Source organism: Pseudomonas atagonensis, assembly GCF_011369485.1.
Lineage (GTDB): Bacteria > Pseudomonadota > Gammaproteobacteria > Pseudomonadales > Pseudomonadaceae > Aquipseudomonas > Aquipseudomonas atagonensis.
The window spans coordinates 57,672-146,217 of the sequence record NZ_VXCA01000034.1 but is presented as its reverse complement, the minus strand read 5'-3'; the positions used below and the strand labels follow the sequence as shown (position 1 = coordinate 146,217).

Sequence of the window (88,546 nt, the reverse complement as noted above, 5' to 3'; positions counted from 1 at the left end):
ACCCTAACCCTCTCCCGGGGGGAGAGGGGACTGACGGTGTTGTTTGTTCGAATTACACCGACCTGAACTATCAAGACGAACTCAGGTTTTGAACAGAACACAAATCAGCTCCCTTTCCCCCTCGCCCCCCTTGGGAGGAGTGGGTTGGGGTGAGGGGGGAAAAGATCTGCGCCACAAAAAAGCCCGCCAAGGTTCACATCTTGGCGGGCTTTTCATTTTCCATTGTTAGAGCGGTTACGCAGTGCGTTGGGCTTTCGCTTCTTCGCCCAGGCAGGCCGCTGCGGTAAACAGCACGTCAGTGGACGAGTTCAGCGCCGTCTCGGCCGAATCCTGCAGCACGCCAATGATGAAGCCGACCGCTACCACCTGCATGGCAATCTCGCTCGGGATGCCGAACAGGCTGCACGCCAACGGAATCAGCAGCAGCGAACCACCGGCCACACCCGAGGCGCCGCAGGCGCAAATCGCCGCCACCACGCTGAGGAGGATTGCGGTCGGAATGTCCACGGCGATGCCCAGCGTGTGCACGGCGGCCAGTGTCAGCACGGTAATGGTGATCGCCGCGCCCGCCATGTTGATGGTCGCACCGAGCGGAATCGACACCGAATACGTGTCTTCATGCAGGCCCAGACGCTTGCTCAATTCCAGGTTGACCGGAATGTTGGCGGCCGAGCTGCGGGTGAAAAACGCGGTGATACCGCTTTCGCGCAGGCACTTGAGGGTCAGCGGGTACGGGTTGCGGCGCAGCTTCCAGAACACGATCAGCGGGTTCATCACCAGCGCCACAAACAGCATGCAGCCCAGCAGCACGGCCAGCAGATGCGCATAACCGATCAGCGCGCCGAAACCCGAAGTCGCCAGCGTCGAGGCCACCAGGCCAAAAATGCCCAGCGGTGCAAAACGAATCACCACCCGCACGATCACGGTGACGCCGTTGGACAGATCGCCCAGCACTTCGCGGGTGGTGTCGCCGGCGTGGCGAATCGCGATGCCCATGCCGATGGCCCAGGCCAGAATGCCGATGAAGTTGGCGTTCATCAGCGCGCTGACCGGGTTATCGACGACGCTCAGCAGCAGGCTTTGCAGCACTTCGCCAATGCCGCCCGGCGCGGTGACCGCAACGTTTTCGGTGGACAGCACCAGGTGCGACGGAAACGCCATGCTGGCAACCACGGCCACCACGGCGGCGCTGAAGGTGCCCAGCAGATACAGAAACAGAATCGGCCGAATGTGGGTTTCCTGGCCGTGCTTGTGGTTGGCAATCGAAGCCATGACCAGTACGAACACCAGAATCGGTGCCACGGCTTTCAGCGCGGAAACAAACACTTTGCCGATGAACGCCGTGGATTTCGCCAGCTCCGGCGCAATCAGGGCCAATGCAATACCGGCAATCAGGCCGATCACGATCTGCGTGACCAGGCTGAGGTTTTTCAAGCGTTGCAATAGAGAAGGGGATGAAACGGTCATGACGGCATCTCTGATTTTTTATAGGGTGCAAGGTTGCGCAAAAAACCGGTGGCGGAACGGGGCAGGCCACAGGTACGAACCCAAAGGGTGATGGGATTTCAACGCCATTAAACTGGTCGTTGAACAAGGTGTACGTTTTGCAGGGCGCGGACTTTATCACAGCGTAAGCCTTATCCTTCAGGCATGTGACGATCTGCCACCCGATCGACAGACAAGATAGACAGGTTTGTGCAAGTCAGTCTGGACACACTCTGTTAAGATTCTCCAACCTCATTTTCAAGTTCTGCCAGCGGGCCTCCGGGTCAACGCTGGTGTCGTCGTTTTGCTGGAGTTCCTCATGTTGTTGCCCATCCTTCTGTTGTCCGCCGCCGGTTTCACGGTGTTGACCACAGAGTTCGTCATCGTCGGACTGCTGCCGTCGATTGCCCGAGACCTTGAGGTCACCATCCCGCAGGCCGGGTTGCTGGTGACTCTATTCGCTTTCACGGTGGCGATGTTCGGGCCATTTTTGACTGCATATTTCGCCCGTTTCGAGCGGCGCAAACTGTTCATCACCATTCTGATCATGTTCGGCCTGGCCAACACCGTGGCGGCGCTGGCGCCGAACATCTGGGTGATGGCGATTGCCCGACTGATCCCGGCGCTGGGTTTGCCGGTGTTCTGGGCGCTGGCCAGTGAGACGGCGGTGGACATTGTCGGCCCGGACTACGCCGGTCGTGCGATTGCCAAAATCGGCTTCGGCATCGTCTGCGCCACGGTCTTCGGCATTCCAGTCGGCACGCTGATTTCCGATGCGTTCGGCTGGCGCAGTGCGTTCGGCATTCTTGCGTTTATCGCGTTTGCCAAAGCACTGTTGTTGTTTGTTTACCTGCCGAAAACCGATCTGCATCAGCACCAGGTCAGTTTCCGCTCGCAGTTCAAGATCCTGCGCAGCCCGTTGATGATCGGCCATATCGTGCTGTCGATTCTGGTGTTCAGCGGCATGTTTACCGCTTACACCTATCTGGCGGACATTCTTGAGCGCCTGGCCGGTTTCAACGGCACGGTGGTCGGCTGGTGCCTGATGGGCTTCGGCGCGGTCGGGCTAATCGGCAATTCGTTGGGCGGTCGTGCCGTGGACCGGCATCCGCTGGGGGCGTCGGTGTTGTTCTGTGCGTTCATGATTGCCGGCATGGTGTCACTGGTGCCGAACATTCATTCGCCGCTGGGGCTGGCGGTGGCGATGGGTATTTGGGGGGTGACGCAGGCGGCGCTGTTCCTGGTGAGCCATGTGCGCCTGATGAAAGCTGCGCCAGAAGCGCCGGCCTTTGCCGCCTCGCTGAATATTGCCGGGGCCAATCTGGGCATCGGCTTGGGCGCCATGATCGGTGGCCGGGTCATCGACAGTGCCGGATTGGGCTTCCTCGGATTCGCTGCTGCCGGGTTCATTCTGCTGTCGGTGTTTCTCGCCATGGTGTTGATGACGCTCAAGCCGCGCGAAACCTGCGCTGAGGCCTCATAACGCGGTAAACAGCTCGCGTCGGGCACCTTCGGTAATCGCCACGATGCCGGGGTGCTTGACCTTGCGCTCCACCGAAATGGCATAGAACGACTCGGTCACCGCGTCGGTCTGGCCAATCAACTCGACGCCGTACTGGCGCTTCACCTCATCGGCAATCACGCTCGGGCCGATAAAAATCCCGCTGCCGGATTGTCCGAAGGCCTGCATCAAAGCACTGTCATCGAACTCGCCGACAATTTGCGGCTGGATCTGCTGTTCGGCGAACCAGCGCTGCAAACGGCTGCGCACCACGGTTTCCGCCCCGGGAATCAGCAGTGGTGCGCCATGCAGGCTGCGCGGGAAATCCTGCCCATAACGCGCCGCCAGTTCGGCGGTGGCAAAGAAACTGATCCCGCACTCGCCGAGCTTCTGGCTGTAACCCTTGATGTCGAGGTGCGAAGGCATCGGGCTGTCGGAGATCACCAGATCCAGACGCTGAATCGCCAGATCGGCCAGCAACCGCTCGAGTTTGTCCTCGCGACAGGTGATGCGCAGCGGCTCGTTCAGCTCCATGGTCGGCGCAATCAGGCGATAGACAATCGACTTCGGCACCACGTCGGCCACGCCTACGCGGAACAGGATCTGCTGCTCATTGGGTTGTGCGCGCAGCATCAGCTCCAGTTCGCCACCAAGCTGAAACATCTGCTCGGCGTAGGGCAGGGCCTGGCGGCCGGCCTCGGTGAGTTCAAGTTGCCGGCCAACCCGTCGAAACAGCTCTATGCCATAGGTTTGTTCGAGCAGCGATATCTGCCCGCTGATGGTTTGCGGCGTCAGGTTCAGCTGCTCGCACGCGCGTACGATGCTGCCGGTCTTGGCCACAACCCAGAAATAATGCAGTTGTCGGTAATTGAGCATGGCGGTCTACTGTTCGTGAAAACCGAAGTATAGCCGCTAAAAATACGAATTTTCCTGAAGTGTTTCGCTGCCTAGAATGCCCAGCCATCGACGGCCGGTCTGTGACCCTGTCTGTTCATTCGAAGGAAGCCTCATGAAATACACAATCCCTGCACTGTTGTTTACGTCTTTACTGGTTCTGGGTGGCTGCGACCAGGCCGAAAAAAGCGCCCAGCAATTGATGGGCAAGGCCGCCGAGAGTGCCAAGCAAGCGATTGACGACACGCACAAAGCGGCCGAACAAGCGCTCAGCGACGCCACCGGCGGGCTGATCGAGAAGAAAGAAACACCGGAAAAGGATTCGGAAAAAACCGAATCTTCCTCCAAGACCATCTAAACCGTCTTACAAAGAGTCAGGACTGACCCATGGAATATCTGTTAGAACTCGCCGCCAGCCCCACCGCCTGGGTTGCTTTGGCCACACTGGTGGTGATGGAAATCGTGCTCGGCATCGATAACCTGATCTTTATTTCGATCCTGACCAACAAGCTGCCTGAGCAGCACCGGCAGAAGGCGCGCCGCATCGGTATCGGCATGGCGCTGATTCTGCGACTGGCGTTGTTGAGCACCATTGCCTTCATCGTGCAGTTGACCGCCCCTGTGATCGAAATCCTTGGCCAGGCGTTCTCCTGGAAGGACATGATCCTGATCGCCGGTGGCCTGTTCCTGGTCTGGAAGGCGACGACCGAGATCCATCACAGCATGGACCCGGCGCCGGAAGATCCGAAGTCGGCTACTTCGACCGTGACCCTGGGCTTTGCCGCGGCCATCGGCCAGATTCTGATGCTCGACATGGTGTTCTCGATCGATAGCATCATTACCGCGGTCGGCATGACCGAACACTTGCCGATCATGATTATCGCGGTGGTGGTCTCGGTGCTGGTGATGTTGCTGGCGGCTGATCCGCTGGCCAAGTTCATCAACGACAACCCGACCGTGGTCATGTTGGCGCTGGGCTTCCTGATCATGATCGGCATGACGCTGATCGCCGAAGGCTTCGGTGCCCACGTACCGAAAGGTTATGTGTACGCGGCGATGGCATTCTCGGCAGCGATTGAAGTGCTGAACATGATGTCGCGCCGGGCCAAGCAGAAGAAGTTGGCTGCACAGGCGTAATTGCCAGTAAGCCAAAAGGCTCCCTGAGCTCTCGGAGTTCAGGGGGCCTTTTTGTTTGCAGGGCATTTGAGGAATTCAGTGCGCCGTGACAGGTCGGCCACGTTGTTTTTCGGTTTTTTCGAGCGAAGCAGGCTCGGTCGGGTGGTGATGGTGGCGCCGGGAAATGCGCAGCACGCCCCACAGCATGGCGGCCGCAACCGCCAGCCAGCCGGCAATCAGCATTACGATGGTCATGGTCAGGCTCATCAGTGCCTCCTCTTTGCCCTGCGTCGGGCACACACTTTTTTCGATTCGCTGTATTTCAGTGACAGTCTAGTCAACGGGGTGTTTCAGGCTATTGACCAAAGGTCGGTGGTGACCAATCAGTTTGCTCTATGCAATCGATGTGGCTGCCGTTTAAGGCTATACCGCAGCGTTGCGCCGCCCTATGATCATTGACCTTGCCGGAACACGATGACCGGCGTTCGAACAGAGAGTAATGATGGTGCAGGTATTTTCTCGAATTCGTGCGGCGCTGCTGGCGGCCGGTTGCGTCGCTGCGTTGGCGGGGTGTGCGGGCAGTGTGGCGCCGGAGATCAAGCGTCTGCCGGAACGCGTCGAACTCAGCGGCACGTTCTATCGTGGCGAAGCCAATCAGAGTGCGCCGCAAGTGTTGGCCAGCCTGTTGTCGCAGCAAGGCATCGTGATAACGCCGGGGCTGCTGGAAAAACCATTGCGTCTGCCGGGCGCCGAAGACAAGTTGCAGCAAAACCTGCAGAACCTTGCTCGCGAATACGGCATGGTGGTCTATCCGCTGGACAGCAAGCTGCCAGCGCTGCTCAAGCAGGTGGCGGCCGGTTATCCGGTGATGGTGCGTTTCAGCGAGGGTTCGGCGTTCTGGGCCGAGCCGCGTTATGCGATTCTGTCCGGTTACGACCGCAATAAACAGAAAGTACTGTTGCGCGCCGGCATGAATCGCCGGGAATTGATGAGTTTCGACTCCTTTGAATCGGCCCTGGAGAAGTCCGGTGGCTGGGCGGTATTGATCCAGAAGCCCTCGCAGATTCCGGCGGATGTTGACCGCCAGCGCTGGTTGAAAGCCGCCGATGAACTGGCGCAGGCCGGTCAGGAGAACGAAGCGGCACAGGCAAAAAAGGCGCTGACCGCGCACTGACGTTCCGTTCGTCAATTGCCGGGCACCACGAAGCCCGGCAAGCCTCAGATGGAGAGAGCCCGTTCGCGGCTGAAATCAGGAGGCGACATGACAGATTCCCCATCCCCTAAAGGCCCGCATTCGTCCGAGCATTCCTCTGGTCATGATCTGGGCTTTGACCCCGATTCGCCAGATGTCGCCGATCCCCAAGTCGATCCCGTCGGCCCCGCCAAGGCGCCGAAGGATGTGAAACCCGGCGAGGACGACAAAAAACCGGCCAAACCTTATGACCCGCTAGCCAATCTGAAACCTTGATGCGAGGTGCGTATGAGTACCGATTCAAGCTTCGATGACCAAAAGCCCGACAGTGTGCCGACGACGCCGGAAGAGGGCGTGGACCCGGTGCTGGATCCGGACAGTCCATTGCGCGATCCGCTGGCCCGGCCCTTGGTGACGCCAGGGTTGATGCCGGATCCGAGCAAAGGTGACGGCATTCCCGATGACGACAAGATGCCGCTGCCCAACGACTGATTCGCAGACGAAAAAAAGCCCCGAGGATTCGGGGCTTTTCATTTGCTGCGGGTTACTTGGAGGCTTCAACCACGCCGCTCTGGCGCGACTTGAGGTTCTTCTCGGCTTTGTATTGCTGGGCCACCGCGGGAACGCTGGCGCTCCTGCCGGTTTCCACCCAACTGCGAATGCGACTGGCGTCGGCAAAATGGGTGTACTTGCCAAACGCGTCGAGAATCACCAGGGCAACCGGGCGATTACCCATCTTCGTCACCAATACCAGGCAATGGCCGGCAGGGTTGGTGAAGCCGGTTTTGGTGATCTTGATGTCCCAGTCGGCTTTATTGACCAAGTGATCGGTGTTACGAAAACCCAGAGTGTAGTTGGGCTTGCGGAACGCCACGGTTTTTTCCTTGGTGGTGGTGAGCTCGCTGAGGATCGGGTACTTGCTTGCGGCCACCAGCAGCTTGCTCAGGTCGCGCGCGGTGGAAACGTTGCGCTCCGACAAACCGGTCGGTTCGACGTAGTGAGTGTTGGTCATGCCCAGTGCCTTGGCCTTGGCGTTCATCGCTGCAATAAAAGCGGCGTAGCCACCCGGATAGTGGTGCGCCAGGCTGGCGGCGGCGCGGTTTTCCGAGGACATCAAGGCGATCAGCAGCATCTCGCGACGCGGCAGTTCACTTCTCAGTTTGACTCGGGAGAACACGCCCTTCATTTCCGGGGTGTGACTGATGTCGACATCGATCCATTCGTCCATGTTCTGTCGGGCTTCAACCACGACCAGTCCAGTCATCAGCTTGCTGACGGAGGCGATCGGCACGATCACGTCAGGGTTGCTGGAATAAATGACTTTATTGGTCTGCATATCCATGAGCAGGGCGCTGCCGGAAGCGATCTTCAGTGTCGAAGCGTCACGTGGGGCAGCGGTGGTTTCCGCAGCGTTGATCGTTGGCGTGATGAATGTGCCTGTAAAAGCGAAAAACAGGCTCAGAATCGAAAGACGAATTTTCACGCGGGCGAACTCATAAAGGTTGGATATTCCGTTAGTTTGTAACGGGTTATTTCTTAAAAACGTCGCATTTTAGGAGTATGGCTGAAGAACTGTCGATGGTTGTTTGAATGACCTGAAAATCTCGTGAAAAGGCCTGTAAAAAGAGGGGTTTCCGGCGAACGGTTAGTGTTTTTTCTCAGGCATGAAAAACCCCGCACGGGGCGGGGTTCTGGTGCAGCGAAAAATACCTGTCAAGCGTGCAGGGTTTCTGCCGCGTAAAGGGTATTTTCCAGCAGGCAGGCACGCGTCATCGGGCCAACGCCGCCCGGAACTGGCGTGATCCAGCCGGCGCGGGGCAGGGCGGTTTCGTAGACAACGTCACCGACCAGTTTGCCATCGTCCTGACGGTTGATGCCGACGTCGATCACGATTGCGCCTTCCTTGATCCACTCGCCTTTGACCAGGCCCGGCTTGCCGGCGGCCACCACCACCAGATCCGCACGACCGACGTGGCCGGCCAGATCCTTGGTGAAGCGGTGAGTCACGGTAACGGTGCAGCCGGCCAGCAACAGTTCCATCGCCATCGGGCGACCGACGATGTTGGAGGCGCCGACGACCACGGCATCCATTCCATAAAGATCCGCGCCTGTGCTTTCCAGCAAGGTCATGATGCCTTTCGGGGTGCATGGACGCAGCAGCGGGATGCGCTGGGCCAGACGGCCGACGTTATAAGGATGGAAACCATCGACGTCTTTGTCCGGGCGAATGCGCTCGAGCAGTTTGGAGGCGTCCAGGTGCTCGGGCAGTGGAAGCTGAAGGAGAATGCCGTCGATTGCAGGATCGTCGTTGAGGCGATCGATCAGATCGGTCAGCGCTTCTTGCGTGGTTTCGGAAGGCAGGTCGTAGGCTTGAGAGAGGAAACCGACCTCTTCACAGTCTTTACGCTTGTGCGAGACATAAACCTGAGAGGCAGGATCGCTGCCGACCAGGATCACCGCGAGGCCGGGAGTGCGCAGGCCTTGCTGGCGACGCTCGGCAACTCGTTGGGCGATCTGCTGGCGCAGGCTGGCGGCGATCGATTTGCCGTCGATTAGTTGTGCAGTCATTGCGCGTGATTAACCATCGAGAGGGGAAAAAAAGAGAACGCATTCTCGCATGTCGAGCGGTGAGGGCAAAGGCGCTTGGTCAGCAAATTCCCCTAACTCCTTTAATTAAATGAATTTTTTTTAAAAATCATTTGACGACCTTTGGAGCGCTCTATACTATTCGTCGCACTTGTCGGGCACAGCCTAGCACTGGTTAAGAAGGTCGAGCGAAATCAACGTTTTGCGAGACTGGAAAGCACTTAGTTTGTAGTCCTCCAAGAGTACAGATTAATAAGGCGCCCGTAGCTCAGCTGGATAGAGCATCCGCCTTCTAAGCGGATGGTCGCAGGTTCGAGTCCTGCCGGGTGCGCCATTAGGCAGCATTGGCACAAGTAACGCGATATGGTGGGCGTAGCTCAGTTGGTAGAGCACGGGATTGTGACTCCCGTTGTCGTGGGTTCGATCCCCATCGTCCACCCCATATTTCGAAAAGCGCCAGATTTAAAGGTCTGGCGTTTTTGCTTTAAAGAGCTTCATCTGCGGATGTGGTGGAATTGGTAGACACACTGGATTTAGGTTCCAGCGCCGCGAGGCGTAAGAGTTCGAGTCTCTTCATCCGCACCAATTAAAGCTTCATCTGCACCTTAGGGTCTGGTGGGGTTCAACAAAGAAGTTGTTTGGCTTTTTTGTTACGCAATATGGTGGGCGTAGCTCAGTTGGTAGAGCACGGGATTGTGACTCCCGTTGTCGTGGGTTCGATCCCCATCGTCCACCCCATATTTCGAAAGGCGCCAGATTTAACAGTCTGGCGCCTTTTTTGTTTTTGCGGTTTCAAAAAACGGCGCTTGCCGGTTTTCGGTCGCAGGGGTAGAGCGCTTCGTCGTATTTATGTTGCTCGATGATGCTGTGCTGCTCGCCGGGCTTGCTCGCAAGGTCGGTCGTCGGGGAGTGATTGGCAGTCTCCTCTATATATAGAAGAGGTTGGCGCAGAGCCCTGGCGTGATTGGTTGTATTCGCCTGTGGTGCGAGCTGCATTCGTGCATTCGTACCGATAAATTGCCTGCTGTTTTTTTACCCGTTTTCAGTAGGGTGACTTCTTGAGTTTGACCCACTAGAATGCATGCCCTTGATTCTGGGGTCGGAAACGGCCGGCTAACGTCTGTGCAACGAGGAATATCCATGCAAGTTTCTGTTGAAAATACTACTGCTCTTGAGCGCCGCATGAGCGTCACCGTGCCGGCTGAGCGCATTGAGAGCCAAGTCAACAAGCGTCTGCAGCAGACCGCACAAAAGGCCAAGATTGCTGGCTTCCGTCCAGGCAAAGTGCCAATGAGCGAAATCAAGCGCCGTTTCGGTGCTGACGCTCGTCAGGAAGCTGTAGGCGATGTGATCCAGTCCTCCTTCTACGAAGCCGTGGTTGAGCAGAAGCTGAACCCGGCGGGTTCGCCTTCGATCGAGCCAAAGTCGCTCGAAGCTGGCAAAGACCTGGAATACGTAGCCGTATTCGAAGTGTTCCCTGAGTTCACCGTTGCCGGTTTCGAAGGCATCACCGTTGAGCGCCTGAGCGCTGAAGTGGCTGACGCTGACCTGGACAAAATGCTCGACATCCTGCGCAAGCAGAACACCCGTTTCGAAGTGGCCGATCGCGCTGCTCAGAACGAAGACCAACTGAATATCGATTTTGTTGGCAAGGTTGATGGCGAAGTGTTCGCTGGCGGTTCCGCCAAGGGTACTCAGCTGGTGCTGGGCTCCGGCCGCATGATCCCGGGCTTCGAAGAAGGCCTGGTTGGCGCTAAAGCCGGCGAAGAGCGCGTTCTGAACCTGACCTTCCCTGAGGACTATCAGAACCTGGACCTGGCTGGCAAAACCGCCGAGTTCACCGTGACTGTCAACACCGTTTCCGAGCCAAAACTGCCTGAGCTGAACGAAGAGTTCTTCGCGCAATTCGGCATCAAGGAAAGCGGCATCGACGGCTTCCGCACCGAAGTTCGCAAGAACATGGAGCGTGAACTGCGTCAGGCAATCAAATCCAAGGTTAAAAATCAGGTTATGGACGGTCTGCTGGCCACCAACCCGATCGAAGTGCCAAAGGCTCTGCTGTCCAACGAAGTTGACCGTCTGCGCGTGCAGGCTGTTCAGCAGTTCGGCGGCAACATCAAGCCTGATCAACTGCCGGCCGAGCTGTTCGAAGAGCAAGCCAAGCGCCGCGTAGTGCTGGGTCTGATCGTTGCTGAAGTGGTCAAGCAATTCGACCTGAAGCCTGACGAAGCTCGCGTTCGCGAAATGATTCAGGAGATGGCTTCGGCTTACCAGGAGCCTGAGCAGGTTGTGTCGTGGTACTACAAGAACGAGCAGCAACTGAACGAAGTGCGTTCGGTTGTGCTGGAAGAACAAGTTGTGGATACTGTTCTGCAGAAAGCTAGCGTGACCGACAAATCGGTCTCTTACGAAGAAGCGGTCAAGCCGGTAGAAGCTCCACAAGCCGACTGATTGTTTTTGCGTTAAGAAGTACACACATAAGCCAGCCTTCGAGCTGGCTTATGCGTATTCAAGACATAACTATTTGGGAGTGACTGCAGAGCATGTTCCGTAATTCGTATATTCAGCAGAACTCTGATATCCAGGCCGCAGGCGGCCTGGTCCCGATGGTTGTCGAGCAATCTGCTCGTGGCGAACGCGCCTATGACATCTACTCGCGCCTGCTCAAGGAGCGAGTGATCTTTCTGGTTGGTCCGGTAGAGGACTACATGGCCAACCTGATCTGTGCGCAACTGCTGTTCCTTGAAGCGGAAAACCCGGACAAGGACATCCATCTCTATATCAACTCCCCGGGCGGTTCGGTGACAGCAGGCATGTCGATCTACGACACCATGCAGTTCATCAAGCCTAACGTATCGACCACTTGCATCGGCCAGGCCTGCAGCATGGGCGCATTCCTGCTGACCGCAGGTGCCCCGGGCAAGCGTTTCTGCCTGCCTAACTCGCGTGTGATGATTCACCAGCCGCTGGGCGGTTTCCAGGGTCAGGCGTCGGATATCGAAATCCACGCCAAGGAAATCCTCTTCATTCGCGAGCGCCTCAACACGCTGATGGCCAAACACAGCGGTCGCACTCTGGAAGAAATCGAGCGCGATACCAACCGCGACAACTTCATGAGTGCAGAAGCTGCGAAGGAATATGGCTTGATCGACGAAGTGATCAACCAGCGCCCAGCTTAAAATAAGCAGCTCAAATTAGGCTCGGTCGGCTTGTCTGATCAGCAGCGGGCTTGAAAAAGCCCGCAATAGCCTTCATCTTGTGTTGCAAGCCTATCGGATTTGGATCGAACGAATGACTGACACCCGCAACGGCGAGGACAACGGCAAGCTGCTCTATTGCTCCTTCTGTGGCAAAAGCCAGCATGAAGTGCGCAAATTGATTGCCGGCCCCTCGGTCTTTATCTGCGACGAGTGCGTCGACCTGTGCAATGACATCATCCGCGAGGAGGTGCAGGAAGCCCAGGCCGAAAGCAGCGCGCATAAATTGCCTTCGCCTAAAGAAATCAGCGGCATCCTTGACCAGTATGTAATCGGTCAGGAGCGTGCGAAAAAGGTTTTGGCCGTAGCGGTATACAACCACTACAAGCGTCTGAACCAGCGTGACAAAAAGGCTGACGACGTCGAACTCGGCAAGAGCAACATCCTGCTGATCGGCCCGACAGGCTCGGGTAAAACCCTGCTGGCGGAAACGCTGGCGCGCTTGCTGAACGTTCCGTTCACCATCGCTGACGCAACCACCCTCACCGAGGCGGGTTACGTGGGTGAAGATGTCGAGAACATCATTCAGAAGCTGTTGCAGAAATGCGATTACGACGTAGAGAAGGCCCAGATGGGTATTGTCTACATCGATGAAATCGACAAGATTTCGCGCAAGTCCGACAACCCGTCGATCACCCGGGACGTTTCCGGTGAAGGCGTGCAGCAGGCCTTGCTCAAGTTGATCGAAGGCACGGTCGCTTCGGTACCGCCGCAAGGTGGCCGCAAGCATCCGCAGCAGGAATTCCTGCAGGTCGACACCCGTAACATCCTGTTCATCTGCGGTGGTGCGTTCTCGGGTCTCGAGAAGGTCATCCAGAACCGTTCCACCAAGGGTGGCATCGGTTTCAACGCGGAAGTTCGCAGCAAGGAAGAGGGCAAGAAAGTCGGTGAATCCCTGCGTGAAGTCGAGCCTGACGATCTGGTCAAGTTCGGTCTGATCCCGGAATTTGTCGGTCGTCTGCCGGTTCTCGCGACGCTGGACGAGCTTGATGAGGCTGCGTTGATGCAGATCCTCACCGAGCCGAAAAATGCTCTGACCAAACAGTATGCCAAGCTGTTCGAGATGGAAGGCGTGGATCTGGAATTCCGTTCCGACGCGCTGAAATCGGTGGCCAAGCGTGCTCTGGAACGTAAAACCGGTGCCCGTGGCCTGCGCTCGATTCTCGAAGGTGTGCTGCTCGACACGATGTACGAAATCCCCTCGCAGTCCGAGGTGAGCAAAGTCGTGATCGATGAAAGCGTGATCGAAGGCAAGTCCAAGCCACTGTATATCTACGAAAACAGTGAGCCGACGGCCAAGGCAGCGCCGGACGCGTAAGCGTTCACACTGCTGCAACAGGAAGGGGCCTTCGGGCCTCTTTTTTTTTATGTCGTTTTTTACATCTGCTTTGCGCTTGTTTTTTTTGAGAGCAGCCCCCATCTTGGTTTCAAGCTTAATTCCATCTGATTACGGCCATATGGCCGCCGTAGAGGCGAAATCATGAAGACAACCATCGAATTGCCTCTCCTGCCATTGCGTGATGTCGTGGTTTATCCGCACATGGTTATCCCGCTGTTCGTGGGGCGCGAGAAATCCATCGAAGCCCTCGAGGCTGCGATGACGGGCGACAAGCAGATTTTGCTGCTGGCCCAGAGAAACCCGGCTGACGATGATCCCGGTGAAGACGCTCTCTATCGCGTAGGTACCATCGCCACTGTTCTGCAATTGCTCAAGCTGCCTGACGGCACCGTCAAGGTTCTGGTCGAGGGTGAGCAGCGCGGTACGGTCGAGCGCTTCAGTGAAGTCGACGGCCACTGCCGTGCCGAAGTCTCGCTGATCGAGGAAGTCGACGCCGCCGAGCGCGAGTCCGAAGTGTTCGTGCGCACACTGCTGTCGCAGTTCGAACAATATGTGCAGTTGGGCAAGAAAGTCCCGGCTGAAGTTCTGTCGTCGCTCAACAGCATCGATGAGCCGGGGCGCCTGGTCGATACCATGGCCGCACACATGGCGCTGAAGATCGAGCAGAAGCAGGAAATCCTCGAAATCATTGATCTGTCGGCCCGTGTCGAACACGTGCTGGCGCTGCTGGATGCCGAGATCGACCTGCTGCAAGTCGAAAAGCGCATTCGTGGCCGGGTCAAAAAGCAAATGGAGCGCAGTCAGCGCGAGTACTACCTGAATGAGCAGATGAAGGCCATTCAGAAAGAGCTCGGTGACAGCGATGAAGGTCATAACGAAATCGAAGACCTGAAAAAGCGCATTGACGCTGCCGGTCTGCCGAAGGATGCACTGGCCAAAGCCACTGCCGAGCTGAACAAGCTCAAGCAAATGTCGCCGATGTCCGCTGAGGCCACCGTGGTGCGCTCGTACATCGACTGGCTGGTGCAGGTGCCGTGGAAGGCTCAGAGCAAGGTGCGCCTTGACCTGGTGCGCGCAGAAGACATTCTCGATGCCGACCACTACGGTCTGGAAGAGGTCAAGGAGCGGATCCTTGAATACCTCGCCGTGCAAAAGCGCGTGAAGAAGATCCGTGGCCCGGTGTTGTGCCTGGTCGGTCCTCCGGGCGTGGGTAAAACCTCGCTGGCAGAGTCGATCGCTCATGCCACCAACCGTAAATTCGTGCGTATGGCCCTCGGTGGCGTGCGTGATGAAGCGGAAATTCGCGGTCACCGCCGGACTTACATCGGTTCGATGCCGGGAAGATTGATTCAAAAGATGACAAAGGTGGGCGTACGCAACCCACTGTTCCTGCTCGATGAAATCGACAAGATGGGCAGCGACATGCGTGGCGATCCGGCCTCGGCGTTGCTGGAAGTGCTCGATCCGGAGCAGAACCACAACTTCAACGATCACTATCTGGAAGTCGATTACGACCTCTCGGATGTGATGTTCCTGTGCACCTCGAACTCGATGAACATCCCGCCGGCGCTGCTCGACCGGATGGAAGTCATCCGTCTGCCGGGTTACACCGAAGACGAGAAGATCAACATCGCCGTCAAATACCTCTCGCCGAAGCAGATCGCTGCCAACGGCCTGAAGAAAGGCGAGCTTGAATTCGATGCTGAAGCGATCCGCGACATTATTCGTTACTACACCCGTGAAGCCGGTGTGCGTGGCCTGGAGCGTCAGATTGCCAAGGTCTGCCGCAAGGCAGTGAAAGAGCATGCAATGGAAAAACGCTTCTCGGTGAAAGTGACAGCTGACTTGCTGGAGCACTTCCTTGGTGTGCGCAAATTCCGTTACGGTCTGGCGGAACAGCAAGATCAGATCGGACAGGTCACCGGCCTTGCCTGGACTCAGGTGGGTGGTGAGCTGTTGACCATCGAAGCCGCTGTTGTGCCGGGCAAGGGTCAGTTGATCAAGACCGGTTCGCTGGGTGACGTGATGGTTGAATCGATCACTGCAGCGCTGACCGTGGTGCGCAGCCGCGCCAAAAGCCTGGGCATTCCCCTGGACTTCCACGAGAAGCGCGACACGCACATCCACATGCCGGAAGGGGCGACCCCGAAGGACGGCCCGAGCGCCGGTGTGGGCATGTGCACGGCGCTGGTTTCGGCCTTGACCGGCATTCCGGTACGCGCTGATGTCGCCATGACCGGTGAAATCACTTTGCGTGGTCAAGTGCTGGCAATCGGTGGTCTGAAGGAAAAACTGCTCGCGGCTCACCGCGGCGGAATCAAGATTGTGATTATTCCCGAAGAGAACGTGCGCGATCTGAAGGAGATTCCTGACAATATCAAGCAGGATCTGCAGATTAAACCGGTTAAATGGATTGACGAGGTCCTGCAAATTGCGCTGCAATACGCGCCGGAGCCCTTGCCGGATGTGGCTCCCGAGATAGTTGCCAAGGACGAAAAACGTGAGTCTGACTCTAAGGAAAGAATTAGCACGCATTAATATGCTTTTGCCTGGGTGGCTTCCTTGACAGCTTTTTAGAGCCCTTGTTATAAAGCGGCTCTTAAGTGTCTGTAGGCCATTCAGCACTCGTTTTTGCTTTCACCAAAAAACTTAGAATCATCTCAAAATAGATATAAGGGGACTTAGAGTGAACAAGTCGGAACTGATTGATGCTATCGCTGCATCCGCTGATATCCCGAAAGCTGCTGCTGGCCGTGCGCTGGACGCTGTAATCGAATCCGTCACTGGCGCTCTCAAGGCTGGCGACTCCGTTGTTCTGGTTGGTTTCGGTACTTTCTCCGTAACTGATCGTCCAGCTCGCGTTGGTCGTAACCCGCAGACCGGCAAGACTCTGCAAATCGCTGCTGCCAAAAAGCCAGGTTTCAAAGCCGGTAAAGCACTGAAAGAAGCTGTCAACTAAGTTTGTTTCAGGTTTTTACCCATCCGGGTCGGGGTCATGCCTGACCTGGCAGCGGAGCGGTAGAGCAGGTCGCTGAAACAGCTGCCTGTAACGCCGGGATCGAGGGTTCGAGCCCTGTCCGCTCCGCCAGTTACGAGAAGGCGCATCCTCGGATGCGCCTTTCTTCTATCCGGATTCTACCCACGCTCCACGGTTGCCTAATTTTTGAAGTTCAACCGTTTCTGGGGGACGCATGCTGCAGAATATCAGGGACAATTCACAAGGCTGGATTGCCAAGACCATTATCGGAGCCATCATTTTGCTGATGGCTTTGACCGGTTTCGACGCCATTTTCAAGGCCACGACGCACTCTAACGAGGCGGCCAAGGTCAACGGTGAAGAAATCAGCCAGAACGAACTGAGCCAGGCCGTTGATATGCAACGCCGTCAGTTGATGCAACAGCTGGGCAAGGATTTCGATGCTTCGCTGCTCGATGAAAAAATGCTCCGCGAATCGGCCCTCAAGGGTCTGATCGATCGCAAGCTGCTGCTGCAAGGCGCCGAACAATCGAAATTCGCTTTCTCTGAAGCCGCGCTTGACCAGGTGATCCTGCAGACGCCGGAATTCCAGGTGGACGGCAAGTTCAGTTCCGACCGTTTCGACCAGGTGATTCGTCAGCTGGGTTACACGCGTATGCAGTTCCGCCAGATGCTGGCTCAGGAAATGCTGATCGGCCAACTGCGCGCCGGTGTGGCGGGCAGCGGTTTCGTGACTGATGCTGAAGTGCTGGCATTCGCCCGTCTGGAAAAACAGACCCGCGATTTCGCCACGCTGAACATCAAGGCCGATCCAGCCGCAGTCAAGCTGACCGACGATGAGGTCAAGGCTTACTACGACGAGCACGCCAAGGAATTCATGACCCCTGATCAAGTGGTCGTCGATTACCTGGAGCTGAAGAAGGCTTCGTTCTTCGATCAGGTCACCGTCAAGGACGAAGACCTGCAGGCGGCGTATCAGAAAGAGATCGCCAACCTGTCGGAACAGCGTCGTGCGGCGCATATTCTGATCGAAGTGAACGACAAGACCACCGACGCTCAGGCCAAGGCGAAGATCGAAGAAGTCCAGGCGCGTCTGGCCAAGGGCGAGAAATTCGAAGCGCTGGCCAAAGAGTTCTCGCAGGATCCGGGTTCGGCCAACAATGGTGGTGACCTGGGTTACGCAGGCCCTGGTGTCTACGATCCGGCTTTCGAGAAAGCCTTGTATTCGCTGGCTAAAGACCAGGTGTCCGAGCCGGTTCGCACCGACTTCGGTTATCACCTGATCAAGCTGTTGGGTGTTGAAGCGCCGGAAGTACCGACCTTAGCCAGCCTGAAAGACAAGCTGACCCGCGAGCTGAAAGCGGCGCAGGTCGAGCAGCGTTTCGTCGAGGCGACCAAGCAGCTGGAAGACTCTGCGTTCGAAGCTTCCGACCTGGCACAGCCAGCGGCGGATCTGAAGCTGACCGTGCACACCTCCAAGCCGTTTGGCCGTGAAGGTGGTGAAGGTGTAGCGGCGAACCGTGCCGTGGTTACGGCTGCGTTCAGCACTGAAGTGATCGACGAGGGTGCCAACAGCACCGCGATCGAGCTGGATCCGGAAACCGTGATCGTGCTGCGCGCCAAAGAGCATCTGAAGCCTGCGCAATTGCCGCTGGAAAGCGTGAATGCGGCGATTCGCACTCAGTTGACCAAAGAGCACGCCAGTGCTGCCGCCAAGACCAAGGCCGAGAAGCTGATTGCTGATCTGCGTGATGGCAAGGCGCCTGTGGACAAGGCGATTGACGGTCAGAGCTGGAAAGTCACTCAAGCAGCCACCCGTGGTCAGGAAGGTGTTGATCCAGCGGTGCTGCAAGCGCTGTTCCGCATGCCGAAGCCGGCAGCCAAGGACAAACCGACGTTCAGCAACGTGACGTTGCCGGATGGCAGTCTGATGATTGTGCGTCTGAATGCTGTTAACGAAGCGGCCGCGCCGACTGACGAAGAGAAAGTGCAATATCGTCGTTTCCTGGCTTCCCGTGAGGGGCAGCAGGACTTTGCGGCGTATCGCAAGCAGCTGGAAGCGCAGGCAGAGATCAAGCGGTATTGATTACTGACTGAGTGATAGAGGAAAGCCCCGGCTGAATGGCCGGGGCTTTTTTGTTTGTGCGAGTGTTGAAGATCAAGAGCGTTTGTTTTGGCTGTGGCTTTTGTGGGAGCTGGCTTGCCAGCGATGGCGGCCTGACAGCCGACCAATCCCTAACTGGTGCACTGTTTCAAACTGTGGGAGGGGGCTTGCTCCCGAAAGCGGCCTGACAGCCGACCCATTTCCCTCAGTTGTAAGCAATCCAGTCAGAAAAAAGAACTCTATTTTGCCCCTGGAAATCCATGCATGCGCGCATTGACCGCCGCATAAAGCGTCGAGACCAACAGCGCAGCCACGATCCACGGAAAATGTCCGACCCCTACGCCTTCCAGCAGTAAGCCTCCCAATAGACCGCCACCGGCGATGCCGACATTCCATAGCGTGACGAGCATGGATTGCGCGGTGTCGGCGGCGTCTTTTGCGGTTTTTGCCGAGGCAGTTTGCAGCAGTGAGGGCATGGCGCCGAAAGCCAGGCCCCAGACGGCGGTGGCGATGTAGATGACAAGGGCTGAGTCGCGCCAGAGGCCCAGTGCGACGGCTGAGAGCATGAACAGCATTGTGCTGATCAACACCAGTTCACGCAGCCAGCGGTCGATCAGGCTGCCGACGATCCACAGGCTCAGCACCGAGGCGAGGCCGAATACCAGCAGCACGCGGTCGATAGCGTTGGCCAGCCCCGAAGGTTGCAGGAAGGGTGCGATGTAGGTGTACAGCAGGTTATGAGCGACCACGTAGGACAAGGTGACGAACAGCACCGAGCGCACGCCCGGCAGGGTCAATACCTGACGCAACGGCAGGCGTTTTCCGGCGCGTTCGCCGTCGAAGTCCGGCACTTGCAAACGCACCCAGACGACCAGCAGAAGTGTCAGGCCGGTCATGATGGCGAAGCTCAGGCGCCAGCCGACGACCGTGCCCAGGAGTGTGCCCACAGGAATGCCGAGGGACAGTGCCAGTGGAGCGCCGAGCATGGCGACGGTGATGGCGCGTCCTTGCAGGTGAGGCGCGACCATGCGGCTGGCGTAGCCAGCCAGTAGCGCCCAAAGCAACCCGGCAAACACGCCGGCAATGAAGCGCGCGAGCAGGGTCAGCCAATACAGTTCCGACACCGCGGTGAGGCTGTTGGCCACGGCGAAGCCGGCGATGGCGGACAGCAACAGGGGGCGCCTACGCCAGCCACGGGTGGCGAGGGTCAGCGGGATGGCGGCGAGCAGCGAGCCGATGGCGTACATCGTGACCAATTGCCCGATCAGCGCCTGCGAGACGTCCAGACTCGCGCTCATTTGCGGCAGCAGGCCAGAGGGCATGGCTTCGGTGAGTACTGTGATGAAGCCGGCGGTGGCCAGTGCCAACAGTGCGCCGAGGGGAAGTGGTTCGCGAGGTTGGGCCGAGGTAGCGAGGGCAGGGGAGGTCAGTTGAGCGTCGTTCATGAGACAGCGTCCATTTTGCCGAAGGTGATGAAGGCCATAGGCTAGGGCGCTGCGCATTGGAGAAAAATAGGTTACGGTTCCGAACATATCGGACATGGATGTCGTCAATCGCGGAGTTTGGAATGGATAGCCTGGGCAGTATTTCGGTGTTTGTGCAGGTGGCCGAGACGCGCAGCTTCACCGAGGCGGGGCGCCTGCAAGGGGTTTCGTCGTCGGCGATCGGTAAAAGCATTGCACGCTTGGAAGCGCGGCTCGGGGTGCGGCTGTTCCATCGCAGCACCCGCAGCATCACGCTGACCAGCGAGGGGGCGCTGTTTCTGGAACGTTGCCGCAAGATTCTCGCCGAGGTCGAGGCTGCCGAGTTCGAGCTGTGTAACGCGGCGTCGGCGCCTCATGGCAAATTGCGCGTGAGTCTGCCGCAAGTGCATGGCCTGGTGATGCCGGTCATGACCGGGTTCATGGCGTTGTATCCGCAGATCGAGCTGGATCTGGATCTGACTGATCGCATGGTCGACGTGGTCGAGGAGGGCTTCGACGCGGTCATTCGTACAGGGCAGCCACGGGATTCGCGCCTGATGGCACGGCCGTTGGGCGAATTTCGTATGGTGCTGGTGGCCAGCCCGGCGTACCTGCAACAACGCGGTGTACCGCAAACGCCCGCCGATCTGGCGAATCACGCGTGTCTGCGCCATACGTTTCACGCCACGGGCAAGCTGGAGCCCTGGCCGCTTGTCCGCGAGCCGGGGGCCGGCGAACCGATGTTGCCGGCGCGTCTGGTCAGTACGTCGATCGAGGCGGTAAGCCACGCGGCATTGGCCGGTATGGGGATTGCCTGTCTGCCGGATTTTATGGTTCGTGACGCGATGGCACACGGGCACCTGCAGCGTGTGCTGGATGAGCATGTGCGGCACACAGGGCAGTTTTGGGTGCTGTGGCCGTCGAGTCGGCATGCCACAGCAAAACTGCGGGTTTTCATCGATCATTTATCGGCGCGACTTTTCCCGGCAATCGATGGTCGATAAAGTTGTAACTGTCTTAAGACACTAATCCATACGCCGCCGGGCAGCGATCTGTTGCACAATACGCCCCGGACCGTTTTTCCTCAGGATGTTTAATGTTGATTTCCACTCCCATGCGTGTTGTCGGGTTGGCGTTGTTGTTGACCGCTGTCGCCGGCTGTTCCAAAGACAAGCCGATGTATGAGCATGAGAACTTCGATGACTCCGGTACCTTTTCGCGCAATTACCCGGTCACCGACTCGGTCAGTTGCGAGGCAGCCCGTCGTGCGTTGCTCAGCCAGGGCTACATCATCACCAGCAGTGACCCGAAACTGGTCAGCGGCCACAAGAGCTTCCAGCAGACCGGCGATACTCACATGGAGATCAGCTTCAACGTGGTCTGCGCCGATGATGGCAGTGCCGGGCACCATGCAACGATGTTCGCTAACGCCTTGCAGGATCGCTACGCACTGAAGAAGACCAACAACTCGGCCAGCCTCGGGGTTGGCGTGTTGGGTTCGGTGTCGATGCCGATTGGCTCGTCGGACGATTCGATGGTCAAGGTCGCCAGCGAAACCGTGACCTCGCAAAAGTTTTACGAGCGCTTCTTTACCCTGGTCGAGCTGTTCCTGCCGGCCGATGCGAAAAAAGCTGCGCACATCGAAGAGAAACCGAAGACCGATCTGGGTGTGCCAGAGGCCAAGGTTGCTCCGGTGACGCTGGTGCCGACGGGTTCGACGCCAACGCCAGCGCAGACCCCGGCGGCGGCACCGACTGCCGAGCCAGCTCCCTCGCCGACACCCGCTGAAGCCACTCCGGTCAGTTCCGAGCCGGTGGTGCCGCCCGCTGAATCCGCGCCGATCACTCCTGCGCCGAGCGCCGAGCCTGCACCCGCCACGGAAGCCATCACACCGCCGGCCAATCCGACCGACATCCCGCCGCCGTCCGAACCGATCCCGGCGATGCCATCTTCCGGCCAGTAATCATGCAATAAATCCTGTGGGAGCAAACATGCTCCCACAGTGCTATCCGGGCCGCTTCAAAGGTTTTGTTACATTCGCCCGACAATAATCCCGCGATAAATTCCTGACCACCTGCTACGTTTTATCCATGAAGGCCGGGTTTCACTTTTCCTTCACACGGGCACGTTATGCTCGAGGCACTGGGTATTTGCTCAGGCCCATTCAAGAGAGCGGTAGGGGGATTACGCGATGGATGACTATCAAGAAGAACTGCTCGAGTTCCAGGCCTTTGAACTGGATCAACCTGAGCCTGCAGAAGACGCCACCGAGCTTTGATCGGCGGCTGACAGCTTCACGCTGTTTTGCGGTGACTGCGACGGAATTCGCCGGGTGTCTGACCGTTCCAGCGTTTGAACGCTCGTTGAAATGCTTCGGCGGAAGCAAAACCGAGCAGATAGGCGATTTCGCCGAACGCCAGTTCGGTGTCGCGGATGTAGGTCATCGCCAGATCACGGCGAGTGTCATTGAGGATCGCGCGAAACCGAGTGCCTTCCTCGGCCAGTTTGCGCCGCAAGGTCCAGGTCGGCAGCTTCAGGCGTGCCGCCACTTCTTCAAGGTCGGGTTCCCGGCCGCCATTCAATAACGGGCCGAGCAATTGCGTGATGCGTTCGCGCAGGCTACGGGTTCGGGTCAATTGTTCCAGTTCCCGTTCGCACAGTTGCAGCAGATGCCGCCAGGTACTCGGGCAATGCTCGGGATTGCGTTGCGCGAGGCTGTTCAGGCTCAGGCGCAGTTGATTGCGTTCGGCGCCGAACTGCAGCGGACAATCACCCAATATGGCGTAGGCGTCGCGGTAGTCCGGCTCGTCGAATTCGATCTCGATGCGTTCGGCCCGCAGCCGCTCACCGCTGACGCTCGACAGCTGATGCAACCAGCCCGCGATGATCGAATCCACCACAAAACGGTTGTAGGCGTTGTACGGACTGATCGAGTAGAAGCGAAGCCAGGCGCCATTGGCGTCTTCGTGGAAGCTCGACTGGCCGCGATAGTTGGAACCATACAACGGCTCGAAACGAATCAGGCAACGAGCGGCTTCACGCACGGTGGGTGCTTGCGAGGCGGTAACGCCGGCCAGTCCTGCCTGACTCAAACGACTGAGCTGACCCATGCGCAGGCCCAGCGCCGGATCGCCAGTCAGTTGAATTGCCGCATGCCCCAGACGCATGTAGCGCGGAATCGACAACCGCGCCCCGGCCTCGGCCAGCCGTGCGGCGTCCAGCGCGTATTGCTCCAACATTGGTTGCGGGTCTTGCGCATGACTGCGCACGGCATCGGCGAGGCTGTGAACGAAGCCCACCGACAAATCCCCGAGTCGCATCGGCAGTGGTTTCATGGTTTACAACCAGACGTTGAGCATGCGCGCGCCACGCGCCTCCCCATCGGCGAATTGCTGGCCGTTGCTGCTGAGGAAGCTTTGCCCCGCGCCCGGTAGATCCCAGAACTGCCCGCGCAGGAATACACTCATGCCGGCAATGGCGCGGCTGCTGGGCGGTTGTGCGATGAGGGTCAAGCGGTGCCATGCCTGGCCTTCGCTGACTTCCCCGGGTTTGAGACTGACCGAGCCCGGCGTACTTGAACCTTTGTAGCCTCGCCATGGCTTGTCCCACGCGCCGTGGCCGAACACTTGTGCCGGCACCGCGACCAGTTGCGCGCCTTGCTCATCGAGTTTGCGGTAGTTGTCCGGGTACCAGCTGTCGCTGCCGATCAGCACGCCGAGGCGTCCGGCCGGGGTGTCGACGACGTTGACCGTCTGTTCACTCGCCTGAATGACTTCGCGCTGATCAAAGACCGGGTGCATTTGCCGTTGCGGCTGGCCGAGCGGCGCGCCGTCGCGACCAAACACCACGCTGCTGTTGAACAGTGCGCCGCTGCCGGGTTTGAGTTGGCCGTCGCGGATGCTCGGTTCGGGCAACACGATGGAACCGGCGACCAGAGTTACGTGGAATTCCTTGGCCAGGCCGCCGAACAAGGCCTGGTAATCCTTGGCCATCGACCTGGACTTCATGCGCAGGTGAGCGTCATCCAGGCGGTCGCTGCCCTGGGCGCTGAGCCAGGCGCGGGCGAACAGCAACGGGTTGCTTGCGGCCAGCCAGTTCATCGCTTCAGCGACAGTCGGCGCCTGGTACAACTCGTCTTTCTCGCCGCTGATCATCAGCCAGGTGCCGACGTGTTCCGGCAACACAACCACGGTTTTGTCATTCAACAAACCCTGATCCTGCGCTTGCTGCAAATAGGCCGCGAGCTTGCGGTGCAGGCGTTCTGGGCTTTGGTAATCGGTAGGAAACAGTTCGGGCTGAATGCCCAGCAGATTGCCACGGTCTGCGGGGGAGCCCTGATCGACTGCCAGTTTGATGCGCAGGTCCGACAGGTAATGACCCGCCGGCCGGTCTGCCGCCCACATGGCGTAGGTGGTCAGAGCGGCGACGAGGGCCATGGAGAAAAACAGGTACAAAAGTTTGCGCATGAAAACCAACAACAGCCGGGTACTGGGTGTGGCGTCTAGGGTAGAGCCCATGGTCGGGCTTGCCAAGGGGCGCTGCGCATTTGGATCAATAAGTTGTCACTTACGGTCATTGAGTGACAGCAACGCGACTCTTAGTCTGTCGAACATGACTGACGGGGGACGCAGAACTCCCGCAATTTCCGTGATCGCTCGTTGTGGAGTTACCGATGACCGCCGCTCATTACCCGCACCTGTTAGCCCCGCTGGACCTGGGATTCACCACACTGCGCAACCGCACCCTGATGGGCTCGATGCACACCGGTCTTGAAGAGAAACCGGGTGGCTTCGAACGCATGGCCGCGTATTTTGCCGAACGTGCCCGTGGCGGCGTCGGCCTGATGGTGACCGGCGGGATCGGCCCGAACGACGAGGGCGGCGTCTACTCCGGTGCGGCGAAACTGACCACCGAGGAAGAAGCGCTCAAACACCGCATCGTCACCCGAGCGGTGCACGAGGCGGGCGGCAAGATCTGCATGCAGATTCTTCACGCCGGGCGTTATGCCTACAGCCCTAAACAAGTCGCGCCGAGTGCGATTCAGGCGCCGATCAACCCGTTCAAGCCAAAAGAGCTGGACGAAGAGGGCATCGAAAAGCAGATCAGCGATTTCGTCACCTGCTCGGTGCTGGCGCAAACCGCCGAGTACGACGGCGTCGAGATCATGGGCTCGGAAGGTTATTTCATTAACCAGTTCCTCGCCGCCCACACCAACCACCGCACCGACCGTTGGGGTGGCAGCTACGAAAACCGTATGCGTCTGCCGGTGGAAATCGTCCGTCGCGTCCGCGAGGCCGTCGGCCCGAACTTCATCATCATCTTCCGTCTGTCGATGCTTGATCTGGTCGAGGGCGGCAGCACTTGGGAAGAAATCGTCACCCTGGCCAAAGCCATCGAGCAGGCCGGCGCAACCATCATCAACACCGGTATCGGCTGGCACGAAGCGCGGATTCCGACCATCGCCACCAAGGTTCCGCGTGCGGCGTTCAGCAAGGTCACCGCCAAGCTGCGTGGCTCGGTGAACATTCCGCTGATCACCACCAACCGCATCAACACCCCGGAAATCGCCGAGCAGATTCTTGCCGAAGGCGATGCCGACATGGTCTCGATGGCGCGGCCGTTTCTCGCCGACCCGGATTTCGTCAACAAGGCTGCCGAAGGTCGTGCCGATGAAATCAACACCTGCATCGGCTGCAACCAGGCGTGCCTCGATCACACTTTTGGCGGCAAACTCACCAGCTGCCTGGTCAACCCGCGTGCCTGCCACGAGACCGAACTCAACTACCTGCCGGTGCAGCAGATCAAGAAAATCGCCGTGGTCGGCGCCGGCCCTGCCGGGTTGTCCGCTGCTACCGTGGCCGCCGAGCGTGGCCATCAGGTGACCTTGTTTGATTCGGCCAGCGAAATTGGCGGCCAGTTCAACATCGCCAAGCGTGTGCCGGGCAAGGAAGAGTTCTTCGAAACCCTGCGCTACTTCAAGCGCAAGCTGCAGACCACCCACGTCGAGGTGTGCCTGAACACTCGCGTCGACGTGGCGAAACTGGTGGAAGGCGGTTATGACGAAATCATCCTCGCCACCGGCATCGCGCCGCGTGTGCCGGCGATTCCGGGCGTGGACAACGCCAAAGTACTGAGCTATCTGGACGTGATCCTTGAGCGCAAACCGGTCGGCAAGCGTGTGGCGGTGATCGGCGCCGGCGGTATCGGTTTCGACGTTTCGGAATTCCTCGTGCATGAAGGCGTGGCCACCAGTCAGGATCGCGCCGCGTTCTGGAAGGAGTGGGGCATCGACACTCAGCTGGAAGCCCGGGGCGGCGTGGCTGGGATCAAGGCGCAACCGCATGCGCCGGCCCGTGAGGTGTTCCTGTTGCAGCGCAAGAAAACCAAGGTCGGCGATGGTCTCGGCAAGACCACTGGCTGGATTCACCGCACGGGCCTGAAGAACAAGCAGGTGCAGATGCTCAACAGCGTCGAATACCTGAACATCGATGACGAAGGCCTGCACATCCGCATCGGTGAAACCGGCGAGCCGCAAGTGCTGGCGGTGGACAACATCGTTATCTGCGCAGGCCAGGATCCGCTGCGCGAACTGCACGATGGTCTGGTCGCAGCCGGGCAGAACGTGCATCTGATTGGCGGTGCTGATGTTGCAGCGGAGCTGGATGCCAAACGTGCGATCAATCAGGGTTCGCGTCTCGCCGCCGAGCTGTAAAAAACTTCCTTGGGGCGCGATCCTGCTCCCACAAGGAAACTGATGTTGCCTGCTAAGATGCCGGCTCTTTAAACAGAGCCGGCATTTATGTTTTTGCCTCCCACCGACTGGCTGCCCCAAGCCCCCCTCGAACGTCTCGATCTGGACTGGCTCAGCGCTGCCCGGGTTGAAGTCGCGATACTGCGCCTGGATCTGATCGATCCGCTGATCAGCGGCAACAAGTGGTTCAAACTCGTCGAACATCTCAAAGCTGCTGATCGTACCGGTGCCGAAGGCATCATCAGCCTCGGTGGAGCGCACTCCAATCATCTGCATGCGCTGGCGGCGGCGGGCAAGCGTCTGGGTTTTCCAACGGTGGGGCTGTTGCGCGGGCATGCGCAGGAAACACCTACGGTGAGGGATTTGCAGGCGTTCGGCATGCAGCTGCACTGGCTCGGCTACGCCGGTTATCGCGCGCGGCATGAACCGGGGTTCTGGGAGCCGTGGCAGGCGCGATACCCGACGCTGCATGCCGTGCCGGAAGGTGGTGGCGGACTGCCCGGGGCGTTGGGCTGCGCAGCGCTGAAGGTTCAGGTGGATGCGCAATTGGCGAATCTTGGCTGGAGCGATTTTCACGCTTGGTGGCTGGCCTGTGGCACCGGGACGACGCTGGCGGGACTGGTGCTCGCGGAGGCGGGCGCGCATCCGGTGTTCGGCGCCCTGGCGGTGCCTGATGACCATGGCGTGGCGCCGCAGGTCGAGGCGATCCTGCGCGAAGCAGGGATGGCCGATGCAGGGTATGAACTGATCGATGCCAGTCGTGGCGGTTTTGCCAAAGTAGATGCCAGGTTGCTTGAATTTATCGACCGCAGCGAACAGGCGAGCGGCTTGGCGCTGGAGCCGCTTTACACCGGCAAGGCCTTATTGGCGCTGAAGAATCGCGTCGAGGCGGGGAGAGTTGCCAGCGGCACGCGGCTGGTCTTTGTGCATACCGGCGGACTCCAGGGGCGCCGGGGATTTAACACTCATTTCAAGAAGATCGAGTAACCCTGTGGCGAGGGGATTTATCCCCGTTGGGCTGCGAAGCGGCCCCTGATTCAGCCGCCACTGTTCAGCCTGATTCACCGCATGTTGAGGTTTTGGGGCTGCTGTGCAGCCCAACGGGGATAAATCCCCTCGCCACAAAAGAAGCGCATCTCTCTGTCAGCCGCGCTTGGGCATCATCCGCAACAGGGTGTTATCGCGCACCAGATAGTGGTGATAAATCCCCGCCAGTGCGTGCAGTCCGATCAACCAATAGCCGATCGTTGCCACCAACACATGCCAGTGCTCGACCTGCTTGGCGAAGGCCTTGTCCTCACTCACCAGCAGCGGCAGATCAAACCCGTAGAACATCACCTGATGCCCTTCGGCACTGGTGATCAGCCAGCCGAGAATCGGCATGCTGATCATGAACAGGTACAACGCCCAGTGCATTAGCCGCGCCAGTACGGTTTGCCATTGCGGCGAGGCCGGGAAAATTTTCGGTGCCGGGCCGATACTGCGCGCCAGCAAGCGAAACCACACCAGCACGAACACGGTCAGGCCGAGCATGTAATGCACTTCGCGGATCAGCGTGCGGCCGCCGCTGCCCTTGGGGAAGAGGCCGCGCAATTCCATGCTGGCGTACACCAGCACCAACAACACCAGCATCAGCCAGTGCAGCAGAACCGACACGGTGCTGTAACGCGACTCGGAACTTGTCCACGGCATACGGTGTTTCCTCACAGATCAGGGTTCAAACGTACCGTTCTTGAGCGACGGCATGCTTTAACTGTAATCCGCTTTGGCCGATTTGCCCGCGTCTGAAAAAGCTTTCACTGCGCGAAATCAGTGGTTTGCCCAAAAAAAACGCCAATGTCGTGCAGACACTGGCGTTTTTTGTTCGGCGCTGGCTGCGCGATCAGCTGCTTTGCGGCATCTCGCCGTTGGCCAGACGCTTGTTGATGTCGGCGATCACTTCCGGCAAATCAGTGATGGTGTCGATCATGTAGTGCGGGCGCGAACCTTCGAACAGCGCGTGGATACGCTTGCGTTCAATGGCCAGCTCATCGCTGCCCAGCGCGCGGAAGCCGGCGTAGTCCAGACCCAGCGCGTTGCCGGAGCAGATCAGTGCCACCGTCCACATCCCGGCGCGACGACCTTCGAGGATGCCCGGCACGGTGTCGTCGATCTTCACGCACGCTGCCACGTCATCAATGCCCAGTGCAATCACGTTGGCCAAGGCCTGAGCCGGCCACGGACGGCCATTCGGCACTTCGTCGGTGGCCACCACGTGGTCGGCGACGTAGCCGTTGCTTGCAGCCAGCTCGACGACTTTGTCCATCACCTGTTTCGGGTAGCCGGAGCACGAGCCGATCTTGATCCCCTGCTGACGCAGGTTGGCGATGGTCTCCAGGGCGCCGGGAATCAGCGCCGAATGTTCGGCAATCTTCTCGATTTGCAGAGGCATGAAGCGGTTGTAGATCGCGGTGACGTCATCGTCGGTCGGCGTGCGGCCGAATGCCTTGCGATAACGCTCGGCCACCTGCGGCTGATCGCACAGGGTGCGGATGTGATCCCACTTGCCCATGCCCATCGGCCCGCGAGCTTCTTCGATGGACACCTGCACGTCGAACTCGGCAAAGGCTTCGACAAAAATCTGCGTCGGCGCGAACGAGCCGAAATCGACCACGGTGCCGGCCCAGTCGAGGATCGCGGCTTGCAGCTTGTCTGGATTGGTGTAGTTCATGGCAAAAATTCCTCAGTTGGCAATGCGGTTGTTTGTGGGAGGGGGCTTGCTCCCGAAGGCGGTGTGTCAGTCGACATCGATGTTGAATATTCAGCCGCTTTCGGGAGCAAGCCCCCTCCCACAGGGATAGTTGGGGAGCGTTAAATCTCTAACACTTCCATCTCGCGCAGCACTTCGCCCACGGCCGCGACGGCCTGGCGCATTTCGTCCGGGCTGACGTGGCCGATGCAGCCGACGCGGAAGGTTTCGACCTGGGTCAGTTTGCCGGGGTAGAGGATGTAACCCTTGGCCTTGACCCGTTCGTAGAAGTCCTTGAACTGGTAGCGCGGATCTTTCGGGGCATGGAACGTGGCGATGATCGGCGCCTGAATCGCCGCTGGCAGAAAGCTGCGCAAACCGAGTTTGGCCATCTCTTCCATCAGCGCCTGACAGTTGGCGGCGTAGCGCGCATGCCGCGCCCCCAGTCCACCTTCTTCGTTGTATTGCAGCAGGGCTTCGTGCAGCGCCGCGACCACGTGGGTTGGCGGGGTGAAGCGCCATTGCCCGGTCTTCTGCATGTAGGTGTGCTGGTCGAACAAGTCCATCGCCAGTGAATGCGAATTGCCGGCGGCTGCGGCCAAAGACTCCTTGCGGGCAAACACGAAACCCATGCCCGGCACGCCCTCCAGGCATTTGCCGGAGGCGGCGATCAGCGCGTCGAACGGGACTTTTTGCGCATCCACCGGCAAGGCGCCGAAGGAGCTCATGGCATCGATGATCAGACGTTTGCCGTGTTGCTCAACAACGGCGGCAATCTCCGGCAGCGGGTTGAGGATGCCGGTGCTGGTTTCGCAATGGATCAGCGCGACGTGGGTGATGTTGCTGTCGGCGCGCAGCAGACGATCAACGTCGGCGGCGGTGGTCGGTTCGTCTTCAGCGGTTTCGAAAGTGCTGAACGAGCGGCCGAGCACTTCGCAGATTTTCGCCAGACGTTTGCCGTAGGCGCCGTTGATCAGCACCAGGACTTTGCCGTCGCGTGGCACCAGCGTGCCGATGGCCGCTTCGACGGCAAAGGTGCCGCTGCCCTGTAACGGCACGCAGTGGTGAGTGGCGGCGCCGTTGAGGATCGCCAGCAATTGCTCGCAAAGGCTGGCGGTCAGTTGATTGAAGCGGTCATCCCATGACCCCCAGTCGACCATCATCGCCTGGCGGGTGCGGGCCGAAGTGGTCAACGGGCCGGGAGTGAGCAGGATGGGTTCGGCGATACTCATTCGTGTGTCCTCGGATTGCGCTGGGGGATGAAGCTACGGGGCATACGTTGCAATTCGCCGTTGCATCAATCAAATTGTTTGTTGTTATGCCAGCCATCAGTGAGAGTTATTCATGAACTTGTTCCAGCTCCGCGCCTTTGATGCCGTGGCCCGCGAAGGCAGTTTCACCCGCGCCGCTGCGCGCCTGTTCATTAGCCAACCGGCGGTCACCGGGCACATCAAGGCGCTGGAGGAGCACTACCAGATCACTTTGCTGCGGCGTACCGCGCGACGAGTGGAGCTGACCGAGGAGGGCACCAAACTCGCCGCGATCACTCGGGCGATGTTCGGGCTGGCGGAAGAAGCGCAGACGATGCTCGAGGCCAACCGGCAGTTGCTGACCGGGCGTCTTGAGGTGGCGGCGGACGGCCCGCACATGGTCATGCCGATGCTCGCCAGTCTGCGGGCGCGCTATCCGGGGATCACGGTGAATCTGCGGTTGGGCAACGCTCAGGAAACGTTGGCGGCGTTGTTGTCCGAGCGCGCGGACGTGGCGGTGCTGACTGAGGTAGAGCCGCGCAAGGGCCTGCATTTGCAAGCGTTGAATGAATCGCGGATCTGCGCGCTGGTGCCGGCGGGGCATCCGTGGGCGGCGCGCTCTTCAGACGTCAAACTCAAGGAGCTGGATCAGGTGATCATGGTGTTGCGCGAACCGAGTTCGATTACCCGGCGCACCTTTGATCAGGCTTGTGCGCAGGCGTCGGTCAATCCACGGGTGTTGCTCGAACTGGACAGCCGCGAGGCGGTGACGGAAGCGGTGGCGGCTGAACTGGGGGTTGGGGTGGTGTCATCGGTGGAAGTCAGTCATGACCCACGCGTGGTGGCAATTCCGATTGTTGGCGAGGGATTGGTCAATCGGCACATGATCGGGTGCATGGAACGGCGGCGGGAGTTGCGCTTGATTCAGGCGTTTTTCGGATTGGCCCCCACCTGATAAACCGTGGTGCATTCATCGCTGGCTTGCCAGCGATGGGGCCGGCCCTGATTACACAAGGCTCTCGCGGACCATCTCGAGAAACGTCGCCACCACTCGCCGCGAACTCTGCTCGCGCAAGCACACCAATGTCTCGGTCAGGCGCCGGGTGCAATCGATGATCGGCAACGCGCACACCCGCGAATCCGCACCAAATTCCGCTGCCGAGACAACCCCGACACCAATCCCCACCACCACTGCCTCACGGGCCGCTTCCCGGCCCTCGACCTGAATCGCCGGGCGAATACGGAAACCGGCGCGGGCCATTTCCTCTTCCAGTGTCTGCCGCGTTACCGAACCGTGCTCACGCAACACCAGCGGCGTGTCATCCAGGTCCGCCAGGCAGATCGACTCGCGCTCGGCCCACGGATGATTGCGCGACACGAACGCCACCATCGGATCGTTGCGCAACGGCACGCAGAGCAAGCGTTCATCACTGACATCGCGCCCCAGCAGCGCCAGATCGGCTTGGTAATTGAACAGTCGAAACAGCGATTCATCGGTGTTGCCCGTCTCGATCTTCACGCTGATGCCCGGGTAGCGCTCACAGAACCGCGCAATCTGCGGCAACACATGCACCGGCGCGTCCACCGCCAGAATCAGGCTGCCGGTTTGCAGAGCCTGGGACTCCTGCAACAGCTCTTGGGCCTCGGCTTCAATCACAAACAGGCGCTGGGTGATCGCCAGCAAGCGTTCACCTAGATCGGTCAGGCGCACCGAACGTTTATTGCGATGAAACAGCAGAACGCCAAAGCGTTCTTCGAGTTTGCGCACCTGGTCGGATATCGCCGGTTGCGTGAGGAAAAGCCGCTCGGCGGCTTTGGTGAAGCTTCCGTGCACGGCCACGGCATGAAACGCTTTGAGCTGGGCGTGGGAGACAGACATGGTGGCTCCTGATCAATCGTCAGTAACAAGCTGAGCTTATGTGTGAAATACGATAAATCGATTTTATTTATTAAACAGTAATTGCTTTGATCCGCTCACGCCATCGCTGACTGCCCGGTCGGGCAGCGGGGCTGGCGATGAGCCTGTGCGTGCAACAGCAGGACTCATCTGACCGGTATCGCCATAGGGAAGGGGTGATATCGCAGTGCTCAACAATAAAAAACACAGGCGTTTACTTAACGATTCTGCCGGCACACTCACACCCTGAGGTCAGAACCACCATGAACAAGCACATCGGCACCATTGCGCGTTGGCGCATGCAGATTTTCGCGATCACCTGGCTGGCGTACGCCGCTTTTTACTTCACCCGCAAAGCGTTCTCGGTGGCCAAACTGGGCATTGGCGAAGACCCGACGTTCATGCTCGACAAGATGGCCATGGCCAACCTCGATGCGATCTATCTGGCGGCCTACGCCATCGGCCAATTCACTTGGGGCATGCTCGCCGACCGCTTTGGCCCAAGGGTCGTGGTGCTGGGTGGCTTGCTGATTTCCGCCGTGGCTGCGTTCGTGATGGGCAGCTTTGCGACACTGCCGATCTTCGCCACGTGCATGCTGATTCAGGGGCTGGCGCAGTCCACCGGATGGTCGGGACTGTGTAAAAACCTCGGCAGTTTTTTCCCTTCCGAACAGCGCGGGCGCGTGCTCGGGCTGTGGAGTTCCTGCTACGCCTTTGGCGGTCTGGTGGCGTCGCCGTTCGCCGGCTGGTGGGCGTATACGCTGGTCGGCAGCTGGCATGCGGCGTTTATCTCCAGCGCTGTGGTGGTCGCGGTGGTGGCGGTGTTGTTCTTTATCTTTCAACGCGACAAACCGGAAGACGTCGGCCTGCCGGCGGTAGAACCCGAACCGGAACTGAGCGCTGAAGAAACCGAAGCCAACAGCAAACTCAGTGTCTGGGAGCCATTGAAGGAGATTCTGCGCAACCGCACGGTGCTGGTGCTGGGGCTGGCGTATTTCATGTTGAAACCGGCGCGTTACGCGATTCTGCTGTGGGGGCCGGTGATCGTTTTCGAGCAAATGCCCAGCGTCGGCAAGGTCGGCGCGGCGATCATTCCCACCTCCTTTGAACTGGCCGGGTTGCTCGGACCCATCATGATCGGGCTGGCCTCGGACAAGCTTTTCGGCGCCCGACGCATGCCAGCCTGCGTGTTGAGTCTACTGGCGCTGACCGTAACGCTGGCGCTGTTCATGGGCGCCCTGCACACCGGCAGCGTGTTGCTGGTGGTTGCGTTGTTGTTCGTGATGGGCCTGACCCTGTACGGCCCTGACTCGATGATCAGCGGCGCGGCGGCCATCGACTTCGGCAAAGCCAAGGCTGGCGCCACGGCTGCCGGTTTCGTCAACGGCTGCGGCTCGGTCGGCGCGGTGCTGGGTGGTTTGCTGCCGGGTTACTTCGATTCGGTGACGGTGTTCATCGTCTTCGCCGGCTGCGCATTGTTCTCGGCGCTGGTGCTGATTCCGCACTGGAACAGTCGCCCGGTGGGTCTGATGGAGCCGCGCGCGTCCATTCCCAATTGCCGGCTCACGATCAAACCCCTGCGTTCCTGAAACCCTTTGCCTCGCGGCCTGCTGCGGCGTTCGCGGCAGGCTGTGTCGTGGCCATCTGACTGGAGAATCCCATGAGACCGTTTTGGCTGGAGCAGGCCCTGCAGGCCGATACGTCCGCGCCGTGCCCGCCGCTGCAAGGCGAAGTGCGAACCGATGTGTGCATCGTCGGCGGCGGTTACACCGGGTTGTGGACGGCGATCATGCTCAAGCAACAGAACCCCGAACTCGATGTGTTGTTGATCGAGGCCGACATTTGCGGCGCCGGCGCCAGCGGGCGCAATGGCGGTTGCGCGCTGTCGTGGTCGGCGAAGTATTTCACCCTCGAGCGCCTGTTCGGCGTCGAGGAAGCGGTGCGCCTGGTCAAGGAATCCGAGCGCAGCATCCACGCCATCGGCGAGTTCTGCGAACAGTACGGCGTCGATGCCGATTACCGTCTCGACGGCACGCTGTACACCGCCACCAATCAGGCGCAGGTCGGCTCGACCGACGCGGTGATCGCCGCGCTGGAGCGCAATGGCATCAACTCATTCACCCAGCGCCCAGTGGCCGATGTGCAGCGCATGGCCGGGTCGGGCAAACATCTGGAGGGCTGGTTCTCCCCGGCGGCAGCCAGCGTGCAACCGGGCAAACTGGTGCGTGGCCTACGCCGCGTGGCCCTGCAACTGGGGGTGAAGATTCACGAAAACACGGCAATGACCGGACTCGAAGAAGGCCGGCCCGCACGCCTTCAGACCGCCAGCGGCAGCGTGATTGCCGACCGCGTGGTGCTGGCGATGAACGCGTGGATGGCCCGCGCCTTTCCACAGTTCGAACGCAGTGTGGCGATTGTTTCCAGCGACATGCTGATCACCGAGCCGCGTCCGGATCTGTTGCAGGCGATCGGCCTGACCAGCGGCGTGACCGTGCTCGACTCGCGGATTTTCGTGCACTACTACCACAACACCCCTGACGGCCGGATCATGCTCGGCAAGGGCGGCAATACCTTCGCTTTCGGTGGGCGAATGCTGCCGGTGTTCGATCAGCCGTCGCCGTATGCCGATCTGCTCAAGCGCAGTCTTGGCGATTTTTTCCCGGCGTTTGCCGATGTGAAAATCGATGCGACCTGGAACGGCCCGTCGGATCGGTCGGTCACCGGTTTGCCGTTCTTCGGTCAGATGAGTGCCAGTGGCAACGTGTTTTATGGGTTCGGTTATTCCGGCAGTGGCGTCGGCCCGTGTCACATGGGCGGGCAGATCCTCGCGGCGCTGGTGCAGGGCCTCGACAACCCGTGGACGCGCTCACCGCTGGTCAACGGGCCGTTGGGTTATTTTCCGCCGGAGCCGATTCGTTACCTCGGCTCGTTGATGGTGCGCAACGCCATCCGCCGCAAGGAGCGCGCTGAAGATCACGGGCGCCGGCCAAGGCATCTGGACGTGCGCCTGGCAAAATTCGCCGCAGCGGCAGGTAAGGCTGACAAGGCCTGAGCCTGGGTGACTAAGTGCGGTTGAGCAGCCAGTCCAGCAGCAAACCGCTTTCCTGTGCCGGCGCAGTTTCGCGCGGTGTTGCGTCGCGTGGGTTGTCGTGGCACAGGATCGGTCGATCCGGATCGCCGTCGAGAAAACCTACCCAGACCTCGCTGCCCGCGCGAGGCAGTTGGTGGGCGGCGAGGCGGCCGCTGGCGTTGGTCAGTGCAATCGGCAGCCACATTTCGGCGGCAGCTTCCGTGGCGTGCGTGGGCCAAAGTGTCACGCCGATACGCCCGGCTTCATCCAGCTGTGCTGGATGCCCCGGTGCACCGAGCACCCGCGCCAGGTGGTAGCCCGGAATGCTGGGGCGCGGCTGTTTGAGCGCAGGGCGAAATTCGGTCGACCAAGGCTGGGCGATGAAGTCGTTGTGGTAGCGGCGCACGACAGGCGTCGGCTCGAGAATCGACGGTTGCTGGCCGTGGTGGTGCAGTTCGGTGAGCAGCCATTGCTCGTTGAAACTGCTGACCGGGTGCGCAACCACTTGCAGCAAGTGGCCACTCATCAACCCGCTGCAATCGCTGCGGCCATGGATTGAGCGGTATTGGCAGCGTTGCCGTTCGAGGTGACGGCGACTGCGTTGTTCGGCGTGGCGCTGTTCGACCGACACCGACTGCCGTTCGGGTTTGCCCACCGGCTGATTGGCGGCGTCCTCAGCGGTCGCTGGCCGTCCGCGATTGCGCACGGCGCGTGGCGGCATGACGGCGATCGCATCGTGGCGCTGAAACAGAGCGCTAATGCCGGGTGACACGGCGTCCGTGTCTGTCAGGAACGGAATCAGCGTCGGTTCCTGCGGCAGGGTCAGGCTGTCGTCGGCAAACACCAATACATGCCGGGTTGCTCGCTGTTCGAAATGAAAGTGAATGCCTTCCTCTTCGCACAAGCGTTGCAGCCACGCCAGATCGCTTTCTTCGTATTGAATGCAAAAAGGTCGGGGCGGGTATTGCCCCACAGTCAGGTCGATGCGGTAACTGTCGGCGGGCAAGCCATTGTCGATGAGCAACTGCTCAAGGATTGCCGGCACACTCAGGTGTGTAAACACCCGGCGTTTGTCCGGCTGCGCCAGTCGTTGCAAGTGCGGCACCAGCACCAGTCGATAGCTGATGCGGTGCGAGCCCAGATGCTCGCAACTGGCGCTGTGAATGCTGCCGTGAAACCCGTGCGCTGCGTCCAGACGCAGAAACGCCGGTTGGTGCAGCAGTGTGGCTGGCGTCAGGGCCGGGGCCACGCCAATCACTTCAATCTCGAAACGGTAGGGCTGATTGAGTGCTTCCTGACCGCTGAAGCGCAGGACTGCCAGACTGATGGCGCTGTCAGTCAGGGTCAGGGTGAAAGGGCTTTCCTTGTCATTGAGCATTTCAACAGGCTCTGTAGGCATACGGACGGCAGAGAGTACGAAACCGCAGGGCTGAATGGTTATGGCAAACCGTTTTTTCAGAATCGCCCTACAAGGTCTGTTGAATATGTCGATTCAGCATTGGAATTTTTGGTCGATTGCCGACTTTTTGCCGTATAAACTTGGCGCCACGCGTCGGCCAATAGATGTCTCGGCGCCACAGATCAAGAGAGTGAGTAATGGGCGCACAGTGGAAGGTTAAACACAAAGAAGCGGCAGCCAACGCCAAGGGCAAAATCTTCGGCAAACTGGTGAAAGAAATCACCATCGCTGCCCGCAACGGTGCCGATACCGCCACCAACGCACACCTGCGTCTGGTGGTCGAACAGGCCAAGAAAGCCTCGATGCCGAAAGAAACCCTGGACCGCGCGATCAAGAAGGGCGCGGGCCTGCTGGGCGAGACCGTGCAGTACCATCGCGTGACCTACGAAGGTTTCGCCCCGCACCAGGTGCCGCTGATCGTCGAGTGCGTGACCGACAACATCAACCGCACCGTCGCGGAAATCCGCGTGGCGTTCCGCAAGGGCCAACTGGGTGCATCCGGTTCGGTGGCGTGGGACTTCAACCATGTCGGCATGATCGAAGCGACGCCGGACACGCCGGACGCCGATCCGGAAATGGCCGCCATCGAAGCCGGTGCCCAGGATTTCGAGCCGGGCGAAGACGGCGCCACATTGTTCCTGACCGACCCGACTGACCTCGACGCCGTGCAGAAAGCCCTGCCTGAGCAAGGCTTCACCGTGTTGTCGGCCAAACTGGGCTATCAGCCGAAAAACCCGGTCAGCGGTTTGAGCGACGAGCAAATGGCTGAAGTCGAAGCGTTCCTGGAAGGCCTCGACAACCACGACGACGTGCAGGACATGTTTGTCGGTCTGGCGGGTTAATCTGCTTTAGAACTGACCCTGTGGCGAGGGAGCTTCCTCCCTCGCCACAGGGTTTGTATGAGTTACATGGTTCGCAATTGCTTTACGACCTCAGCGAACCCCGGCCGCGTCAGCACATCAGGCTGACAGCAGCGGCGTTCCAGATCTTCCAGTGCATCACGCTGCGCGTCGCTCAACCCCAAGTCGATTCGCGCCAGCAATTCCCCCAGCAAAATCCCGAACGCCCGCACCTCGATGCGTTGCAGCGCTTGGGTTTCCAGGCTGTCCGTCGTGGCGTGAAACGAGGCGCCGCCAAAGTCTCCGAGCAGGCACTCGCCTTGATCGTTCAGCAGAATATTGTGCCCGTAGAGATCGCCGTGGGTGATGCCTTGCTGATGCAGGTGTTCTGCCGCCGAGGCGATGCCTTGGGCGATCTTCAGCGCCACTTCGGCGCTAAAACGGCATTCCTCTGCGTAAACATCCCGTGAGCACGAGTCCAGGCTTGGCAGCCCGGCCAGATTGCGATAACTCGGATCAATCAATTGCATCACCAGCCCCTGCTGCCCGTAGGGATGGCCGTGAATGCGACCTTCAACGCGGATCAGGTTCGGGTGCATACCGGCGGTGATGCACGCATTCATCTCGTGCAGCGGCGAGCCGTCGCTGGTCATTTCACCCTTGTACAGTTTGACCGCGACCGGTTGCTCCGAACCATCGGCACGTCGCCAGCCAGCCCGGGAAATCACTCCGGAAGCGCCTTCGCCGAGTCGCTGCTCAAGACGCAGCGACGACCATTCGATCAGCGGCGTGGCTTCCAGGGCGGCGTGATCGGCCTCGGTTTCCAGCGGATTGCCGGCGTAGGCCAGCCACGTCAGGCTCGGCAGGGTCAGCAGCCACTGCGGCAGCGCGTCGAAGCGGTTGGCGGCGATGCGCAGTAACTCCAGACGATGGCATTGGCTGAGGGAGGGCGGCAGCGCTTTCAGGCAATTGCCGGCCAGCATGAGTTTTTGCAGATTCGGCCGCTCGCCGAGTTCCGGAGGCAGGGTTTCGATGCAATTGTCCGTCAGGATCAGCCAGCGCAGCAGCGGCGGCAGGGCAGCCGCCGGCACGTCGACAATACGGTTGGCCCTGAAGCCGATCATCGTCAGCGCCGCGCATTGGCCGAGGCAGGCCGGCAATTGGCTGAAGCGGTTGTCGGAGCAGAACAGCACGCGCAAACGGGTCAGGCGATGCAGGTCGTCCGGCAGGCTGCTCAGGGCATTGCCGCTGAGGTTGAGTATTTCGAGGGTGTTGGCCAGATCGAAAATTTCCGCTGGAAACTCGGTCAGCCCGCAAGACAGGTCCAGCCGCGTAATGCCCGACAACTCGCCGGCGCGCAATTGAGCAAGGGTATGCATGAAGGTCTTCGCAATAGAGAGTCGCTGGGAATGGGCGACATGATAACGGCAAAGTTGTGAAGAGAGGCTGTCCCGAACTCAAGCATGGTGGCAGCGATGATCAGGCAGGGTGATGGACTTCCTGCAACTGCCCCAGGCGGCTGCGCGTGCGGGCCAGGTCGATCACCTGACCCGCCAGGCTCTCGCGCAAGGGCAGATGCCCGAGCAACGTCAGGTGCTTGTCTTGGTCGTAAAGCACGTCGATCAGGTTGATGAAGCGCTGTTGCGCGGCCATCGAACAGTCGGCCAGCAGCGGCAGGTCGTCGATGATCCACTGGTCGAAGCGCCGACACAGCTCCAGATAATCCATGACTGCCGTCGGCTGTTCACACAGGTCGTTGAAGCTGAACGCCACGCGACGCCCCTCGCACAGGCGCACCTGAAAGCGCCGGGTGCCGACCGGCAGTGACAGCGGCGGCGCATCTTGTGGCGGCAGGTTCAGAGTCTGGCGCTGGGCCGGTGTGGCGGGCCACACGTAATGGCCCTGGGTAAACAGCTGATGGGCATGGTTGCGCGCATGGCTTCGAAAATCGTGTGGGCCACCCACTTCCATGACCTGCATGCAGGCGTTGATCAGTTCGATCACTGGTTTGAACCGGGCGTGATAGAGCGGGTTGGGCAGCAACCCTTCAGGCGCATAGTTGGACGTCACCAGCAGTAGAATGCCGCGCTTGAACAGCGCCTTGAACAAACGGGTGATGAGCATCGCGTCACCGATGTCATGCACATGAAATTCGTCGAAACACAGAACCCGGCATTCCTGCAGCAGTTCATCGAGCGTGACGGCAAGGGCGTCGTCCTGTTCGCGATGGCTGAACATGCCTTGATGCAATTGCGCGAAAAACTCATGGAAATGCAGGCGCCGCTTTTGCGTGATCGGCAGCGCCTGAAAAAAACCATCCAGCAACCAGCTCTTGCCGCGCCCGACGGCACCGTACAGGTACAGGCTCGGCGGGGTTTCCGCCGAGGCACCGAGCAGCAGACTGGCCTGTTGCGCCATGCAGTCGATGACCCGCTGCTGGCTATGGCTGAGGGTGTAACCCTGACTACTGGCCTTGTGGCGGAAATAATCGCGAACCGCTTGCGCGCTGGCATCGTGCCCGGCACTCGCCGGCAGGCCTTTGCCGAACAGGCGGCGCAACGCCGGCCAGCGCTGGCTCAGGCGCGATCTTTGTGGTGGGCGGTCGGGCACCGAGGGAGTCTCCGGATTCATCTGACCAGCGCCCGGGAGCGCGGCGACACAGTGTAACCAGACGCGCGGCCGGTCTTCCACCGCGCGACGGCAACGGTGGGCGATCAGTGAACGGATTCGTGTGCTGTTTGCAGCCATTTTCAGCGACATATTTCCGCGCGTTGCCAACCTTTCGAAACATATCCCGGCAGATCCATGGATCCAATCGACTGGCGGATTCGTCGTCCGTTGCTAACCTCAAGCTCAGTAACGACAGCGCAAGCGATCACTGACAAGGAATCGGGCAGTGAATGGATGGGTGGTTACGGGCCTGCTGGGTGTGCTGGTTGCGCCTGCCTACGCGGCGGATCTTCAGGTCGAAGTACGCGTCGATGTGCAGCGCGGCTGCCAGTTGATCGGTCAACCGCGTGAGGCCGGGATCGAACAACTGGGCGTACTCGATTTCGGCAGTACGGCACGACTCGACGACCCGGCCGGGCCATTGGGCGCAGCGTTGCTTAATCAACGTTTGCCACGGCTGGAGTGCAACCCGGATACGCCGTATCAGATGCGCGTCGATGGCGGCCTGCACGGCGGGGTCGGTGAAGTTCGCTACATGGCCGGGACAGCGGGCAGCCAACCGATTCCGTATCGCCTCTACCAGGACGCCGCGCGACGGCTGCCACTGGTGGTGAACGTGCCGGTCAGCGGGCGCGTACCGGACACCGGTACGGTGGATTTGCCACTGTATGCGCGGATCGAACCGTTGGCGCAAGTGCCACAGGCCGGGCGTTATTCCGATCTGGTCAAGGTCACGGTGACCTGGTGATCGGAGGGTTCAGGCAGTTGAGCAGTCGCGGTGTGTAGCAAAGCAGCGTTCATTGATGAGCGCGATGGATGGAGTCACTGAAGGAGTAGGGACGGGCGCAATGGCAGGCAAGCACTGGATGGTCATGGCGGCAGGTACGCTGGCGTTACTGGCGGACGATGCGCAAGCGGCGGTCAGCGGGCAGATTCATGCGCGGCTGATCCTGATTGCCGGCTGCGAAGTGAGCAATACCTCCGATCCCGCCAGCCCGGTCAGCGACCTGGGCAAACTCGATTTCGGCCTGCAGGGGCCGACCTGGAACGCGCCGATCAAAGCCAGCCTCGACGGCGACAGCAGCGGCAAACTCAACGTAGCCTGCAACCCTTCCGTCACCGGCTTCACCGTCACCATCGATGGTGGTGCCCATGGCGACGGCAACACCCGGCGCCTGAGCAACGGCCGTCAGACCATTCCCTATCAACTGTTCCTCGACGCCTCCGGCGCGCAGAGCTACAGCATCGGTCAACAACACAATTTCGCTGTCACCAGCGGTGCGCAGATACCCATTCCGGTGTTTGGCTCGGTGGTGGCGAATACCCGCGCGGTTCCGGCGGGTGTCTATACCGACACCCTGACGGTGACGCTCGACTGGTAACCCCGTAGAGGACGGACACCATGCGTACGTTTGCATCAAGGATAGGTTTGTCATTGCTCGGCCTGACGCTGGCGGGCAGCGCCCATGCTGCCACCACGGTCACTGGCCAGATCACCTCGAGCCTGACGCTGATCAGCAGTTGCCAGGTCAACGGCGCCGGCGGATCGAGCGGGCTGAATTTCGGTGCATTGAACTTCGGCACCGCCAACAGCCTGTTCACCACGGCCACCGGGCAAGTGTTGGGCGGTGGTGGCGGGGCGCTGTCGATTCTCTGTTCCAGCGGCACCACGCCAACGGTGAAAGTGCGCGCCGGCGCCAACGACGGCAAATCGCCGGGCGGTACTCGCGCGCTGTACGACGGCGTCGCCAACTATGTGCCTTACGACCTGTACACCGACGCCGGGCATTCGCAGCTGTTGGCGATTGACGGCACGATCAATCTGGCCGCCAGCACGGGCGTCGCGCAGACGGTGAACATCTACGGTCAGGCGGTGGGCAAGGCCGGTCTGCCGGCGGGGACTTACACCGACACCATCGCTGTTGAACTGACGTTCTGATGCCATGCGCCGTCAAGTCTGCGCCGCGTTACTCCTGCTCTGTGCGGGCAGTGCGCCGCTGCCGCTGACGGCGGCGACCAGCCAGAATTTTCAGGTCAGCGCCACGGTCACGGCAGGCTGTCTGGTGGTGGGCGGAGTATCGAACTATGGCGGGCTGAACTTCGGCTCACGTTCAGCACTGGCCACCGGCACCGTGCAGGTCGCGTTGACCGGTGGCGTGCAGTTGCAATGCACGCCGGGGGTGACGTTGAACATGAGCGTCGATGGCGGGCAGTACAACAGCAGCGGCCGGCACATGCAGATCAGCAGCGGCAGTGCGCGCGTGGCGTATGCGCTGTTTCGTGACGCGGCGTACAGCCAGAGTCTGGGCATCGGTCAGAGTGTGGCGGTGGCTTACAGCGACGCAAACAACATCAGCCTGCCGATTTACGGGCAGGTGCAATTGCCGGGCAATCAGCCCGGGGGGACGTACAGCGACGTGTTGCAGGTGCAACTGTCGTGGTGAGACAAACTCTGGATGGCCGACAAGGAGCAGGTGTATGGGGTGTTTCATGTCACGGCGTTCGTTGGGGAATTGCGCACTGGCGGCACTGCTCCTGTTCGGAGCGAATCACGCGCAGGCCGCCAGTTCGGTACTGATCTGGCCGATTGACCCGGTGCTGGAAGCCGATCAGCAGGCCAGTGCACTGTGGCTGGAAAACCGCGGCAGTGAAACCGCCAATCTGCAGATCCGCGTATTCGGCTGGAGCCAGAGCGGATTCGAAGAGCAATACCAGAATCAGCGCGATGTCATCGGCAGCCCGCCGGTGGCGAAGATCGAACCGGGGCAGAAACAACTGGTGCGTCTGACCCGGACCAAAGAAGTGCCACCGGGCCAGGAGCTGGCCTACCGGATCATCATCGATGAAATTCCTGCGGCGCAACCGCCCTCCACCGAGGCTGGCAAGACTGCCGCGGCGATTCGTTTTCAGATGCGTTATTCAGTGCCGCTGTTCGCCTACGGCGCCGGGCTGTGGAGCAAGGAAGACAGCACCCGCCCGCGCGACCCCAAAGGCGTGGGCCTGCCGCAATTGAGCTGGCGCACGGTGGCGGTGGACGGCAAGCCTTACGTCGAAGTGCGTAACCAGGGTGCGGTGCATGCGCGGTTGACCGACGTGACGATCAAACAGGCCGGGCAAAACAAGCCGCTGGCAGAGGGCTTGCTCGGTTATGTGCTGCCGGGTGCGGTGATGCGTTGGCCGGCACCAAGTGGCCTGGCGGGGGATTCGGCGCTGCAGGTGCGGGTCAATGGCGCGCCGCAAGTGCAGAGCATCACCCCGGCCCGGTAGCGGAGGTCGGCAGGCTTTTGTGGCGGTAGGGTTTCTGTGGTGAGGGGTTGCGCCGGAAATACTCGGGTGTGACGCAAGGAGGATCCAGTCCAGTGACGGACCTAGTACGCGTATGAGTCCGGGATGGGCTCGCCGTTTCCAGCGTCCGTTGTGGTTGATGACCGGCGCGTGTTGCCTGATGTTCGTTCATCCATCCGGGGCCGGGGAACTGCCGCCGCCTCCCAGCGGCATGGAGGCCGTGAGTGATGCTCAGTTGTTTCTGGAACTGGTGGTCAACCAGATGAATACCGGGCGCGTGATCGCGGTGGCGCAGCGCGGTGGAAGGCTGTTTGTGCCGACCACGGCTTTGCATGAAACCGGCATGAAACTCCCGGAAAATGTCGGCGCCGAGGTCGAACTCGATAGCCTCAACGGATTACACAGCGAGTACGACAGCGTCGGCCAGCGCCTGCTGCTGGACGTGCCGCCGGACTGGTTGCCGGAGCAGTTCATCGGCAATCGCCAGGCGTACCCGCGCACCCCGGCGCTGAGCAGTTTCGGCGCGCTGTTCAACTATGACCTGTACCTCAACGACACCGACGATGCCGGCACTTATCTGGCGGCGTGGAACGAGGTGCGGCTGTTCGACAGCTGGGGCACGCTGTCCAACACCGGGCAGTACCGACGCACCTTGTCCGGTGATTCGCTGAGTGCAGTGGACAACGGATATCTGCGATACGACACGACGTGGCGATATTCCGATGACGAGCGAATGCTCACTTACGAGGCCGGCGATGTGATCAGCGGGGCCTTGCCGTGGAGCAGTTCAGTGCGTCTGGGCGGCGTGCAGTTCTCCCGCGACTTTGCCGTACGCCCGGATCTGGTGACCTATCCACTGCCGCAATTTGCCGGTGAAGCGGCGGTGCCGTCCTCGGTGGATCTGTTCATCAATGGCTACAAATCCAGCAGCGCCGATCTGCAACCGGGGCCGTACACGCTGACCAATATTCCCTTCATCAACGGCGCCGGTGAAGCCGTGGTGGTGACCACTGATGCGCTGGGCCGGCAGGTGTCGACCACGGTGCCGTTCTACGTCACCAGCAGTTTGCTGCAAAAGGGCTTGAGCGATTTTTCCGTGGCTGCCGGTACATTGCGTCGCGACTACGGCTTGAAGGATTTCAGCTACGGCACCGGTGTGACCTCCGGCAGTCTGCGTTATGGCGTCAGCGACAGTTTCACTCTGGAAAGCCATGCCGAAGCCTCCGACTCGCTGACCCTGGGTGGCCTCGGCGGCAACCTGCGGCTGGGCAACTTCGGTGTGCTCAACAGTGCCATTAGCCAGAGCCGTTTCGACGGCGACGGTGGCGAACAATTGAGCCTCGGTTATCAGTACAGCAATCAGCGTTTCAGCTTTTCGTACCAGCGCCTGCAGCGGCGTGATCAATACGCTGACCTGACCGTGGTCGACAGCCCTTACATCAGCCTCAGCCGGCGCAGCGAACAGGCGACTCTGAGCCTCAATCTCGACCGTTGGGGCAGCCTCGGCGCCGGTTACTTCGATGTTCGCGCAGCGGATGACTCGCGTACGCGACTGCTCAACCTGAGCTGGAGCAAACCACTGTGGCGCAACAGCAGTTTTTACCTGTCGGCCAACCGCGAGATTGGCGACAGCAACTGGGCAGTGCAGGCGCAACTGGTGATTCCGTTCGACCTGCGCGGCAGCCTGGCGATCAGCAGCGAACGCAGCAAGACCGGGCAAACCCAGCAGCGCGTCAACTACAGTCGTTCGGTGCCGACCGAGGGCGGGGTCGGTTTCAACCTCGGTTACGCCAAGGGTGACGGCGCCGATTACCGTCAGGCCGACGTGACCTGGCGCCTGCAATCGGTGCAGTTGCAGGCCGGGGTTTATGGCACCTCCGACGCCGAAACCCGTTGGGCCGATGCCAGTGGCTCGCTGGTGTGGATGGATCGACAGGTGTTCGCCGCCAACCGTATCGATGACGCTTTTGTGGTGGTGAGCACCGATGGTTTTGCCGACATTCCGGTGCGCTACGAAAACCAGCAAGTGGGGCAGACCGATAAAAACGGTCACCTGCTGGTGCCATGGAGCAGCGCTTACTATCGCGGCAAATACGAAATCGACCCGCTGAACCTGCCGGCCAACGTGCGCAGCCCGAACGTCGAGCAGCGCATCGCCGTGCGGCGTGGCAGCGGCTATCTGCTGGAATTCCCGCTGAACCGGGTGATTGCCGCGAGCATCGTGCTGGTTGATGCGCAGCAACGGGAGTTGCCGCTGGGCGCGGGCGTGCTGCATGAGCAAAGCGGCGCGCGCACCGTGGTGGGTTGGGATGGCCTGGTGTATCTGGAAAACCTGCAGGTGCAGAATTCGCTGCAGGTGACGCTGGCGGACGGCAACACCTGCAAAGTGCAGTTCGACGTCGACATCAATCAGAATCAGGTGCCGCTGATTGGCCCGCTGGTGTGCCAATGACCGCGGCGCGGCTGGGCCTGTGGCTGACGTTGATGCTGCCGGGGGCGGCGCAGGCCTTGTGTTCGGTGGTGCCTACGACGCCGGCCGCGTTCGGTTCGATCAGTTCGATTGCCGTGCGCACCACCTCGCAACCCAGCTCTACGCTCAATGGCGGGTTGAGTTGCACGGGGTCGCTGCTGTCGCTGCTCACCAGCAATGACCACTTCTGGGGCACCGTCTCCTCGACCCAGAGCGGGCTGCTTGGGCCGACCGGCGATGTCATCAGTTACACGGTCTACGCCAACAACAGCACCAGTTATCCGCTGACTCGCGGCACGGCCTATGACTTCGCCCGCAACGGCATCATTGATGCGTTGGGGCTGCTGGGCGGTTCGACGCCGAAAACCGTGCCGCTCTATTTAGGCACGACCATTGGCAGCAACGTCGCAGCGGGGGTGTACACCGAAACCCTGAGCATCTTCTGGAACTGGAATTACTGTTCGGGGATTGGTGTGGGCAGTGTGTGCCTGGGTCGCGACATCAACAGCGGCACTACCACGCTCACGGTGAATCTGACCGTCTCCAACGATTGCACAATCACGGCGCCGAACATCGCGTTCGGCAGCGCGCCGGTGATCAGCGCTTTTACCCCGGTGACCGGGCAGACGATCAACCTGGCCTGCACCAAGGGTAGCGCCTACACCGTGGGCCTGAGTGACGGGCAAAACGCCGTGAGTGCAGGCGGGCGGCGGCGAATGATTTCCGGCAGCAACTATCTGGCCTATGACATTTTCAAAAGTGCCGGCACCACGCGCTGGGGCAGTGTGGGTGCGGCGCGTCGGGCGAGTAGCGATGCCGAGGTCAATCCGGGCAACGGGCTAGGGACTGGCAGCCAGATTTTCAATTACAACGCGAAGATTTATACCGACCAGACCACACCGCCGGCGGGGACGTATCTGGACAATGTGGTGCTGGATGTAGGGTTCTGAACCTTGCGCCGACTGCTTGTGGGAGCGGGCTTGCTCGCGAAAGCGGAGTGTCAGCCAATACAAATATCGCCTGACACGACGCCTTCGCGAGCAAGCCCGCTCCCACAGGAGAGCTGTGATTTTCTTCAGAACTGGATGGATTGCTTGAGCTGCTGCGCGGCCGGCGTATCGACCGGGCTGACCATCGCGTAGTTGTAACCGTCGTCCGACCAATAGTCGGCCTGCAGATCGCCATCGTTGCGGCTGCCCCGCGGCAGGAAAGTGTTTTTCGGCCCCGGTGGCCGCACATAAAAACTCACTTTGTGGCCGCTGCCGTCCTCGTACATGACCATCGCCGCCGGGCCTTCATCGGTGCTGAGCAGGCGTGCGCTGACCGGTTGAAAACCGGCGGCCTGCAGATCCGGCAAGCGCCCGGCTCGCGTGAAGTAACGGTCGAGCCAGCGCTGCATGTCGCCGTCACCGCCGACTTTGTAGTCCGCCGGCAACAGGCCTTGCTGGGCAATCAAACGATAAGCTTGCAAGGCGTCGGTCATCGGCAACATGGAAGAACGCACGAGGGTCATCTCTCGCGCTTGCCAGCCACTGAAACCGCCAATGCTGACGGCGATCAGCAGCATCGCCGCACTGGCCAGATGACGCCGAGATTGCCGTTTGGCCCGTTGACGAATAACCGCCGGATCCAGATCCGGATTGGCCTGCTGCTGCAACGCGCCGCTGAGTGCCGCGCGCAATTGTTGGGCGTCTTGCTGCCAGGCGCGCACTTGCGCAGCTTCGTCCGGGTGGCTGGCCAGCCAGGTTTCCAGCACACGCCGGTCGGCGTCGCTGAGTTGGTGGTCGATGTAGGCGTGCAGATCACGCTCACTGGGAGGCATGCTGATCATTTGAGTATCCGCAAAGAAGGGCTGCTGATTTCGCCGTCGCTGAGCTGGCGCAAAGCCTGGCGGGCGCGGGACAGGCGCGACATCACGGTGCCGATCGGGGCGCCGAGAATCTCGGCGACCTCTTTATAGGACAGGCCTTCCACCGAGACCATGAGCAGCAGGGCGCGCTGTTCAGTGGGCAGGCGATCGAAGGCTTGCAGGGTCGATTGGGCGATCACGGTGCGCTCGACCGAGGGCTCGGTATCGTCACAGCCGGTGAAAAATTCGAGCATCCGCGCATACCGTCGCGAGCGGCGATGGGCGTCGAGGAACTGCCGGTACAAAATCGAAAACAGCCAGGCACGCAAATCGCCGTCGGCGCGTTTGTCACCCCAACTCGACAGGGCTCGCTCCATGCTGGCCTGGACCAGGTCGTCGGCGCTGCTGCTGTTACGCGTCAACGACACGGCAAAGCGTCGCAATCGGGGGATCACTTCGCGAAGTTGTTCGTCGAGTGTGTTCATGGCAGGGGCATGCTCTGGCTCAGAAGCGCGGTAGTCATAAAGAAAGACGCCTCTCGACACAGCTTATTCCATCCTGCGGGCTGAAAGATTTTATAACCCACTAAGTAGGAAAACTCACCGCATCTTGTAGTCCGTGTAATGGATTCAAATTCCCCGGCTCAACCCGTCCGACAAGCGCAAACAACCACCGAAACAGCCTGACGGCAGCCGGTGGTCGATTTGGCTGGAACGATCATTTGAGCAATAGGGATATTTGAGATGCATGCATTCGCAATGGGTACCCCGTTTACATCGTCTGTCGAGTCTGACGCTTGGCGTCAGTTTGGTTGTGGTCCGGTGGTCGAGCCAGGATTCTCGTTGATCCATCGTGCAATCGAAGAGCAGGCTGCGGCCCATCCGCAGAATCTGGCCGCATGTTTTCAGGGGCAAACCCTCACGTACGGTGAACTGAACCGCCAGGCCAACCGGCTGGCCACAGCGCTGAAGGCACAGGGCGTGGTGCCCGGTGATCATGTCGCCCTGTTTGTCGAGCGTTCTATCCCGATGCTGGTGGGCATGCTTGCCGCATTGAAAGTAGGGGCCGCCTATATTCCACAACATGTTGGGATAACACCTGCGACTCAACTGCGCCACATCATGGAAGCCGCCTCGACGCAAGTGGTGCTGACGCTTTCCACACTGGCGCCTGCCATTCCCCTGGCGGCGGGACAGCACTGCATCCATCTGGACGCGTTCATCGACTCGCCAGTTTCGATCACCGATGACTTGAACGTGGGGAGTGGCGCGCCGTCCGAGGATGCACTGTGCTTTGTGTTGTTCACGTCCGGCACGACCGGGCAACCCAATGGCGTCAGGGTTACCCAACGCAATGTCTGCAATATTCTGCTGACCGCTCCCGGCAATCTCGGTATGCGGCCAGGTTTGAAGGTCGGCCAGATCCTCAACATCGCTTTCGACATGGCGGCCTGGGAAATTCTGGGTTGCCTGGCCCACGGTGCAACACTGATGATCCGCGGCAAGGACATCGCCGAGACGGCTGAGCAATGCGATGTGTTGATCGCAACGCCGTCGATTCTCGCCACGCTGGACCCCGTGCGTTGTAGTCAGGTGAAGGTGGTAGCCCTCGCAGGCGAACCCTGCCCGCAGCCATTGGCCGATCGCTGGGCGTCCTTTTGCATTTTTTACAACGCCTGTGGGCCCACCGAAACCACCATCATCAACACCCTGCAGCATTACAAGGGCACGGGCCGGATGACGATCGGCAAACCGACGCCGAACAACACGGTATATGTGCTGGATGAAGCGGGACAATTGTGCGGGCCGGGCGATCAGGGCGAGATGTGGGCCGGTGGCGACTGCGTGACGGCCGGCTATTTGGGCAACCCCGCACTGACTGCCGAACGCTACCGTCTCGACCCGTTTCTGGGGCAAGGACGGATGATGTTTCGCACCCGCGATCTGGGGCGCTGGACCGATGAGGGTGAGCTGGAGCACCTGGGTCGTGTGGATGATCAGGTGAAAGTCAGGGGCTTTCGGGTCGAGCTGGATTCGGTTTCGGCCGCGCTGGAGTCGACACCGGGTTGTGAGCGCGCCGTCACATTGAAGTTCGATAACCGCAATCTGGTGGCTTTCGTCTATCCCGCTTCCACGGACATCGATGCGGCACGACGCCGTTGCGAAGAGCGCCTGGCCTATTACTGCGTTCCTTCGATGATTCTGCCGGTCGATGAAATTCCACTGACCTCGCGGGGCAAGGTCGACAAACGGCTGTTGCTTGAGCGAGCGCAGGTACACCACGCACAGCGTGTCGCCGCCGAACAGGAGGCGGGGCAATGAGTGGCCTGGACACAGGCGTCACTTTGCCCGAGCCGCGTGCGTTATGGCGACGTTTGGGCACGCTGCCGCTGTTTTCCCATTACAACCGGCTGGTCGCGCTGGTGTTGATCTGTAATTTCGCTGTGCTCGGGCATGGGCTGACGGCCGGACAGTGGTGGTCAGCTTCGGGGCATGATCTGGACGCGTTGTCGCAACTGGTGTTGATCAACCTGTCGATGGCGATCCTGGTTCGTCAGCAATATCTGATCAACCTGTTGTTCTGGCTGGCTACTCGTGCGCCCACGACCTGGCCTTTGGCGATTCGTCGCTCGCTGGCCAAGGTTTATCACTTTGGTGGTTTGCACAGTGGTGGAGCGATGGCTGCGATTGCCTGGTTTATCGCGCTGTTCGGTTCGCTGGTCTGGCAAAGAGTCGAGGGTGCAGGTGGAGTTTCGCTGACGCTGCTGGCGATCAGCGGCACGTTGCTGGGGTTGTTGTTGCTGATGGCAATCATGGCGATGCCAGGGATTCGTTCGCGCTTTCATAACGGTTTTGAACGTACACACCGTTTTGCCGGTTGGGCTGCCTTGCTGCTGTTCTGGGCCATGACACTGGTATTTGCCCGGGACAGCAATCCATCGACGGATCTGACACAGGTGCTGCTGACGTCTGCGTCGTTCTGGATGCTGCCGGTGCTGACGATCAGCATCGTGTCGCCCTGGCTGCGTCTGCGCAGGGTGCCGGTGACGTTGGTCAAGCCATCGTCACACGCGGTCATTGCCCGCTTCGATCACCATACGCCGTTCGCTGGATCCTCCACCGCGATCAGTCGCAATCCGCTGTGGGAATGGCATTCCTTTGCCAATATTCCTGCACCGGACGAGCGCGGTTTTCGCTTGATCATTTCCCGGGCGGGTGACTGGACAGGCGAGCTGATCGAACAGCCACCGACCCATGTCTGGGTCAAGGGCATCACCACCGCCGGGGTCGCCCGTATCGAAACCCTGTTCAAGTCAGTGGTTTATGTCGCCACCGGCAGCGGGATCGGCCCAGTGCTGCCGCATCTGTTGGCGAAGCAGGTACCCATTCATTTGATCTGGTCGACCCGCAGTCCGCGAAAGACCTACGGCGATGCGTTGGTCGATGAAATTCTTCAAGCCCAACCCGATGCACATATCTGGGACACCGATCTGCTGGGCAAGCCAGACCTGGTGATGCTGGCGTACTCAGCTGTTCAAAGGCACGGCGCGGAGGCGGTGATTTGCATTTCCAACCAGACGTTGACGGAGCATGTGGTCAAGGAAATGGAGGGGCGGGGCATTCCGGCCTACGGCGCGATCTGGGATTCCTGACGGGCGTATTACCTTTTTCCTTCCCCTTACATAGAAAGAGACTGCGATGAATATATTGATCGAAAGACTGGATCGCGTGGTGTTGATCCGCCTCAACCGGCCCCACGCCCGCAATGCACTGAGCACACAACTGATGCGTGAACTGCTGGAAACCCTGCAAGCACTGGATGGTGATCCTGGCGTCGGGTGTTTCCTGATCACTGGTACGAAGGATTACTTCGCGGCAGGCGCTGACATCAAGGAGATGTACGAAAAGTCTTGTCTGGACATGATTCAGGAAGATTACTTTGCCGGCTGGGAAGCGTTTGCCGCGCTGCGCACTCCGAAGGTTGCGGCAGTCGCTGGATTTGCCTGCGGCGGAGGGTGCGAGCTGGCAATGATGTGCGATGTGATCGTGGCGGCCGAGTCCGCACAATTCGGCCTGCCTGAGATCACTTTGGGGGTGATGCCGGGCATGGGTGGCACGCAGCGTCTGACCCGTTTGATCGGGCGTGCAAAAGCCATGGACATGATTCTCACGGGCCGCTCGATGTCCGCTCGTGAGGCGGAGCAGTCAGGTCTGGTATCGCGGGTGATCGCCACCGGGCATTTGCTCGAATCGGCATTGGCGGTTGCACGGCGGATTGCCGGCTTTCCTCGCACCGCGACACGGGCAGCGCGGGAGGCGGTGGACCGGGCCGATGAATCAGGCATGCGCGAAGGCCTTTTGTTCGAGCGACGTTCGTTTCACGGTTTGTTTGCGACGCCTGGCCAAAAGGAAGGTATGCAGGCATTTCTGGAAAAGCGCGAGCCACGGTTTGATCTGATGTAGTCAGCCCAGAGGTAAGCTCGCGCGTCACTGCGTGAAAGAAACTACAGTTCAAAGGGAATAAACCCACGAGACGTGCGTCTCATAGCACCTTTCCCTATGGCCATTGGCCCTGGAGTCTTTCATGGTTGATCGCAGCTCACCGCCCGGCGGGCCACAACGCCCGCCATTGAGTGCCGCGAGCCTGGTGTTGCGTCTCGGCGGTATCGCCGTGGTTGTCGCAGCCGTGGCCGGGGCGTTTGCCTACGTTCACGGTAACTTTGACCCACAGCGTCTGACGCCGAAAGCGTTGGTCGATGTGCTGGAAAAGAACAACGGCGTGCACCCTGGATTTCGCCGCAACCACGCCAAAGGTGTCTGCGTGATCGGTCATTTCGAGAGCAGTGGCGAGGCGCGGGCATTCTCGGCCGCGCAGGTCTTTAATGAGTCGCGTACCCCGGTGGTCGGGCGTTTCGCGCTGCCGGCGGGCAATCCTTATGCGCCTGACAGCAGCGTGCCGATTCGCAGCCTGGCGCTGCGCTTCACCCAGGCCAACGGTCAGCAATGGCGTACCGGGATGAACAGCATGCCGGTGTTCCCGGTGGGCACCCCTGAGGCGTTCTATCAATTGCAGCAGGCGCAGTCGCCGGATCCGACGACCGGTAAACCCGATCCCGGCAAAGTGCCGGCGTTCTTTGCTGCGCACCCGGAGGCGGTGCCGTTTCTGACGTGGGTGAAGACGGCCAAGCCATCGGCCAGTTACGCCACCGAAACCTACAACAGCGTCAATGCGTTCTATCTGGTCGATGCCAGCGGCAAAAAACAGGCGGTGCGCTGGAGCATGACGCCGCTGGCACAAGACGCAGCAGGCGCCATGGCACCCGAGGGCGGTGATTTTCTGGAGAAAGATCTGGTACAGCGATTGGCCGCCGCGCCCCTGCGCTTTCAGTTGAACATCACCCTGGCCAACGCCGATGACCCGGTGAACGACGCCAGCAAAACCTGGCCTGCCGGGCGTAAAGTGATCAACGCCGGAACTCTGGTGTTGGAGAAAACCCAGCCGCAATTGAGTGGCGAGTGCCGCGACATCAACTACGACCCGCTGGTGCTGCCGGCCGGGATTCAAGGTTCCGACGATCCACTGCTGGCGGCTCGCTCTGCCGGTTACGCCGATTCCTACCTGCGTCGCACTAGCGAAGTCAGCCAGTTGCCCGCCGCCAAACAGGAGGCTCGTCCATGAGCACTCAACCGACTCATTTCGCTTTGCTGGCGCGTCTGCTGCACTGGCTGATGGCGCTGATGATCATCGCGATGCTGTTTATCGGCGCGGGAATGGTGACTTCGGTGTCGGAACGGCATGAATGGCTGATTCACCTGCACAAGCCGCTCGGCATTGCGATTCTGGCACTGGTGATCGTGCGTCTGCTGGTGCGTTTCTCCACGCGCCAACCGCCATTGCCGGCGGATCTGCCAGGCTGGCAAGTAATGGCGGCCAAGGCTTCGCATGTGTTGCTGTACGCGTTGATGCTGGTTTTGCCGGTGCTCGGCTGGGCGATGATCAGCGCGTCGGGCGAGCCGGTGATGCTCAGCAGTTCGCTGCAGTTGCCGTCGATTGTGCCCGCCGATGCGCAGGTGTTTGCGCTGCTGCGCAAGGCACATGGTTATCTGGCGTACTTGCTGTTTCTCACCGTGCTGCTGCACTTGGCGGCTGCGTTGTTTCATGGCTGGGTGCGCCGTGACGAAGTGCTCGACAGCATGTTGCGCGGACGCGATCGCGGTTAATCCGTTTGAGCGGCGCATCGTGCGGATGCGCCGCTTTTCAGGGTCAACCACCAATACACCAGCGCCAGCGCATTGATACCGGCGCCGAGTAGACAAACGCCCATCCATCCGGCCCAGGCGTAAGTGGCGGTCGAGGCAATCGAGCCCAGAGCACTGCCGATTGAATAGAACAGCATGTAACCGGCGGTGAGGCGGCTTTGCGTTTCGGGGCGCACGCTGTAAATCATGCTCTGGCTGGCGACGTGCACGGCTTGCAGGCCCAGATCCAGGGTGATTACCCCGAGTAGCAGCGCCCACAGCGAGGATTGGGTGAGGGCGATCGGCAGCCACGAACCGAGCATCAGCAACAGAGAAAGTCCGCTGACCCAATGGCCGAAACCACGGTCTGCCAGATCCCCGGCACGCGCGGCGGCGAGTGCGCCGGCAGCACCGGCGAGTCCGAACAATCCGATTTCGCTGTGGGAAAGCGACAGCGGCGGGGCGGCCAAGGGCAACACCATCGGTGTCCACAACACCATGGCGCTGGCGAAGGTCAGCAGCGCGAGTATTGCGCGATGGCGCAGCACCGGTTCTTCCTTGAACAGACTGAATACCGACGCAATCAGCGCAACGTAGGTGCTGGCCGGTTGTGGGGTTTCGTTTTTCGGCAACACGCGATAAAGCAGCAACGCCATCAACAACGTCAGCGCCGCCGACAGCCAGTAGATCGCTCGCCATCCCGCCAGATCCGCCGTGAAACCGGCCACCGTGCGGGCCAGCAGAATGCCGATGACGATGCCGCTGGTGACCACACCGACCACTCGACCCCGTTGTGCCGGAATCGCCAGGGTCGCGGCATAGGCCACCAGCACTTGTGTGACCACCGCGAGCAAACCGGTCAGCGTCATGCCAAGCAGCAGCCATACGCTGTCAGGCGCCAACGCGATCATCAGCAACGCGCAGGCTGAAAGCAGTGTTTGGGTGACGATCAGACGCCGCCGGTTGAGCAGATCCCCCAGCGGCACCAACAGCACCAGACCGACGCCGTAGCCGATCTGGGTCAGGGTGATGACGATGCCGATACTGGCCGGCGACATGGCAAACGCCTCGGCCATCGTGTCCAGCAGCGGTTGTGCGTAGTACACGTTACCCACCGCCAGCCCGCAGGCAACGGCGAACAGCAGCACGACAGCGCTGTTGAGAGGTTGAGCGTTCATGTCTGATTTCCGTTCTTGGGTTTCAAATTAAAACCAGAATCACGGTAAGTATTCTGGTTTTGTTTTGCAACCTGTTTGAGCGGATTCAGGCATGACAAAAAGCAAAAGATCGCAGACAAGCTGCGATCTTTTGCTTACGCGAAGGAGGCGATCAGCGCAGGGTATCGACCATGTCGGCGATGGTGGTCAATACGTCTTTGCCCAGTTGCTTCGAGCGTTTGCCCGACCAGCCCGTCAGTTTGTCCGGATGATCGTCGTGATCCTTGAACGGCATCTCCAGGGTCAGCGACAGGCAGTCGTACTTCTGGCCGACGCTGTTGCAGGCCAAGGTCATGTTGGCCTTGCCCGGTTCGTCTCGGGTGTAGCCGTACTGGGTCTGGAAGTCTTTGGTGGTGTGCTTGAGGTGGCTGCGGAAATGCTCTTCAAGCTTTTCGATTCGAGGCGTGTAACCCGGATTGCCTTCGCAACCGGCGGTGAACACGTGAGGAATTTCCTCGTCACCGTGTACGTCGAGGAACAGGTCGACGCCATATTTTTCCATCTGTTGTTGTACGAAAAGTACCTCGGGGCTGACTTCCTGACTGGCATTCTGCCAAGCGCGGTTTAAGTCCTGGCCCATCGCATTGGTGCGCAGATGGCCATGGAAAGCGCCGTCCGGGTTCATGTTCGGTACAAGATAAAGATCGGCACTTTCCAGCAGCTTGTTCAGTACCGGATCGTCGTGTTTTTCCAGGCGCTCGATCACGCCTTCCATGAACCATTCGGCCATGTGCTCGCCCGGATGCTGTTGGGCGATGATCCAGATCTTGCGCTGACCTTCGGCGCCACTGCCTTTGCGCAGCAATTGAATGCCGCGGCCTTCGACGCTCTTGCCGGTCGCCAGCAACTCGGTGCCGGCCTTGGTCAGTGCCTGCTCGATCAGCCAGTCGTGGCGGCCACGGCTGTAGGGTTCGAAGTAGGCGAACCAGGCGTGGGTCTGCTCGGCTTCGAGGCAGAAACGCAGGCTGTCGCCTTCGAATTGGGTCGGAATGCGGAACCAGTTGACGTGGTCGTAGGACGCGACGGCCTGATAGCCGGTCCAGGCTTTGTTGTAGGAGGACTGGCTGGCATTGACCAGACGAAACCAGTGCTCCTGATGGACATGCAGGCCGCTGGCTTTGAAGTGGAACCACTGGAAATGCGCGCTGCGGGTGTCTGGGCGAATAGCCAGAACCGGGTTGAGCGGATTACTGATGTCGATGACTTGAATGTTGCCGCTGTCGAAGTTGGCACTGATGTCGAACGAAGATTTGGCCACGGTCATAATCGGTTCCTGAATATGATTTTTATGGCGGCTACTTTACACGCAAGACAGCGGTGAAACCGAGGGAAATTGCGGGGTGTGGCGGGGGGCGTCCTCCATGACGCGGACGCAGCTTAGAGGCTGTGCGATTGATTCTCAAGTGCTAATTGTCATTAGTTTGGCCCAATGTGGCCGGGCTTGGCTTGCCAACCGATATTCTTTTGATATTATCCGCGCCATCGAATTTGCTGCACCTAAAGACTTCATTAGCCTGAAGCCACAAGCCTAAAAAACGGGCAAAAAAAAGACCCGGCAAAAAGCCGGGTCAAAAACCGTGATTAGCCTGATGAGGAGATAGTCCAGAAGACCGACCTAAGGTCTCTGGTCCATCGACTGATCTCGCGATCAGCTGCTTGCAATAATAATCATTATCATTTGCAAGTCAAATGTTTTTATCTGCGCGATTGGAAAATTCTTTCCTGTCCGTCTCTGTTCCGTTCCTCAGGCTTCCTCGCCATCGAGCGAATGGTCGACCATTGCCCGCGCCATATCCACCATGTGCACCACCGAAAAGGCCAGGTCGCGACTCACGCCTTGCAGGTTTTCTGCTGCCTTGAATGCCGTGGCGGCCGCACAGCGCAACAAATCCGAAGCGTGCACCAACGCTTCTTCGCCGCTGAGATGGCGGTTGACGTCGAAAAAACGCTCGTCGACCTCGGGTTCTGAAACAGCTGGTTTCAAGTAGTAGTCCAGCGCTCTCTGTGCCGCCGCGTTGCCTTGGGGCGAGGTAAACGTGGTGTCCATTTGAAGATCGGGCAAGTCCTTGCTGCTGATATTCATGATGAAAGCTCACTCCTTGTTGAATTGGAAATCCGTATCCGCAGCATAGTACGATCCGTAATTGTGACTTGAATTTAAATACTACAATATGTGTTTTGCCGGCCGAAGGCGTCCGCGTAAGGTGCCGCACATGGATAAATGGATTGAGTTGGTCAAGGCCAAGATGAGTGAACTCAAAATCACTCAAACAGAGCTCGGAGAGCGCGTCGGCATGTCCCAGGGCGGGATCGGTCATTGGCTGAACAAACGTCGCGAACCCGGTATCACTGAAATGAACCGCGTCTTGCAGGCGTTGGGACTGGAGTTTCTCGAGGTCGCCATGGTGATCCGCGAGCCGCAGCCGCCGGAAGACGACGAGATGCCGCTGGCGCACAAATACAACCCTTACTTCCGTTACCCGGTGGGTGACTGGGGCGTGTCGCCCGGGGTGTGCGAGAGCGAACCGGCCTATGCCAGGGCTCAGGAAAAGCAACGCTTCGAACTGACGGATTATCACGCCGTCGGCAAGGCGTTCTGGCTTACGGTGGCGGGGGATTCGATGACGGCACCCAGCGGCCCGAGCATCGCCGAGGGCATGCTGATTCTTGTCGACCCGGCGGTGGAAGCGGTGCCCGGCAAACTGGTGATCGCGCAGTGGCCGGAATGTGAGGAAGCGATTTTTCGCAAACTCGACGAAGAGGGCGGCCAGCGTTACCTGGTACCGCTCAATCCGACCTGGCCGAAAGCCCTGTTTACCGATGAGTGCCGAATTATCGGTGTGGTGGTTCAGGCAACGGTGCGTTTCTAGTCAGATCGATCCTCGCCTGGCGTAGGATCGATCCTCCATTCACACTGCTTCCAGTTCTACCAAAGCGCTGCCTTCGCCAACCATTTCGCCTTCCTGGCAATACAGCGCTTTGATCACTCCGGCGTGAGGTGCGCGGATGCTGTGCTCCATCTTCATGGCCTCCAGCACCACCAATTGTGCACCGGCCTCCACTGACTGACCCGCTTCCACCAAGACACGAACGATGCTGCCGTTCATGGGCGCTGTCAGCCCGCCTTGATGGCTGTGACTGGCTTCGACGGCGCTGATCGGATCGTACGTTTCGACCCGGCGCAATTCACCGTCCCATTGCAGGTACAACGAATCACCCTGTCGAATCGCCCGCAACCTGCGCCGCACACCCTCGTGTTCAACAACCAGTGCTTCACCCGACAGTCTGGCGTCTGTATTGGCAGCCAACGTCAGCGCCCGATCCTGACCTTCGCAACTCAGATGCAGCGTGACCTCACGCGGCAAGCCTGCGCGCAAACCAGTGCTTGAGGCCCACGGCGAAGCCGGATCATCTGTCCGCGTAAGCCTTGGCAGACTTTGCGCGAATGCCTGTGCCGCCGCCTCCCAGAACGCGTCGCTTAACGCGTCGGTAGCCGGCAGCAATTGCTCCTGATAGCGTGGGATAAAACCGGTGTCCAGCTCCGCCGCCGCAAAAGCCGGGTGAGCGATGATCCGCCGCAGAAAGTTGATGTTGGTCTTCAATCCGCCAATCGCGAATTCATCGAGCATGCTCAGCAGCCGCAGGCGCGCCTGTTCACGGTCTTCGCCCCAGGCAATCAGTTTGCCGAGCATCGGGTCATAGAACGGCGAAATCTCGTCGCCTTCCTCAACGCCGCTGTCCACCCGGCGCCCCGGGCCTGCGGCGGATTCGCGATACAGATCCAGACGCCCGGTCGCGGGCAGGAAATCATTCGATGGATCCTCCGCATACAACCGAACTTCAATTGCATGCCCGTTCAGCGGCACCTGATCCTGAGTGATCGGCAGAGCTTCGCCACGGGCGACGCGAATCTGCCAGGCCACCAGATCGAGACCGGTGATGGCCTCCGTGACCGGGTGCTCGACCTGCAGCCGCGTGTTCATCTCCATGAAGAAGAACTCGCCGCGAGCATCCAGCAAAAACTCCACTGTGCCAGCGCCGACGTAACCAATGGCCTGCGCCGAACGCACAGCTGCTTCGCCCATCGCACGACGCAGTTCCGGACTAAGGCCCGGTGCCGGCGCCTCTTCAACGACCTTCTGGTGCCGACGCTGAATCGAGCAGTCACGTTCGTTCAGGTACAGGCAGTTGCCATGCTGATCGGCAAACACCTGAATTTCCACGTGGCGCGGCTTGAGCAGGTATTTCTCAACAAGCATCCGCGAATCACCGAATGACGACTGTGCTTCACGCTGAGCGGAGGCGAGGGCTTCTGCCAACTGGCTGACGTCCTCAACCACTTTCATGCCCTTGCCGCCGCCACCCGCTGTGGCTTTGAGCAGAACCGGGTAGCCGATGCGTTCGCAGGCATCGCGGAAGGTGTCGAGGTCTTGTGCTTCGCCGTGATAGCCCGGCACCAGTGGCACGCCAGCGGTTTCCATCAGCGCCTTGGCGGCGGATTTGCTGCCCATGGCGTCGATGGCCGAGGCGGGCGGGCCGAGGAAAATCAGTCCGGCCGCTTCGATGGCGCGGGCGAACCCGGCGTTCTCGGACAGAAAGCCATAACCGGGATGAATCGCCTGAGCGCCGCTGGCTTTGGCCGCCGAGATCAATTTATCGATTTGCAGATAGCTGTCGGCCGCTTTGCTGCCGCCCAGATCGACACGGATATCCGCTTCACGGCTGTGCCGCGCGTCGCGGTCGGTGGCGCTGTGCACGGCGACGGTGGTCAGGCCAAGGGCTTTGGCGGTGCGCATCACGCGGCAAGCGATTTCGCCACGGTTGGCCACCAGCAGGGTGGTGAGAACAGGTGCGCTCATCAACGCGACTCCTTGGTGGTCGTTGCGGCTTGCCAGATCGGCGGACGTTTCTGCAAAAAGGCCCGCAGACCCTCCTGGCCTTCCGGGCTGACGCGGATGCGGGCGATGGCGTTTTCGGTGTAACGACGCAGGGCCGGAGTCAGCGCGCCGTTGCCGACTTCACGCAGCAGATCCTTGCTGGCGCGCATGGCGGCGGGGCTGTTGAGCAGCAGATTGTCGATCCATTGTTCGACTTTCTGTTCAAGCCCAGTCGCTGGATAGCTCTCGGACAGCAATCCAATTTCACGCGCCCGTTGGCCGCCAAAACGCTCGGCCGTCAGCGCATAACGCCGCGTCGCACGTTCGCCGATGGCTTGCACCACGAACGGACTGATCACCGCGGGCGCCAGGCCGATGCGCACTTCCGACAGGCAGAACTGCGCCTCATCGGCACCAATCGCCATGTCACAGCAACTGATCAAACCCAATGCGCCGCCAAACGCCGCGCCTTGCACCACGGCCACGGTCGGGATTTTCAGTTTGGCGAGGTTGTACATCAGCTCCGCCAGTTCCCGGGCGTCGTCGAGGTTGGTGTGGTAATCGAGCTCGGCCGATTGCTGCATCCAGGCCAGATCCGCGCCGGCGCTGAAGTGCTTGCCGCGCCCGCGCACCAGCAGGAAACGCAGGCTGGCGTCGCTGGCGACCTTGTCCAAAGCCAGGATCAGTTCGCGGATCATCTCGGCGTTGAACGCGTTATTCTTTTCTTCGCGGCTGAGCCACAGGGTCGCGAAACCCCGTGGATCGCTTTGTAATTCGAGGGTGTTGAAGTCGCTCATGAGGTTCTCCCGATCACATCCGGAACACGCCGAAGCGGCTCGGTTCGATAGGCGCGTTCAACGACGCGGACAAGGCCAGGGCCAGCACATCGCGGGTCTGTGCCGGGTCGATGACGCCGTCGTCCCACAGTCGTGCGCTGGAGTAGTAGGGGTGACCCTGCTCTTCGTACTGGTCGAGAATCGGTTGCTTGATCTCGCTTTCCTGTTCGGCACTGAACGCCTGGCCGCTGCGTTCGGCCTGCTCGCGCTTGACCTGAACCAGCACGCCGGCCGCCTGTTCGGCGCCCATCACGCCGATCCGCGCATTCGGCCACATCCACAGGAAGCGCGGATCGTAGGCCCGCCCGCACATGCCGTAGTTGCCGGCGCCGAAGCTGCCGCCGATGATCACGGTGAATTTCGGCACCTTGGCGCACGCCACGGCGGTCACCAGTTTCGCGCCGTGTTTGGCGATGCCGCCGGCCTCGTATTTCTGGCCGACCATGAAGCCTGTGATGTTCTGCAGGAACAAAAGCGGGATGCCGCGCTGGCAGGCCAGTTCGATGAAGTGCGCGCCTTTTTGCGCGGCTTCGGCGAACAGGATGCCGTTGTTGGCGAGGATCGCGATGGGGTAGCCGTGCAGGTGGGCGAAACCGCACACCAGCGTCGTGCCGAACAAGGCTTTGAATTCATCGAACACTGAACCGTCGACCAGCCGCGCAATCACTTCGCGCACATCGAACGGCTGCTTCGCGTCCGCCGAAACCACGCCGTACAACTCGTCGCTGGCATACAGCGGCGCAATCGGGGTGCGCTGCTGCACTTCACCAAGTTTGCGCCAGTTGAGGTTGGCGACGCTGCGGCGGGCGAGGGCGAGGGCGTGCTCATCGCTTTCGGCGTAGTGGTCGGCGACCCCGGAAATCTTGCAATGCACATCGGCCCCGCCGAGGTCTTCGGCGCTGACCACTTCACCGGTCGCGGCTTTCACCAGCGGCGGGCCGGCGAGGAAAATCGTCGCCTGATTGCGCACCATGATTGCTTCGTCGGCCATCGCCGGCACGTAAGCGCCGCCGGCAGTGCAGGAGCCCATGACCACGGCAATCTGCGGAATCCCCATGGCGCTCATGTTGGCCTGGTTGAAGAAGATCCGCCCGAAGTGCTCGCGATCCGGGAACACTTCGTCCTGACGCGGCAGGTTGGCGCCGCCCGAATCCACCAGATAGATGCATGGCAGACGGTTCTGCTGGGCGATGGTTTGCGCGCGCAGGTGTTTCTTCACGGTCAACGGGTAGTACGAGCCACCTTTTACCGTCGCGTCGTTGGCGACGATCATGCACTCGACGCCTTCGACTCGACCGATCCCGGCAATGACGCCAGCGGCCGGCACGTCTTCGCCATACACAGCGTGGGCGGCCAATTGACTGATTTCCAGAAACGGTGAGCCCGGATCGAGCAAGCGGTTGATTCGCTCGCGCGGCAGCAGTTTGCCACGCGAGGTGTGCCGTTCCTGAGCTTTCGCGCCGCCACCCTGAGCCACTTGGGCCAGCAGGGTGTGCAGGGCGTCGACCTGTTCGAGCATCGCTGCGCTGTTGGCGGTGAACTCCGCTGAACGAGGGTTGAGCTGGGTATGCAGGATAGCCATGGACAGCTCCGTTTAGCGGGTTTCGTTGAACAGTTCGCGACCGATCAGCATGCGACGGATCTCACTGGTACCGGCGCCGATTTCGTACAGCTTGGCGTCTCGCAGCAGACGGCCAGCCGGGAATTCGTTGATGTAACCGTTACCGCCGAGAATCTGGATTGCGTCGAGGGCCATTTGCGTGGCGCGTTCGGCGGTGTAGAGGATCACCCCGGCGGCGTCCTTGCGCGTGGTTTCGCCGCGTTCGCAGGCCTGGGCCACGGCGTAAAGGTAAGCGCGGCTGGCGTTGAGCTGGGTGTACATGTCGGCGACTTTGCCCTGGATCAGCTGGAATTCGCCGATGCTCTGGCCGAACTGCTTGCGGTCGTGGATGTACGGCACGATGAGGTCCATGCACGACTGCATGATCCCGGTCGGTCCACCGGAAAGAACCACGCGCTCGTAATCGAGGCCGCTCATCAAGACTTTCACGCCGCCGTTGAGCACGCCGAGGATGTTTTCTTCCGGCACTTCGACGTCATCGAAGAACAGCTCGCAGGTGTTGGAGCCGCGCATGCCGAGCTTGTCGAACTTGTTGCTGCGGCTGAAGCCTTTCCAGTCACGCTCGACGATGAACGCGGTGATGCCGTGCGGGCCTTTTTCCAGGTCGGTCTTGGCGTAGATCACGTAGGTGTTGGCGTCGGGGCCGTTGGTGATCCAGGTCTTGCTGCCGTTGAGCACGAAACGGTCGCCGCGCTTGTCGGCACGCAGCTTCATCGAAACCACGTCGGAACCGGCATTCGGCTCGCTCATAGCGAGGGCGCCAACGTGTTCGCCGCTGATCAGCTTCGGCAGGTATTTGGATTTCTGTTCGTGATTGCCGTTGCGGTTGATCTGGTTAACGCAGAGGTTGGAGTGCGCGCCGTAGGACAGCGCTACGGAAGCGGAGCCACGGCTGATTTCTTCCATCGCCACGACGTGCGCCAGGTAACCCAGGCCAGCACCGCCGTACTCTTCCGGCACGGTGATGCCGAGCAGGCCCATGTCTCCGAATTTGCGCCACATGTCGGCGGGGAACAGGTTGTCACTGTCGATCTGCGCCGCACGCGGAGCGATCTGATCGGCGACGAAGGACTGAACCTGATCGCGCAGCATGTCGATGGTTTCACCGAGGGCGAAGTTCAGGGATGGATAGCTCATGGGTCACCTTTTGGCTTTTTTGTAGGGTGGGGAGAAGGGCGTTTCAGTTCTCACCTTTACGTTAACGTAAGCCTGTGACGAATGGCTGTCAATCACCCTTTACGTTAACGTCAACTTGAGCGAGAGTAGAGCCAGTTCAAGATTGAAAGCGGATCGCTTTTTTGTGGGAGCGGGCTTTTGTGGCGAGGGGATTTATCCCCGCTCGGCTGCGAAGCAGTCGTGAAATCTGTAAATCTGATTTGTCTGGAGTTATGCAGGGGGCGGCTTCGCCACCCAACGGGGATAAATCCACTCGCCACAGTTGGCTCCCACAAAAGTGTAAACCGGTAAACCCACTAATAAAGACAATAGGGGTCGTCATGGATCAACCCAGTGCAAACCCGCAGCGCAGCTACACCCGTGGTTCCCAGAGCAAAGCCTTGCTGGCGATGACCATCGGGCAGAAGTTCGACGAGACCGTCGCGCAGTACCCGGACGGCGAGGCGCTGGTGGTGCGCCATCAGCAGCTACGTTACAGCTGGCGGCAACTGGCCGAGGCAGTGGACGTGCATGCCAGAGCATTGCTGGCGTTGGGTTTGCAGGCCGGCGATCGGCTCGGCATCTGGGCGCCGAACTGCGCGCAGTGGTGCATCACACAGTTCGCCACCGCGAAGATCGGCGTGATTCTGGTCAACATCAACCCGGCCTACCGCAGCTCCGAACTCGAATACGTGCTCAAGCAATCCGGCTGCCAATGGCTGGTCTGCGCGGGCGCGTTCAAGAGCTCCAACTATCACGGCATGTTGCAAGGCTTGCTGCCTGAACTGGTCGAGCAATCCATCGGCGAGCTGCGCAGCGAGCGCCTGCCGGAACTGCGCGGGTTGATCAGCCTTGATCCCCAGCCGCCTTCGGGTTTTCTCCCGTGGTCGCAACTGGCAGATCTGGCCGCCAGTGTCTCTCCAGAACAACTACGTGAACGCAGCGACAGCCTGCACTTCGATCAGCCCGTCAACATTCAGTACACCTCCGGCACCACCGGTTTTCCCAAGGGCGCGACCCTCAGTCACTACAACATCCTCAACAACGGTTACATGGTCGGCGAAAGCCTCGGCCTGACCGCCGCTGATCGCCTGGTGATCCCGGTGCCGCTGTATCACTGCTTCGGCATGGTCATGGGCAATCTCGGCTGCATCACCCACGGCAGCACCATGATTTATCCCAACGATGCCTTCGATCCGCTGCTGACCCTGAGCACCGTCGCCGAAGAAAAAGCCACCGCGCTGTACGGCGTGCCGACCATGTTCATCGCCATGCTCGATCAGCCGCAGCGCGCCGAGTTCGACCTGTCGACCCTGCGCACCGGGATCATGGCCGGCGCCACCTGCCCGATCGAGGTGATGCGTCGGGTCATCAACGAGATGCACATGAGTGAAGTGCAGATCGCCTACGGCATGACCGAAACCAGTCCCGTGTCCCTGCAGACCGGGCCATCCGACGAACTGGAACTGCGCGTCACCACCGTCGGCCGCACCCAGCCGCAACTCGAAAGCAAAATCATCGACGAGGCCGGCAATCCGGTGCCACGCGGCACCATCGGCGAGCTGTGCACTCGTGGCTACAGCGTGATGCTCGGCTACTGGAACAACCCGAATGCCACCGCCGAAGCCATCGACGCGGCAGGCTGGATGCACACCGGCGACCTGGCGAGCATGAACGACGAGGGTTACGTGTGCATCGCCGGCCGTAACAAGGACATGATCATCCGTGGCGGCGAGAACATTTACCCGCGCGAACTGGAAGAGTTCTTCTTCACCCATCCAGCGGTGGCGGACGTGCAGGTGATCGGCATTCCCTGCTCGCGTTACGGCGAGGAAATCGTCGCCTGGATCAAATTCCATCCCGGCCACAGCGCCACCGAACAAGAACTGCAAGCGTGGTGCAAGGAGCGGATCGCCCACTTCAAGACGCCGCGTTACTTTAAATTCGTCGAGGAGTTTCCGATGACGGTGACGGGCAAGATCCAGAAATTCCGCATGCGCGAGATCAGCATTGAAGAGTTACGCGAAAAGCACGCCTGACGAAGATCAAATGTAGGAGTGAGCCTGCTCGCGATAGCGGTGTATCAGTCAATATTTGCAACGACTGACACGACGCTATCGCGAGCAGGCTCACTCCTACAAGGGAACTGCGGTGAAAAGAGGAATCACAGAAAGCACAAAGGGGAGCCGAAGCTCCCCTTTAATTTTGTCGTCGCGTGCTCTTTTTTATTATTGAGGGTCGGTCTGTTGTTGTTTTTGGCAACCGTGGCCCTTTACCGCTGTTTTTGGCGACCCCCATCCGGGGTCAAGAGCAAACGTATTTTTTTGAGCGCTGATCTGCTTTCTCGTCTAGCGATCCAACCGATTCGGGAGCTACCTGAAGGTAGTTTTATTGTTCTCTGCCCGGTTGCGGGTCATTCCGAGGAATACCCTGAAAAGCACACCTTCTCCAAAAAAATCTGTTAGCTGCGTCTCTGCCGTGTTGTTTTTGTTATGTCAGAGTCGGTACGTCTTATTTTTATTGGTTTGCTGCTTTTTATTCTTGTTATGCCATAGAGATAGCAGAAGCCGTGCCAACTTTTCAAAACCCTTGTAAATCAAGGGTTTGAGATTTTTGAAGGATTTTTCCTTCAGTCAGAATCAGACAATTTGTTTCCGTGTTACTCGCTTGTGCCCACGTTTCGCGTTCAGCGGTAACACCATCCCCTCACTGTGCGCTACGGGCCTTGGCTACGCGCGAACCGCTTGGGCGACCCAGCACAGCACTGATCTGCTGGCCGGCGGCAATCAAGGCATCGAGGTCGATACCGGTCTCGATGCCCAGGCCGTTGAGCAGGTACACCACGTCTTCGGTGGCGACGTTACCGCTGGCGCCCTTGGCGTAGGGGCAGCCGCCGAGGCCGGCGATGGAGCTGTCGAACACCGCGATACCTTCCAGCAGGCTGGCGTAGATGTTGGCCATGGCCTGGCCGTAGGTGTCGTGGAAGTGGCCGGCGAGTTTCTCTCGCGGCACCTGTTTCGAGACCACTTCGAACAGACGGCGGGTGGCGCCTGCGGTGCCGGTGCCGATGGTGTCACCCAGCGAGACTTCGTAGCAGCCCATCGCATACAGCTCGCGGGCGACCATGGCCACTTGTTCCGGGTCGACCTCGCCTTCATAAGGGCAACCCAACACGCAGGAAACGTAACCGCGCACGGTAACGCCGTGCTGCTTCGCCGATTCCATGATCGGTGCGAACCGCGCCAGGCTTTCGCTGATAGAGCAATTGATGTTGCGCTGCGAAAACGCTTCGGACGCAGCGGCAAACACCGCGACTTCCTTGACCCCGGACGCCAGTGCATCTTCAAAACCGCGCAGGTTCGGCGCCAGCGCGCCGTAGGTTACGCCGGGCTTGCGCTGGATCTGCGCGAATACCTCGGCGGAACCGGCCATCTGCGGCACCCACTTGGGCGAAACGAAACTGCCGACTTCTATATAGCCGAGGCCGGCGGCGCTCAGCGCGTCGACCAGTTGCACCTTGTCGGCGACGCTGATGGGCTGGGCTTCGTTCTGCAGGCCGTCACGCGGGCCGACTTCAATCAGGCGTACTTGGGAGGGGAGGGACATGGCGTTGACCTGTTGTAATTATCGGGAGGCTACTGCGCGACTTGCTGACTCTTGAGCGTCTGCTCCAGCGCCTGCACGCAGCGTTCTTCGGCGGTGTCGAGTTCCAGCTTCATCTGTTCGATGTCCAGCAACTGCTGTTCGAGCTGTTCCCGGCGTTCGCTGATTTTCGCCAGCATGCTGTTGAGTTGTTTGGTGTTACCGCTGGAAGGGTCGTAGAGCTCGATCAGCTCGCGGCACTCGGCCAGGGAAAAACCGATGCGCTTGCCCCGCAGGATCAGCTTCAGGCTGACCTTGTCGCGTGGCGAATAGATGCGTTCCTGGCCTCGGCGCTCAGGGCTGAGCAGGCCTTGTTCTTCATAGAAGCGGATCGCCCGGGTGGTGATGTCCAGCTCGCGGGCGAGGTCGGAAATGCTGTAGGTCTGGCTGCTCATGAACGCGCTCGAAGAAGGGTCTTGGCGCTAAGCTAATGGCAGGTTGACGTTTACGTCAAGTGGCGGGCGCCTGCAGCTTGTCGAGCTTCTTCTCCTGCGCCGTCACCTGTTGGCACAACTCGATCATCTGCTCGCGCATCCAGCGATTCGCCGGATCCTGGTCAGTGCTTTCATGCCAGTACAAATGCGTCTCCACCGGCGGTACATCGTTGACCGGCAAATTGAATGCCTGCAGCTCGTGCCGACGGGCAAAGCGCTCCGGCACCGTCATGACCATGTCGGTCTGCTGCATCACCTGCGACGCCATAAGGTAATGCTGCGAACGCAGGGCGATCTTGCGCTGAATGCCCATTTTTCCCAGCGCCAGATCGACATAACCCAGACCGCTGCGGCGACTGGAAATGTGGATGTGGGTCAGCGACAGATAGTCATCGAGCGACAGTTTTTCCTTGCCCGCCATCGGATGGCCCTTGCGCATCGCACAGACGTAACGGTCTTCCATCAGCTTGACGTGGCGCACTTGCGGGTCGGTGTTGAGCGGCGCATCCACGGCAAAATCCAGACGCCCGGCCGCCAGTTCCTTGGTGGTTTCGCGGCGTTTGGACAGAAAGCTTTCGATGATCACCGTCGGCGCCAGGCGACGCAGGCGCTGAAACAGCGGCGGCAGAATCACCGCTTCGGTGAGGTCGGTCATGCTGATGCGGTAGGTCTTGACCGCTTGCGCCGGGTTGAAAATGCGGCTTTCCTGAACCGACACGCGCAACAGCGACAACGCATTGCGCACCGGGCCAATGATGTTCTGCGCCATCGGTGTCGGCACCATGCCCTGGGCGGTGCGCACGAAGAGCGGGTCGTTGAAGGTTTCGCGCAACCTTGCCAGCGCGTTGGACACCGCTGGCTGAGTGATACCGACGATTTGCCCGGCACGGGTCAGGTTGGCTTCGGTGTAAATCGCGTCGAAGACGATGAAAAGGTTGAGGTCGACCTTGCTCAGATTCATAACGCGGCATCTCTTGTTATTAAGGGCGGGTGAGGGCTGACGATCACTGGATCATATATCGGTGATGAATGTTTATACACGCCGAGAATAGGCTAGGTAAATTATCAGCGCTGTTCTAGCATCGATTGCATGACCTAAACAACCTCTAGACAAGAAGGTAATTGCTCATGGATTTCGCTTATTCGCCCAAGGTTCAGGAACTGCGTGAGCGCGTGACTGCGTTCATGGACACTTACGTTTACCCGGCTGAAGCTGTGTTCGAACGCCAGGTCGCCGAAGGTGATCGCTGGCAGCCGACGGCGATCATGGAAGAGTTGAAAACCAAGGCAAAAGCCGAGGGTCTGTGGAATCTGTTTCTTCCGGAGTCGGAACTCGGCGCCGGCCTGACCAACCTTGAGTACGCGCCACTGGCGGAAATCATGGGCCGCTCGCTGCTCGGGCCGGAGCCGTTCAACTGCTCGGCGCCGGACACCGGCAACATGGAAGTGCTGGTGCGCTACGCCAACGAAGAGCAAAAGCAGCGTTGGCTCGAACCGCTACTGCGCGGCGAGATCCGTTCAGCATTCGCCATGACCGAACCTGACGTTGCGTCCTCCGATGCCACCAACATGGCCGCCCGTGCCGTGCGTGATGGCGATGAGTGGGTGATCAACGGCAAGAAATGGTGGACGTCCGGCGCCTGCGATCCGCGCTGCAAGATCCTGATCTTCATGGGCCTGAGCAACCCCGACGCCCCGCGCCACGCCCAGCACTCGATGATTCTGGTGCCGGTTGACACCCCCGGCGTGAAGATCGTCCGTCCGCTGCCGGTATTCGGTTACGACGACGCACCGCACGGTCATGCCGAAGTGCTGTTCGACAACGTACGGGTGCCGTACGAAAACGTCCTGCTCGGTGAAGGGCGCGGCTTCGAAATCGCTCAGGGCCGCCTCGGCCCGGGCCGGATTCACCACTGCATGCGCTCAATCGGCATGGCTGAACGCGCACTGGAACTGATGTGCAAACGCTCGGTGAGTCGCACCGCGTTCGGTAAGCCGCTGGCGCGTCTGGGCGGTAATGTCGACAAGATCGCCGACTCGCGGATGGAAATCGACATGGCACGTCTGCTGACCCTGAAGGCGGCGTACATGATGGACACCGTGGGTAACAAAGTGGCGAAGAGCGAGATTGCGCAGATCAAGGTTGTCGCGCCGAACGTGGCGTTGCGCGTAATCGACCGGGCGATTCAGATGCATGGCGGGGCAGGGGTTTCCAACGATTTCCCGCTGGCCTACATGTACGCCATGCAACGCACCCTGCGTCTGGCCGACGGCCCGGACGAAGTGCACCGCGCGGCGATCGGCAAGTTCGAGATCGGCAAGTACGTGCCGAAGGAAATGCTGCGTAGCGAACGCTGATCCAGCACTTCACCCCTGATCGCTCCCACGCAAAGCGTTGATCGCGGTGATCGTTCCCACGCTCGGCGTGGGAATGCATACCGTGACGCTCCGCGTCACAGTGGACGCGGAGCGTCCATGGCTGCGTTACCACGCAGAGCGTGGGAACGATCAGTGGTTCGAAGTTCAGTAAACCCACACCTCAACCCGCCGATTCTTGATCCGCCCCTCATCCGCGCTGTTGGTCGCCACGGGCATTAACGCGCCAAACCCGCGTACCTCGCGCAACACCACGCCGTTCTTCACCAGCTCGCGCCGCACGGCCATGGCCCGCAACTTCGAGAGCAAATCCGCACGCGCCGGGTCGTCCTTCACATCACCAAAGCCCACCAGCGTCAACGCCCGGTCGGTTTTGTCGTGGCGCTTTACATACTCAAGCACCCGGGCCAGATCCTGCCGCGCCTTGTTATCGAGGCTGGCGCTGCCTTCCTCGAAACGGAAATTCACTGTCAGACGCTGGGCATGACGGCTGAGGGATTGATAACCCTCGGGCATCAGCGCATTCGGTGCGACGCTCATGGCGCGCACGGTCTGACTGATAAAGCCGTTGGCGGCAACAATGGTCTGGCCCTGACGGCTTTGCGCAAACGTCACCAAGGCCTTGGCCCAGGGATTGTTACTGTCCGGCGGCAAGTAAAAGAACAACCGGCGTGACAACGGATAGTCTTCAGTGGCGATCAGATTGCTCAGCGGCAGCATCGATTGCGATGCGCCATCGGCAATCGCCACCGCTTTGGCCTGGCGCACGTAAGGCAGACCGATGAAGCCGATACCTTGCGGATCGCTGCTCACGGCATCGGACAATTGCTCACTGGATTCGAACCTTTTCGCTGCGCTGCTCAGACTCTTCCCACGACGATTGAGGACCAGTTCCTTAAACGTGTCGTACGTGCCGGACTGGTCATCCCGTGCATATAAATGAATCGCGCCGCCGCGACCGCCAAGGTCTTCCCAGGTTTTCACCTCGCCACTGAAGATCCGCGCCAGTTGTTCGGTGTCCAGTTGCTGCAGCGGGTTGTCCGGGTGAAGGATGATCGCCAGACCATCAATGGCGATGACTTGTTCGGCGGCCGGGCTTTTCAGATCGCCCAGTGCTTGCAGGCTGAGCAGTTCGCTTTCCTTGATCTCGCGGGAGGCGGCGGCCAGATCGGCGCTGGCGTTTTTCAGTGCGGTGAAGCCGGTGCTGGAACCGTGGGCGGCGACTTCCACCACCACACGTTTGCCTTGGGCGGTCTGGCCGACGATGCGTTGTTCGTTGGCGGTGTCCGGGGTTTCGCGGTGGATTTTCAACAAGCCTTGCTCTTGCAGCAAGCCTTCAACCAGCGCCGGGCCGAGTTCCGCTCCAATCGTGTTGGAACCCTGAATGCGCAGCGCCGGGCCGTTTTCGGGTATCGGCAGAGCAGCGGCGGAGACCGTCAGCCATCCACTCAATAGAAAAACGCAGAGAACACGCAGGGTCATGCCGGCACCGAATCAAGCCAAGGGGATTGCCGGGGAGATTAAGTCAGGCGCATGACCAAAACATGACAGTGATTCAAGGTCGAGGAGCCTTTGTGGCGAGGGAATTTATCCCCGCTCGGCTGCAAAGCAGTCGTGGAATCTGTAAATCTGATTTGTCTGGAGGTATGCAGGGGGCGGCTTCGCCACCCAACGGGGATAAATCCCCTCGCCACAGGTCAGCCGACCACAGAACCCCTTTGTCAAATGTGATTCTGTGGTGGCTTCAAGGTCAGGCCAATTCAAGCCAGATCGGCGCATGGTCCGAAGGTTTTTCCATGCCGCGCAGTTCGTAATCGACTCCCGCCGCTTTCACCCGTGGCAGCAAGCCGTGCGAGGCCAGAATCACATCAATGCGCAGGCCGCGCTTGGGTTCGTCTTCGAAACCACGGCTGCGGTAGTCGAACCAGCTGAACATGTCGGTCACATCCGGGTTGAGGTGACGGTAGCTGTCGGTCAGGCCCCAGTTCTTCAGGCGCGCCATCCACTCGCGCTCTTCCGGCAGGAAGCTGCATTTACCGGTTTTCAGCCAGCGCTTCATGTTGTCCGGGCCGATGCCGATGTCGCAGTCTTCCGGGGAAATGTTCACGTCACCCATCACCACCAGCGGCTGTTCGTTGTGGAACTGGCTTTCCAGCAGCGCTTGCAGGTCGCTGTAAAAACGCTGCTTGGCGGGGAATTTGGTCGGGTGGTCGCGGCTTTCACCCTGTGGGAAGTAGCCGTTCATGATCGTTACCGGCACACCATTGGCGTCGGCGAATGTGCCCCAGATGAAACGGCGCTGGGCGTCTTCTTCGTCCGTGGCGAAACCTTTATGGATCGCAATCGGCTCGTTACGCGAGAGCAGGGCGACGCCGTAATGACCTTTCTGGCCGTGGAAATACACGTGGTAACCCAGGGCGCGGACTTCTTCCAGCGGGAACTGGTCGTCGTGGACTTTGGTTTCCTGCAGGCCGATCACATCTGGCTGGTGTTTTTCGATCAGCGCTGCCAGCTGATGCGGACGGGCGCGCAGTCCGTTGATGTTGAAGGAAACGATCTTCATGGTCGGCAGTCCTGGCAAAAGGGCGATGCTAGCTGACATGTGGGATGGGGGCCAGTGTGGGGTAGGGGAAATCGTTTTTGCCTGCAAGATAGATGTTGTCTGAACCGACGCCATCGCGAGCAGGTTCACTCCTACAATTGGAATGCGTACCCCTGTAGGAGTGAGACTGCTCGCGATGGCGTCCTCACAGTCGATGAAGATCCTGAGTTGGGCTATACCTGTGGGGAACTGTGCCAACGCCAATGGGTTCGTACCAACAAGAGCGCAGCCATTTGAGCCGTGCCCCGGGGAGAATCATTGTCATGCCTGAAACCCAGACCGCCATCGCCGACATCCACATGCTCGACCGCGGCTATTCCCGCGAAGCCCGATCCTTGCTGTATCAGGCCTATCGCCACGAGCCGACCTTCGGTTATCTGTTCGAAGCTGAGCGCCCCGGATATGAGCAGCGTGTGCGGGCGACGGTGCGTGAACTGGTCAAACAGCATTTTCTGCAGGATCTGCCGGCCATCGGCTTGCTGGTCAACGACCGGCTGATCGGCATTGCCCTCATTGCACCGCCGCAACGTCGGTTGGGCATCACTGAGAGCTGGGCGTGGCGCTTGCGCATGGTGCTGAGCACCGGTTTTCGCTGTACCCGGCGTTATCTGGAATACCACGATGCCGTGTCCGCGTGCGTGCCGAGCGATTCGGTGCATATGTTGCCGCTGCTGGGTATTCATCCGCAGTTCCAGGGCAAACACTTCGGCGAACAACTGTTGAGCGCCGTGCACAACTGGTGCGCGGTGGACGAAACCTCGCAGGGCGTGGTGCTCGACACTGGCAATCCGCGTTACCTGGAATTCTATAAAAGGCAGGGCTACGAAGAGATCGGCGAAGTGGCGGTCGGGCCGGTGCGCGAGCACGTGTTTTTCCACGCCAATCCGCAGGTGTTACAAACTGCAACGGCATAACCATCGAACTTTTTGCGAAAAGTCTGGTTCTATCACGCTCCCAAGCTCGTGATAGCATCCGCGCCTATGAAGTTTCCAGGAAGATTTACCAGTGGCGTGCTCATGCTGTTATCCAGCTGCGCGGCGCTGGCGCAAAGTGAATTGGACGTGCGGATCAAACCGTCCAACGATGAACTTAAAGCCAATATAGAAGGCTATATCGGCAGCCTCGGCGACCGTGACGAAGAAGCCTTGCTGCGCTTCAGTCGCGGGGCCGAAGAGCAGGCGCGCAAAGCGGCCCAGGCGCTGGGCTACTACCAGCCGCAGATCGACAGCGACGTCAAGGGCGGGGAAAAACCGCGTCTGGTGCTGAACATCGATCCCGGCGAGCCGATTCGCCTGCGCAACGTCACCATTCGTGTCGACGGCCCGGCGGCCTCTCTCAAATCCTTTCGTGTACCGAAAAGCGACGTGCTCAAATCCGGCGCGGTACTCAATCATGGGCGTTACGAAGACGCCAAACGACTTATTCAGAATCAGGCTTCGCGCTTCGGTTTTTTCAGCGGCCATTTCACCAGCCAAAAACTCTTGGTCGATCCCCGCGCCGGGGTCGCCGATGTTGAATTGATCTACGAAAGTGGCCCGCGTTATGCGCTGGGCAAAGTCAAATTCGAGGGCGACACGCCATTCGACGAAGACCTGCTGCAACGCATGGTGCCGTTCAAGGAAGGTGAACCGTACGACTCCGAGCTGATCGCCGAACTCAACCGCGATTTGCAGTCGAGCGGCTATTTCGAAGGCGTGCGCGTCGACGCCGCGCCGACCGCCGCGAAAAACGACGTGATTCCGGTCGACGTAAAGCTCGACACACGCAAGCCGCGCACCATGGGCCTGGGCCTCGGTTATTCCACCGACGTCGGCCCGCGCATCAAAGCCAACTGGACCCGCCATTGGGTCAACCCGCAAGGCGACAGCTATGGCTGGGAGGCCGAGTTGTCGGCGCCACGGCAAAACGTCGGGCTGTTCTACGACATCCCGCTCGACCCACCGCTGACCGACAAACTGCGCTGGGCCGGTGGTTACCAGTACGAAGACATCGACGGCTCCGACACCCTCAGCAAGTTGCTGACCTTCGGCCCGGAATGGCACAGCAAACTACCGAGCGGCTGGCAGCGGGTGATCTCGCTCAAATGGCAGCGCGAGGAATACCAGCTCGGTGACGACTCCGGTCTTAGTACCTTGCTGATGCCCGGCGTCAGTTATTCGTACCTGAAAAGCGACAACCGCATCGACCCGCACAACGGCTATCGGCTGACCTTCGAAAGCAAAGTGGCAAAGGAAGGTCTCGGCTCGGACAACAACCTGCTGTACGGCACCGCATTGGTCAAAGGCTTGACCACGGTGTTCGACAAGCACCGCTTCCTCGGTCGTGTGCAGGTCGGCGGTAGCGCCACCAACGGCTACAACTCGGTGCCGCCATCGCTGCGTTTCTTCGCCGGTGGCGATCAGAGCGTGCGTGGTTACGATTACCAGAGCCTGTCGCCAAAAAACTCCGATGGCGACCGCATCGGTGGCCGCTACATGGTCGCCGGCAGCGTCGAGTATCAATATTCGATTGCCGAAAAATGGCGAGTCGCGACCTTCGTCGACCAAGGCAACTCTTTCAACAAACTCGAACTGCCGAACCTCAAGACCGGGGTCGGTATTGGTGTGCGCTGGGTCTCGCCGGTCGGGCCGATCCGCCTCGACCTGGCCCACGCGCTGGACGACGATGGCGGCATCCGGCTGCACTTTTCCATGGGGCCTGAGCTGTGAAGCGTGGTTTGAAGATTGCAGCACTGGTGCTGTTGGCACTGGTGCTTTTTGTTGTGTTGGGTATCGCCACGGTGCTCGGCACCCAGGCAGGCAGCCGCTGGGTGCTGGGTCTGGTGCCGGGCTTGAGCGTGGAGAATTTCCAGGGTCGGCTCGGTGGGCAGTGGAGCGCCGATCACCTGTTGTGGCAGCAGGGCAGCAGTCGTGTCGAGTTGCAGAAACCGATCTTCGCATGGTCGCCGCTGTGCCTGACCCGCATGGCGCTGTGCATCGAACAGCTCAAGGCTGATCAAGTCATCCTGCAGTTTCCGCCCAGCGAAGAAACCACTGAAAGCGGCCCGATCAAACTGCCGGACCTGCAATTGCCCGTGGCCATCGAGCTGGGCGACGTACAGGTTGGCAGCTTGCTGTTCAACGGCAGCGAACAGCTCAAGGGGCTGAAACTGGCGGCGCACTGGACAGCCAAAGGCATGCAGATCGACAGCGTGCAGTTGCAGCGCGACGACCTCAGCCTGAACCTCTCCGGGTTGCTTGAACCCACCGGCAACTGGCCGCTGAAGATCGCCGGCGACCTGACCCTGCCGTCCCCCGGCACCGGGCCGTGGACGCTGGCGTTGAAAATCGACGGCGACCTGCTGAAAACCCTCAACCTGCACGCCGACAGCCGTGGCTACCTCGATGGCCAGTTGAGTGGCGAGTTGCAACCGCTGGCGGAAAACCTGCCGGCCAGGGTGCGCATCACCTCGGAGGCGTTCAAGCCGAGCGCCGATCTGCCGGACACCCTGCAATTCAATCAACTGGTATTGACCGGCGAAGGCGACCTGAAAAACGGCTACCAACTCCTCGGCAATGCGACGCTGCCGGCCGATAAAGGCCCGGTGGCGCTGTTGCTCAAAGGCAAGGTTGACGCCAAAGGTGCGCAGATTGCCGGCCTCGACCTGACGGCCAGCGATAAACAAAGTCTCAAGCTCACCGGCAACGTTGACTGGAGCAAAGGTCTAAGCGCCCAGGCCAATATCAACTGGCTGGATTTCCCGTGGCACCGACTCTATCCGGAGATCGACGAGCCGCAGGTGACGTTGCGTACCTTCACGGGCGAAGTCTCCTATACCGACGGTCAGTACATCGGTAACTTCGCCGCCGCTGCAGATGGGCCGGCGGGGGCGTTCAGCCTGAGCAGTCCGTTCAGTGGCAATCTCAAGCAGATCTTCTTGCCGCAACTGAAACTCGAAGCCGGGCAGGGCAAGGCCGAAGGCCATGTGAACGTGCAGTTCGCCGATGGCATCGCCTGGGACACCGCGCTGGAATTGTCGGCGCTCAACCCTGCGTACTGGGTCGCGGAATTGCCGGGCACGCTGGCCGGCCCGTTGAAGAGCAAAGGCGAAATGAAAAACGAGCGCCTGAGCCTGAATGCCGACCTCGATCTTAAGGGCAAACTGCGCGGCCAACCGGCGATCCTGCAAGCCAAGGCTGACGGCGCTGGCGAGCAATGGAACCTCAATGCCCTGCAAATCCGCCTCGGCGATAACAGCATCAGCGGCAAGGGCAGCCTGCAACAGAAACTCACCGGGCAGATCGACATCAAACTGGCGCGTCTGGCCCAGCTCTGGCCGCAATTGCGCGGGCAGATCAACGGCCAGGTCAATGTCGCCGGCACCTTGAAGGCGCCGCAGGGCAAGCTTGATCTGCAAGGCTCGCAACTGGCGTTTCAAGACAATCGCCTGCAAAGCCTCAACCTCGACGCCACGCTCGACAGCGCGCAACGAGCGAGGATCGATCTGAAGGGCAGCGGGATTCAGGCCGGCGACACCAACCTCGGCGTGTTGACCGCCAGTGCCCAAGGCAATATCAAAAACCAGAAACTCAATCTCGACTTGCTCGGGCCGAAACTGAAACTGGCGCTGGGGCTGGACGGCAATCTGGACAAGGGCAACTGGCGCGGGCGCTTGGCCAGCGGCGATATTCAGGCCGGCGGTCAGGACTGGAAACTGCAAAACCCGGCGAAGCTCGAACGTCTTGCCGACGGCAAGATCAACTTCGGCGCCCATTGTTGGATGTCCGGCAGCGCCAGCCTGTGCGGTGAAGATCAGCGGCTGATGCCCGATCCGAAACTGCGTTACCACCTCAAGCAGTTCCCGATTGAAAGTCTGGCGCAGTGGCTGCCCAAGGATTTCGCCTGGCAGGGCAGGCTCAATGCCGACCTGCAACTGGACTTGCCGGCCAGCGGCCCCAACGGTGTGATCAGCATCGACGCCAGCGGCGGCACCTTGCGCATGAAGGAAAAGGATCAGTGGCTGGACTTCCCGTACCAGACGCTGAAACTCACCAGCAAACTCACGCCCAAGCGCATCGACACCGACCTCAACTTCGTCGGCGGCAAACTCGGCGAATTGATGGTGCAGGCGCAGCTCAATCCGCTGCCGAAAAACAAACCGCTGAGCGGCTCGTTTCGCCTCTCCGGGCTGGATCTGTCGGTGGCGCGGCCGTTTGTGCCGATGGTCGAGAAACTCACCGGGCGCCTTAATGGCAGCGGCACCATTTCCGGTGGTTTGCTGGCGCCATTGGTGAACGGCACGGTGCAACTCAGCGACGGCGAAGTGTCCGGTGCCGAGCTGCCGATGGAACTGCAGGATCTGCAACTCAAAGCGGTGATTGCCGGTGAATCGGTGCGCCTGGACGGCGGCTGGAAAAGCGGCAAGGCCGGGCAGGGCAGCCTCAACGGTAACGTCGCCTGGGGCCAGGCGCTGATGGTTGATCTGGCGCTCAAGGGCACGCAACTGCCGGTGACTGTCGAGCCGTACGCCAAACTCGAAGTCGCGCCGGATCTGAAAATCTCGATGGCCGGTGATGAGCTGAAAGTCGCCGGCAAGGTGCAGGTGCCGAGAGGCGAAATCACCGTGCGTGAACTGCCGCCATCGACAGTGAAAGTCTCCGACGACACGATCATCGTCGGCGCGCAGACCGAAGAGGGCAAACCGCCGATGGCCATGAAAATGGACATCGATGTGGTGGTCGGCGAAGACAGACTCAGCTTCGCCGGGTTCGGCCTGACCGCCAACCTGCAGGGTCACGTGCACATCGGCGACAACATGGACACCCGTGGCGAGCTGTGGCTCAACGACGGCAAATACCGCGCCTACGGCCAGCGCCTGACGGTACGGCGTGCACGTCTGCTGTTTGCCGGGCCGATCGATCAGCCGTATCTGGACATCGAAGCGATTCGCCAGACCGACGATGTCATCGCCGGTATCCGCCTGAGTGGCAGCGCCGAGCAGCCGACCACGCAGATCTTCTCGGAGCCGGCGATGAGCCAGGAACAAGCGCTGTCGTATCTGGTGCTGGGCCGTCCGTTGAGCACCAACGGCGAGGACAACAACATGCTTGCGCAAGCGGCGTTGGGGCTGGGCTTGATGGGCAGTTCCGGGGTGACCAGCGGTCTGGCCAAAGACTTGGGCATTCAGGATTTCCAGCTCGACACACAAGGCAGCGGCAATACCACCAGCGTGGTGGCCAGCGGCAACATCTCCGAGAAGCTCAGTTTGCGTTATGGCGTCGGCGTGTTCGAACCGGCCAACACCATTGCACTGCGCTACAAACTGAGCAAAAAGGTCTACCTCGAAGCGGCCAGTGGCGTCGCCAGTTCGCTGGACATCTTCTACAAGCGCGATTTCTAGATCGCGCGGTACCGATAGCCGGGTCGCGGTGCTGCGATCCGGCTTTTACAGAATGTATTAGACTCAGCACAGCCCGAATGCTGCGCGTTTTGCGGCTGCCCGAAGAAATCAGGGAAGCCTATGGTTCGCTTGAGTATGGTCTTGCTCGGTAACGATTTTGTCCGCAAGCGCTGGTCGGCGCTGGCCCTGACCGGCATCGTCTGGGGCGCGGCTGGCGTGGCCATCTTCATCGATGCGCTGGACGGCGTGCTGTATTTCCCGCTGCATGTGTTCGGCTATCTGTTGTTGCTCGAAGCCTTGATCATTTTGTTGGTGCCGGCGCCACAAACCGGCACGGCTGCTGCGGTGCGCAAGGGTCGGGGTTTTGCGTTCCTGCTGCTGGGGCTGCTGATCATTGATCGGCAACACGCTGCCAGCCTGATTCTGGCGGTGCTGTGTGGTGTGGCGTTTCTGCTCGATGGCGGCTTTCGGCTGGCAGCGGCGTTGGTGGTGCGCTTTGTCGGCTGGCAAGTGTCGTTGCTGACGGGGTTGTTCGAAATCGGCTTTGGCCTGTTCATCCTCGAGCCGTACCCGACGCTTTACAAGGGCACGGTGCCGTTCTGCATTGGCATGAGCCTCTTTCTCTCGGGCTGCGCTCTTCTGCGACAGTCTTTACGCTTCAAAAACCGGCAGTTGCCGTTAAGCCCTTTTTCGGCCGGTGCGCCAGCACCCGGCACCGCGCTGGTGATTCACGTCTGGACGCCGAGTGGCACGGTTGACGACACCTTGGTACGCAACCGGCTGCTTAACCGCTATATCGCGGCGGTCGACATCAACGGCGTGATTTCTGCGGGCCACGCGGCACTGGAATGTGGCACGGACATTTACGTCAGTCATTACCCGCTGGACGATATTGATCGTTCGGCGGGGGATTTCGTCCGGCTATTGCGGGCGACGCCGAACAATAATGTCCCCGGCCGGTTTCTTCAGGATTATGCGAGCGAGGTTGCCGACTGGTGCCCGTCTTCGGCTCAGGTCAGTTTTGCCCATTACGACGCCCAGCGACTGGCGGCGTTCTGGGCAGATTATCGGCAGAACACCACGTACAACCTCACCAGCCGAAATTGTTCCAGCGCCGTCGCCCATAGCCTCGAAGCGGCCCTTGAGGGGGCGATGAATCGGGGCCAGTCGAGCATGCTCGATTTTGCCCGGATCATCACCAGCCCCGAATTCTGGGTCGCGGCCCAAGTGCGCAAGCGCGCCGAGGCGATGGCCTGGACGCCGGGGCTGGTGCTCGATTATGCGCGGGCGTTGCATGCGGCCATCGAGCCGGCGCCACCGGGCTGGCACGGCCTGTATGCAGGGGCCAAACGTGCCTGCGGATACGTGGCCACTGCCTTGCGCGGGCGCGAGGTGCATCCGGTGCAACCGCCGCCCGCGAACCCTTCCGACAAGTCCTGACCGGCATTACACCGAGTCGCCCCCATCGCGAGCAGGCTCACTCCTACAGGAGATTTGTTGCGATCACAGAATTCGTGTCGATCGCAAATCCACTGTAGGAGTGAGCCTGCTCGCGATGGCGTCCACGTGGGCGCCACAAAAACCCAGTCCGCTGGTCAACTAATTACAAAGCAACCTAACTATTACGTTGACATTCGCTGCCTAGGCAGTAACATCTCGACATACATTCACTGCCTAGGCAGTTATTAGGTGAGTACATGAAGCATTTCACCCCGGACGAATTCAAACATTGCCATCTCGGCCTGTTGCTTGGCCGTGCTGCGCTGCTCAAGGACAAGATCATCGACACCCACATGGAACCCCACGGCATCACCGCCGCGCAGTTCAAGGTGTTGATCATCATGGCCCAGTACGGCGTCGATACCCCGGCCGAGCTGTGCCGGCACCTGTCGCTGGACAGCGGTTCGATGACGCGCATGCTCGATCGTCTGGAGCAGAAAGGTTTCCTGGTTCGCCAACGCAGCGAAGGCGATCGTCGTCAGGTGCAGCTCAAGCTCACCGGGCAGGGCCAGCAACTGGCCGATCGCCTGCCGCACATCGGTGCCGACGCGATGAATGAACTGGCGGGCGCCGTCACCCCGGACGAGTTGAAAACCCTGGAATACATCCTCAAGAAAATTCTGCTGGCAGCCGGTGACCCGATCACCCTCCAGCGGCTAGGTGAACACAATGAGCGGTAAAACCTTGCGCAGCAGCCTGACACTGGTGCTGTCGGCGATGATCCTCGCCGGTTGCGCCAACTACAGCGGCCTCGACACCCACGGCCAGAACCTCGATGCGAAAAGCCTGAAAGTCGGCCAATCCCTCAACGGCGTGACTCTGTCGCCGGCTGCCTGGCCGAAAAGCGACTGGTGGACCAGCCTTGGCGATCCGCAACTCGACGGCCTGATCCGCGAAGCCCTGCACGACAGCCCGGACATGCAGATCGCCGAAGCACGCGCCCATCAGGCCAGCGCCGCAGCCTATGCGGCCGACGCCGCACGTTATCCGACCCTCGACGCCAGCGCCGGCATCAGCCGTTCGCGGCTGGCCAAGGATCAGGATCCGCGCGGGCAGGGCGATGCCTACGCCACTGTGCGTAACGTCAGCGCCGGTTTCAATTACAACTTCGACCTGTGGGGTGGCCAGCGCGATGCGTGGGAAGCCGCACTCGGTCAGGCCCGTGCCGCTGAAGTCGACCGTCAGGCCGCGCAGTTGACGCTGGCCGCCGACGTCGCCCGTGCCTACAGCGATCTGGGTCAGGCGCACATCGTTTATGACCTGGCCAACGACGACCTCAAGCGCACCAAACAGATGCTCGATTTGAGCCAGCGCCGCCTGAGTTCGGGGATCGACAGTCAGTACCAGTTCCAGCAAACGCAAAGCCTTGAGGCCAGCTCCGAAGCCAGCCTGATCGACGCGGAAAAACGCCTGAACAGCGCCAAAATCGCGCTGGCCGTTTTGCTCGGCAAAGGCCCGGATCGCGGCAATGAAATTGCCCGCCCGAAAGTCCTGCAGACCAGTGCTGTCGCGGTGCCGTCGGTGTTGCCGGCGGAGCTGCTCGGTCGTCGCCCGGATCTGGTCGCTGCCCGCTGGCGCGTCGAAGCGGCGAGCAAAGACATCGACTCGGCGAAGACTCAGTTCTATCCCAACTTGAACCTCACGGCCTCGGCCGGTGCCGAATCTTTGTTGGGTGACGCGATGTTCGGGTCGGCCAGTCGCTTCTTCAACATTGCCCCGACCATTTCGGTGCCGATCTTCGACGGCGGACGCCTGCGCGCCAACCTCGATGCGCGCGACGCCGATTACGATCTGGCGGTGGCGCAGTACAACAAAAGTCTGGTGAAAGCCCTGGGCGATGTCAGCGACACGATCAACCAGTTGCGTGACATCGGCCGGCAGATCGGTGCGCAGCAACACGCCACCGAGATTGCTCAGGATTCTTACAACACCGTCGTCCAGCGTTACGGTTCCGGCATCGGCAACTACCTGGACGTGCTCAGCATCGAGCAGCAGTTGCTGCAGGCCCAGCGTCAGTTGGCCAACCTCAATGCCGAGCAGATCGACCTGTCGATTCAACTGATGCAAGCACTGGGCGGCGGCTTCCAGGGTGAAACCCTGACCGCAGCCAACGCCAGCCCAGCCACGCCGCACAACTAATTCAAGGTATTTGTCATGGCCACTGCCGAAAACACCCAAGCTCAAGGCAACACCCCCGACACCGGCAACCCGCGCAAGCGCAAAGTCATGCTGCTGGTACTGGCCGTTGTCGTCCTCCTCGCCGGTGCCGGCGTCTGGGCGTATCACGAGTTCATCGGTCGCTTTAACGAAAGCACCGACGACGCCTACGTCAACGGCAACGTGGTGGAAATCACTCCGTTGGTGACCGGCACCGTGGTCAGCATTGGTGCTGACGATGGTGACCTGGTTCACGAAGGTCAGGTGCTGATCAACTTCGACCCGAACGACGCCGAAGTCGGCCTGCAAAGTGCCCAGGCGAAACTGGCGCGCACCGTGCGTCAAGTGCGCGGCTTGTACAGCAACGTCGATGGCATGAAAGCCCAGGTCAACGCGCAACAGGCGGAAGTGCAGAAAGCGCAGGACAACTACAACCGCCGGAAGAACCTGGCGCAGGGCGGGGCGATTTCTCAGGAAGAACTGTCCCACGCCCGCGACGACCTGACCTCGGCCCAGAACGCCCTGGCCAACGCCAAACAGCAACTGAAAACCACCAGTGCGCTGGTGGATGACACCGTGGTTTCGTCGCACCCGGACGTGATGTCGGCCGCCGCCGATCTGCGTCAGGCTTACCTGACCAATGCCCGCAGCACCTTGATCGCGCCGGTCACCGGTTACGTGGCCAAACGCACTGTGCAACTGGGTCAGCGCGTACAGCCGGGCACCGCGCTGATGGCGGTGATTCCGCTGGATCAGTTGTGGATTGACGCCAACTTCAAGGAAACCCAACTGCGTGACATGCGCATCGGTCAGCCGGTCGACATCGAGTCCGACATCTATGGTAGCGACGTGAAATACAGCGGCACCGTCGACAGCCTCGGCGCCGGTACCGGCAGCGCGTTTGCCTTGTTGCCTGCGCAGAACGCCACCGGTAACTGGATCAAGATCGTGCAACGAGTGCCGGTACGCATTCACATCAACGCCGAAGAACTGGCCAAACACCCGTTGCGTGTCGGCCTGTCGACCAACGTTGAAGTGAACCTGCACGACCAGAGCGGCCCGGTGCTGGCGCAGCAACCACCGCAAAAAGCCTCGTTCAGCACCAACGTCTACGACCGCCAACTGGCCGAAGCCGACGCGATGATTGCGCAGCTGATCCACGACAACAGCGCTGCGGTGAGCAAGACCGCGCAACGCTGATACCACTTCCTGTGAGTGAGTACTTTTGTGGCGAGGGGATTTATCCCCGTTGGGTCGCGAAGCGGCCCCGCTTTTGATCCAGAAAAAAGGGACTGCTGCGCAGTCCAACGGGGATAAATCCCCTCGCCACAAGAGCTCGCTCCCATTAGGGCAGTCGTGCCTGTAACTGGCGCAGCACCCTCCCGGTTCCAAAGGATTCACAATGAGCAATAACGCCTCTTTCACGCCGCCCAGCCTGTTGCTCAGCACCATTGGCCTGTCGCTGGCGACGTTCATGCAAGTGCTCGACACCACCATTGCCAACGTGGCGCTGCCGACGATTTCCGGCAACCTGGGGGTGAGTTCGGAGCAGGGCACCTGGGTGATTACTTCGTTCGCCGTGAGTAACGCGATTGCGCTGCCGTTGACCGGTTGGCTCAGTCGGCGTTTTGGCGAGGTGAAGCTGTTTCTCTGGGCGACCATTCTGTTTGTGCTCGCTTCGTTCCTCTGCGGTATCTCCACGTCGATGCCGGAACTGATCGGCTTCCGTGTCCTGCAAGGTCTGGTCGCCGGGCCGTTGTACCCGATGACGCAAACCCTGTTGATCGCCGTATATCCCCCCGCGAGGCGCGGCATGGCCCTGGCGTTACTGGCGATGGTTACGGTGGTCGCGCCGATTGCAGGTCCCATTCTCGGTGGCTGGATTACCGACAGTTACAGCTGGCCGTGGATCTTCTTCATCAACGTGCCGATTGGCATTTTCGCGGTGATGGTGGTGCGTTCGCAATTGGCCAAACGGCCGGTGGAAACCAGCCGTCAGCCGATGGACTACGTCGGTCTGATCACGCTGATCATTGGCGTCGGCGCGTTGCAGGTGATCCTCGACAAAGGTAATGACCTGGACTGGTTCGAGTCGAACTTCATCATCATTGGCGCGGCGATTTCGGTGATCGCGCTGGCGGTGTTCGTGATCTGGGAAATGACCGACCAGCATCCGGTGGTCAACCTGCGGCTGTTCGCCCACCGCAACTTCCGCATCGGCACGCTGGTGCTGGTGTTGGGTTACGCCGGGTTTTTCGGCATCAACCTGATCCTGCCGCAATGGTTGCAAACGCAGATGGGCTACACCGCGACTTGGGCCGGTTTGGCCGTGGCGCCGATCGGTATACTGCCGGTGCTGCTGTCACCGTTTGTCGGCAAGTACGCGAACAAGTTCGACCTGCGCTTGCTGGCCGGGCTGGCGTTTCTGGCGATTGGCTTGAGCTGTTTCATGCGCGCCGGGTTTACCAACGAGGTGGACTTCCAGCACATCGCTCTGGTGCAGCTGTTCATGGGCATTGGCGTGGCACTGTTCTTCATGCCGACCTTGAGCATTTTGATGTCGGACTTGCCGCCGAGCCAGATTGCCGATGGCGCTGGTCTGGCGACGTTCTTGCGGACGCTGGGCGGTAGCTTCGCGGCTTCGTTGACCACGTGGATCTGGATTCGCCGGGCCGATCAGCATCATGCGTATATGAGCGAGAGCATCAGCACTTTCGAACCGGCGACCCGCGAGACCTTGAATCATTTAGGCGGTGCGAGCCAATCGGCTTATGCACAGATGGATCAGATTCTGACCAGCCAGGCGTACATGCTCTCCACCGTGGATTACTTCACGCTGCTCGGGTGGGGGTTCATGGGTTTGATTCTGATTGTATGGCTGGCGAAACCGCCGTTTGCTGCCAAGGCAGGCCCGGCCGCCAGCGGTCACTAAGTCCGGCAGGATCGTTCCTACGCTCTGCGTGGGAATGCCTCAATGGACGCTCCGCGTCCGCTTCGGCATGGGACGCGGAGCGTCCCGGGCTGCATTCCCACGCAGAGCGTGGGAACGATCAGGCGGTGGCGGGAGCGGGCAGTGCTGGCGGTGGCGCAAAGTCAAACGGCGCCAACGCATACCCGTTCTCATCCACCTGCAACGCCCAACCCTGACGATCCCAGTCCCCCAGCACAATGCGCTTCGCCGCCTGATCGCCGAGCTGCAACTTGTGGATCGCCGGTCGATGGGTATGCCCGTGAATCAGGGTTTTCACGCCGTATTCCTGCATGATCAGCGGGATTTCCTCAGGCGTGACATCAACAATGTCATTGGCCTTCATCCGCGTTTGCGCTCGGCTTTCGCTGCGCAGTTTGCGCGCCAGTTTGTGGCGGGTGCTCAGCGGCAGGTTGCGCAGGATAAACAACGTGATCGGGTTGCGCAGATAGCGCCGCAGCTTCATGTAGCCGACGTCGCGGGTGCACAGGCTGTCGCCGTGCATCAACAGCACCGGTTCGCCGTAAAACTGCACGACACTCGGATCCTTCAACAGCGTGCAGCCGGCCTGTTTGCAGAAGGCCTTGCCGAGCATGAAGTCGCGATTGCCGTGCATCAGAAAGATGGCCGTACCGCTGTCGCTGAGTTCGCGCAGGGCCTGGCAGATGGAACGCTGGAAGGGGGTCATGGCGTCGTCGCCAATCCACGCCTCGAAAAAGTCGCCCAGAATGTACAACGCACTCGCCGAGCGGGCGCGTACGGCGAGCAAATCCAGAAACGCCCGGGTAATGTCCGGGCGCTCCTCTTCCAGATGCAAGTCTGAAATCAGCAATATCACGCTTCGATGATCTCGGCTTTCTCGATGATCACGTCGTCTGCTGGTACGTCCTGGTGGCCGGCCTTGGAAGTGGTCGACACGCCTTCAATCTTGTCGACAACGTCGGTGCCGTCAACCACTTTACCGAATACGGCGTAACCCCAGCCCTGAGCGGTCTTCGCCGTGTGGTTGAGGAAGCTGTTGTCGGTGGCGTTGATGAAGAACTGCGCCGATGCCGAATGCGGATCCATGGTGCGAGCCATGGCCAGAGTGTACTTCTCGTTCTTCAGGCCGTTGTCGGCTTCGTTCTGGATGCTTGGGCTCTTGTCTTTCTTTTCTTTCATGCCAGGCTCGAAACCGCCGCCCTGGATCATGAAACCCTTGATCACACGGTGGAACACGACGTTCTCGTAGTGACCCTTTTTCACGTACTCGATGAAGTTGGCCACGGTGATCGGGGCTTTCTCGGCGTTCAGTTCGATGACGATGTCACCGAAGTTGGTGGTCAGTTTTACTTGAGTCATGATCGCTACTCTTTATAAGGAATTCGTGGGTATCGGGACATTTCGCCCCTTACCGGTTCAGCCCGTGAAGGCCAAGGTGCGCAGTTTAGCGTGACAGACGCGAATTTCGAGGCTGTTTTTCCAAATCCCTGCGATTAAATGCACTCCTTTATGGGGCCTGCTCTGTCAGCCCCTTGACAGCATCGGCTATGATAGCGGCTTTGTTTTGTCTGGCCCCTCTGCGGCCGCGCACCTGTAAGTCAAGGATCCTATGAGCAAGCCCACTGTCGACCCTACCTCGAATGCCAAGTCCGGCCCTGCCGTGCCGGTCAATTTCCTGCGGCCGATCATCCAGGCAGACCTGGACTCGGGCAAGCACACGCAGATCGTCACCCGCTTCCCGCCTGAGCCCAACGGCTACCTGCACATCGGCCACGCCAAGTCGATCTGCGTGAACTTCGGCCTGGCCCAGGAGTTCGGCGGCGTCACGCACCTGCGTTTCGACGACACCAACCCGGCCAAGGAAGACCAGGAATACATCGACGCGATCGAAAGCGACGTCAAATGGCTGGGCTTCGAATGGTCCGGCGAAGTGCGCTACGCCTCGCAGTATTTCGACCAGTTGCACGACTGGGCCGTTGAGTTGATCAAGGCCGGCAAGGCCTATGTCGACGACCTGACCCCAGAGCAAGCCAAGGAATACCGTGGCAGCCTGACCGAGCCGGGCAAGAACAGCCCGTTCCGCGACCGTTCGGTAGAAGAGAACCTCGACTGGTTCGCCCGCATGCGCGCCGGTGAGTTCCCGGACGGCGCCCGCGTGCTGCGCGCCAAGATCGACATGGCCTCGCCAAACATGAACTTGCGCGACCCGATCATGTACCGCATCCGCCACGCTCATCACCATCAGACCGGTGACAAGTGGTGCATCTACCCGAACTACGACTTCACCCACGGTCAGTCGGATGCCATCGAAGGCATCACCCACTCGATCTGCACCCTCGAGTTCGAAAGCCATCGTCCGCTGTACGAGTGGTTCCTCGA

The 88,546-nt window shown here is 60.0% G+C and carries 75 protein-coding genes and 4 tRNA genes (1 of these 79 running past the window's edge); 48 read left to right on the top strand and 31 right to left on the bottom strand.

Features of this window, described 5'->3' with window-relative positions; genetic code table 11:
• Window positions 1–234 precede the first annotated feature (234 nt).
• Window positions 235–1,467, bottom strand: a complete 1,233-nt coding sequence (sstT, locus tag F2P67_RS23225) for a serine/threonine transporter SstT (RefSeq protein WP_166224234.1) — start codon at window positions 1,465–1,467, stop codon at window positions 235–237.
• 337 nt (window positions 1,468–1,804) lie between these two features.
• Between sstT and F2P67_RS23220 the strand changes: the two genes are divergently transcribed.
• Window positions 1,805–2,968 carry an MFS transporter gene (locus tag F2P67_RS23220; protein ID WP_166224231.1) on the top strand — a complete coding sequence of 388 codons (1,164 nt, stop codon included), beginning with the start codon at window positions 1,805–1,807 and terminating at the stop codon, window positions 2,966–2,968.
• On the opposite strand, the gene nhaR is transcribed toward F2P67_RS23220, so the two are convergent.
• Entirely contained in the window at window positions 2,963–3,862 is a 900-nt protein-coding gene (gene nhaR / locus F2P67_RS23215) for a transcriptional activator NhaR (protein ID WP_016986874.1), read from the bottom strand. The genes F2P67_RS23220 and nhaR overlap by 6 nt on opposite strands.
• Before the next feature lie 133 nt (window positions 3,863–3,995).
• On the opposite strand from nhaR, the gene F2P67_RS23210 reads away from it, so the two are divergent.
• Window positions 3,996–4,238 carry a hypothetical protein gene (locus F2P67_RS23210; RefSeq protein WP_166224228.1) on the top strand — a complete coding sequence of 81 codons (243 nt, stop codon included), beginning with the start codon at window positions 3,996–3,998 and terminating at the stop codon, window positions 4,236–4,238.
• 29 nt (window positions 4,239–4,267) lie between these two features.
• A complete protein-coding gene (locus F2P67_RS23205) occupies window positions 4,268–5,017 on the top strand; it encodes a TerC family protein (protein WP_166224225.1) in 750 nt (249 codons plus the stop codon).
• Window positions 5,018–5,092: 75 nt separating this feature from the next.
• Here the strand turns inward: F2P67_RS23205 and F2P67_RS23200 are convergent, their stop codons facing one another.
• The gene (locus F2P67_RS23200; protein WP_166224222.1) at window positions 5,093–5,263 is read right to left on the bottom strand and encodes a hypothetical protein; all 171 of its coding nucleotides are present in this window, start codon (window positions 5,261–5,263) and stop codon (window positions 5,093–5,095) included.
• A gap of 235 nt (window positions 5,264–5,498) precedes the next feature.
• On the opposite strand from F2P67_RS23200, the gene F2P67_RS23195 reads away from it, so the two are divergent.
• The 3 genes from F2P67_RS23195 (at window position 5,499) to F2P67_RS23185 (ending at window position 6,680) form a co-directional block, all read left to right on the top strand.
• Entirely contained in the window at window positions 5,499–6,170 is a 672-nt protein-coding gene (locus F2P67_RS23195) for a peptidase C39 family protein (protein ID WP_166224219.1), read from the top strand.
• A gap of 87 nt (window positions 6,171–6,257) precedes the next feature.
• Window positions 6,258–6,464, top strand: a complete 207-nt coding sequence (locus tag F2P67_RS23190) for a DUF6021 family protein (RefSeq protein ID WP_166224216.1) — start codon at window positions 6,258–6,260, stop codon at window positions 6,462–6,464.
• 12 nt (window positions 6,465–6,476) lie between these two features.
• Window positions 6,477–6,680 carry a hypothetical protein gene (locus F2P67_RS23185; RefSeq protein WP_166224213.1) on the top strand — a complete coding sequence of 68 codons (204 nt, stop codon included), beginning with the start codon at window positions 6,477–6,479 and terminating at the stop codon, window positions 6,678–6,680.
• Between the two features lie 52 nt (window positions 6,681–6,732).
• On the opposite strand, the gene pbpG is transcribed toward F2P67_RS23185, so the two are convergent.
• Window positions 6,733–7,671 carry a D-alanyl-D-alanine endopeptidase gene (gene pbpG / locus F2P67_RS23180; protein WP_166224210.1) on the bottom strand — a complete coding sequence of 313 codons (939 nt, stop codon included), beginning with the start codon at window positions 7,669–7,671 and terminating at the stop codon, window positions 6,733–6,735.
• A 230-nt stretch (window positions 7,672–7,901) separates the two neighbouring features.
• Window positions 7,902–8,756 carry a bifunctional methylenetetrahydrofolate dehydrogenase/methenyltetrahydrofolate cyclohydrolase FolD gene (gene folD / locus F2P67_RS23175; protein WP_166224207.1) on the bottom strand — a complete coding sequence of 285 codons (855 nt, stop codon included), beginning with the start codon at window positions 8,754–8,756 and terminating at the stop codon, window positions 7,902–7,904.
• 275 nt (window positions 8,757–9,031) lie between these two features.
• On the opposite strand from folD, the gene F2P67_RS23170 reads away from it, so the two are divergent.
• The 10 genes from F2P67_RS23170 (at window position 9,032) to F2P67_RS23125 (ending at window position 18,433) form a co-directional block, all read left to right on the top strand.
• Window positions 9,032–9,108 (top strand) — tRNA-Arg (locus F2P67_RS23170).
• 32 nt (window positions 9,109–9,140) lie between these two features.
• Window positions 9,141–9,216: transfer RNA gene (locus F2P67_RS23165), tRNA-His, on the top strand.
• A 58-nt stretch (window positions 9,217–9,274) separates the two neighbouring features.
• Window positions 9,275–9,359 (top strand) — tRNA-Leu (locus tag F2P67_RS23160).
• Between the two features lie 77 nt (window positions 9,360–9,436).
• Window positions 9,437–9,512: transfer RNA gene (locus F2P67_RS23155), tRNA-His, on the top strand.
• A 402-nt stretch (window positions 9,513–9,914) separates the two neighbouring features.
• Window positions 9,915–11,225: a trigger factor gene (tig, locus tag F2P67_RS23150; RefSeq protein WP_166224204.1), complete on the top strand. Its 1,311-nt coding sequence runs from the start codon at window positions 9,915–9,917 to the stop codon at window positions 11,223–11,225.
• 92 nt (window positions 11,226–11,317) lie between these two features.
• On the top strand, window positions 11,318–11,953 hold the full coding sequence (gene clpP / locus F2P67_RS23145; RefSeq protein ID WP_007951559.1) for an ATP-dependent Clp endopeptidase proteolytic subunit ClpP: 636 nt from the start codon (window positions 11,318–11,320) through the stop codon (window positions 11,951–11,953).
• A 112-nt stretch (window positions 11,954–12,065) separates the two neighbouring features.
• Window positions 12,066–13,349, top strand: coding sequence for an ATP-dependent Clp protease ATP-binding subunit ClpX (gene clpX / locus F2P67_RS23140; protein ID WP_016775335.1), 1,284 nt, complete (start codon window positions 12,066–12,068; stop codon window positions 13,347–13,349).
• A gap of 162 nt (window positions 13,350–13,511) precedes the next feature.
• Window positions 13,512–15,908 carry an endopeptidase La gene (gene lon, locus F2P67_RS23135; protein ID WP_166224201.1) on the top strand — a complete coding sequence of 799 codons (2,397 nt, stop codon included), beginning with the start codon at window positions 13,512–13,514 and terminating at the stop codon, window positions 15,906–15,908.
• Between the two features lie 148 nt (window positions 15,909–16,056).
• Window positions 16,057–16,329: an HU family DNA-binding protein gene (locus tag F2P67_RS23130; RefSeq protein ID WP_008077714.1), complete on the top strand. Its 273-nt coding sequence runs from the start codon at window positions 16,057–16,059 to the stop codon at window positions 16,327–16,329.
• A 232-nt stretch (window positions 16,330–16,561) separates the two neighbouring features.
• A complete protein-coding gene (locus F2P67_RS23125; RefSeq protein ID WP_166224198.1) occupies window positions 16,562–18,433 on the top strand; it encodes a SurA N-terminal domain-containing protein in 1,872 nt (623 codons plus the stop codon).
• A 257-nt stretch (window positions 18,434–18,690) separates the two neighbouring features.
• On the opposite strand, the gene F2P67_RS23120 is transcribed toward F2P67_RS23125, so the two are convergent.
• On the bottom strand, window positions 18,691–19,896 hold the full coding sequence (locus tag F2P67_RS23120) for an MFS transporter (RefSeq protein WP_166224195.1): 1,206 nt from the start codon (window positions 19,894–19,896) through the stop codon (window positions 18,691–18,693).
• A 122-nt stretch (window positions 19,897–20,018) separates the two neighbouring features.
• Here F2P67_RS23120 and F2P67_RS23115 point away from each other — a divergent pair, with 122 nt between their 5' ends.
• Together F2P67_RS23115 and F2P67_RS23110 are read left to right on the top strand one after the other, a co-directional pair.
• The gene (locus F2P67_RS23115; RefSeq protein WP_166224192.1) at window positions 20,019–20,918 is read left to right on the top strand and encodes a LysR family transcriptional regulator; all 900 of its coding nucleotides are present in this window, start codon (window positions 20,019–20,021) and stop codon (window positions 20,916–20,918) included.
• A gap of 92 nt (window positions 20,919–21,010) precedes the next feature.
• Window positions 21,011–21,877, top strand: coding sequence for a DUF2242 domain-containing protein (locus tag F2P67_RS23110; protein WP_166224189.1), 867 nt, complete (start codon window positions 21,011–21,013; stop codon window positions 21,875–21,877).
• Between the two features lie 331 nt (window positions 21,878–22,208).
• On the opposite strand, the gene F2P67_RS23105 is transcribed toward F2P67_RS23110, so the two are convergent.
• Window positions 22,209–23,249 carry an AraC family transcriptional regulator gene (locus F2P67_RS23105; protein ID WP_166224186.1) on the bottom strand — a complete coding sequence of 347 codons (1,041 nt, stop codon included), beginning with the start codon at window positions 23,247–23,249 and terminating at the stop codon, window positions 22,209–22,211.
• Window positions 23,250–23,252: 3 nt separating this feature from the next.
• A complete protein-coding gene (locus F2P67_RS23100) occupies window positions 23,253–24,380 on the bottom strand; it encodes a carbon-nitrogen hydrolase family protein (RefSeq protein ID WP_166224183.1) in 1,128 nt (375 codons plus the stop codon).
• 206 nt (window positions 24,381–24,586) lie between these two features.
• On the opposite strand from F2P67_RS23100, the gene F2P67_RS23095 reads away from it, so the two are divergent.
• Together F2P67_RS23095 and F2P67_RS23090 are read left to right on the top strand one after the other, a co-directional pair.
• Window positions 24,587–26,626, top strand: coding sequence for an NADPH-dependent 2,4-dienoyl-CoA reductase (locus F2P67_RS23095; RefSeq protein ID WP_166224180.1), 2,040 nt, complete (start codon window positions 24,587–24,589; stop codon window positions 26,624–26,626).
• Window positions 26,627–26,713: 87 nt separating this feature from the next.
• On the top strand, window positions 26,714–27,652 hold the full coding sequence (locus F2P67_RS23090) for a 1-aminocyclopropane-1-carboxylate deaminase/D-cysteine desulfhydrase (RefSeq protein ID WP_166224177.1): 939 nt from the start codon (window positions 26,714–26,716) through the stop codon (window positions 27,650–27,652).
• A 156-nt stretch (window positions 27,653–27,808) separates the two neighbouring features.
• On the opposite strand, the gene F2P67_RS23085 is transcribed toward F2P67_RS23090, so the two are convergent.
• The 3 genes from F2P67_RS23085 to F2P67_RS23075 form a co-directional block, all read right to left on the bottom strand.
• Window positions 27,809–28,357, bottom strand: a complete 549-nt coding sequence (locus tag F2P67_RS23085; protein WP_166224174.1) for a cytochrome b — start codon at window positions 28,355–28,357, stop codon at window positions 27,809–27,811.
• A gap of 190 nt (window positions 28,358–28,547) precedes the next feature.
• Window positions 28,548–29,375 carry a phosphonoacetaldehyde hydrolase gene (phnX, locus tag F2P67_RS23080; RefSeq protein ID WP_166224171.1) on the bottom strand — a complete coding sequence of 276 codons (828 nt, stop codon included), beginning with the start codon at window positions 29,373–29,375 and terminating at the stop codon, window positions 28,548–28,550.
• Between the two features lie 140 nt (window positions 29,376–29,515).
• Window positions 29,516–30,625 (bottom strand): 2-aminoethylphosphonate--pyruvate transaminase, encoded by a 1,110-nt coding sequence (locus tag F2P67_RS23075; protein ID WP_166224168.1) that lies wholly within the window; start codon window positions 30,623–30,625, stop codon window positions 29,516–29,518.
• Between the two features lie 112 nt (window positions 30,626–30,737).
• Between F2P67_RS23075 and F2P67_RS23070 the strand changes: the two genes are divergently transcribed.
• The gene (locus tag F2P67_RS23070; protein ID WP_166224165.1) at window positions 30,738–31,598 is read left to right on the top strand and encodes a LysR substrate-binding domain-containing protein; all 861 of its coding nucleotides are present in this window, start codon (window positions 30,738–30,740) and stop codon (window positions 31,596–31,598) included.
• A gap of 51 nt (window positions 31,599–31,649) precedes the next feature.
• On the opposite strand, the gene F2P67_RS23065 is transcribed toward F2P67_RS23070, so the two are convergent.
• Window positions 31,650–32,522, bottom strand: coding sequence for a LysR family transcriptional regulator (locus tag F2P67_RS23065; RefSeq protein ID WP_103305243.1), 873 nt, complete (start codon window positions 32,520–32,522; stop codon window positions 31,650–31,652).
• Between the two features lie 281 nt (window positions 32,523–32,803).
• Between F2P67_RS23065 and F2P67_RS23060 the strand changes: the two genes are divergently transcribed.
• Both F2P67_RS23060 and F2P67_RS23055 read left to right on the top strand, forming a co-directional pair.
• Window positions 32,804–34,129 (top strand): MFS transporter, encoded by a 1,326-nt coding sequence (locus tag F2P67_RS23060; RefSeq protein WP_166224162.1) that lies wholly within the window; start codon window positions 32,804–32,806, stop codon window positions 34,127–34,129.
• Between the two features lie 71 nt (window positions 34,130–34,200).
• Window positions 34,201–35,592 carry an FAD-dependent oxidoreductase gene (locus F2P67_RS23055; RefSeq protein ID WP_166224159.1) on the top strand — a complete coding sequence of 464 codons (1,392 nt, stop codon included), beginning with the start codon at window positions 34,201–34,203 and terminating at the stop codon, window positions 35,590–35,592.
• Window positions 35,593–35,602: 10 nt separating this feature from the next.
• On the opposite strand, the gene F2P67_RS23050 is transcribed toward F2P67_RS23055, so the two are convergent.
• The gene (locus tag F2P67_RS23050; protein WP_166224156.1) at window positions 35,603–36,988 is read right to left on the bottom strand and encodes a type VI secretion system Vgr family protein; all 1,386 of its coding nucleotides are present in this window, start codon (window positions 36,986–36,988) and stop codon (window positions 35,603–35,605) included.
• Window positions 36,989–37,206: 218 nt separating this feature from the next.
• On the opposite strand from F2P67_RS23050, the gene F2P67_RS23045 reads away from it, so the two are divergent.
• Complete coding sequence (locus tag F2P67_RS23045; protein ID WP_166224153.1) at window positions 37,207–37,911, top strand: YebC/PmpR family DNA-binding transcriptional regulator; 705 nt, start codon at window positions 37,207–37,209, stop codon at window positions 37,909–37,911.
• 62 nt (window positions 37,912–37,973) lie between these two features.
• Here F2P67_RS23045 and F2P67_RS23040 read toward each other — a convergent pair whose 3' ends face one another.
• Window positions 37,974–39,287: a protein kinase gene (locus tag F2P67_RS23040; RefSeq protein WP_166224150.1), complete on the bottom strand. Its 1,314-nt coding sequence runs from the start codon at window positions 39,285–39,287 to the stop codon at window positions 37,974–37,976.
• A 100-nt stretch (window positions 39,288–39,387) separates the two neighbouring features.
• Window positions 39,388–40,518 (bottom strand): cell division protein ZapE, encoded by a 1,131-nt coding sequence (gene zapE, locus F2P67_RS23035; protein ID WP_166224147.1) that lies wholly within the window; start codon window positions 40,516–40,518, stop codon window positions 39,388–39,390.
• A gap of 286 nt (window positions 40,519–40,804) precedes the next feature.
• On the opposite strand from zapE, the gene F2P67_RS23030 reads away from it, so the two are divergent.
• From F2P67_RS23030 to F2P67_RS23000, 7 genes are all read left to right on the top strand, one after another.
• On the top strand, window positions 40,805–41,326 hold the full coding sequence (locus F2P67_RS23030) for a spore coat protein U domain-containing protein (protein ID WP_166224144.1): 522 nt from the start codon (window positions 40,805–40,807) through the stop codon (window positions 41,324–41,326).
• A 100-nt stretch (window positions 41,327–41,426) separates the two neighbouring features.
• Window positions 41,427–41,960, top strand: a complete 534-nt coding sequence (locus F2P67_RS23025; RefSeq protein ID WP_166224141.1) for a Csu type fimbrial protein — start codon at window positions 41,427–41,429, stop codon at window positions 41,958–41,960.
• A 20-nt stretch (window positions 41,961–41,980) separates the two neighbouring features.
• A complete protein-coding gene (locus F2P67_RS23020) occupies window positions 41,981–42,517 on the top strand; it encodes a Csu type fimbrial protein (protein WP_166224138.1) in 537 nt (178 codons plus the stop codon).
• A gap of 4 nt (window positions 42,518–42,521) precedes the next feature.
• Window positions 42,522–43,022 (top strand): Csu type fimbrial protein, encoded by a 501-nt coding sequence (locus F2P67_RS23015; RefSeq protein ID WP_166224135.1) that lies wholly within the window; start codon window positions 42,522–42,524, stop codon window positions 43,020–43,022.
• 34 nt (window positions 43,023–43,056) lie between these two features.
• Window positions 43,057–43,845 (top strand): fimbrial biogenesis chaperone, encoded by a 789-nt coding sequence (locus F2P67_RS23010; RefSeq protein ID WP_166224131.1) that lies wholly within the window; start codon window positions 43,057–43,059, stop codon window positions 43,843–43,845.
• 112 nt (window positions 43,846–43,957) lie between these two features.
• Complete coding sequence (locus F2P67_RS23005; RefSeq protein ID WP_166224128.1) at window positions 43,958–46,315, top strand: fimbria/pilus outer membrane usher protein; 2,358 nt, start codon at window positions 43,958–43,960, stop codon at window positions 46,313–46,315.
• Window positions 46,312–47,283, top strand: a complete 972-nt coding sequence (locus F2P67_RS23000) for a Csu type fimbrial protein (RefSeq protein ID WP_166224125.1) — start codon at window positions 46,312–46,314, stop codon at window positions 47,281–47,283. Before F2P67_RS23005 ends, F2P67_RS23000 begins: the two co-directional genes overlap by 4 nt.
• Window positions 47,284–47,408: 125 nt before the next feature.
• On the opposite strand, the gene F2P67_RS22995 is transcribed toward F2P67_RS23000, so the two are convergent.
• Both F2P67_RS22995 and F2P67_RS22990 read right to left on the bottom strand, forming a co-directional pair.
• Entirely contained in the window at window positions 47,409–48,164 is a 756-nt protein-coding gene (locus F2P67_RS22995; RefSeq protein WP_166224122.1) for an anti-sigma factor family protein, read from the bottom strand.
• Window positions 48,161–48,667 carry a sigma-70 family RNA polymerase sigma factor gene (locus F2P67_RS22990; RefSeq protein ID WP_166224120.1) on the bottom strand — a complete coding sequence of 169 codons (507 nt, stop codon included), beginning with the start codon at window positions 48,665–48,667 and terminating at the stop codon, window positions 48,161–48,163. The genes F2P67_RS22995 and F2P67_RS22990 overlap by 4 nt, the downstream gene beginning before the upstream one ends.
• 273 nt (window positions 48,668–48,940) lie before the next feature.
• Here F2P67_RS22990 and F2P67_RS22985 point away from each other — a divergent pair, with 273 nt between their 5' ends.
• The 5 genes from F2P67_RS22985 to F2P67_RS22965 all read left to right on the top strand — a co-directional run bounded on the left by F2P67_RS22985 (window position 48,941) and on the right by F2P67_RS22965 (window position 54,403).
• Window positions 48,941–50,503 (top strand): amino acid adenylation domain-containing protein, encoded by a 1,563-nt coding sequence (locus F2P67_RS22985; RefSeq protein WP_178120949.1) that lies wholly within the window; start codon window positions 48,941–48,943, stop codon window positions 50,501–50,503.
• Window positions 50,500–51,834 carry a ferredoxin reductase domain-containing protein gene (locus F2P67_RS22980; protein WP_166224116.1) on the top strand — a complete coding sequence of 445 codons (1,335 nt, stop codon included), beginning with the start codon at window positions 50,500–50,502 and terminating at the stop codon, window positions 51,832–51,834. Before F2P67_RS22985 ends, F2P67_RS22980 begins: the two co-directional genes overlap by 4 nt.
• A gap of 46 nt (window positions 51,835–51,880) precedes the next feature.
• Entirely contained in the window at window positions 51,881–52,645 is a 765-nt protein-coding gene (locus F2P67_RS22975) for an enoyl-CoA hydratase-related protein (RefSeq protein ID WP_166224114.1), read from the top strand.
• 121 nt (window positions 52,646–52,766) lie between these two features.
• Window positions 52,767–53,861 (top strand): catalase family peroxidase, encoded by a 1,095-nt coding sequence (locus F2P67_RS22970; protein ID WP_166224112.1) that lies wholly within the window; start codon window positions 52,767–52,769, stop codon window positions 53,859–53,861.
• Window positions 53,858–54,403 (top strand): cytochrome b, encoded by a 546-nt coding sequence (locus tag F2P67_RS22965; RefSeq protein WP_166224110.1) that lies wholly within the window; start codon window positions 53,858–53,860, stop codon window positions 54,401–54,403. Before F2P67_RS22970 ends, F2P67_RS22965 begins: the two co-directional genes overlap by 4 nt.
• On the opposite strand, the gene F2P67_RS22960 is transcribed toward F2P67_RS22965, so the two are convergent.
• The 3 genes from F2P67_RS22960 to F2P67_RS22950 form a co-directional block, all read right to left on the bottom strand.
• On the bottom strand, window positions 54,400–55,599 hold the full coding sequence (locus F2P67_RS22960; protein WP_166224108.1) for an MFS transporter: 1,200 nt from the start codon (window positions 55,597–55,599) through the stop codon (window positions 54,400–54,402). The genes F2P67_RS22965 and F2P67_RS22960 overlap by 4 nt on opposite strands.
• A 151-nt stretch (window positions 55,600–55,750) precedes the next feature.
• Window positions 55,751–56,902: a M14 family metallopeptidase gene (locus tag F2P67_RS22955; protein WP_166224106.1), complete on the bottom strand. Its 1,152-nt coding sequence runs from the start codon at window positions 56,900–56,902 to the stop codon at window positions 55,751–55,753.
• A 480-nt stretch (window positions 56,903–57,382) separates the two neighbouring features.
• Window positions 57,383–57,721: a DUF6124 family protein gene (locus tag F2P67_RS22950; protein ID WP_166224104.1), complete on the bottom strand. Its 339-nt coding sequence runs from the start codon at window positions 57,719–57,721 to the stop codon at window positions 57,383–57,385.
• A 130-nt stretch (window positions 57,722–57,851) separates the two neighbouring features.
• Here F2P67_RS22950 and F2P67_RS22945 point away from each other — a divergent pair, with 130 nt between their 5' ends.
• Window positions 57,852–58,508 (top strand): LexA family protein, encoded by a 657-nt coding sequence (locus F2P67_RS22945; RefSeq protein WP_166224102.1) that lies wholly within the window; start codon window positions 57,852–57,854, stop codon window positions 58,506–58,508.
• 39 nt (window positions 58,509–58,547) lie between these two features.
• Here F2P67_RS22945 and F2P67_RS22940 read toward each other — a convergent pair whose 3' ends face one another.
• The 4 genes from F2P67_RS22940 to F2P67_RS22925 are packed head-to-tail and all read right to left on the bottom strand — an operon-like array spanning window position 58,548 to window position 64,109.
• On the bottom strand, window positions 58,548–60,497 hold the full coding sequence (locus F2P67_RS22940) for an acetyl/propionyl/methylcrotonyl-CoA carboxylase subunit alpha (RefSeq protein ID WP_166224100.1): 1,950 nt from the start codon (window positions 60,495–60,497) through the stop codon (window positions 58,548–58,550).
• On the bottom strand, window positions 60,497–61,312 hold the full coding sequence (locus tag F2P67_RS22935; RefSeq protein WP_166224098.1) for a gamma-carboxygeranoyl-CoA hydratase: 816 nt from the start codon (window positions 61,310–61,312) through the stop codon (window positions 60,497–60,499). Before F2P67_RS22935 ends, F2P67_RS22940 begins: the two co-directional genes overlap by 1 nt.
• A gap of 13 nt (window positions 61,313–61,325) precedes the next feature.
• Entirely contained in the window at window positions 61,326–62,933 is a 1,608-nt protein-coding gene (locus F2P67_RS22930) for a carboxyl transferase domain-containing protein (protein ID WP_166224096.1), read from the bottom strand.
• Window positions 62,934–62,945: 12 nt separating this feature from the next.
• Window positions 62,946–64,109: an isovaleryl-CoA dehydrogenase gene (locus F2P67_RS22925; protein ID WP_166224094.1), complete on the bottom strand. Its 1,164-nt coding sequence runs from the start codon at window positions 64,107–64,109 to the stop codon at window positions 62,946–62,948.
• Between the two features lie 359 nt (window positions 64,110–64,468).
• Between F2P67_RS22925 and F2P67_RS22920 the strand changes: the two genes are divergently transcribed.
• Window positions 64,469–66,166, top strand: coding sequence for an AMP-binding protein (locus F2P67_RS22920; protein ID WP_166224092.1), 1,698 nt, complete (start codon window positions 64,469–64,471; stop codon window positions 66,164–66,166).
• Window positions 66,167–66,833: 667 nt separating this feature from the next.
• Here the strand turns inward: F2P67_RS22920 and F2P67_RS22915 are convergent.
• From F2P67_RS22915 to F2P67_RS22905, 3 genes are read right to left on the bottom strand one after another with little or no spacing between them, the layout of a single operon-like run.
• Window positions 66,834–67,733, bottom strand: coding sequence for a hydroxymethylglutaryl-CoA lyase (locus F2P67_RS22915; protein ID WP_166224090.1), 900 nt, complete (start codon window positions 67,731–67,733; stop codon window positions 66,834–66,836).
• Between the two features lie 29 nt (window positions 67,734–67,762).
• Window positions 67,763–68,164 (bottom strand): MerR family transcriptional regulator, encoded by a 402-nt coding sequence (locus tag F2P67_RS22910; protein ID WP_007951507.1) that lies wholly within the window; start codon window positions 68,162–68,164, stop codon window positions 67,763–67,765.
• Window positions 68,165–68,219: 55 nt separating this feature from the next.
• Window positions 68,220–69,164: a LysR family transcriptional regulator gene (locus F2P67_RS22905; RefSeq protein ID WP_166224088.1), complete on the bottom strand. Its 945-nt coding sequence runs from the start codon at window positions 69,162–69,164 to the stop codon at window positions 68,220–68,222.
• 167 nt (window positions 69,165–69,331) lie between these two features.
• Here F2P67_RS22905 and F2P67_RS22900 point away from each other — a divergent pair, with 167 nt between their 5' ends.
• On the top strand, window positions 69,332–70,561 hold the full coding sequence (locus tag F2P67_RS22900) for an acyl-CoA dehydrogenase (RefSeq protein WP_166224085.1): 1,230 nt from the start codon (window positions 69,332–69,334) through the stop codon (window positions 70,559–70,561).
• A 165-nt stretch (window positions 70,562–70,726) separates the two neighbouring features.
• Here the strand turns inward: F2P67_RS22900 and F2P67_RS22895 are convergent, their stop codons facing one another.
• Both F2P67_RS22895 and xthA read right to left on the bottom strand, forming a co-directional pair.
• The gene (locus tag F2P67_RS22895) at window positions 70,727–72,061 is read right to left on the bottom strand and encodes a substrate-binding domain-containing protein (protein WP_166224082.1); all 1,335 of its coding nucleotides are present in this window, start codon (window positions 72,059–72,061) and stop codon (window positions 70,727–70,729) included.
• A 268-nt stretch (window positions 72,062–72,329) separates the two neighbouring features.
• Entirely contained in the window at window positions 72,330–73,142 is an 813-nt protein-coding gene (gene xthA / locus F2P67_RS22890) for an exodeoxyribonuclease III (protein ID WP_166224079.1), read from the bottom strand.
• A gap of 302 nt (window positions 73,143–73,444) precedes the next feature.
• Here xthA and F2P67_RS22885 point away from each other — a divergent pair, with 302 nt between their 5' ends.
• The 8 genes from F2P67_RS22885 to F2P67_RS22850 all read left to right on the top strand — a co-directional run bounded on the left by F2P67_RS22885 (window position 73,445) and on the right by F2P67_RS22850 (window position 86,149).
• On the top strand, window positions 73,445–74,095 hold the full coding sequence (locus tag F2P67_RS22885; RefSeq protein ID WP_166224076.1) for a GNAT family N-acetyltransferase: 651 nt from the start codon (window positions 73,445–73,447) through the stop codon (window positions 74,093–74,095).
• A 66-nt stretch (window positions 74,096–74,161) separates the two neighbouring features.
• Window positions 74,162–75,889 (top strand): autotransporter assembly complex protein TamA, encoded by a 1,728-nt coding sequence (locus tag F2P67_RS22880; protein ID WP_166224073.1) that lies wholly within the window; start codon window positions 74,162–74,164, stop codon window positions 75,887–75,889.
• The gene (locus F2P67_RS22875; RefSeq protein WP_166224070.1) at window positions 75,886–79,560 is read left to right on the top strand and encodes a translocation/assembly module TamB domain-containing protein; all 3,675 of its coding nucleotides are present in this window, start codon (window positions 75,886–75,888) and stop codon (window positions 79,558–79,560) included. The genes F2P67_RS22880 and F2P67_RS22875 overlap by 4 nt, the downstream gene beginning before the upstream one ends.
• A gap of 120 nt (window positions 79,561–79,680) precedes the next feature.
• Complete coding sequence (locus tag F2P67_RS22870) at window positions 79,681–81,000, top strand: hypothetical protein (protein ID WP_166224067.1); 1,320 nt, start codon at window positions 79,681–79,683, stop codon at window positions 80,998–81,000.
• A gap of 257 nt (window positions 81,001–81,257) precedes the next feature.
• Window positions 81,258–81,740 carry a MarR family winged helix-turn-helix transcriptional regulator gene (locus F2P67_RS22865; RefSeq protein ID WP_166224064.1) on the top strand — a complete coding sequence of 161 codons (483 nt, stop codon included), beginning with the start codon at window positions 81,258–81,260 and terminating at the stop codon, window positions 81,738–81,740.
• Window positions 81,730–83,199, top strand: coding sequence for an efflux transporter outer membrane subunit (locus F2P67_RS22860; protein WP_166224061.1), 1,470 nt, complete (start codon window positions 81,730–81,732; stop codon window positions 83,197–83,199). Before F2P67_RS22865 ends, F2P67_RS22860 begins: the two co-directional genes overlap by 11 nt.
• Window positions 83,200–83,214: 15 nt before the next feature.
• On the top strand, window positions 83,215–84,417 hold the full coding sequence (locus tag F2P67_RS22855) for an HlyD/EmrA/EmrK family protein (protein WP_166224058.1): 1,203 nt from the start codon (window positions 83,215–83,217) through the stop codon (window positions 84,415–84,417).
• A gap of 202 nt (window positions 84,418–84,619) precedes the next feature.
• Window positions 84,620–86,149, top strand: coding sequence for a DHA2 family efflux MFS transporter permease subunit (locus tag F2P67_RS22850; protein WP_166224055.1), 1,530 nt, complete (start codon window positions 84,620–84,622; stop codon window positions 86,147–86,149).
• A gap of 118 nt (window positions 86,150–86,267) precedes the next feature.
• Here the strand turns inward: F2P67_RS22850 and lpxH are convergent, their stop codons facing one another.
• Entirely contained in the window at window positions 86,268–87,023 is a 756-nt protein-coding gene (gene lpxH / locus F2P67_RS22845; RefSeq protein WP_166224052.1) for a UDP-2,3-diacylglucosamine diphosphatase, read from the bottom strand.
• Window positions 87,020–87,526 (bottom strand): peptidylprolyl isomerase, encoded by a 507-nt coding sequence (locus tag F2P67_RS22840; protein WP_166224049.1) that lies wholly within the window; start codon window positions 87,524–87,526, stop codon window positions 87,020–87,022. Before F2P67_RS22840 ends, lpxH begins: the two co-directional genes overlap by 4 nt.
• 250 nt (window positions 87,527–87,776) lie before the next feature.
• On the opposite strand from F2P67_RS22840, the gene F2P67_RS22835 reads away from it, so the two are divergent.
• Window positions 87,777–88,546, top strand: partial view of a glutamine--tRNA ligase/YqeY domain fusion protein gene (locus F2P67_RS22835; protein WP_166224047.1) — the 5' end (the start) only. The gene runs 931 nt beyond the window's last position; the window shows 770 of its 1,701 coding nt (coding positions 1–770); it begins with the start codon at window positions 87,777–87,779; its stop codon lies off the right edge, out of view.

Excerpts from the sequence above, each read along its gene's own strand:
- F2P67_RS23085 (WP_166224174.1), bottom strand. The coding sequence starts at position 28,357 with ATGCCGTGGACAAGTTCCGAGTCGCGTTACAGCACCGTGTCGGTTCTG.
- phnX (WP_166224171.1), bottom strand. The coding sequence starts at position 29,375 with ATGAACTACACCAATCCAGACAAGCTGCAAGCCGCGATCCTCGACTGG.
- F2P67_RS23185 (WP_166224213.1), top strand. The coding sequence starts at position 6,477 with ATGAGTACCGATTCAAGCTTCGATGACCAAAAGCCCGACAGTGTGCCG.
- F2P67_RS23100 (WP_166224183.1), bottom strand. The coding sequence starts at position 24,380 with ATGCGCAAACTTTTGTACCTGTTTTTCTCCATGGCCCTCGTCGCCGCT.
- F2P67_RS22975 (WP_166224114.1), top strand. The coding sequence starts at position 51,881 with ATGAATATATTGATCGAAAGACTGGATCGCGTGGTGTTGATCCGCCTC.
- clpP (WP_007951559.1), top strand. The coding sequence starts at position 11,318 with ATGTTCCGTAATTCGTATATTCAGCAGAACTCTGATATCCAGGCCGCA.
- F2P67_RS23070 (WP_166224165.1), top strand. The coding sequence starts at position 30,738 with ATGAACTTGTTCCAGCTCCGCGCCTTTGATGCCGTGGCCCGCGAAGGC.
- F2P67_RS23000 (WP_166224125.1), top strand. The coding sequence starts at position 46,312 with ATGACCGCGGCGCGGCTGGGCCTGTGGCTGACGTTGATGCTGCCGGGG.
- F2P67_RS23050 (WP_166224156.1), bottom strand. The coding sequence starts at position 36,988 with ATGCTCAATGACAAGGAAAGCCCTTTCACCCTGACCCTGACTGACAGC.
- F2P67_RS22985 (WP_178120949.1), top strand. The coding sequence starts at position 48,941 with ATGGGTACCCCGTTTACATCGTCTGTCGAGTCTGACGCTTGGCGTCAG.
- F2P67_RS23045 (WP_166224153.1), top strand. The coding sequence starts at position 37,207 with ATGGGCGCACAGTGGAAGGTTAAACACAAAGAAGCGGCAGCCAACGCC.
- F2P67_RS22935 (WP_166224098.1), bottom strand. The coding sequence starts at position 61,312 with ATGAGCGACTTCAACACCCTCGAATTACAAAGCGATCCACGGGGTTTC.
- F2P67_RS22950 (WP_166224104.1), bottom strand. The coding sequence starts at position 57,721 with ATGAATATCAGCAGCAAGGACTTGCCCGATCTTCAAATGGACACCACG.
- F2P67_RS22915 (WP_166224090.1), bottom strand. The coding sequence starts at position 67,733 with ATGTCCCTCCCCTCCCAAGTACGCCTGATTGAAGTCGGCCCGCGTGAC.
- sstT (WP_166224234.1), bottom strand. The coding sequence starts at position 1,467 with ATGACCGTTTCATCCCCTTCTCTATTGCAACGCTTGAAAAACCTCAGC.
- F2P67_RS22930 (WP_166224096.1), bottom strand. The coding sequence starts at position 62,933 with ATGGCTATCCTGCATACCCAGCTCAACCCTCGTTCAGCGGAGTTCACC.
- F2P67_RS22870 (WP_166224067.1), top strand. The coding sequence starts at position 79,681 with ATGGTTCGCTTGAGTATGGTCTTGCTCGGTAACGATTTTGTCCGCAAG.
- F2P67_RS23190 (WP_166224216.1), top strand. The coding sequence starts at position 6,258 with ATGACAGATTCCCCATCCCCTAAAGGCCCGCATTCGTCCGAGCATTCC.
- clpX (WP_016775335.1), top strand. The coding sequence starts at position 12,066 with ATGACTGACACCCGCAACGGCGAGGACAACGGCAAGCTGCTCTATTGC.
- F2P67_RS22885 (WP_166224076.1), top strand. The coding sequence starts at position 73,445 with ATGCCTGAAACCCAGACCGCCATCGCCGACATCCACATGCTCGACCGC.
- F2P67_RS22970 (WP_166224112.1), top strand. The coding sequence starts at position 52,767 with ATGGTTGATCGCAGCTCACCGCCCGGCGGGCCACAACGCCCGCCATTG.
- F2P67_RS22965 (WP_166224110.1), top strand. The coding sequence starts at position 53,858 with ATGAGCACTCAACCGACTCATTTCGCTTTGCTGGCGCGTCTGCTGCAC.
- F2P67_RS22980 (WP_166224116.1), top strand. The coding sequence starts at position 50,500 with ATGAGTGGCCTGGACACAGGCGTCACTTTGCCCGAGCCGCGTGCGTTA.
- F2P67_RS23120 (WP_166224195.1), bottom strand. The coding sequence starts at position 19,896 with ATGAACGACGCTCAACTGACCTCCCCTGCCCTCGCTACCTCGGCCCAA.
- F2P67_RS22840 (WP_166224049.1), bottom strand. The coding sequence starts at position 87,526 with ATGACTCAAGTAAAACTGACCACCAACTTCGGTGACATCGTCATCGAA.
- F2P67_RS22895 (WP_166224082.1), bottom strand. The coding sequence starts at position 72,061 with ATGACCCTGCGTGTTCTCTGCGTTTTTCTATTGAGTGGATGGCTGACG.
- F2P67_RS23220 (WP_166224231.1), top strand. The coding sequence starts at position 1,805 with ATGTTGTTGCCCATCCTTCTGTTGTCCGCCGCCGGTTTCACGGTGTTG.
- F2P67_RS23005 (WP_166224128.1), top strand. The coding sequence starts at position 43,958 with ATGAGTCCGGGATGGGCTCGCCGTTTCCAGCGTCCGTTGTGGTTGATG.
- F2P67_RS23110 (WP_166224189.1), top strand. The coding sequence starts at position 21,011 with ATGTTGATTTCCACTCCCATGCGTGTTGTCGGGTTGGCGTTGTTGTTG.
- F2P67_RS23195 (WP_166224219.1), top strand. The coding sequence starts at position 5,499 with ATGGTGCAGGTATTTTCTCGAATTCGTGCGGCGCTGCTGGCGGCCGGT.
- F2P67_RS22945 (WP_166224102.1), top strand. The coding sequence starts at position 57,852 with ATGGATAAATGGATTGAGTTGGTCAAGGCCAAGATGAGTGAACTCAAA.
- folD (WP_166224207.1), bottom strand. The coding sequence starts at position 8,756 with ATGACTGCACAACTAATCGACGGCAAATCGATCGCCGCCAGCCTGCGC.
- xthA (WP_166224079.1), bottom strand. The coding sequence starts at position 73,142 with ATGAAGATCGTTTCCTTCAACATCAACGGACTGCGCGCCCGTCCGCAT.
- F2P67_RS22960 (WP_166224108.1), bottom strand. The coding sequence starts at position 55,599 with ATGAACGCTCAACCTCTCAACAGCGCTGTCGTGCTGCTGTTCGCCGTT.
- F2P67_RS23095 (WP_166224180.1), top strand. The coding sequence starts at position 24,587 with ATGACCGCCGCTCATTACCCGCACCTGTTAGCCCCGCTGGACCTGGGA.
- F2P67_RS23205 (WP_166224225.1), top strand. The coding sequence starts at position 4,268 with ATGGAATATCTGTTAGAACTCGCCGCCAGCCCCACCGCCTGGGTTGCT.
- F2P67_RS23040 (WP_166224150.1), bottom strand. The coding sequence starts at position 39,287 with ATGCATACCCTTGCTCAATTGCGCGCCGGCGAGTTGTCGGGCATTACG.
- F2P67_RS23065 (WP_103305243.1), bottom strand. The coding sequence starts at position 32,522 with ATGTCTGTCTCCCACGCCCAGCTCAAAGCGTTTCATGCCGTGGCCGTG.
- F2P67_RS22855 (WP_166224058.1), top strand. The coding sequence starts at position 83,215 with ATGGCCACTGCCGAAAACACCCAAGCTCAAGGCAACACCCCCGACACC.
- F2P67_RS22995 (WP_166224122.1), bottom strand. The coding sequence starts at position 48,164 with ATGATCAGCATGCCTCCCAGTGAGCGTGATCTGCACGCCTACATCGAC.
- F2P67_RS22880 (WP_166224073.1), top strand. The coding sequence starts at position 74,162 with ATGAAGTTTCCAGGAAGATTTACCAGTGGCGTGCTCATGCTGTTATCC.
- F2P67_RS23125 (WP_166224198.1), top strand. The coding sequence starts at position 16,562 with ATGCTGCAGAATATCAGGGACAATTCACAAGGCTGGATTGCCAAGACC.
- F2P67_RS23210 (WP_166224228.1), top strand. The coding sequence starts at position 3,996 with ATGAAATACACAATCCCTGCACTGTTGTTTACGTCTTTACTGGTTCTG.
- F2P67_RS22860 (WP_166224061.1), top strand. The coding sequence starts at position 81,730 with ATGAGCGGTAAAACCTTGCGCAGCAGCCTGACACTGGTGCTGTCGGCG.
- F2P67_RS23020 (WP_166224138.1), top strand. The coding sequence starts at position 41,981 with ATGCGTACGTTTGCATCAAGGATAGGTTTGTCATTGCTCGGCCTGACG.
- F2P67_RS22905 (WP_166224088.1), bottom strand. The coding sequence starts at position 69,164 with ATGAATCTGAGCAAGGTCGACCTCAACCTTTTCATCGTCTTCGACGCG.
- F2P67_RS23010 (WP_166224131.1), top strand. The coding sequence starts at position 43,057 with ATGGGGTGTTTCATGTCACGGCGTTCGTTGGGGAATTGCGCACTGGCG.
- F2P67_RS23115 (WP_166224192.1), top strand. The coding sequence starts at position 20,019 with ATGGATAGCCTGGGCAGTATTTCGGTGTTTGTGCAGGTGGCCGAGACG.
- F2P67_RS22940 (WP_166224100.1), bottom strand. The coding sequence starts at position 60,497 with ATGAGCGCACCTGTTCTCACCACCCTGCTGGTGGCCAACCGTGGCGAA.
- F2P67_RS22990 (WP_166224120.1), bottom strand. The coding sequence starts at position 48,667 with ATGAACACACTCGACGAACAACTTCGCGAAGTGATCCCCCGATTGCGA.
- F2P67_RS22920 (WP_166224092.1), top strand. The coding sequence starts at position 64,469 with ATGGATCAACCCAGTGCAAACCCGCAGCGCAGCTACACCCGTGGTTCC.
- F2P67_RS23075 (WP_166224168.1), bottom strand. The coding sequence starts at position 30,625 with ATGAGTATCGCCGAACCCATCCTGCTCACTCCCGGCCCGTTGACCACT.
- F2P67_RS22910 (WP_007951507.1), bottom strand. The coding sequence starts at position 68,164 with ATGAGCAGCCAGACCTACAGCATTTCCGACCTCGCCCGCGAGCTGGAC.
- tig (WP_166224204.1), top strand. The coding sequence starts at position 9,915 with ATGCAAGTTTCTGTTGAAAATACTACTGCTCTTGAGCGCCGCATGAGC.
- lon (WP_166224201.1), top strand. The coding sequence starts at position 13,512 with ATGAAGACAACCATCGAATTGCCTCTCCTGCCATTGCGTGATGTCGTG.
- F2P67_RS22900 (WP_166224085.1), top strand. The coding sequence starts at position 69,332 with ATGGATTTCGCTTATTCGCCCAAGGTTCAGGAACTGCGTGAGCGCGTG.
- F2P67_RS23055 (WP_166224159.1), top strand. The coding sequence starts at position 34,201 with ATGAGACCGTTTTGGCTGGAGCAGGCCCTGCAGGCCGATACGTCCGCG.
- F2P67_RS22865 (WP_166224064.1), top strand. The coding sequence starts at position 81,258 with ATGAAGCATTTCACCCCGGACGAATTCAAACATTGCCATCTCGGCCTG.
- F2P67_RS23105 (WP_166224186.1), bottom strand. The coding sequence starts at position 23,249 with ATGAAACCACTGCCGATGCGACTCGGGGATTTGTCGGTGGGCTTCGTT.
- F2P67_RS23200 (WP_166224222.1), bottom strand. The coding sequence starts at position 5,263 with ATGAGCCTGACCATGACCATCGTAATGCTGATTGCCGGCTGGCTGGCG.
- F2P67_RS23015 (WP_166224135.1), top strand. The coding sequence starts at position 42,522 with ATGCGCCGTCAAGTCTGCGCCGCGTTACTCCTGCTCTGTGCGGGCAGT.
- F2P67_RS23090 (WP_166224177.1), top strand. The coding sequence starts at position 26,714 with ATGTTTTTGCCTCCCACCGACTGGCTGCCCCAAGCCCCCCTCGAACGT.
- nhaR (WP_016986874.1), bottom strand. The coding sequence starts at position 3,862 with ATGCTCAATTACCGACAACTGCATTATTTCTGGGTTGTGGCCAAGACC.
- F2P67_RS22925 (WP_166224094.1), bottom strand. The coding sequence starts at position 64,109 with ATGAGCTATCCATCCCTGAACTTCGCCCTCGGTGAAACCATCGACATG.
- F2P67_RS23025 (WP_166224141.1), top strand. The coding sequence starts at position 41,427 with ATGGCAGGCAAGCACTGGATGGTCATGGCGGCAGGTACGCTGGCGTTA.
- F2P67_RS22955 (WP_166224106.1), bottom strand. The coding sequence starts at position 56,902 with ATGACCGTGGCCAAATCTTCGTTCGACATCAGTGCCAACTTCGACAGC.
- F2P67_RS22850 (WP_166224055.1), top strand. The coding sequence starts at position 84,620 with ATGAGCAATAACGCCTCTTTCACGCCGCCCAGCCTGTTGCTCAGCACC.
- F2P67_RS23060 (WP_166224162.1), top strand. The coding sequence starts at position 32,804 with ATGAACAAGCACATCGGCACCATTGCGCGTTGGCGCATGCAGATTTTC.